We start from the raw sequence: 113,211 nt of genomic DNA, 5'->3' as shown, positions 1-113,211 counted from the left end.
GGGGCAATCAGCGCGAGCGCGAGACCGCTTGCGGCGGCAAACGATGCATGCAGTTTCATGGCAGTTCCTTGATCAGAAAGGGATCGGCTGGCCGCGGCCAGGACGACATCGCCACATTAGAAGCAATGCCGATGAAAATCTGTTGGGAAACCATGTCATCTCGTTTCAACGGATTCACGACATCGTCTGACATGAATTGCTAACAGTTTTTTCGGACCGGATTCTCTACATTGCGAGGCATCGAATCACCCAATCCGTCTCGGGAGAGTCCACATGACGAAGATCTATCTTGCCGCCTGCGCTTCGCTGCTGATCGCGCTCCGCATCGAGCCGGCCCTCGCCGGGGCATTCGGATACGGTCGCGAGGCGTCGGTCCGGAGCGCATCCTGCGGCGGCGGCAACTGTACGCACCGTGGCGCGTTCGTCGGCCCGCGCGGCGGCCTGACGACGAATGACGGCACGGTCACGCGTACGGGGCCGGGGCAGTTCGCCAACACAGGAACAACCGTCGGTCCACGCGGCGGCCGCTATGAGCACAGCGGGACGACGGCCTGCAGCGGCGGCACTTGCACGCACGACGGCAGCATGACCACGCCACACGGGCAGACGATCGACACGGCCGGCAGCGTTACGCGATCGTCGCCCGGTCACTATTCGTCGACCGAGACGGTCACGGGGCCGAACGGCACCTATACGCATACGGCCAGCACGAGTTGCGCTGGCGGCGGGTGTACGCATTCGGCGAGTGTCGCCGGCTCCGACGGCCATTCCGTCAGTTGGACGGACACGGCGACGCGAGTCGCGCCCGGAGTCGTGACGACGACGAGCAGCGTGACGGGACCGCGCGGCGGGACAGTGGCGACGGGTGGGGTGGTGGTCGCGGGTGCCCCGCGCGTCGCCGTCGTCGCGCCACCGCCTCCTGTCACCGTCGTCGCGCCCGCCGTGGTCGCGGCGCCCGCCGCGGTTGCCGTTGTGCCACCCCCGGCGCCTGCTGTCGTCGTCCGTCCGCGCGTCTGGGTGCCCGAACATTGGGTCGGCGGCGTCTGGGTCACGGGACACTGGTCCTGAGCATCGGATCGGCCGATCCGATCGGCGCGGCAGGCGGACGTTCCCGGACCGTCACGGCAGCGTCGCGCCGCATTCTTTATTACCGCCGAATACGGTGCGCGTCCGAGCCCGAACATGCGCGACACCGCTGGCAAGCCATCCTGACTCCTTGTAAGGAACACCATTCGATGTTGACTCGTACGACTCGATTCGACGGGCCGGCGCACGTTGCCGCGCGTTGCGGCGCCGTCGCGGCCGCGCTCGCGCTTCAGGCCATCGTCGGCAATACTCACGCATTCGCCCAGTCTTCCGCGACGGGCAGCGTCGGCCTGGACCTGGCAGCGGTGCCGCGCTACGCGGGCGCAAGCAGCTATCACGTGCTGCCACTGCCGGCGGTGGCGCTGGCCGGCCATTCCGCGTCGAACTGGCATGTCTTCGCGAGCGGTCTCGAGGCCGGCGCCGCGTGGTCGGTCACGCCGAACCTCTCGATCGGTCCGCTCGTCGGCCTGGGGCTCGGTCGCAAGGAGGACGACGCGGCGATCCTGAACGGCACCGGCAACATCGCAGACAGCTTTCTCTACGGCGCATTCGTTCGCTGGCAAGCGGGCCCGGCGAGCGCCAACGTGCGCTTCCTGCAGTCGGCCCATTCAGGCTACGGCAATCACGTGACGCTGGCGCTCGCATACCGGATCTTCGACGGGCCGCGCGATCGCGTGACCGCGTCGCTGAGCACGGTCTGGGCCAACCGCTCGGCCGCGCAAACCGAATTCGGCATCGACGACGCGCAGGCGGCGGCCAGTGCCGCCCATCTGCCGACTTATGCGCCGTCGTCGGGCTTCCAGCGCACTGATCTGCGGGTGACGCTCGAGCACCGGCTCGACGCGCACTGGTCCGCACGCGCGGGCGTGGGCGCGGGCACGCTCGTGGGCGACGCGGCCAACAGCCCGATCGTCGAGCGGCGGGCAAGCGTGTTCGGCTCGATGGGTGTCGCTTACCGCTTCTGACAGGTTCGTCGCGGCGTACCGTGACATGACTTGACATCGAGTTGTAACAGACCGAAATCTTTGCTCACTTTAGCGTTCTGCAATTCGCCACTGGCGAAAAGCGATTTTTTTTATCATCTTTACCAAGGAGAACAGAATGAACCGTTTTAGTCTGATGCTCGTAGCCGCGCTCGGCACATCTTTCGTCCTCGTGTCGAACGCGATGGCGCAACAGGATGACGCAATGCAGCAGAAGCTCGAGGCGCGCTTCGCAGCGGCTGACGTCAATCACGACGGCAGGCTGACACGCTCGGAAGCGCAGGCCGGCATGCCTCGCGTCGCACAGCATTTCGACCAGATCGACACGGCGCACAAGGGTTACATCACGCTCGCCGATCTCAAGCAGTTCGCCGCACGCAACCAGCGTTGATCGGACGTGACGGCGCCCGTTCATCTTTTTCAGCACAGGAAATCGCCCGGTCGTGATGCCGAACGCCACCTCTTGCCCGAATGACATCCCGTCAGGCCGCATCATCGTCCTGGACGACGAAGCGGAGATCCGAAACATACTGCAGCGCTTTCTGGCGTCGCACGGCTTCGATGTTCGGTCGGTGAGGAACAGCACCCAGCTCGACGTCTTTCTCGAGCGTCAGCCATATGATCTGCTGATTCTCGACATCATGATGCCCGGCGAGGACGGGCTGGCCGTCTGCCGACGGCTGCGCGCGCGGGGACAAACGATCCCGATCCTCATGCTGACGGCGCGCGGCGATCCGGTCGATCGTGTCGTCGGGCTCGAACTGGGTGCGGACGACTATCTGGCGAAACCGTTCCTGCCGCGCGAGTTGCTGGCCCGCGTTCGCGCGATGCTGCGTCGTCAGCAAGTCACGCTGCGCCAACGCGATCTGCGCGATGGCGCGCTGCAGGAAAGCGGGGGGGCGATACTGCGTTTCGGCGGATATCAACTCGACACCGGACGCCAGGAACTTGGCGGGCCCAACGGCGCCGCTGTCGAGGTCGGGTTGGCCGAGATGCGTCTCCTGTGCGCGCTCGCGCAAACACCGAACCGGCCCGTGAGCCGTGCGAACCTGATCGAGCGGGCGCGTGGGCCAAACTACGATGCGAACACGCGCAGCGTCGACGTGCAGGTACTGCGCCTGCGGCAGATCATCGAAGCCGATGCGTCTGCGCCGCGCCATATCCGGACGATATGGGGTATCGGCTACATGCTCGTCGCGGAGCTGGAATCATGAAGGTGCCGCGGCCACGCACGCTGCTCGGACGCAATCTGCTGTTGCTGGTCTGCATCGTCGCCGCGAGTCAAGTGGCGACGGCCGTGCTCTATTTCCTGCTGATCCAGTTGCCGAGGATCGACGAGATCGCGTCGGTGGTCGCTTCGCAGACGAAAGCCGTCGAACGGCTGCTGGCCGCGCGGCCGGAGCCGGAGCGTCGACGCGAAGTCGTCGCGATGAACGGCGGCCTGCAGGGCCCGCCCGAGCGGCATCTGACCGCCGTGCCGCGCAACTACCAGATCCGTCGCTTCGTGACGCAGCTCGCCGCGCGGCTGACGCCGGGTACGTTGGTGCTGTGGGAGGGCGGCCCGCAACACCGATTCTGGGTCAGGCTCGCGATCGACCGCGACAGCTACTGGGTCGCGCTGCCCGTCACGGCGCATATCGGAAATGCGCAACCATGGAGTGTCGCGTGCCTGTTGCTGGTGTTCGCGACCTTTCCGGTATTCGGTGCTTGGATGATCCAGCGCGATACGACGGTGCCGCTGCGACGCCTGTCGCGTGCTGCGGCGACGATCGAGCGTGGTGAGTGGCCCGACGCCGTGCCCGTCACGGGGCCCGCCGAGCTGGCGATGGTCGCCGATGCGTTCAACCGGATGGTCGCGTCGCTCGCCGTCATGGAGACGACCCGCGCCGAGATGCTGGCGGGTATCTCTCACGACATCCGCACGCCGCTCACGAAGCTGCGGATGGCGATCGCCGCGCCGGAGGCATTCGATGCGCCGCGAGAGAGTGCCGAGCGCTTCGTCGCGGAAATCGACGCGATCGTCGACCAGTTCATCGATTTCGCGCGCAGCGGGGACGGCGAAGCGGTGTTGCCGGGCGACCTGAATGCGCTGATCGAGCAGCTTGTCGCGGACTACACCGGCCTCGGATATCGATTCGACATGCGGCTCGCGCCGCTGCCGGCGATGCGATTTCGTCCGGTCGGCATGCAGCGTCTGCTGATGAACCTGATGCACAATGCGGCGATACACGGGCGGGTCGGGCTGTCGGTGCACACCTCGGTGGAAGGCGGACGAGTCGTGATCCGCGTCGAGGATGCCGGGCCCGGCGTGCCGGAAGACGCGTTGCCGCTTCTCACGCAACCGTTTCGGCGCGTCGAGCGGCCCGACCGTCCATCGGGCGGCACGGGCCTTGGGCTCGCGATCGCCGAACGCATCGCCCGTCAGCACGGCGGCCGGCTCGATCTGTCGCTGCGCAACAGCGGCGGGCTTACGGCTACAGTGCGGCTGCCCATTGCATGAACAGTCATCGACGCTCCCAGCAACGGGAAACTAATGTCGGATTGTGACGAGGGCATTCCATATGATAATGCGATAATTGATAGACAGTAAAGTTTCCGTCCCCGTTTTCGTTGCTGTGGCGGCGTTTGCGGGGGTGGGTGTCACAAAATTTGTGACACCGATGAATAGGGCGGTAATGAAGCTCACGCCCGCAAGCTTGGGTAGAAAGCTCTCCCAAAGCGAATGTTGACCGGCTTTCTCGGCACGATCCATATCTGCCGCCATTATGATCGGCAAGGGATTATCCATTTCAAGCGCTTCGGCGATACGCAGGCAGGTTTCATTGTCCATGCTTCGTCGCCCGGTGCGCCAATGGCTCGGAACGCTATGCGACCACCCCATGCGTAGAGCCATTTCTTTGTCGTTTGACGCTCCCAGTGCTTCTTGAAGCGCATCCAAGTATTTCGAAATCCGCATACATTTCTCCTTGACGATCTACAGTCTGTAGATTAGTCTACGATCTGTAGATTCTACGGAATGTAGATTGAAGTCTAACAGGCTGTTCGGAAAGGTAAACCCCGCGCTAACGGGGTCGGATCATAACCAAACGGGGGTAGGTGGTGCCGAAATATCAAGTCCATGCCTACACGCAGTGCGGTCACAACCGCGTTGCCGTTGTTGCCGTCACGGCTCGCAATGCCGAAAGTGCACGCGGCAAGGCCCGCTCGGAGTTGTCGCGCCGTGGCCGCTGCGCTGAGTCCCTCACGTTAATTTCCGTTCAAGTCAGTGCGCCGTCGAGCGCTATCGCTCGCATGACGTAGGAGGGCGCAATTCCCCTGTGGTACGCCGCGCCATTTCGGCCCTCGGGTAGCGCGGTGTTTTGTGGACGGCTGACCTAGCGTCCACCTTTTTCGATTAGCGCGTTCGTCGCGCATACATCCGGAGCCTGAGCGGCTCCGCTCAATGTGAATAGCAGTCCTAAATCAAGGAACGACGATGGCAAAGCAAAAGTTGACGATTCTGCAAGTGATCGCGCGTAGCGGTATCTCGAAGCGCACGAATCAACCGTGGGAAATTCACACGGCGCAATGCGTGTTGGAGCAGGAAAGTAGCGACGGCAAGCAAATCCTCGTTGGAACCATTAACTTGCCAAACGCGATGAAAGATTCTGCGCCCGGTGACTACCTTGCTGAGTTCGCGCTTCAACAGTCGATGGAAGGCAAGCTCGAACCGCGCATCGTCTCGCTCGTTCCGTTCGGCCGACCGACCGCGAAGCCGGCCGCGAACGCTACCGCATAACCCGTCATGGGCTATCGGTCGTTCGAAGCTGGCCCGCCAGAACGGCCGTCTACATCCGGGCCAGAACCTGAGAGAGAGAAAGAGTATGAAGAAACTGTTTGCAGCAGCACTGAGCCTTGCGAGCGTGGGTGCGTTCGCGGCGGACGCGGGTATGCCGACGATGGATGTGTCGCAGGTCGTCGAGTCGATCAAGGGCATTGGCCCGAACGTCGCGCTCGTCGGCGGTGCGGTGCTGGCGCTCGCGGCGGTGACGTATGGCTATCGTGTGGTCAAGGGTTTCATCGGTCGCTAATCACACGGTGCGACGAGCCCCCGGTATGCATCAACGCGCCGGGGGCTTTTTCATGGGGTGGATCGGATGAAACGGTGTCTGTGGTTCGCGCTGCTTAGCGTTGCCTGGGGAGTTCACGCAGCGCAAGGGATAGACGTGGTGGTGTGTGGCGCGGCGTCCGGTGCAGCAGCGACGGATGCTCGGGTGCCTTGCACGTTGTCGGATGGTTCGGCCGGTGTGCAGCAAGTCGCGCATTTGATGCTGGTCAACGGCGGAGCGATCGGCGATGCGCCTGTCCCGGGCGGGGTTGGGGCGGGCTTGGAGGTCGGGGGTGCAGTGTTCCTCGTTCTCGCCGTCGCGTTCGGCTTTCGCTCGCTGCGCCGGTTTCTTGAATCTGCTTCGGAGAGCTAGTCATGCTTTGGTACTGCATGGTGTTCGGCGTCACGGTCGCGACGATCTACGGCGCTGCATTGATCCTGATGGTGTGAGTATGCGAAAGAAGACCCGGGGAGTCTGGTTGGCGCTGTTCGCCGTGTTCGCGATGATGTGCAATCAGCAGGCGCATGCACAGGCACTGCTCGCGCCGATAGAGAATTTCGTGATTAATCGTGCTGAAGCGGCGATTGTCACGCGTATTGCGATTCAGCGTGGTTTTGCGGCGAACGACCCTCGCATCGCTGCAACGCTGGCGGGTATGGGAAAGGCGTCAACGGCGCTCAACGTCGTCGGCACGGGGGCGGGCGCTGTCCTTGCATTCGCGGGCGCGCCAGTTTGGGCAACCATTTTGGCGGGTGCGGGCATCATCGCGCTCGGCGCGGCCCTACAAGTCGGCTTCGCCAAATTGAAGTGGAATGACACGTCGATTTCGATCGATGTTAATGAGGCGCCAGCCAGTGTTGGCGATAGCTACGCAGCTATACCGCCGCCCGCCGCTGCGGTGGACCCCACTTACAAGAAATTGTTGGCGCCCGAGCTATGGGCGGCACAAGCGGGTATTCCGACCTATCGCAATGGCTACTGTCGAGAGAATGACCCGGTATGCAACGCTTACCCGTTTACGCCGGGGGCCGGCATGACTACCGCTAACTTTTGGCTTACCCGTGGGAGCCATGACATTCTTCCAAGTACGTTGGATCAGGCTGCCCAGTTCACTTGGTACGTGTACTACTACAACGGACACTGTGGGTTGGCTTCTGGCTGCCCTGGTGATGACGATAACGTCAGTTCGGTGCGTCTGTTCTTCGCGCCAGTCTCGAACATACCAGGCAACCCGATCCGGATGTACATCACGAGGACCGGGGCATTGAGCCGTATAGACAGCGAGGGCAAGAGGGGGCCCTATGTTGGCTACGTCAAGACTTACCAAGACAGCTTGTTTCAATACCGGAGCGAACTGGTACCGGGGCTAGTGGCCGAAGATGTGTCGAAGCTCTGGCCGAAGCTTCCACCTGGGGTTAAGTCGCTGCCGTTGCCGACGTCGACGATCACTCAGCTTGTGGACGAGACGTGGAAGCGTGCGGCGGCGGACCCGGACTATCAAGGGGTGCCATATGAGCGGGTGTACAACGGGTTAGTGGAGCCGTGGGTCAAAGAGAATCCGCAGCAGGTGCCGACGTTGGGCGATCTGTTCACTGCCCCTGCGCATCGGGGCGATCACGTTGTTATCAGCCCGATCATCCAGCCCGACCCGGCCACGAATCCGAACCCCGGTACGAACCCCGGAACCAATCCGGGCACAAACCCCGGTACCAACCCGGGCACGAATCCCGGTACGAATCCCGGCACGAATCCCGGTACGAACCCCGGTACCAATCCGGGTACAAACCCCGGTACCAACCCGGGCACGAATCCCGGAACCGACCCGGGTGCGAATCCCAATCCGAAGCCGGACCAAAAGTTTTGCGCGCTGTATCCGGAGGCATCCGCTTGCGCCCCGCTTGGGAGTGCGAACGATGTGGATGTGAAGCGCGATTCGAAGAGCATTTCGTTGTCGCCGATATCGATCGGCCTGACTAACGGTGTCTGCCCGCAACCTTTTGAGGTCGAGGTGTTCGGCGCGCCGCTCAAGTTCGATTACGCCCCGGTCTGTGAGTTGGCGGCGAAGTTGAGGTCGCTGGTGCTTCTGCTTAGCGCGCTCGCAGCGGGCCTTATCTTCGTCACGGGGTTGATGGCATGAGTTGGGCGAGTCTGCTGGTATCGCTGGTTGGTCCGATCGTCACGCGAGTGCTGCTCGCGCTTGGTATCGGCTTTGTGACCGTCGCAGGGATCGATGTGGCGATGAGTCAGGTCGTTGAGTGGATGACCGCGAGCGTGGGCGGGATTCCCTCGGATATCGCAAACGTGCTTGCGCTCGGCGGTGTGGGCGAAGGCATCGCGTATGTGCTTGGTGGCCTGTCGGCTCGCGTGTCGTTTTACCTGCTCACGTCTACAACAAAAATGGTGTTCAGCAAATGATTACGCTGATTACGGGGGTGCCGGGTAGTGGTAAGACGCTCTACGCGGTTTGGCTCCTCGGGAAGATTGCCAAGGATCGCCGCGTACTCGTAGACGGAATTCGCGATCTAGCTATCGAGCACGTCGAGATTGACGAACCGTGGTTGCGGCAATGGCATGTGAACGCGCAGGCGCACGATCTGATTGTCGTCGACGAGGCGCAACGCATCTATCCACCGACGACGGCAAGTCAGAAGCCGACGCCCGACGTTGAGCAACTGCACGTTCATCGGCATATGGGCGTTGACTTCATCATCATCACGCAACATCCACAGCGGATCAGCAAGACGGTCCGCGATCTGGTTGGGCGTCACGTGCATGTGCGGAACCTGTTCGGCTTGAAGCGGGCGGTGCTTTATGAATGGGATCACTGCCACAATCCGAGCAGCTTGAAAGATGCGGTCAAAACGCAATGGCCATATCCGCGCGACGTGTTCAAGCTCTACACCAGTGCCGAAGTTCATACGAAAAAGCAGGCGGTCATTCCCAAGGCGTTGTTCCTTCTTCCGATAGGGGCTGTGCTGTTTGTCGTGCTGGCCGTGAAGGTCTATCACAAAGCGCAGGACGGCTTTGGTGTTGAGCCGGTGAAGCATGTTGAGTCTGTTGCGGTCGCCAGCCCCGCAATCGCTGCGCGTCCGGCTGATTCGGCTAAGTCGTCGGAATGGCGGGTTGCTGGTCGTTACTCGGTCGATGGGGCGAGCTATGTCGTGTTGGTCGCGCCGGACAGCCGGTTGCGTACTGCGCCGCTCAACGGGTTCAGTGGGCAGGGCGTGAGTCTGACAGGTGAGGCTGACGGCAAGACGGTAGCGGGCTGGACGGGTGTGCAGGTCGGAAAAACAGAACAAATCGGGGGTGTGAAATGACACGGTACGGCGTGTTGATTGGGGCGTTGATGCTGTCGGGCGCTTGTGTGGCTGCTACTGGCTCGGTGCCGCCGCTGCCGACCGTACCGATCGACGTGAGCATGATGAATAGCGCATCGCTTGCGGCTCCACTTCCTTCGGTGCCAGTGCCGATCCCGTTGAAGCATGTGCGGGGCGCGGCGTTCGATCTGCGGTTCGTGACGGTCGCGCAGGTGGTCGATTTGATTTATCAGGACGCGATGCATACGCCGTATGTGCTTGGGCCGGACGTGCTCACCGACAACCGCCTTGTGTCGTTTCGTCTGGACGACAATAGCCGCGACGTGCGCGCTGTGATGGTGGATTTCCTTGATTCGCTCGGTTTTCAAGTCGCCACAAAAAACGACATTGATTACGTGATGAAAAAGCCGGGCGCTGCGTTGCCGAAAGCGGATCAGGAGGTCTTTGTGTACAGGCCGCGTCATCGCAAGGCTGACTATCTGCGTGAGATGGTCGAGCCGTTGATCGGTGCGCGCTCGATGTTGCCGGCCGCCCCGGTTATCACTGAGCCGGTGCAGGCGGCAGGGTCGGTGCAGGTGCCGGGCGCAACACTGGTTGAGCCGTCGAGCGCGCCCGGCGTGAATCAGGTTGCGAGTGGGGTGCAGGCGCGGGGTGACGAGCTAGTGGTTGTCGGCTCGCGCGACGAGGTCGCCATGCTGCGAAAGGTGGTGCCCGAGCTGGATAGCGCTCCCGGTGAGGTGGTGGTGCGCGGATGGGCGTATGAGGTGACGAACACCGATGCGACTAACTCGGCCTGGAGCATTGCGGCAAAGATGCTGGGTGGTCAATTGCGTATCTCGAGTGGTGATACGTCGTCCGACGCGAGCGCAATGCGATTCACGGGGCCGGGTATAGATGCGGCGATTTCTGCGCTCAATGCGGATTCGCGGTTCAAGGTCATCAGTTCGCCGCATGTGCGGGTCGTGTCAGGTGAGAGGGTGCGCCTGAACGTCGGGCAGCAGGTGCCGACGCAGTCAAGTGTGAGCTACCAAGGGGCGAGCGGCACGCCGGTTCAGTCGATCACGTATCAGGACGCCGGACTGATTTTCGATGTCGAGCCTACCGTGATGCGCGACTCGATCGAGTTGCGCGTGCATGAGGAAATCTCCGATTTCGTCTCGACGAAAACGGGCGTCGATACGTCACCGACGAAGAACACGCGCCAGCTACAGACGGTCACGCACTTGAGGGATGGTGAGCTGGTGGTTCTCGGCGGGTTGATACAGGATCGCGATGCGACGGCGCGCAGCGGCTATTCGTGGCTGCCGAGCTTTTTCGACGGTCGTTCCAGCTCGAAGCAACGGACAGAGGTGCTGCTCGTGTTGCAGGTTCAGCGAATCTGAGCGAGTCAGCGAATTTTATTTATCGTTACGTGTAACGGATATTGATTTGTCGTTATGCGTAACGTAAAATAAGATCAATGTCGATAAGGAGCACGCGCCATGATCCAGCCCGAAGATACGAAAACAATTCCGTTACCACTCGCGCCTGTAACGGAAAATCGCGGTCGCGGTCGCCCGCGAAAGGAAGGTGGAGCGTTGACGAATGCGCAACGTCAGGCGGCATACCGCGCACGGCGCAAGGCATCAGGCAATCCCGTTACGGTAACGAAAAATATTCCGCCTGCTGCCGATGGTTATGACGAGCTGGTCATGGAAAACGAGCGGCTTCGCGAAGAATTGGCGCAGCTTCGTCGCGATTTAGAGGCGTCGAAGCGCAAGGCTAGCGGCGAGCAACGATCGCGCACGTCAGTCGTGCATGAGGTCGATTGGGTTCGACGCGTGGTGCGGCTGCCGCTTTGCGGGAGTGAGGATTACGATCGCCGCCGATTCAGTTTTACGTTCGACGAACGGGCATATTTCGCGCTTGATCGGCTGGCGGTTGATGCGGGGATATCAAAGGCTGATGTGGTTGAGCGCTTGGCGTTTTGGGCTGACGAGTTGATGCTGGGATCGTTCCGCGACGACGTTGCGGCGTTTAACCGTTACCTCGATCGCGGACGTAACGAAAAATCAGGCGTCTAGCGTCAGGAGTGTCCGGCCGTGGTCGAAGCGACGTAGGGCGACGGCGGTAATGCGGAGTCCGGGCGGTCGTCGCGCGGCTTAGCGCGGCTCGCCGGACCGAGTAGCGGGTACTCGCGAGGTCGGTGAGCGGAGGCGTTGCGGCGGCAAACCATCCTTCTGCATGACGCTGCCGCGCGGGGCGCTTCCGGCGCGATAGGCGCGGGCGTAGGCGGTTCCGTGGCGAGGGTTGGGGGTTAAAAGCTGCGCGCGGCTCGCCCAGCGCAGCAGAGCGCGCCGGGCGGGCCGCGCGCAGCGCGGCCCCTAAACTTGTATCAGGGACACTTAACGGATACAGGGCACGAGCAGGGGCGCAAACGTAGGCGGGACAAGGACAGAAAGGCCGTTTGGAAAAAAGAAAAGCCCTGAACGCGGCAACGGTCAGGGCTTGGTGAAACAGCGCATTACAAGGACAAGTTGCAATGCACGACGCAAGTATAGGCGATTACTCGCCGTTTCGTAGGGAGTGGGTTGTCCGTGGTCGGAACTTCGGCGACGGGCAGGTCGAGGTGACGGCGACGCGATTTGATCGCTACATGGGCGCGCTGTCGTTGAATGCGAAGCCCAAGGCGAAGCGTGGCGAGTCTGAGAACGGCGAGTCGAACCTGCTTGATGCGGCGAAGCGTGCGAAGCAGCAGGTGCGGTTACGGTGCAAGGCGATTGGAGCGGATCGAATGATCACGTTGACGTACCGAGAGAACATGCAAGACAAAGCCCGCCTCAAGCGCGATTTCGATGCGCTGCGCCGGCGTCTCTCGAAGCTGTCGAGTTTCCAGTACGTCGCGACACCTGAACGCCAGAGGCGGGGCGCGTGGCACCTCCATGTGGCGGTCAAGGGCCGTCAGAACTATCGAGTGCTGCGCTCGATCTGGCAAAGCATCGTGGGCGTTGGGAATGGCCAGATTAACGTCCGAAATCCATTCAAAGAAAAGGGCCTTCGGCACAAGCTCGCGGCCTATCTGGCGAAGTACATCACGAAGGATTTCGCGGAGCACGCGCTGAACGAAAAGCGGTACTGGACCAGCCGTGGCGTCGTCATCCCTGAAGTGATGCCGATCGACCACATCACGGCGAACGACCCGGCTGAGGCGCTCAAAATCGCATTCAAAGCAGCGCTGCGCGTCGGCGCGACGCTCGATCGTTGTCAGGCGTTCTGGCGGCAGGAGCTAGGGGTGTTTTGGCTTTCCACGCGGGAATTAGCCTAGATTCATTTTGCGATGGCTACAATCGAAGTGTCGATTTCATCGTCCGGTTCATCGTTGAAATGATTTATCTCAGCATACACGACATATGTGGTATTGTTTTTAACAACGTAGGTTTCGACTTCGTCATAGTCGATGCCTGGTTCTAGCACATACCCGCCTTTGAAATTTGATACGATATGCAAAATCGGGAACTGGGGTGGCAGCTTTTCAAAATCGATATACCCGTTTGAGAGCTTTGACGGAAGCGCCTTGATTGCTACGTCGATATCTCCTTTCTTGCCTCCGTTTAGTTCAATCGGTACTTTACCGACATTTTTAGGCCGAATATGGACGACTAAGAGGCGGTGGTCATCGTCGTACGGTAAGACATCGGCGGAGACACTGATGTTGGGGTTCCTTTCGTGGGTGTCTTCAACTGTGAAATTGTGATATGCCCACCATCCGGCGACCGGAATGGCAATCAATGACATGCAGGTGAGCACAAAATCGACCCATGGTTTCATTTTTTCGAGCCGGAACTGGAATTTCACGGTGGTCTCTCGTACTGGTAGCGCGTTGACGATGCTAGCAGTTCCTTTGAGGCGTTCCCAGCTACAATAGACGGGTATCGAAATGGGGAATGGATATGCTCACAGTAGCTCTGCCAGTCGAGCTGGAAAGCGCCATCGTGACAGCGGCGCACCGATCGGGCCAGTCGGTCGATGAGTACGTGGCGACCGTATGTGCGGACGCTTTGTCGCTTGAAATTGATCGGGCGCGGCTTGATTCGTACCTGTCCGGTACGCCGGCCGTACAGCACGAACGCGTTCGCACGTGGCTGTCCGAACTTGCATCGGGAAATCGCACCGAATGTCCACGCTGATCTGGCACCCAGACGCGCTGGAAGACGTTGCACGGCTGTACGATTTTCTCGCCACAAACAGTCCTGCGGCTGCGCGCCGCGCGGCTCAGATCATTGTGGACGCAGCCGATTTGATCGCTGAAAATCCTGGCATTGGCGCACCTCGGGCTGAATTCCGCGAATGGATGGCTAGATTCGGCCGTAGCTCCTACGTCATCAGGTACGCCGTGCTGGATGCTGGCGACGTGCTCGTGACGCGGGTATGGCATAGCCGGGAGCATCGTTAAACGTCGGCTAGGACCTGTCAGGCTTGCCGGTTTGCAAAACGTATGAAGATTTGGTAGCTTTCGCCCGTCTACCAGACGGGGTTTCTTATGCCGATTTCGTGTACGTTTGCGCTAAATAATCAGAAATTTTCGACTCTCCAATGTCCGGGCGTTGGAGCTTTCCCGGCATTTTCGGGGACGGGCAAGGGGCGGGATAATCCGGCGGCAGTCGCCACAAAGGATGTCGGTCCGTTGCCGCCCGGACGCTATTACATCGTCGATCGAGAGTCAGGCGGGCGTTTGGGCAATATACGCGATTTCGTTTTGGAACACTTCTACGGAACCGATCGGACGACTTGGTTTGCGCTGTATCGTGCGGACGGCCAAATTGACGATTGGACCTTCATTAACGGTGTGAGGCGAGGGAGCTTCCGCCTTCATCCGAACGGGCCGAGGGGCTTGAGTGAAGGCTGTGTCACCTTGGTGAATCCGCAGGACTTCGTTAAGCTGCGAGCCGCCCTCAAGGCAACGCCCATGATCAGCGTGCCCGGTTTCGCCGGTCGTGCATACGGTACGGTCGATGTTCGATGAAAACGTCTCGAATCGTGTTTAACGTGGTGGCGACGCTAGCGGTTACGCTGGCGCTCGCCAAGGTGGCCGGCTCGATCAAGTTCGCGCCGTGGGCTACAAACGCCTTGGTTCGTTTTGCGGGGCTTTTCGGTGCGTACGGTGACGAGAGTATCGAGAATGTTTATCTGGTTTCGTCGTTGATAGCATCGCTGATTCTGGCGGTCGTGGTTGTGTGTGGCGCGAATCGACTGCTCCGGCGTCCGAGTCGTGGGAATTGAAGATGCAGCTTGAATTGCTGGAAGTGCCACCGAAAGATGTAGGGATTTTGAAAGAGATGCTGCGGTGGGCGGATTTCACATAATTAGCCGTCGACCGCTTAACTCATGGGGGCATTTGCCGATAAATCGGACAAATACCTTATGAGGGCCAGATGGAACAGATTGAGCTTTTGGAGCGACCGCGGCTTACTGAACACGAGTTGACGAGCGTCGTGCGGGACATCCGAAATCTTTACTGGATGATCAGAAATACGCGACGCGGAGTCCAGGATGCTCAACGGCGACGGGTCTATCGGCAGATCGAGACCCATAAAAAACGCCTGCTCATGGCAGGCGTGTCGAAGGAAGAAATCTTGCGGTTGCTACGCTGTTGCCGGGCAAGCTTGTGCAGGGAGGAAAGCTGTCTTGATTGTCCGAAGCGTCGCCTTAAAACGGGGCCATATTAATGAGAAAATGCGATAATTGATATTATGTCAAATTTTATCACTAGCTGCTTCGCCAGGCGCGTCAGAAACGACATGTCCGATTCGTGCGTTTGGTCGATGTGCGCGATCAGGATTTTCGCGAGCGCGTCCCGCAGTTCGGCAGCGCGACGACCTGCTCGCCGCGCACCGCGTGCCGCCGCGCGCGTGTTCGGGCGCAACGAAATCAGGCCGCTACAGGCGCGTTTCGCCGAGCTGAACGACTGGCTGGGCGATGAGGTCGTGACGTTCGACGATTACGAGATTCCGCCGGCGCCGATCGCGGCATCATAGGTGGCAGGCGTCACGCATGCGCGGCACGATCGAGCACTTCTCGGGCCGCGCGCCCTAACACCTCTTCCGACCACTGATTGACACTCTCCCCCGACACGGCCGCCGCGATGCCGACAACCGCATGCACTTCCGGGTTGATACGCAACATCAACTTACCCGATGCGGGCTTCTGAGGCTTCCGGTTCGTGTGCTTGCAGTCTTCCAGATAGTGATCAATGGCTGCGTGGAAATCCGCAGTCAGCTCGTCGACGGTTTCGCCGTGAAAACTGATTTTGTCGTCCACGCCGAGCACGTGACCGACGAAAATCTTGTCGCGCCCGTCGAAATCCACGCGGGCGAAATATCCCTTGTAAGTCATTGCGTTGGTCATGGTTTGATCCCCAATTCGATGAACCAGTCGCGCAAATCTTCCACCTGATACCGCTTTGCCTCTTTACCCGGATGAGGGCGATGTAGGTAGCGGCGCTTCCCGTTCAATTCGAAGGCGATGCGCGACCCTGCGCCTTCATTGATGTCGCCGCCCAACGCGACAACCAGCGATTCGATGTCAGCGAATACGATGCCGCCCAAGGTCGGCTTCGTAAAGATCGCCGCGAGCGTTCGGGCGTGTTTCGTTTTCATGTTGGAATGATAGCGCAAAGTGCTATCTCTGCGCTAGCGAAAAATGATATCTGCGATCTGTCCCGAGCGTGCTGGGTGCGATCCCTGTGTGTCTGGCGACGGCGCGAATAGCGGGCCTACAACGGCTTTGCATTCGCGAGGCAGCTCACCTGGACCGCACGCCACGAGCGGCGCAATGAGGTCGAGGCGCGTCCGGGGGGCGGGGTGTTTGGGATCAGGCTCTTCGGCGCGCAGCCAGGCCCCGACGGTGGTCTTTGCGCGGTCCCCCTCCTCGCCCGCGGTCTTTCATTTGATGGGGCACTTTTCATGTGACCCTGACCCAGGAAATAGTCCGGTTCAAAATTGAAAGAATCTACCAGACTCATGACAAAACGCATGCCCACGCCAGCTTGAATATCGTCGATTGGCTCGAGGGCTATACAATCAGCAGCGCCCTGCGTACCTCGATCGACTTCCTCCCCCCGTCTACTACGAGGCCGGCTTGATCGCCGTTGTACGTGAAAACGAGGCAGGGGCAGTCGGCTATTGCCTAGATCCCGCGACCGGATAGTGCAGCCACCAGTCGCCGTCGATCTTCCGCCAGTACGCACCCTGCGCTTCGAGTACCGAGGCGAGCCGGCGGCGCAACTCGTTGATCGACGGATTCGACGCGGTCTCGAACAGCATGCCGCGCACGTCCCGCAACGGCACGTTGCCCCGCTCGATTCGATGAATCAGGCGAATGAAGGTGGCCACGGCATCGCTCGCGCCATTCGTTCCTTCGGCCGCGACAAAATCGCAAATTATCAGGCTGTCGCCGTCTAGCCGATAGACCAGCTCCAGGTCGTTCACCCGTACGCGCCAGCCCACCCGAAAGCTGCTTTGTCCGAAATGGGCCGGCTCCGGGCGCATCCCATGCGCGACCAGAAAGTTCGTCACGCCGTCTGCCGTCTGTTCCGTCATCGTTTCGCCCGATCAGAAGCGCACCGCGGACGCGATCCGGTCGTGCAGCGACACCAGGTCGCGTGTCACATCGCGCATCTGCCGCGATGCATCTGCGGCGCGATCGACAGCCGTTGCCAGCGTCTTGTTGAAGTTCTCGGCCGCCTGGTGCTCGAAATCGCCCTGCAACTGGATCTCCTGTGCTTCGCGAGTCATATTCGCCGACGCGACGCCAGCGATCCCTTGGCCACTTTTCGACAGCCCCTCGGTTGCACTTGTCGCAATCTGGCTGCCGGATAGTGCGCCGAGCGCACTCACCGTACCGCCGACGATCTGCGTCACCGCGGCCGCCATCGACGCGTTGAAGTTGTGCTCGATCGCTTGCCGCTTCGTATCGAGCGCAAGCACCTGCCGATCAAACGCGATTCGCTGCATCGTCTCGCTGAATTGCCGTTCGAGATCGCGCATGTCGCTACCGATCTTCTGCAGCCGCGCGATGATCTCGTTGATCGTCGCAATCGCACCGTTACCCGATCCATACGCATCAAGCGTGTCGATCCCCAACGTGTCCATGCTGACCGGTACCCGACTGGATGACGTGATTGACGTGATTTCACTCATGTTGACCTCCTGCTTGATTACGGTTAATCAGACCATCGATGCGGCGATCTGCGCCTGCACCGTTGCCGTCTGCTTCAATGTCTTGCTGCCGTCCGCAATGATCTCGCCCGATTTCTCAATCAGATCCTTGACTTGCTTGGTCTGCGCCTCTTTCTGCTGTGCATAGAACTCGAAGCACATCTGCAGCCACTGCTGGTCGAGAATCAGTTGATCAATTTCCTTTTGCAGCTTCGCGCGCTCGACAGCGAGCACCCCCGCCGTTACCTGTTGCGCCGCACCGACTGATGCCCGCGTTGCATTCAGCAAAACCGAAGTCGATGCTCTCAGCGCAGCAGACATCACCTCCTTGTTGACCTGCCTGGTGATCGCTTTGGTCAATTCCTTCGCTGACATTTCGATGCCCTCTTCGATCGCCTTGCCGGCCACTTTCTCGACGCTCTTCGCCACCATCTTCTCGATCGCCTCGCGCGAGAAACTCTCGAGCATCCGGTTCACGCCGAGCTGCTGTACGGCCTTCTGCGCGGCATCCTTGCCGGCCTTCTTCGACGCTTCGAGCGCGGCCTTGCCTATGCCCTGCAGGATCTGGTCCGACACCTGCGCGGCCACTTCCTTTCCAACCGCCTGGGCAGTGCTCTTGATCGCATCCTTGCTGCCTGCCTTGATCGCCGATACAAGCGCCTGCTCAGCGCCTTGCTGCAAGACCGCGGTGGTCGCCTTCGGGATCGCCTTGGTCAACAACATGTTGCGCGCCGCACTGGTTATGTCAACCACCGCACCTGCAATCTCGAACGCAAGCTGGACCTTCGCGGCGACGTCGGCCACCGCGTGGTACTTTTCCGCATTGTTCTTGTCGATCAACGCGAGCGTGTTCATCGTCGCCTTGATCACACCCGCGAATCCGGCCATCAGGTCCATGGCGCCGCCCGCGACCGTTGTCACGTTGCCAGTCAACGCGCCACCGACGATCTTCGCGACGCCCGACACCACTTCGACGGCCGCGACGATCCAGTCGAAGATCACGCCGAAGATGCCTGCCTTCTTCGCCTTCTGCTGCTGCTCGATCGCCTTGTCGATCTGTTCGCGATACTCCTGGACTTCCTGCCGGCGCACCTCCTCCTGCTTCGCCGACATGATGCTGAGGGCCTTGGTCTTCAGCTCCGCCGTATTGCCCAGCACCTTGGACGACAGTAGCGTGGTCGCGAGCAGCATCGAATCCATCGACACGTTGCCGAAGTCGCGCAAATCGGCCGCGCCGTGCTTCGCACCCGGCGCGGTCGCGCTGTCGAATTTGTCGATGATCCGCCCGAGCGCCTGCGCGGCGTCCTTCAGCGACACCAGCGCCCGGCAGGCGATGCCGGTCGCGTCGGGCAGCCGGGCGCGCACGTCGTCGACGATCACCGAGACGCCGCCCAGCATCGCCTGGGTCGCGGCGCGCGCTCGCTCGGCCTGTTCGGCCGGCTCGCGTGACGCGATCGGCACGCTGCCTTGTGGCCCAGTCATGCTCAATGAAACAGTCATCTCACCCCCTCCTGATCGCACAATGCCAAGTGTTGTTCGATATCCGCCTTAAGCGCGCGATGGTCCGGCACCTCGCCGCACCAGTTGCGCGCGGCGTTGAACGCCTTGCGCGCATAGTCGAGATTGCCTGCGACAAGGTAGCTGATTCCCGCATGGTACGAGGAGCGCGGATCGTCGATGTGGATCATCCCCGCGCGGCTCAGGCAGAATATCGCCTCATCGTGCTGGCCAAGACGCTGATAGCAGATCCCCAGCCAGAACCAGTAGTCGAAATTCCAGTGATCGATGCGCGCCAGCATGAAATAGACATTGCGCGCGGCTGCCCAGTCTCCGGCATCGAACAACTGGCCAGCGAATACGAACATCGTGTCCATGTCTTGCTTGTCAACGTCGACAAGCATCCTGATCGAGCCGCCCGACGCGAAGAACTGCTGCAGCACTTCGTGAGCGTCGTCCGGTGCTCCGGCTGCGGATGATGGTGCGGACATGCATTGGTCTCCTGCGGCCGGCGCGATGGCGCCGGCCGCCACGCGTCTTAGCGAATCGCCGAAGCGATGCCCTTGGTCGATTCGGCCAGCATGCTCTGCAGGCTGTTGATCATCTGCACCGCCGTGTTGTAGTTCTGCATCAACTGCTGCATCTTGAGCTGGCTCTGCTGGACGAAATCCGACGCACGGCCTGCCACCGATTCGAGCGCTGCCTTCACCGACATCAGGTCCGCCTTGTCGAGCTTGCCACCCTCTTTGTCCGCGAGAAATTCATCGATCGTCTTGTCGTTAACGAGGATGTTATTTTCACGCAGATACTGAATGACACTGTCGTCGAGCGTCGTCTTGTCTTCCGCCTTGATAAGTTTGGCGAGCGACGCCTCCACCTTGTTCGCCATGTCCTGCGCATCGCGCGAGATATTCGACTTCTTCTGCATGTCGTCGAGCTTCGCGCTTGTCTGCCGGCTCAGCAGATCCATGATCACCAGCATCATCGCGATGCTGTCGCCGATCGGATGCGAGTTCTTCACGTTGTGGCCGCCGGCTTCGCTGCCCGACACGGACTGGGACATCTGGAATTGAACCGGGTTATGGGTGATGGTGGTCATACCGTTTCCTCGATGGATGAAATGTTGATTCAGGAACAACTCAAACGAATGCGCGACGAAACTTCGCGACCTGCCGCACCTGGCGCGGCGCGGCTTCGGCCGGCGCGGCCAACTGCTGCAACTCCTCGCCGATTTTCTGCATGCAGCGCTCGGCCTGCCCGGCCTGCTTGACGAGCGCATCGATCAGGTGCTGGCCGCCATTCTTCATCAGCGCGTCCAGCCGTTCGAGCTTGCGGCGTGCCTCGCCTTCCGCCTGCGAGCGTTGGCGCAGGCTGACGATCTCGCGCTGCAGCGCGTCGAACGCCGTCATTTCCCGTTGCAGGGTCGAGCGGCGACGCTGCAGGTCGCCCATTGCATCCTTCAGTTGCTCCACGGTTTTCATGCGATACCTCCTTCGACGACAGTGCGTCATGGTCATAAGGTTGGTGCCGGCCGGCGCTTGCGGCAGGCGCGGCTTAGCGGATCGCCGAGGCGATGCCCTTGGTCGATTCGGCCAGCATGCTCTGCAGGCTGTTGATCATCTGCACCGCCGTGTTGTAGTTCTGCATCAGTTGCTGCATCTTGAGCTGGCTCTGCTGCACGAAGTCCGATGCGCGGCCCGCCACCGATTCAAGCGCCGCCTTCACCGACATCAGGTCCGCCTTGTCCAGGCCGGTCGAACTCTGGAGCGCGTTCAGAATCGTCTTCATGTGATCGAGACTGATCTTCCTGCCCGATTGATAATCGACCTCCGGCAGGCTCCAGATGTAGTCGCACACGCGCTTGCCGTCGATCTTGATGCCCACCGAATCCATGTAGCTCACGACGTCCTGCCATTCGCGCGACTGCATCCCGTCCGGGCCCGACTGCGCGATCATCTGCTGCAGCTTGGCAACCATTGCGGCGAACTTTGCCGGGTCGTTGCCCGGCGCGGCGCGCGCGGCCAGGAAATCATCGATCGTCATGTCGTTGACGAGAATATTGTTGTCGCGCAGGTATGCCACCACGTCGTCAGGCAACGGCGTCTTGTCGTCCGCCTTGATCAGCTTCGCGAGCGCGGCTTCCACCTTGTTCGCCATGTCCTGCGCATCGCGCGAGATATTCGACTTCTTCTGCATGTCGTCGAGCTTCGCGCTCGTCTGCCGGCTCAGCAGATCCATGATCACCAGCATCATCGCGATGCTGTCGCCGATCGGATGCGGGTTCGTCACGTTGCGACTGCTGTCCGCCGGCGACGCCGATACCCGGCCCGCGTCGGGCAGCGCCCCTTGACGTTCGATAGCGAAATTCATCGTGGTTGCTCTCCTGGTTGCGCGGACTGACGCCCGCCGCCTTCGTTCCGATCGCTCGTCCGCACCGGTTGTCCGTGCGTCGAGGCATCCGGCGCCGCGTTCGTGATACCGCAGCGCCAACACCCACATCGTAGGCGCGGGCGTTCAGCGCGTTTTTCGGAATTCGGCCTGTAGTTGCGTTTTTCTCGCGCCACCGCGGCGTGCGGTTTCAGGTGATGACCTGAGGGGATTTCAGCAACGGATCGGCGATCATGCAGGCAACGCAACGACACGACGTATTCGCCGGAGATCTGATGCAAGTTGTACGAATGATGTTCGGCTGCTACGGCGGCCAGATTCGAACCGCCGGGACCAATCACCACGTGCCCGATCACTGCGTCGTCGTGACGCAAGCCGACGCGGCGCTGTGCGATGCCGGCGCCGATTCCGATTTCCAGACAGTCGATTTCTATCCGGCGCATTTCCGCCAGGTTTTCTCGGAAATCGCCGAGCTGGTCGATCCGGATCAGCGCGTGCGCTTCTGGCCCGAGCCGCTTCGGATCGTCGAGGCACCCGTCGCAGTGATCCGCATGGCGGACCTGCTGAGCCGCACGTCGCCGCCGCTTCTGCTGCGCTTCGTGTACCTGTATTGCCTGGGCGTCGACCGCGCGTATTTCTCGCGGCTGCTGCACCACATGATGGCCGGCGACACGGCGTTCGTCGACTTCGTCGAGGCCAATGCGCTGCAACCGTGGACCGTCGCGCGCTTCGCGGACGGCTTCGGCCTGCCGCTGCGCAAGTTCAACATCCTGTTCACCGAGAAGTTCGGCATGCCCGCGAAGCGCTGGCTGCTGGAACGCCGGCTCGGCCATGCGCGGTATCTGCTCACCGCCACCTCGATGCGGGTGCTCGACATCGCGCTCGAATGCGGCTTCGCGAACCACGCGCACTTCACCGACAGCTTCCGCAAGCACTTCCTCTGCAATCCCACCCAGTACCGGCTGCGGACCACGCAGCCCGAGCGCTCGGCGGCCTGACCTTCTGCGCATCATGGATATCGAAGCGGTCAATCAACAACTGTCCCAGCTCGTGGACAAGGTCGGCAACGACGTCGAATCGAAGATGTCTGCGTCGGATCTCAACAACCCGGCCAGCATGCTGCAGGCCCAGTTCGCGATTCAGCAGTACTCGGTGTTCGTCGGCTATCAGAGCGCCGTGCTCAAAGCGGTCAAGGACATGCTGTCCGGCATCATCCAGAAGATATGACTCCGCTGTCCGCTGCCGCACGCCGCCTGATCGTCGAGGCCGGGCTCGCCGCCGTCAATCACGGGCTGCATCGCGAGGCCTGGGCGATCCACGCGGCGCTGTCCGCGTTGATCCCCGATGCGCACGATCGGCTCGCGCTCGAAGCCGTGATGCTGATCGGACTTGGTCGAAGCGAGTCGGCCGCACGGCTGCTTGAACGCGCAGGCGCGCAGCACGCGCGGTTGCTCGCCCCTCTGCTCGCACCACCCGCCGCCCTGCGCGGCACTTCTCGACCTTGCCATTCAAAGGAATTCTGATGGAAGTCAGCGCTACCCAATCCGCCGCCCAGGCCCTGCAATCCCAGACCACCGTACAACCCGCCGGCACCGACGAGATCAACGCCTTCACGCGCGCGCTGTTCGGGCAGAATGCGCAAACGCCCGAGCAACAGGCCGTCGACCGCTTCCAGCAGGTGTCGCAGCAAGTGGACCGCGCGCTCGCGCCGGCGCGCGACACCGGGGCGATGCTCGCGAGTCCGCTCGAGATGCTCGCGACGCAATCGACCATGCTGCGCTCGATCATCGAGGTCGACCTCATGGCCAAGACGGCCGGCGCGGTCTCGCAGGGCGTCAACAAGCTGGTGAACATGCAATGAGCGCACGCAGGACGCACTGGCTCGGCGTCGGCCTGCTCGCGTGCGCGCTGGCCGGCTGCAAGACGGAGCTGTACAGCAATCTGCCGGAGGCGGAGGCGAACCAGATGCTCGCATTGCTGATGCTGCGCCACATCGATGCGGACAAGAAAGTGATCAAGGACGGCAACGTGACGATCCGAGTCGAGCCCGGTCAATTCGTCAACGCGGTTGAGCTGCTGCGGCAGAACGGCCTGCCCGCGCGCAAGCTCGCGACCATGGAGGAAATGTTCCCGTCCGGCCAGCTCGTGACGTCGCCCGCGCAGGAGCAGGCGAAGATCCAGTTCCTCAAGGAGCAGCAGCTCGAGAAGATGCTGCGCGCGATGGACGGCGTCATCAACGCGCAGGTCTCGGTCGCCGAAGGCGCGGCGCAGGACCGGCGCGATCCCGAGCCGCCTTCCGCCGCGGTTTTCGTCAAGTACAGCCCGGAGTACAACTTCGCCGCGCGCGTGCCGGAGATCCGCAGTCTGGTCGTCACCGGCGTACCGAATTTGAGCCCCGAGCGGGTCAGCGTCGTCGTGCAGGCGGCCGATTATCGCTACGCGCAGCCCAGCGCCGCTGCATCGGGCGTCGTCGGGCGCTTCGAGGAGGCGCGGCTGCGCGTGGCCGGCGTGCTGGCCGCGCTGGCCGTCTGCGCCGCGCTCGCGGGCGCCGGCTACGGCTGGTATCGACGCATGCGGCTGCGAGGAGGCGTATCCTCATGACGATCGGTGCGATTGCGCCGGCCGTGTCGCGCCTGCATGCGCTCGCGTGGCGGCCCGGCGCCAACATGCATCCCGACTGGTGGCCGGCACTGGATCTCGACGCCTGGCGGGAAGGCTACGCTTATCCCGCCTGCCACGCGTCAATCGATCGACTGATCGTCGCGCGACGCGGTTTTCCGCGAGCGGCGTTGCCGGCCCGGCTCGATGCGTCCCAAGCGGCCCTGATTGCGCTTGAGCCACGGCTCGATATGCTGGTGGTCGCGCTCGGCCTGCTCGCGCACGGACGCCCCGACTACCTGCTCGCCCAGCCGTATCGGACCCTGCTTGCGGTGCAACTCGGCGAGCAAGGCTGCGCGCAGCTCCTCGCGCTGTGCCGCGATCGGCCCGTTCGCGGGCCGGACCTCGCGCCCGACCGGCTCGTCGACGCGCTGCGCGATGCCGGCGCGCGCTGGTGGCGCACGGACGCCGCCGTATGCCTCGCCACGCGACTGCTGAGTACCGTGCTGCCACCGCTGCCGTCATCGCCACCGTGGCCTGCCGCACCGATCGACAACCAACAAGGCCGGGCATCCGATTGGCTGGTCAGGATGGGACGCCTGCTATGACCGGTTTCCCCGTCTCCATCACCTACCTTCCGGGTCCCGCGCCCGCGGGGTCACTCATCCCTGCCGCGGCGCTGGCCGCTTATGTCGACGCGGCATCGATCGTCGAGCGCGCGCAGGCGCACGCCGCGCGCATGCTCGACGAGGCGCGCGCCGCGCTTGCCGACGCCGAACGCGACGCACGCCGGCTCCGTGAGGACGCTCATCGACAAGGGCTGGCGGATGCCGCCGCCGAACTGGCGCGCGCGCGCGAGGACCTGATCGGCGAGACGGTCCAATGGCTGGTCGACGAGGCCGACCTCGAAGCCCGGATCGCAATGCATCTCGACGACCGGCTGCGGGTCCTGGTCGCGAGCGTCGTGGAGCCCTATCTGCGCGACCGCAACGCCGTCGAGCTGCTGCTGGCGCAGGTGCGGGCCTGCATTGCAGCCGACCACGGCGCAGCGCCGCTCGTGCTGCAGATCGGCGCGGCAAGCGCAGAACGCATTCGCGTCGCATTGGAGGACGCGCCGCGCGTGCGCGTGGAAGTCGATGCGGCGCTGAGCGCCCACGAGGCTCGCCTCGCATCGCCGTACGCGATCGTCCACTTCGATCCCGGTCGACATCTCGATCTGCTGCTGTCCCGCCTGCTGCCCGCCCCTTCAACTGCCATCGCACCGACGCCCACGAACCATGATGAACCGCATTGACCCCGCGGCCGGCCGGCCCGCTCCCTCCGTCACGCCGGCCGGCCCGTCCGCCACGCCGATCGCGCGGGAAATCGTCCCGGCCGGCTCCGCGCTCGATCTGGCCCAGGAGGCGCTCGCCGACTTGCCGCACGATTTCGACACCATGCCGCCCGAGCTTGCCGGCGTGTCCGCCGAGTCCTTCGCCGAGACGCTCGAGGACATCGGCTTCGTGGTCGGCACACGGCTGCGCGAAACGCGCCGCGCGCAGGCCGGCGGCTCGACCGACCGGCCGCGCACGCGCGCGATGCTGCAGCAGTTGATCCGGCAGATCGGCGCTGTTTCGGCCGCGCAACTCGACGATCTGCGGCGGCGCATGCCGGGAATCGATGAACTCGAGGACGTCGGCGACGCCATGCGCGCGGCCGGCATGAACGACGGTGAAATGGCGCTGCTGCTCGGCGCGATGCTGGAGGAAGGCAAGCTGTCGGGCGCGCGCCGCCGACGCGCCGAGGCGCAGCTTGCCGCCGTGCTGAGCGGCGACGAATGGGCGTTGCAGTTGTTTGCGCATCTGGAGTTCGGCCGCGCAGGCCAGGCGGGGCTCGCGCAATTGCGTCAGCTCTACCAGCGGGCCACCGCGCGCGAGCGCCGCCTGACGCAATGGTTCGACGAGTTTCGCCGGCTGCCCGACCGGCGCCGCAAGCTCAAGACGCTGATCCGCGCGCTCGCGTTCGAGCTGTCGTCCGAAGGTCCCGCGATGGACGTGCGGCTGGCTGCCGTGATCACCGACCTGAAGCGGATCCTGCAATTCCTCGGCATCGAGGACCATTGCGGGCGCTGCGCGGACAGCCTGCGGGCAGCGGACGTCGACGGCGATGCGCTGATCGCCGCGCTACTCGAGATCGTCGAGCAAAGCTGGCTCAGCGCCGCGTGGCTCGATGCGCAGACACGGCGGATGATGCCCGACGCCACGCTGCGGTATCGCCACGCGAAAGGCATGATGGAACTGGTGAAGCTGCTGCCGGACGACTGCTTCGACGACGCCGATCAGCGCACAACGATCCTCGATGCGTTCGGTGAACATCTGGAGGCGTTGAGCGATGCGCAGGGGTGAGATGGACACGGCGTGGCTCACGCAGGACTGACCGAACTTCGAATACCTGTTGCGCGATGGGGCCCCGCGTGGGTTTGGCCTGCAAGGCGCCCGGTGCCCCATGCACGCAGATGCCGGGCGCCCCGCTCGACAATGGCTCAGTTGCCGAGGAGGTTCGACATCACCCTCTCGCGCGCCTGGGTAAAGGCTTCTCTGCGCACGCTGGTCACTTCCGGTTCCCACAGCGGATTGAGGGGAACGTGGAAGCCCTGCGTCTTGGCGGCGGCAACCAGTTCCGCCAGTTCGGCCGCATCGTGCACGATGCAGATTTCATCGAAGCGGCCGATCGGCTCCGGCAGTGCGAACGTCGCGGGATAGTTGGCCGTCGGGTCCGCCGCGGGGCTGGCCGCGTCGGCATTGTGATGGATCACCGGCTCGCCGTCGCCGACCAGCGCCTGATTGAGGATCGGAATCATCGCGCGAATTCTCGGTGACGCATTGCCGATCTCCTTGTCCTCCTTTGCGTAGAAAGCCGCCGGATCATCATAGGCGGCTCGAAGCGGTTCAGGAACCGGGTTGGCGTATCGATCCACGCGCGCCTTGAAAACCGCATGCGCGACATCCGGCACGGGAACGTTGTCCTGCGGCCCGAGATCCTCCACCCGCGGCGCGATCACGAGCAAGTCGTAGTCGGCCGTCAGCGGCTTGGCGTCGGGCTTCGGCGGCGCCAGCACCTCGATCGGTCGTCCCTCATGCGTGATTGCGTAGCGCATCCCATCGCCGGTGGCGTGCGGCTTCGCCTCGAACGAATAGATCTTCCCGCTCGGCGCCCGGGCTTCGAACGCGATCGGATTGCGCTGCGCGTCGTACTTGATCCGGTCGATCATCCCCATGCCTAGCAGTTCATCGAGGCGCGCGCCCGATACGGCGAGCGGAACCTTCTTCGCATATTGGTCGCGCAGGCAGCTTTCGACTTGCCCGTTGAATTTCTTGACCCGCTCGGCGTTGTTTTCGAGTTTGCTCCACCGCTGGTCGACACAAATGAACGCCGCCTGCGGCCCCCAGTTCGCGCTCTTGCCCTTGATGTGAAAACCCTTGGTCGGATGACCGCTTGCAATGAGGCTCGTTGCGATCGGTTCGACGGGACGGATGCCGATCAGGCATCGGTGTTCCTGGGCGGATTGCTGCAGTTTGATCAGATGCGACGGAACGATACCCGTCTCGCTCTTCACCCGCTCGACCATGGCTTGCAGCCGCGACGCCTGATCAACCTGCACACCCTGCGGCGCGGTACGCGCGTCGACAGTCGGGGTTCCATCCACGGAGGGGCGATGCAACCCGCCGACCTGCATGGACACTTCTCTCATGTGTGCGCTCCTTCCGATGCGTGATGGGGATGAAACTCGTGTGTCGAGGCCGGACGGCGCAACGTGAACGGCAAGCCGATTCGAACGCGGCGCCGCCCGGCGCGCCGGCAAACGCGCACGTCACGCCAGACGATCGGGATCGACCCGCGACGTCTGGATGCCGACCGTGCCGATCTGCAGCAGCTCCGGATGCGCATCGCATAGCGCGCCGTGATTCTGCTCGTACGCATCGTGGATCGCCAGGACGTCCCCGGTCGCGTTTGTATAGTTCGCCGCCATGCCGGCGACGCGCTGATACAGGTTCTCGTGCTGGAGATCGGTGCCGACCGGGCCGAAGAAATCGGCGCGCAGCGTGTCCAGTGTCAGTGGATTGCCGGGCGTCTCGATCGCCTGCTGCAACGCGGGCTGCCGGGCCACGTTTTCCACGAGCCGTTCGGTCGACCGGAAAGCGGTGCCGGACGACGGATTGAATTCGTCGGCGCCGTTCGCCATCGCCATGCCGACCGGAACCGTTTCCGCGAACGTGTGATAGCCGCCGAAGTTCATGAACGCAGCGATGCCGAGCGTCGCGGGCTCGACGATGTCGAAGCGGTCATAGAGCGGCCCGTCGCTCAGCGTATTGAGCGCCAGCAGCGCGTCGCAGGTGCCGCCCGACTGCGCGCCGGCGGACGGCAAGCCGCGCAAGTTGGATTCGACCGCGAAGGTGCCGGTGGGCTGCCAGCGGTTGACGCCGGTGCCGTGGGGGAACGCATGGTTGCCCAACGCTTCGTGGAAGGTCTGGTCGGCGCCGCCCTGGGTGCTGAACAGCAGGTTCTGGTACGAATTCATCAGCGGGCTGTCGAGCGCAAGCTGAAGCTCGTCGGACGCCATCATGAAAGGCCGCTCCGGCAAGCCGCTCGCACCGGGTTCGATCGGCGCGCCGTCACGGGCCGCACCATTGATGTTGGCGTAGACCTTGGTACCCGCCGCGTTGGGCTTCGCGCCCAGCAGTTGATCCAGCTCCGTCTGCCGATCGCCGTCCGCGGCGGTGACCGCCACATTGCCGAAACCTAGCCCGTGCAGATGCGCGGATTCATATCCGACGGGAATCGGCTTGCCCTGCGCATCCAGCGGCTGGCGTTCGCTGCGCATCCGGCTGATCGGGTCATCGAACAGCGGCGTGCGCATCACCTCCTTGAACTCGTCGAAGCGCGCGCCGAACTGGCTCGCGACGCCCTCGCCCAGCGGCTTCATCACGTCGCGCAGCACGGCCTCGTTCTGCGCGCGCTTCGTCGCGTCCGGCTGGTTCATCAGTTGCCACACGGTCGTGCCGAAACCGCACACCGCCTTGACCTTGGTCAACAGGTTCTTGAAATCCTGTCCGGCTGCGTACTCGCCCGACGGCGACATCAGCGGCGTCCCCAACTGCGCGGCGATCCACGCCGCCCCGTCGCCACCCTCGGTCGTCTTGCGGCCGATCTGGTCGGACTTCGGATCCGTCATCGGCGTGAGCATCGTGTCCTTGAACACATCGACGAGCGGCTTCTCGCTGCCGTTGAAATGGACCGTGCTTGCGGCTGCGCCGCCGCCCGTCAGCACGGGCGTCAGCACGTCGGCCAGGCGCGCCGCATAGGTGTCGAACACCTTGCCGACCGTGCCGGGACGATCGAGCACCGCCATGCTGACGCCCGCCTCGAACAGCCGGCCGTTGGTCAGCGCGAGCTGCTGCGCCGCATTCAACGTAATGCCCTTGGCCGTCGAAACCGCAGTGGTTTCACCCGTCTGCTTCGTCTGGGTGATCTCCTTCAACCCCCCGCTCTCGATCTGCGCCTGCAATTGAATCGGCGGCTGGTTGGACTGGATCGTACGCATCGTTCACCTCGCAATCGTAATAAGCCATGAAGTACCGGCTCGATTGTCGCTGCGTCAAATCAACTCCGCTTCTGTATCTTTTCAGTCTCTATCAGTTACGTGAGCGCGTACCGCTTCCGACAGAAACGACGGTTTTTCCGAAGCCGCCGCGCATCGATTCGCCAGAATGCGTCGCATCGACATGAACCGGACCGGAAACGCACGATGCAACCCATTGCCTTGAGATTCGTCAGCCTGCCGATACGCGATGGGCGTTGCAGCGGCCCGCGCCGCCCTTCGCGCACGACCTCACGTGGGCGCGTCCCGACCGGCAGCCTCCGTGCCGCCAGCGGTCGGGCGATCGACGCGGAGGAGCTTTGTCTCGCCGGATGCGCGGTGCATGCGCGCCGTCGCATCGCGGGGCCGACCGTCACGTCGCGCGCACTATCACGGCCGATTGTGATAGCGCGCCCACAGTCGCTCGATCACCTCGATCGCCGCGCGGCGCGCCTCGTCCAGTTCCGGCGTCGCCGCCCGGTCGTGCGCTCCGGCCACGGGCTCGCGCAGGGATGCAAGGCACGCATCTCGCCGTTCGCCGCACGTATCGGCCGCCAGTTCGTCTTCCAGACGCGTCAATCGCACCATCGCCTTGTCCTCAAAGTTCGTCGTCTCACACATCGAACGGGATCGACACCAGATGTTCTCCGTTGCGCAGGCTGATCGCGCGCCGGCTCAGGCGGACGATCGCATAGCCGTTCGGCAGCACGCCGCCCACCTGCAGGCGCATGCCGTTCGCGAGCACGACATAGATCGAATGCGCCTGGCCGCCGACCGTCACCACCGGCGCGGGCAACAGCGACTGCGCGGCGTCGACGGCGGGAATCGCGTCGTAGATCGCCGTGAAGCCATCCGCGCCGCCCTGATTGAACGCCTCGACGGCCGCATTCAGCGCGGCCGTCTTGCCCGCGTCAAGCTTACCGCTCACCATCAGCGTCCGACCGGCCAGCGAGACGCCGATGCCGTCGAGCACATCAGCCTCCGACAGTGCGTCCAGCAGGCGCTCGAACTGTTGCGCGCGATCGTTGATCACGTGCCAGCTCCGCAGCCCGGGCACCGCCTGCAGCTGTGCGACGGTGCGCCGCCAGTGGCCGTCGGCCGCGATCGCGCCATGAATCTCGACCGCCCCCGGTGCATCCGTGCTGCGCACGTCGATGTCGCGGTAGCCGTTCAACATCAGCACGTCCTTGACGCTGCCGCGCAGCGTATCCGCGCACTGGCTGGTATCGCGCACATGTACGCCGCGTGCGCGCAGCTCGCCGCGTAGTTGCCCGACTGCCTCGCTGCGCGCGCACGATCCGCTCAATCCCACCGTACCGTCCGGCTCCCGCTTCGCCTGCAGGCCGTGCAGCGCAGGCTCACGCAGTCGCGCGGCGAGCCAGGCGTCGAGATCGGGCGCACGCACCTGGGCCGGCTGCCACAGCGCCAACGCGAGCGCGCCCAGCAGGCCGGCGCACGCGAGCGCGCCGGCCGCATGCACGCCATTCAGTCCCCGCGCGCGTGATGCTTGGCGCGGCGGGACCTGCACCGCCGGCAGCGGATCGTCGGTGCCGCCCACGATGAATGCCAGCCCCGCGAGATCCACGACCACGTGCTCCGGCAACGGCATCGCGACATCCCAGCGCGCCCCGGCGACCCACACCGGTACGCCCGGCGACACCGTCACGCCGTCCGCGCCCACGTTCAGCACGGCGCTCGCCTCGTCGTCGAGCACCATCGCGAGATCCGCGTCGGCGCCGCCGATTCGCAGCGGCCCGTCGGGCAGCACGAACGGGTGCCCGGCGAGCGGGCCGTTCAGCCATCTGAGCTTGCGTGTCGTCATGCCTGCAGCCAGGGTTCAGCCTTGATCAGGAACAGCCGCACCGTGTGGCGCTGGTTCTTCTGGCGCATCTTGAACAGATTTCCGAGCAACGGAATGTCGCCCAGGAGCGGGATCTTCCGTTCACCCTCGCTCAGCTCGTCCTGCACGAAGCCGCCGAGCAACAACGCCTGCCCTTCCTTGAGCAGCGCATGCGTGGCGATTTCCGAGTTCAGCGTCTGCGGCAGCGGCTCCTGCTTGCTGAGCGCACCGGTCTGTCGGCCGTCCTGGACCATCAGCATCAACATGATTTCCTGCTTGCCGGGATCGCCGATCACGCGCGGCGTGACCCGCAGCAGCGAACCGGTCGAGATCGATTCGAGCTTCGCGACACGCTCGGCGCTGACCTTCGTATAGAACGTGATGTTGCGATCCAGCACCGCCTGCATGTTGTCGAGCGTGACGACGGAAGGTCGCGACAGGATCTGCGCCTTCGCGTTCTGCTCCAGCGCGCTCAGCCGGACCATGAACTGCCCGGTGTTCGACACCACCGTCGAGAAGCTGCCGGAATCCGGTTCGCCGCCGCTATTGAAGCTCACCGAGCCGCCGCCGATGCGCGCCGACGCCGACCAGTCGACCCCGAGCATGCTCAGATCCTGCGCGTTGACGTCGATGATCGCGACCGAGATCTCGACGAGCTTCGGCTTGCGATCGAGTTGCGCGATCAGGTCGCCGTACAGCTTCATGTTCGTCTCTTTGTCGCGCACGATCACGGCGTTTTGGCGCGCATCGGCAGCGAACATCGGCAGCAGGCGGTCGCTCGCCGGCTGCTGCCCCTGGTTGTCCTTCAAGGGCAGCGCACGCCCCTGCGCCATGTCCTTCAGGACCGACACCACGCCCGGCACGACCACCTGCTGCGACCGATAGGCGTAGCGGGAATCGGTGGCGGTCGCGTACTGCAGCGGAAACAGCTTCACCGACTCCTGATTCTGCGCGTGGTGGATGGTCTGCTCGTCGAGCCGCTTCGCGAACTGGGTGACGCGCTCGATGCAGATTGGCACGCCCCGCGCCTCGATGGCGTTCGATGCGGGAATCGCCTGCACGAAGCATTGCCTGCTATCGAGCAGCCCCGCCGCGCGCAGTTGCTCGATCAGGGTCGACGGCGCCAGATAGTCCGGCGTGATCAGCGCGCTCGACACCTCCTGCGCGCGATACACGTACAGGGTGAGACCGTCGTAGTACCAGGCGAGCTGATAGAGGCGCGCAAGTCGGTCAAGCGCCGCTTCCGGCGTGCGGGCGTCCACGGATCCGATGAACGATCCGTCGATCTTCGGGCTGACCACCACCGGCGTGCGATAGTTCGCGCCGAGGTCGCGCAGCACGTCGGACAACTTCATGCCGCGCGTGCTCAGGAAAAACGGGGCGATTCCCGCAGTCGGAATCGCTTTCGCCGGCGCCGGCGCGGCGTGCGCGAGCAGGCAGCCGACGAGAAGCGCGCACGACGCGGCGCGAAAACGGCTGGCGCGCCGCTTCATGCCGGTCTCCATGCCGCACGCGGCGCTTCCTTGAGCGCCGCATGATGCGCGCCCAGCCAGCGCGCGATCGCGATCTGCTGTTCGAGGCTTGCGCGCAGCGCGGCGAAGCCCGCCGCGATATCGTGGCGGCGCACGAACACCAGCGCGTTCGCGGCGTCGAGCCACAGCGCATCGTCTGTCTCGCCGCGCAGCGACATCAGCCAGAGACATGCCTGCTCGAGCCAGCGGCCGTCGATGGGCGCGACGTCGACCTGGCAGCCGACGCATACGCCAAGCGGCACCGCCGTGGCCACACACCAGCCGGCGATGCCGTCGATCGTCATCGACCAGCGACCCTGCCGCCAGACCCCGGCTGAAACCGTTTCCAGACGCAACAATGCAGGCGGAAATTCCATCAAAATCGATTCATTCATGCATCAAGATTTTTACGATAAATCTTGATAAGATCGATCCGGTGATCACCTGAATTCCAAAATAAGTCGAGGCGGGCCGCCCCTCGATCCCATGCTGACTCCACCATGCCCGTCGTCACTCATACCGCTATTCCCGCCGAAGTCCGCATCCTGATCGTCGAAGATCATCCGGTCGTGCGGTTGGGGCTGAAGAACCTGCTCGACGCCGCGCCGCCGCTGAAGGTCGTCGCGGAAGTCGAGGACGGCCTCGAGGTCTATGCGGCGTGCCAGCGCCATGCGCCGCATATCGTGCTGCTCGATCTCGGCCTGCCCGGGATGAGCGGCATCGACGTGATTCATCAGTTGCGCCGCCGCTGGTCGGACCTCGGTATCGTCGTGATGACGGCCGACACCGCCGAGCATCGCGCGAGCGCCGCGCTGCTCGCGGGCGCGAACGGCTACGTGCTGAAGAACAGTTCGCAGCAGGTGTTGCTGGAAACGCTGTGGAAGGTCTGGCGCGGCCATACCGCGCTCGATCCGGCGCTGAACGCCGCGCAGCTCGGCACGCCGTCCGCCGCCCCCGCGGAGGTCGCGCTCACGCCGCGCGAGCGTCAGGTGCTCAAGCTGATCGCCGAGGGATGCCGCAATCGCGACGTGGCCGAGCGCCTGACCATCACGATCAAGACGGTCGAGACGCATCGCCTGAACCTGATGCGCAAGCTCGACGCGCACAACGCGGCGGACCTCACGAACTGGGCGCACCGTCTCGGCTTGAATTGAGACGGTGCGCGCCGCTTCAGGTGAACTGAAGCGCGATCAGCTCGGCCAGGTCGCTCAGGTCGCGGCGGCTGACCCAGCGGCCCGAGCGGATCTGCCGCTCCTGCTGCTCGATGCCCTCGCGCACGAGATCGAGCCCGCCTTGCCCCGCGCAGCCCTTGAGCGAATGCAGAATGTTCAGGATGCCTTCGGTATCCTTCGCGTGCCACGCCACTTCCGCCTGCTGGTGCAGCTCCTTGAGCGTCTTGTGCAGTTGATCGCGCATCATCTGGTCGTTCCAGTCCAGGAGCGGCATGTTCGCTATCGCATTGGGCGCGAGCTCCATGCCGCGCGCGAGCTGCGTGGCGGCCACCTGGTTCAGCGTGGCCGCCATCTGTTCGAGCGACACGGGCTTGGTCAGATAGGCGTTCATTCCCGCCTGCCGCGCTCGCTCGTGTTCCGTGGGCATCGCATTGGCCGTCAGCGCCACGATCGGCGTGTCGGGATCGAGGACCCGCTCGTCCGCATGACGCCAGCGGCGCGTGGTCGCCATCCCGTCCATGTCCGGCATCCGCACGTCCATCAGCACGAGATCGAACACCTGGGTGCGGCCCAGCGCGAGCGCCCGCTCGCCCGAGGCCGCCGCCTGGCACTGGTGGCCGAGTTCGCGCAGCATCTTGCCGACGATGTCGCGATTGACGGCGACGTCGTCGACGACGAGCACCTTGAGCGTCCACGGGCACATCGCCGTCGGCCGCGCATCGTCCTGCACCGCCTCGCCGCGCAGCACCTGCGCGATGCTGCGGTAGAGCTTGCCGGGCAGGTAGCACAGCTCCGGCATCGCCAGGAGCGGATTGTCGCCGTCGACGGGCTCCAGCCCCCAACTGCGCAATTGCGCGTGCAGCGTCGCGGGCGCCGTCACACTGCCCGCGAGCGGCGTCGGCGCAACCTCGCCGCGCTGCAGGGGCAGCAGCACGGTGAACTGGGTGCCGCGCCCGAGCTGGCTGCTCATCAGGATCTCGCCGTTCATCAGGTTCGCGAGCCGCGATGCGATCGGCAGGCCGAGCCCGTTGCCGCTGTCGTGCGCGCGCACCTGCACGAACGGCTTGAAGATGTCGAGCTGGTACGACGGCGGGATGCCTTTGCCCGTATCCTCCACGATCATCGCGAGCCGATTGCCGCGCCGCTCGACGACGAGGCGGATGCTGCCGAAATCGGTGAACTTGACCGCATTGCCGAGCAGGTTGATGAGGATCTGCCGCACCCGCAGCGCATCGAGCCAGATCTGCTGCGGCACGTCGGGCGCGACGAAGGTCGATAGCGTGAGATGCTTCTCGTTCGCGCGCAGGTGGATCGTCAGCATTGCCTGGTCGAGCAGCGGCAGCAGTTGCGTCTGTTCGTAGGCCAGCTCCAGGTGGCCAGCCTCGATGCGCGAATAGTCGAGCACGTTGTTGACGATCCCGAGCAGGTAGCCGGATGACTGCTGCGCGACGCCGACCAGCTCCTGCTGGCGCGGCTGCAACTGGCTGCGCGCGAGCAGCGCAAGCGCGCCCATGATGCCGTTCAGCGGCGTGCGGATCTCATGGCTGATGCTCGCGATGTGCTCGCTCTTGCTGTGATTCGCCGACTCCGCCATGCGCTTCGCCTCGTTCAGCTCGCGGGTGCGCTCGTCGACCTTGTTCTCCAAGGTCTTGTGATACGCGTTCAGCGTGCTGAGCAAGGTGTTGTACGCGCGCGCGATCCGCCCGAGCTCGTCGTCGTGGCGCGCGGGCAGCCGGCGGCCCCAGTCGCCGTCGCGCTGCGCGTCGATGGTCTCGACGATCAGCCTGAGCGGCCGTCCCAGTTGCCACTGCAGGATCTGGAACACCACGACGATGAGCCATAGCTGCATCACGAGCGTCCACGGCACGGTCTGGCGCAGCAAGATCATCACCTTGTCGGTGACGGCCGCCGCCGGGAAAATCACCGCGAGCTGCCAGTGCGGACCATCGAGCGGCATGCACACTACGTATTGGTTGTTGACGCGCCGCGAATAGCTCTGCGCGCACATCGGCAGTTGGTCCAGCGCCCGGTTCAGGTCGGTGGGCACCTCGCCGTCGGACCACAGCAGCTCGCCCTGCGCGGAGCGCAGCACGAAACGCGGCTCGCGATCGAGATGCAGTTCCTTGCTGAACTGCGACAGATCGCCGATGCGCACATTCTGGCCGGCCATCACGCCCGATTCGCGATCGATCGCAGTTGCGGCAACCTGCACGAAGCCGTGCGAATCCCGGTGCGCGTCGCTCCAGCGCATGTCGCCGCCCGCCTGAGCGGCGCCGCGCAGCGACATCAGCATGGTGAGCTTGCGCTGCATGTCGGCGGCGCTGGCTTCCGCCGCGCGATACAGCACGATGCCTTCCGTCGGCAGCAGCAGGAACGCGTCGCGACGGCTCTCCGGATCCGCGTCGCCGAAGATCCCGAGGATCTCCCGCGCACGACGGACCAGCGCCGCGTCGCCGCGCGCGTCGGGAAACGAGACGAACATCGTGTGCGGCGACGGTTTGGCCGCCGGATCGAGCGTGGTCAGGCGCTGGTTCAGGGTCTTCCAGACCCACAGCAGCGCACGCGTATGGTGCTGCGCATCGTCGAAGCGACGATTCTCGCGACCGACGACCTCCTTGAGCTCCCAGCTCAGCACATCGCGCAGTTCGCTTTGCGTCCCCTTGTAGCGGTAGTAAAAGCTGATTGCTTCGGACAACATCCAGAACAAAACCATCGCGCAGCAAAGGATCGCGACGATGCGTGCCGTCAGCGATTTTTCCCAGAATGGGCGCATGTTTTTTTCCATCAAGAGTCCAGCGCGTGCAGTCCTTAAGTCATGGCTGCACAGGCCCTTTTCAGGTCTTCGCCGGATGGTTCGTGCGACCGCAATTATAGAAGATGCGTCGTGCCTTTCCGCCGCGGAAGGGCTTTTCCTTCAGGAGTCGAATGGATTTGCAAACGGAGCGCAAGCTGGAACAGTTCCTGCGACTGCTCGAATTGCCCTGCTCGCGCATCGCGCCGCGCCTCGAATTCGCCCAACCGCCGCTGCGCGTCTTCATCGAGGCCGTCGGCGCGCGACTGGTGCTGTCCGTCGCGCGGCCGGTCGAGGCTGCGCGACGCGACGACGCCCTGCGACGACTCGTCGGACGCTGCGATCCGGCCCGCCACGGCGGCCTGGTCCTGCGGGCCTGCGTGCTGCGCCGCGACCTGATGCTCAGTTGCACGCTCGACGCCGCGCACGACGTCGGCGCGTGGCTCGACGCGCATCGCACGCTGCGCCGCCTGCTCGACACGCACGCGGGGGACGCACGGTGAACCGGATCAGCCGCTGGCTGGCGCTCGTCGCGTCGCGCCAGGACATCGCGCTCGCGGTGCTGCTGCTCGTCGCGGTGTTCATGATGATCGTGCCGCTGCCGACGGGGCTCGTCGATCTGATGATCGCGTTCAACCTGATGATCGCGATCATCCTGCTGATGATGTCGCTCTACATCCGCGACCCGCTCGAATTCGCTGCGTTCCCGTCGGTCCTGCTGATCACAACGCTGTACCGGCTCGCGCTGACGATCAGCACCACCCGCCTGATCCTGCTGCAGGCCGACGCGGGCGAGATCGTCTACACCTTCGGCAGCTTCGCCGTGGGCGGCAATCTCGGCGTCGGGCTGATCGTGTTCGTGATCATCACGATCGTCCAGTTCATCGTCATCACGAAGGGCTCGGAGCGCGTCGCGGAGGTCGGCGCGCGCTTCTCGCTCGACGGCATGCCCGGCAAGCAGATGAGCATCGACGGCGACATGCGCGCCGGCATCATCGACGCCAACGAGGCGCGCCGCCAGCGCGGCCTCGTCCAGAAGGAAAGCCAACTGTACGGCGCGATGGACGGCGCAATGAAGTTCGTCAAGGGCGATGCCATCGCGGGCATCATCATCATCCTCGTCAACATCCTGGGGGGCACGGCCGTCGGCGTGTTCATGCACGGCATGAGCGCGAGCGAGGCGATGTCGACCTACGCGATCCTGTCGATCGGCGACGGCCTGATCGGCCAGATTCCCGCGCTGCTGATTTCGATCACGGCCGGCATCATCGTCACGCGCGTGCCCGGCGAGGTCCGCCAGTCACTCGCGGCGGACCTCACCGAGCAGATCGGCCGGCAACCCCAGGCCCTGTGGCTCGCAGGCGCCGTGCTGCTGGTGTTCGCGGTGCTGCCGGGCTTTCCGGTGGCGTACTTCCTCGCGCTGGCCGCACTGATGCTCGGCGGGGCCTGGCTGCTCAAGCGGCGCGGCCGCCGCGCGGGCACGGCTGGCGCGGCGCATGCCGCGAACGGCGCGGCGCCGGGCGCGGCGAACGGCGCCGGCCCGGCCGACACCGCGATGACGCCGGGAGCCGTGCCGCTGATGATCCGCTTCGCGGAATCCGCCGCGCGCGCCGACAAGCTGGCCGACGCGCTCGAAGCGCTGCGCTGGCGCACCTTTGAGCAGTTGGGCCTGCCCTTGCCCGACATCCACCTGCAGGCCGCCGCCGATCTCGACGCCGACACGGTCGAGGTGCTGCTGTACCAGGAACCCGTGCTGGCGCTCAGTGTGCCGCGCGATCTGCTGCTCGCCGACGCGCGCGGTGCGGGCGTCGCGCACAGCGAGCGCGTCGACACGCTGCCGTTCGGCAAGCTACGTCTGCACTGGATCGCGCCGGGGCAAGCCGATACGCTCGCTGCGCTCGGCATCGTGCTGCACCGGGACGAGGCGCGCATCGCCCACTGTCTGTCGCTCGTCGTCGAGCGCTTCGCGAACCAGTTCGTCGGCGTGCAGGAGACCCGCTTTCTGATGGACGCGATGGAAGCGCGCTACGCGGAACTCGTGAAGGAGGTGCAGCGCCAGATGCCGATCGGACGAATCGCGGACGTGTTGCAGCGGCTCGTCGAGGAAGGCATTTCGGTGCGCGACCTGCGCAGCATCTTCGAGGCGCTGATCGAATGGGCGCCGCGCGAGAAGGATCCGGTGATGCTCGTCGAGTATGTGCGCATCGCGCTGCGCCGCCACATCGGCGCGCGCTATCGCGCGGGCCAGGCATGGATCAGCGGCTGGATGATCGGCGACCGTATCGAGGCGATGGTGCGCGAGTCGATCCGCCAGACCGCCGCCGGCTCGTATTCGTCGCTGGGCGCCGAATCCAGCCGCGCCATCCTCGGCCAGATCCGCGCCGCGCTCGCCGATGCCGACCTGCGCCGCGTCGTGCTGCTGACGGCGGTCGACGTGCGCCGCTTCATCCGCAAGATGGTCGAGCGGGAATTCGGCGGCCTTGCCGTGCTGTCGTTCCAGGAGATCGGCGACGAAGCCGAGCTCCGCGTGATCGGCACCATCGACCTGATCGGGGAGCCTGCCGATGCGCTTGCCTGACCCCGACCAGTTGCGCGCGCGCGTCGCCGCACGCCTCGTGCCGCGCGGCGACGCGCCCGTTGCGCACACCCGCTTCGGCCGCGTGACCGAGGTCGGCCCGACGCTCGTGCGCGCGACGCTGCCGCACGTGGGGCTCGCGGAGCTCTGCCGCCTCGAACCCGCTGGCATCGACGCCGAAGTCGTGTCGATCGAAGGCGACACCGCGCTGCTGTCGCCGTTTGCGGAACCGCGCGGCATCGCCGCCGGCTGCGCGGTGCGGCCGCTCGGCCGTGCGCACCGGATCCCGGTTGGCACGTTCCTGCTCGGCCGCGTGGTCGATGGCCTCGGTCGTCTGTTCGACCACGGCCCGGACGTGCCGGACAGCGCCACCTGGGTCGATCTGGCGCGCTCCGCGCCCGATCCGCTGCGCCGCGCGATCATCGATACGCCCTTGCCGCTCGGCGTGCGGGCGATCGACGGCCTCCTGACCTGCGGGCGCGGCCAGCGCGTCGGCATCTTCGCGGCCGCCGGCGGCGGCAAGAGCACGCTACTCGGCATGATCTGCGACGGCAGCCTCGCCGACGTGACCGTGCTCGCACTAATCGGCGAGCGCGGTCGCGAGGTGCGTGAGTTTCTCGAACACACGCTCACGCCCGAGGCGCGCGCACGTGCGATCGTCGTGGTGGCTACCTCCGACCGCCCCGCGCTCGAGCGGCTGAAGGCGGCCTATACCGCCACCGCGATCGCCGAGCACTTCCGCGACCAGGGCCGCGACGTGCTGCTGATGATGGATTCGCTGACCCGCTTCGCGCGCGCGGCGCGCGAAATCGGCCTCGCCGCCGGCGAAAAGCCCGCGGCCGGCAGCTATCCGCCCAGCTTCTTCGCGCGCCTGCCGGGCCTGCTCGAACGCGCAGGCCCGGCCGCCACGGGCAGCATCACCGGCCTCTACACAGTGCTCGTCGAGGGCGACAACCTGAACGAGCCCGTCGCGGACGAGGTGCGCTCGATCCTCGACGGCCACATCGTGCTGTCGCGCAAGCTCGCCGAGGCGAATCACTATCCGGCGATCGACATCGGCGCGAGCGTGAGCCGCGTGATGAGCCAGATCGTCGCCACGCGCCATCGCGACGGCGCGGCGCGGCTGCGTCGGCTAGACGCCGTGTATCGCGACATCGAGCTGCTGGTGCGGGTCGGCGAATACCGGCACGGCGCCGATCCCGAAGCCGACGACGCCCTCGCCCGCCGCGAGGCGATCCGGCAATTCCTCTGTCAGTCCGTCACGGATAAAACCTCCTTCGATCAAACGCTAGAACAGTTATGGACCACAGTGGACGCTCGACCCTGACCACGCTCATGGAGCTCAAAGTGCGGCGCGAACGCAACATCCGCGCCGCGCTCGCGCTGCTCGACCAGCGCGAAACCGCCCTGCTCGCCGACAAGGCCGCCTTGCTCGACGAACGGCGCGCACTATGGAATGCCTGGCGTACCTGCAGCGCCGTCGACAGGGTGCACGACCACGCCTCGCTGCAATTGCTCAAGCACGAGCTGGCCGGCTATCACCATCGCGACCAGACGCTCGTCGATCGCGTCGAGCTGGTCGATGCGCAATGCACGGAGCTGCGGCTCGAGCGCGATCAGCAGCGTGCGCTGCTGCGCCGCGCGCAGATCGATCACGAAAAACTCAAGACCTTGCTGGAGTGACACGATGTCCGTTCAGTTCAAGCCCGGCCCGTCGGCCGGTTCACGCGTGGCAGACGCGGCCAGAGCGCCGCGTGTCGTGCAGGTCGCCGACGTGCGGCGCTTCGCCAATTGCCTGACGAGACCCCACGACGAGCGCGATGCGCATGACGGCGACGACGCGGCCCGCCGTCGCCTGTCCGTCGCGCCCGCGGCAGCGGCCCGCTTCGAACGGCTCCACGGCCGCCCCGGCGTGGCCGCGGATGCGCTGAGCTGGCGCCTGACCCGCGGCCGCTTCGCTGGGCTCGTCGTGCAGGCGCGCCTGCAACAGGGCACGCTGATCATCACGCTCGTCCCGGCCAACGCCGGCCAGCGCGCGCTCGTCGCGCGTCATCGCGCGCGAATCGAGGCGGCCTGCGCCGCCCGCTTCGCGGGCCCCACCGTCGTGACCTGGCGCGATGCGAACGATCCCGCTTGACGCCGGCACGGCCCCCGTCCTGCGCACGCTCGGGCACGGCCGCGCGTATCGGCGCGACACGGACGCCTTGACCCTGCTATTTCGCCGCGGCGGCGGCACGGGCCTCATCCTGACCAGCCGCGCCGACGACGCCGTGGTACGCGTCTGGTGCGACAGCGCGCAATGGTGCCGCTGGATTGCTCCCGTGCTGCCTGTCGCCGACTGGCACGCCGTTCCCAATGAACTGTGCGCGGCGCTGGCCGCCTGGACCTTCGCCTGCGTCGCGCCGTGCGCCGCGGCGGCCGGTCTCGCGTGGCCGCAAGCCGAAGCCGTCGAGCCCGAGGCCTGCTCGATCACGAACCGCTGGCTGCTGCGCCTCGAACGCGGGGGCGCGACGCTCGACCTGCAGATCCTCGATGCGCCGAGCACCTGGATTGCGCAACTGGCCGCCGGCCTCGATCCGCTCGACGCCCCGCCCGGCGATGCGCCCGGCCGCCCCGCGCCCGCGTTGCGCGTCGCGTTGATAGCGGGCTGGAGCTGCATCGACACCACGCAGCTTGCGCGCCTGCACCGCGGCGACGCACTGCTGCTGCACCACGCCTACGCCGTCGCCGACGGCGAACTGGGCCTTTTTACCGACCGGCCGCTCGCCAGCGTCATCCGCCGCGACGCGCTCGGCTACACGATAGGAGTCACGATGGAAACCTTTGACGACTGGCTGGACGTCGAGCCCGCGGACCCCGCGGCGACACTGCCCCTCGTGTTGCCGCTGGACGCCAGCGTGCGGATCGTCGCGCAGGCCGCGGCGATCGACGTGCCGCTCGACCGGCTCGCCGCGCTCAGGCCCGGCGACATCCTGGAAGGCCCCGCGATCGGCGACGGCCTGTGCACGCTGAAGATCGGCGGCAGGCCGTTCGCGCGCGGGATGCTGCTCGACATCGACGGACGCCTCGCGATCCGCATCGAGCACTTCGTGTAGTCGCGCGGGCGCGCCGCCGGTTCAGGTCTACGCCGGATGGGCCTCGCGGCGCGTGCGCCCCACAATGGCCCCGATGAAGATTTCCTGCGGAGTGATGCATGAGCGTGCTCGACCAGCCCGTTCAATTGATCGTGGTGTTGTTCGCGTTGTCGATCCTGCCGCTGCTGATGGTGCTCGGATCCTCGTTCCTCAAGCTCGCAGTCGTGTTCGCGCTGCTACGCAACGCGCTCGGCACGCAGCAGATCCCGCCGAACATCGCGCTGTACGGGCTCGCGCTCGTGCTGACGCTGTTCATCATGGCGCCCGTCGGGCTCGCGATCCAGGACAACCTCGCCGAGCATCCCGTACAGCTCGACGACAAGCAGTTCACGCAGCAGGTCGAGACAACGATCCTCGCGCCGTACCGCGACTTTCTGGCGCGCAACACCGCCCGAGCCCAGGTGCGCTTCTTTGCCGACATCGGCCATCGCACCTGGCCCGAGCCGTACCGCAACCGCATTCCGGACGATTCGCTGATCGTGCTGATACCGGCGTTCGCGATCAGCCAACTGATCGAGGCGTTCAAGATCGGCCTGCTCCTGTTCCTGCCGTTCGTCGCGATCGACCTGATCGTGTCCAACGTGCTGCTTGCGATGGGCATGATGATGGTCTCGCCAATGACGATCGCGCTGCCGCTCAAGCTGCTCGTGTTCGTGCTGATCAACGGCTGGGAAAAGCTGCTCGGCCAGCTCGTCCTGTCGTTCCACTGAGCGCGTCGCGCCCGCCTGCCCCATGAGCGAAGCCGTCATTACCCAGTTGGCCGCGCAGATGATGTGGCTCGTGCTGCTGCTGTCGCTGCCGGTAGTGGTGGTCGCGTCGGTGGTAGGCATCCTCGTGAGCCTCGTGCAAGCGCTGACCCAGGTACAGGATCAGACGATCCAGTTCCTGATCAAGCTGCTGGCCGTCGCAGTCACGCTCGCCGCCACCTATCACTGGATGGGCGACGTGCTGATCAACTACGCGACCCAGAGCTTCAACCAGATCGGCGGGATGAGGCCATGACGGCCGCGATGGCCGGCGAATGGCTGCCGATGGTCGCGCTGTCGATGCTGCGTCCGCTCGGCGCGATGCTGCTGGTGCCGGTGTTCAGTACCGGCACGCTCGGCGGCACGCTCGCGCGCAACGCGCTGGTATTGGCGATCTCGCTGCCGGTGCTCGCCCTGCACGATCTGTGGCCCGCCGTCGACGGCGCGCGGTCGTGGGCCGCCTATCTGTGGCTTGCGTGCGGCGAACTGAGCATCGGCCTCGTGATCGGCTTCTGCGCGGCGGTGCCGTTCTGGGCGCTCGACATGGCGGGATTCCTGATCGACACGATGCGCGGCGCCTCGATGGCGAGCGTGCTGAATCCCTTGCTCGGCCAGCAATCGTCGATGATGGGCATCGTATTCTCGCAGGTGTTCTCGCTGCTGTTCATGATGTTCGGCGGCTTTCATGCGCTGCTCGAAGCCCTCTACGCGTCCTACCTGACGCTGCCGCCCGGCGCGGCGTTCCGCTTTCGACCGGCCGCGCTCGACTTTCTCGGCCAGCAATGGCAATTGATGTACACGCTGTGCCTGCGCTTCGCGATGCCCGCGATCGTCGCGATCCTGCTGGTCGACATGGCGCTCGGGCTCGTCAATCGCTCGGCGCAGCAGCTCAATGTGTTCTTCGTCGCGATGCCGATCAAGAGCGCATTTGCGCTGCTGATGATGATCATCTGCGCGAACTTCGCGTTCCAACTGCCGCTCTCTGAAAGCCTTCGGCTCGTCGAGCACGCTGCCGCGCTGACGAACCGACTGCGATGAGCGAGAAGACCGAGCAGCCCACCGCCAAGAAGCGCGCCGATGCGCGCCGCAAGGGCCAGGTCGCGAAGAGCGTCGAGATCACGAGCGGCGCGCAGTTGGCGGTCCTGCTCGGCTACTTCCTGTTCGAAGGCCCGCATCTGATGCAAGCGTTCGAGACGCTTACCCGCGCGTCCATCGACGTCATCAACGACGATCTCGTCACCGCGCTCGGCCATTGGCTCGGCGTTCTCGGCGCGGTGGTCACGCGCTTCGTGATCGGCCTCGCGCTCGTCGTGATCGGCGTGACCGTGATCGCGGTCGTCGCGCAGATCGGCCCCTTGCTCGCGTCCGAGGCGCTGAAGCCGTCCGTCGACAAGATCAACCCAATCAATAATGCGAAACAGATGTTCTCGATGAAGAGCCTGTTCGAGTTCGCGAAGTCGCTGTTCAAAGTCGGCGTGCTGTCGCTCATCTTCTATTACCTGATCCGCGAATACGCGCCGTCGCTGCAATTCCTGCCGCTATGCAGCGTCGAGTGCGGCTTCGCGGTCAGCGTGCGGCTCCTCTACTGGATGTGGGCCGCGCTGATCGGCTTCTATGTGCTGTTCGGTCTCGCCGACTTCGCGTTCCAGCGCTACAACACGACCAAGCAACTGATGATGTCGATCGAGGATATCAAGCAGGAATTCAAGAATTCGGAAGGCAATCCCGAGATGAAGCACAAGCGCAAGGAAATCCACCGCGAGGTGCAAAGCGGCAGTCTCGCCTCGAACGTGGCGAAGTCGACCGTGGTCGTTCGCAATCCGACCCACGTCGCCGTCTGCCTCTACTACGACCCCATCGCGGCCCCGCTGCCGGAAGTCGTCGAGACAGGGCACGGCAAGCGCGCGCTGCATATCGTCGCGCTCGCCGAGCGCGCTGGCGTGCCGGTCGTCGAGAACGTGCCGGTCGCGCGCGCGCTCGCCGCACGCCTCGCGGTCGGCCAGGTCATTCCGTCCGACCTGTTCGAGCCCGTCGCGCATATCCTGCGGCTCGTCATGCATCTCGACTACGATCCCGATCACTATGACGACGACGCGTCCCGTCCGTCCGCCTGATCCGCCGCGACTGGACCGCCAGCGCCGCGTGGGGCGGCTCGTGCTCGCCGCGCTCATGCTCATGCGCGCGCTGTCGGCCACCGCGCAGGATGCGCCCGCGCCGCTCGTCTGGACCCGCGTCGAACCGGTTCAGGCCGACGGCGACCCGGCGCACGCGCAAGCCGCGCCTGCGCCACCCGTTGCGCCTCCCGGCCCGGCCGGGCCCCAACCCGCCGCGCACGGCGCGCGCTACGATGCGTTGATCGACGCGGTCGCGCGGCAGTTCGAGCTCGACGCCCGACTGCTGCACGCGATGATCGAAACCGAATCGCGCTACGACGCCGACGCGCGCTCCCCCAAGGGCGCCGTGGGCCTGATGCAGGTGATGCCCGAGACCGGCCGCCGCTTCGGCTTCACCGATCTCGCCGATCCCGACACCAACCTGCGGGCGGGCGCGACTTACCTGAAATGGCTGCTGAAGACCTTCGACGACAATCTCGAACTCGCCGTCGCCGGCTACAACGCAGGCGAAGGCGCGGTGATGAAGGCCGGCCGGAAAATCCCGCCGTATCGGGAGACGCAGCTTTATGTGCGCGCGGTACTCAAGCGCTATCGCTCGCCCGGCGAGGCCGCGGCGCCCATCGCGGCCGCGGCGACGCGCGCCGCCATCAGCCGCGCGGACCGACATCGGCCTACGCCGGTCACGATGCTGGGCAAGCTCGCCAGCCTGCTGCTGTCCTCACCCCGCGCGTCGACTTCGGCGAGCCCTTGACTCCGGGCGCCGTTCAGCATGCGCTGCAACGCCGCGGGGCTTTCGTGGACTGCTCGCGCCCGCTGTCGGAGCCGACGAACAGATAGTTTTTCCGACCGAGCGCGACACAGCGCAGGGCGTTTTCGGCAAGCACGTTGCTGATCTCGGCCCGACCGACGTGAACATCGTAGATATACCGCCTCGCATGATCCCAGCATGCTGCTTCGTGGATCTCGCCGCTTTCGATGAGCCACACGCGGCGGTCCCAGCGCCGGAAGCGCGCGCTTGCCGCATCATCGCGCGTCACGCTGCGCGCGCCAGGGAACTGCTGGGCGAACGCGCGTGCCGGTGACGTGAAATCCTCGTCGACCGACGGGGCGGAAAACGTCCATGAGCCGGCAGCCGAAGCGCGCTCGCGCGTGACGGTGCCGACCCAGACTGGAACGTCGCGATCGGCTGACGACCCGCTCGGCCGTTCAATGACGTGGTCGCCTCGCCACAGCCGCAGCACGGCCTGCATGTCCGGCGAAGCCGCGTCGCCTTGCACGAATGTCATGGCTGGCGGGGCGCCGTCATGGAACTTGAGGACCACCGCGCGACGCCCCGTCCACGGCGCCCAGGCCGGGCCGCCGGGAGCCGTTCGCCAGCCCGCGGCCTGCAGGGCGCGCCCGATCGCGGTGGCGGCCCCGGCCCACTGAATGGTGAACGGCTCGTCGATCCGGCCCACCACCGCGACCCGCCCCACGGGCAGCGCACGCCATCCATGCGAGCGCCATTGCGCGGCCGTCATTCGCTCGATATGGCGGGTCGGCGCGTAGAGCATCATGTCGGCGTCGTGATGCCGAACAATGTGCAGCGCGGCGGCCGCCAGCATCGTGATCACGACGATCCCCGTGAGCTTCCTCGACCCGATGGACGGGTTTTCCCGGAGCGAGTATGCGATGGCGAGACCCGCGACCCATGCGAGACCCAGGCTCGCGCCGGCGACGACGTCGGATACCCAGTGCACGCCCAGATAAAGGCGTGACGTGGCGATTAACGTCACCGCGATCGTTGTTGCGACGAGAATCGCGACGCGTGTTCGATGTCGCTGGCCCGCGCCCGCACATAGCAGAAACGCAAGGAACCCGTACGCGACCAGGGCAAGCGTCGCGTGACTGCTTGGAAAGGAGAAGCTCTCGATGCCCGCGGCGAACGGGTTCGGCCGGGCACGATGCAGCAGGAGCTTGAACAGCTTGACGATGACTTCGGCGCCGCCCACCGCGCCGAGCCAGTACAGCGCCGCACGCCAGAGCCGATGCCAGATCAGCCACGAGAGCACGACCAGCACGACGGGAACGACCACTGCCGCGTCGCCCAGCTCGGACAGCCCGGTCATCATGCTGTCGAGCCACGACGGCCGGATGTCTTGCAAGACGCGCCAGACAATGAGGTCCGCCTGCAGGAGCGGGTCCCGCGAAATCACGTCCTCCAGCACGCCGAGGAACAGCCAGACACTGCCGACGATCAGCATCAGCGTCGCCGTGACGAATACGATGTGCGCCCGCCACAGGGACAGCAGTGCGTGCAGGACCGGTTTTGTCGCCGCGGCGTCGCCGTCTGTCGGTGGCGCTTCACCGGCGCGGGATCGGATCGTGAGCGCGTGCATGCCTGAACATGCCAGCATTGAAATGCCGGTCGCGCCGAGCCAAATCCGCACGGGCAGCACTTCGATCGCAAAGAAGGTCCGCAATCGCCCAACGACGACAATGGCGGCGAACGCGGCGGCCATCCCCGCGACGATGCCCAGCCGCGAGGCGTTGAACGGCCGCGCAAGCTGCGCAAGAATCCAGAGCGCGATGGCGCACAGCGTCACGGTCGCGGCAGTCCGCGCCTGATCGAGCGTGCCGTGGAGATAGCTGAGCGTGATCGCGTAGGCCGCGAACGTCGCGATGGCCGCCAGCACGCCGGAAGGCACCGTGAAGTGCAGCACGCGTTCGACGAAGCCGCTCTTCGCGCGCTCGGCGCTCGGTTCGAGCGACAGAAAGAACGCCGGGATGCCGATGGTCAGCGAGCCGACCAGCGTCAGATGTCGCGGGAGAAACGGAAAGGCGAGATCGGCGATGCCCACTGCGAAAGCGAGCAGCATCGCATACACCGTTTTCGTCACGAACAGATTGGCGACCCGCTCGATGTTGCCGATGACCCTCCTGCCTTCGCTCACGATCGCGGGCAGGCTCGCGAAGCGGTTGTCGGTCAGCACCGCCTGGGCGACGGCCGCCGCGGCGCTGCTGCCCCCGCCCATTGCGATGCCGATGTCGGCTTCCTTGAGCGCAAGGAGATCGTTCACGCCGTCGCCGACCATCGCGACCACATGGCCGCGGGCCCGCAACGCCGCAACCATCGCCGCCTTCTGCCGCGGCGAGACGCGGCCGAATACGGACTCACGCTCCATCCGTTCGCCGAGCAGCGCCCCGTCGTCGGATAACGCGCGAGCATCGACGCCCGTCCATGCAGACGCGATGCCCACGCGCCGGGCGACTTCGGCCGCCGTATCCGGGTGATCGCCGGAGATCACCTTCAGCGAGACGCCCTCTGCGGCAAACCACGCCACGGTGCCGGGCGCATCGTCCCGGATGCGCTCCGCGAGCAGCACCAGCGCGACGGGCGTCAACAGCCGCGGTAGCCCATCATCGGCAAGCGGCAGGTCCGAACGCGCAAGCAGCAGCACCCTGCGCCCGTCGTGCGCATGGCGGGACACGGCCGCGCGCACGTCGTCGGCCATCGCGGCGCCGGCGAGCATGACATCCGGCGCACCGAGCACCCAGGTGCCGCGTTCGCCGAACGATGCGCCGGCCCACTTTCTCGCGGAGGAGAACGGCACAGTGCGGTTGGCTTGCCAGCCCGGCGAGACCGCATAGCGGGAGGCGATGGCGCGCAATGTGGCATTCGGCGCGGGTTCGCCGAGGACGAGCGCGGCAAGCGCATCGTGCGCCGCGCCGTCGCCGGCGAGCATCTCGACCTGCTCGAGGACGGGCTCGCCTTGCGTGAGCGTACCGGTCTTGTCGATGCACACCACGTCGACACGCGCCAGCGTCTCGATGGCCGGCAACGCCTGCATCAGCGTGCCGCGTCGCGCGAGCCGCATCGCACCGACCGCGAGGGCGACGCTCGTGAGCAGCACCAGCCCCTCCGGCACCATGCCGACGACGCCGCCCGCGGAAAACAGCACCGCTTGTGCAAAGGGCATCTGACGCAACAGTTGCGTCGCGACCAGCAATACCGACAGCGGCGCGATCGCCCACCCGGCGTAGCGCAGGATACGGTTGATGCCGGCCGCGAGCTCCGAACGCGCGGGCGCGAAGCGCCGCGCCTGCGCCGCGAGCCGGTGCGCCCACGCCTGCTGTCCGACGGCCGTTGCGCGATACCAGCCCTGCCCCGCGACGACGAAGCTGCCGGACAGCAGCCGCGCCCCACACGCCTTGTCCTGCGGCTCGGATTCTCCGGTCAGCAGCGACTCGTCGACTTGCAGCCCGGCAGAAGCCGCGACGATACCGTCGACCACGATCTGCGCGCCGCGCCCGATCCCGATCAGGTCGTCCTTCACGATGTCGGCAACGTCGATTTCGATCGTCCGCCCGTCGCGGCGCACGTGCGTGCGCGGCTGGTGAAGCAGCGCGAGACGATCGAGCGTGCGCTTCGCCCGCCATTCCTGAACGATGCCGATGAGCGAGTTCGCCACAAGCACGCCGCCGAACAGCGCGTCCTGCCACGGGCCCGCGATGAGCACCGCGGCGCACAGCGAGCCGAGGAGCGCGTTGAAGCGCGTGAACACGTTGGCGCGCACGATGTCGGCGAGGCTGCGGCTGGTCCGGCGCTCGATCCGGTTGACGTCGCCGCGCTGCCTGCGCTCGGTCACTTCAGACGAACCGAGGCCGTCGGGGAGTGCCGCCATCGGTTGCAGTTCGTCCATGCGGTGCCTCCTCTGCCGGGCTACGCAATCGCCGGCCCCGGTTCGTCCGGCGCGTCGCGCTCGAAGCGCCCGTAGCGCTGCGCGAGCGTGGGCAGCACGATCAGGTTCAGCATCGTGGACGTGAGCAGGCCGCCCAGGATCACGATCGCCATCGGCCCTTCGATCTCGTTGCCGGCTGCGCCGCTCGTCGCCGCGAGCGGCAGCAACGCGAGCGCGGTCACGAGCGCGGTCATCAGGATCGGCACCAGCCGCTCCGCGGCGCCGCGCACGGCCGTGTCGGGATTCCACGCCAGGCCGTCCACGTGCACGAGATGCTCGTAGTGGCTGATCAGCATGATCGAGTTGCGCAGCGAGATGCCGAAGAGCGTGACAAAACCCACCATGCCGCCGAGCGACAGATTACCACCGGCGAGCGCCACGCCGAGTACGCCGCCCACCAGCGCGAATGGCAGGTTGACCATCACGAGGAGCACCCCACGGCGGCTTTTCATCGCGAGAAACAGCAGCATGGCGATGCCGACGATCGACATCGCGCCGTACACGAGCAGATCCCGCTGCGACTGCGCGCGCGCTTCGCTTTCGCCAGCGAATACGGCATACGTGCCCTGGGGCATCGTTATTTCACGATTCACGCGCGCCTGAGCTTCGTTGACGAAATCGCTGACCGCGCGGCGGCCGAGGTTGACGGACACCGTCTGCATGCGCCGGCCGCCGTCGTGCGTGATCTGATAACGGCCGGAAACCTGACTGATCGTCGCGAGTTCGCGTAGCGGGACGGCCAGGCCATCCGGGTTGCGCAGCATCAGCGCGCCGATCTCGCCGAGGGTCCTGCGTGCGGCAGGCGCGAGTGCCACCGTGACGTCATACGTGCGGCCGCCCCGATAGATCTGCCAGACCGTGGCGCCCTGATACGCGGCCTGAATCGCATCGAGCACCTCGACCGGCCTGAAGCCCCGGCGGCTCAATCGGCCGGGATCGAGCCTGACGTCCAGCTCGGGAATGCCGGGAGGCGATTCCACCTGCACGCTGGCCGCCCCGCGGATTGTTCCGAGAACGCGCGCGATCTCCTGCGCCTTGCGATCGATCACGTCCAGGTTGTCGCCGAACACGTTGACGACCACCGGCGCCGTCGTCCCCGAGATCGTCTCGTCGATGCGCTCGATGAGGAAGGTGTTCACCGCCGTGGTCAGCCCGGGAAAGCGCGCAAGCGCCTGCTGGACGTGATGCAGCGCCCGGTTTTGGCCGGACGCGCCCATCGGCTCCAGATCGACCTCGAACTCGGAAAGCTGGACGCCCGCGGGATCGACGACCTCGTTCGCACGGCCCGCACGCTGTGCGACGAGACGCATGCCCGGCACGTGCATCAATGCCCGCGACACCCGTGCGCCGATTCGCATCGATTCCGCGAGCGACGTGCCGGGCGTGAGGCCCATGTGCACGATGTAGTGCCCTTCCCGCAGCTCGGGGATGAAGTTGCCGTTCATGAACGGCAGCGCGCCCAGCGCCGCGACGCACATCAACGCCACCCCGGCCATGACCGTTTTCACGCGCGGCTCGACCTTCATCAGCAATGCGACATAGCGGGCCTTCAGGCGCGCGACCAGACGCGGTTCGTCGGCCGGCAGCGGGCCGCGCGCGAGCAGCGCGAGCGCCATTGCGGGGGTGAGCGTGAGGGCCACGCCGAGCGAGGCCAGCACGGCGAGGATGTATGCCATGCCGAGGGGCGCGAACAGCTTGCCCGCCACGCCGGAAAGCGTGAGCACCGGCAGGAAGATCAGCATCACGATGAAGGTGGCGAACACCACCGCGCTGCGCACCTCGAGCGACGCGCGCAGCACGACGCGCAACGCGGGCAGCGGCGTCGGCAGGCTCCGGTTCTGCCGCAGCCGGCGGTAGATGTTCTCGACGTCGATGATTGCGTCATCGACCACTTCGCCGAGCGCAATCGCGAGGCCACCGAGCGTCATCGTGTTCAGGCTCACGCCGAGCGACGTCAGCACGATGATGGCGACGAGCAGCGACAGCGGAATCGCCACGGCCGAAATGACGGCCGTGCGCACGTTCAACAGGAAGAGAAACAGCACGGCGACCACCAGCACGGCGCCGACGAGCAACGCCGTGCGCAGATGGCCGACCGACGCGTCGATGAAATTGGCCGGCCGGAACACATTCGCATTGACGTCGACGCCCTGCTTCGCGAGGACGGGCGCGAGCCCGGCAAGAGTCTTCTCGATGTCCTTCGTGACCGCCAGCGTGTTCGTGCCGTACTGGCTTTCGAGCACCAGCATCACGCCGGGCTGGCCCATGATCGAGGCCGCGCCCATCGCCGGCGCGCTGCCCCATGCGACGGTTGCAACGTCCCCGAGACGGACTGCCGCGCCGTTGCTCCAGCGCAGCACGACATCGGCGAGCTTCTCCGGCGCCGTGATCTGGCCATCGGCGTTGATCGCGATGCGCTGGTTGTCGTTCTCGACGAAGCCGGCGCCACGTACGCCCGTGGATGCGCGCGCCGCGGCGATCACGTCCTGTATCGACAGACCGTATCGCATCAGCTTCGCGGGATCGATCCGGACCTGCATCTGGCGCGCGTCGCCGCCGAACACGATCACGTCCGCCACGCCCGGCACGCTCAGCAACTGCGGCCGGATGGTCCACTGCGCGATGTCGTAGAGGTCCGTCAGGGCGCGCGTCTTCGACGTGAGGCCAACGGTGCGCACGACGCTCGTCGTGGTCGTCAGCGGCAGGAGCCGCGGCGGCATGACGCCGGCGGGCAGCGTCGCCGCGAGCGCATTCACCCGTTCGGAAACCAACTGCCGGATCTGCATCACGTTCGCATGGGCGTCGAATACCAGTGTGATGGCCGACAGCCCCTGCATCGATTTCGAGCGCATCGACTGCAGTCCGACCATCCCGCCGAGGCCATTCTCCAACGGCTGGGTGACGAGCGTCTCGACCTGCTCGCTGCTCAGGCCCGGCGCTTCGGTCTGGACGAGGCTCATCGGCGGCGCGAACTCGGGAAACACATCGAGCTTCGCCCGTGTCAGCGTATAGAGACCGTAGCCGGCCGCGATCATGGCCAGCGCATAGATGACGCCGCGAAAACGCAGCGAAAACCGGATGATTGCGTTCAGCATGGGCGATAGGTGGGTTCGTATCGTGCCCGGCGGTGTCGGGCGTCCGTCAGTCGTCGCACTCGGGCGGGTCCTTGCAGGCGGTTGCGATGCCCTGGGGCTTCAGTTCCTCGGAGAGCAGCAACTGGGCGCCCTGCGTGACGACGCGGTCTCCGGCGTGAAAGCCCGAAGTCACGACGAAGCCTTGATCGCTCTCGTTGCCTGCCGCCACGTAGCGCCGCGTGAAGCGATCGGGCGCGGTTTGCACATAGGCCCACGTTTGTCCGCCGTACCAGATAACGGCCTTGCCCGGAATGACGAGCGAGCGCGCGGCGGAACCCGGCGACGGCACGTTCACGCTGGTCCGGGTGCCCACGGGCAGCGCGCGGTCCGCTGCGTAGAACCAGGGCGTTCCCTGCACGGATGGATCGGCGAGCGGGGAAGCCGAGAGCCTCCTTGCCGATATCGGCTGGCCGTTCGCGGCGTCGACAAGGATGCGCGCGGGCGCAGTGTCCCCGAACTCCGCGGGCAGCGTGACACGCAGCACGACCATGCGGCCCGCCAGCAGGCGCGGGAACAGGTCGGACGCGCCCGCCATCGACGCGTTGGCGAGCGCCTCGCCAAACTGCTGGCGCAGCGTCGCCTCCAGCCCGCCGACCGCGGCCGCCGCCGACTTCAGTTTCGCCTGGTCGGCCTGCATGACGGCTCGCGCATCCTGCAGACTCTTTTGCGAAACGTTGCGGTCGTCCTCGAACAGGACGCGGCTGCGCTCGTACTGCGCATGTGAATTGCCTGCCTGCGCCGTGAGGGTATCGAGGTCCGCCCGCGCGGCGGACAGGCGGTTGCGCAAGTCGAAGAGCGGCTGCAGGTCGACGACCGTTGCCCACGCGGTGCTGGCCGACGGCCCGGTCGCGAAGGCGAGCGGCGCGGCCTCGATGTGGCTCGCGCGCTGCGCGTCGGCGCCGAGCACGACCACGGTTTCGCCATTGACGGTCTGTACCGCCGGTTGAGACGCCGTCGGTGCAATCGCTGGCGATGCCGAGGGGTTCGGGTAAAGCGTCTGGTAGATGTACCAGACCGCGCCCGCCGTGAGCGCGATCGTGACGGCGAAAAAGAGGAGCAACCGGTATTTCATCGCCGTGGTTCCTGTTCGGTCAGAGATGCGTTCCCCGCCGCCTCGGGGTCGGGGGCCAGGGGCCGTTGCATCGCATCCTCGAGCGCGCCGCCCGCCTGCCGGGCAGCGACGACGGCGTCCAGATGCGCGATTTCGTTCGCCTGGTAGTCGGCGTTCGCCTGCGTGAAGGTCCACCGGTCCGCGTTGCCCTCGGCAAACCCGGCGGCCTGACTGTCGAGCTGCCGGCGCGCGGCGGCGAGGCTGCGCGCCGAAAGCCGCACGGCATCGAGACTGGCCCGGTAACGCATGAGCGCGCGATCCAGATCGCCGAGGATCGAGTCCTGCAAGGCCGCCGCGCGCGCGGCGGCCTCCTTGCGCTTCGCCTCGGCCTGCGCGATGCCGCCCTGGTTCTGATCGAAAATCGGCAGCGTGATGCCGGCGAGCCCGAACGCGATCTTGTGTGTGCCCGTGTCGTACGTGTAGCCGGGGCCGAGGTGAAGGTCGGGATACTGCTTCGCCACTTCGAGCTGAAGCGCCGACTCCGCCGCGGCGTACTCGGCCAGCGACGCAAGCAGGTCGGCGCGGTGGAAGATGGCGTCGCGTCGCGCATCGGCGGCCGGAGGCGCAGGTGGCGCGGCGGCAAAGCCGTCGAGATCGAGCTGGATGCTGTCGAGCGCGGCCACCGGTACGCCGATCGCCGCCGCCAGTTGCGCCCGTGCGTCCTGCCGGGCGCTCTCGGCTGCGGCCAGAGCGGCCTGCGCCTGCGTCGCCGCGAGTACCGCCGCATCGACATCCGGCCCCGAGTTTTCCCCGACTGCGCGGCGCTTCTTGACCATCCGCGCGATCTGCTGCGCGGCGTCGGCCTTGCGGGACAGGAACACGCCGCGCTCGCGCGCCGCATACAGCGCAAGCAAGGCGTCGCGAACCTGCGCGCGTACCTTCCATGCTTCATTGCCGATCGCAAGGCGCGCCGCTTCCGACAGGTGAGAAGCCTGGTCGACACGGTAGCCGCGCTTGCCCGCGGTCTCGATCGGAATGTCGAGGGCCGGGCCCCATACGAAGGGAGCGCCCGGTCCGGGGTTGGGCGTCGCATACTGGAACGGCAGTTGCAGAACCGGGTTCGGCATCGCGCCGGCGACCTGGATGCCGGCGCGGGCCGTTCCCCACTGGGCTCGCGCGATATCCAGCGCCGGACTGTAATACCAGGCCGCGAGCGTGAGCCTCTCGCGATTCCAGCGCACCGGCGGCCACGGATGCACGTCATGTCCGAGTTCGCGAACGAGGTACGTGCGCAGCCCGTCGCTCACGAGCGACCGCTCCTCGAACTGCCGCGTCATCCGGACCGGCGCGATCGGCTGTGCGTGGTACGTCGCGCAGCCCGCCAGCAGGGCAAACGCAATCAGTATCGCTCGGCGCATGGCGGCATCCTTGGGTCTCGCTGCTGCCCGCTCGGGCGGCTCCAGCCCCGGATGCTACGCAACCGGTTGTGAAATTTTCGTCAAGAAGGTGCCGGATGGGCGTCGCGCCCCGCTTCGCCAGGAATGTCGGCAGGCAGATATAGCGAGACGCGCGTGCCGCGCCCCGGTTCGCTCTCGAGTTCGATCTGCCAGCCGTAACGGTCGCAGATCTTCTTCACGATCGCGAGACCGATACCGAAGCCGCGTCCGCCTGCGTCGTGGCGCTCCGCCCGGTAGAAACGCTCGAACAGATGGGGCAGCGCCGACGCTTGAATACCGGAGCCGGTGTCTTCGATGCGCAACCACCCTCCCGCGTAGGAGAAGCGTACGTGCCCTCGATCGGTGTGGCGCGCGGCGTTGTCGACCAGGTTCGAGAGCACGATTGCGAGAGCCGAGCGATTGGCCTTGACATGGATGCCGCGTGGCACGTCGACCCGTGTTTCGACACCTTTGTCGGCCAGCCGCTCCGCAAACGGCGTGAGCGCCGTTTCGATCATGCGCGCGAGTCCGACCTGTTCGATGCCTCGCACCGAATCCTCACGCGCGAGCATCAGGAGCGCATCGACCCGTTCGCGCATGCCGTCCGCCGCGCGATCGATCTGAAGCAGCCGCGCGCGCGACTTGCCCGTGATCGCGGAATCCTGCTCGAGCAGCTCGCAACTGGTCTTGATCGTGGTAAGCGGCGTGCGCAATTCATGGCTGACGTTGCCGGTGAACGCCTTCTCCCGCTCGATCATGTCCGCCATGCGCCGGTGGTAGTCATTGAACGCGTCGACCAACCCGACGAGCTCGGCTTCGTCATACCGGCCGGGGTCGATTGACGCCGCACGCTCGTGTTCGAGCGCCTTGACCTGCCTCGCAAGGCCGGCCACCTGACGCACCAGCATGCCCGACACCCCGAACGAGAGCCAGACTGTCAGCAGCGCGAACACCCCCGTGCCGGCCATCAGCGCGTTGATCACCTGCTTGAAATGCTTTTCGTAGCCGCTGAAATTGTAGACGCGGTAGAGGCGTGCCGCGCCGAACGGGGCGATCGCGACATGGATCTCCCGTTCGCCGACGACGATTTCATGGGTTCCGGCAGGCAGGCCGCCAACCGCGGCGGGCAATGCGATCGGCGGCGTGTCCGGGGTTGAAACATAGCCGCGCAGGCGCTCGTCGAACGGCGGCAGCAGGGACGGGTTCGCTTCGTAGCTGCGCAACACGTTGGCCATGTCGTCCTGGATCAGGGCGGCGATCAGCTTTTCTTCCTGAGCTTCGGCGAGCACCCTGACGCCGAGTGCCTGGGCAAGCAGCAGAACGATCGCGAGCGCCGAGAAAACGAGCGCAACCTTGACGCGCAGGCTACGCCGCATCGGTGTCGCCCGCCACGAGCCGGTAGCCGAGTCCGTGGACCGTCTCGATGAGTTCCGCTTCGCCCGGTCGGGTCAATGCCTTGCGCAACATGTAGATATGCGCGCGCAGCGTATCGCTGCCCGGCAGTTCGTCGCCCCAGACTTCGGTTTCCAGTTCTGCGCGAGTGAATACGCGCGCCGGAGACAGCATCAGGATGCGCAACAGATGCAGGCATTTGGGCTGGAGCTTGATTGGACGCCCCGCGCGCTCGACGGCGAGCGTGCCGAGATCGAGCCGCACGTCGGCGAAGCGCAGCTCCGGTACGGCGACGCGGCCGCGATACCGCTTGATCAGCGCATCGAGACGCGCGGCGACCTCCTTGAGCGAGAACGGCTTGACCAGATAGTCGTCCGCGCCGTGCTCGAATCCGCTCAGCTTGTCATCGAGCGCATCCCGGGCGGTCAACATCAGGACCGGCGTGTCGCGATGCGCTTCCTCGCGGAGTTTTCGGCACAACGTCAGGCCGTCCATGCCGGGCAGCGAAATATCCAGCAGGATCGCATCCCAGGCGTCGGCGAGCGCGAACTGCAGGCCCGCGGGGCCGCTTCTCGCAACGTCCACGTGAAAGCCGCGGCTTTCCAGATAGTCATAGACGTTCGCCGCGATGGCCGCGTCGTCTTCGATAACGAGCACTTTCATGAATGAATGATCCGCGGCAAGTTTCCGCGCACGCCAGATGCCGGCTGCGCACTTGACCCCTTGCCCTTTTGCGCAGGGATTACATTTTCGTCAGCCAGCACGGCTGTCTGTTCAACCCGGACATTATCCGAAGAGAGTCGGTCGTGAAGCAATGTCTGGGCGATTCGAAGATCAGCCTCGCATCGCACATCAGCTCGCCGACATCGCGCTACTCGGGGAACACGCCGGTGGACAGATATCGGTCGCCCCGATCGCAAACGATTCGGGCGATTCGGGCGGCCTGCGCCGGCCGCGTGCCCCCGATTCGGCCATTCGCCCGTGCCGCATGCCGCTCGATGACCCGCTGCAACAGGCAGAATACGCCCGGCAATGCGCCGATTGGCGACTACGTATGGAAGCACATCGGGGTCTTCGGGCCGGAAAGTTCCGCTATTGCGGCCGCTGCCCGGTGTCTGTTCCGATCCCGCAGCGCGCGTGGCCTCGGTTCACGGAGGCCGTCCGACGAATTGGGAAAGCAACTGCCGATCAGTTCGGAGCAGGCGGCGCCGCACGCGCCCGTCACCAGGATCGAATGGCCATGAATCAGCGGATTCATGGCGAAGCCCTCACGTTATCGAGAAAGTACAGGACCGTCTCTTGCAGACCTTCCTCGAGCGTCACTTTCGGCCGCCATCCAAGAAGCACGCGCGCCTTCGTGGTGTCGGAGAAACGTCGTCTCACACCCTGCGCATACGCGTCGGTGCGTGTCACCCTGAGATTGCGGATACCCGCGCGTTCCAGCGCCCTCGCGAGACGAACGGCCAGCTCGTCGATCGTGGTTTCGGCGCCGCTCGCGATCTGGAATACCTCCCCGCCTATGTCCGGTACGATCGACGCCAGCATCACGGCATCGACGAGATCGTCGATATAGATGAAGTCACGCGTCTGCGAGCCGTCACCATGTATCTCAAGGGGCATCTGCACAAGCGCTGCGCGAATGAACTTCGCGATGACGCTAGACTTGCGCGCCGATCCCGGTCCATAGACGTTGCCGAAACGGAGCATGACAGTGTCGATGCCGAACGCGTGCTTGTAGGCCGACGCATACGCCTCTCCCGCGAGCTTGCTCGCACCATAGGGTGACGCCGGACGTGGTGCGATTTCCTCGTGGATCGGCGGTTCGACCTCGCCTGTCGAAGCGCCGCTCGATGCGAACACGAACCGCCTGATGCCGTGGCGGCGAGCGGCCTCCAGATAGTTGAACGTGCCGATCACGTTGGCACCAAGGTCCGCGCGCGGATTCTGCAGTGACGGCACAACGCCTGTATTGGCGGCCAGATGGACAATGATGTCGCAGCCTGTGGCGACATCGACCGCCAGTTGCGCGTCGACGATATCGCCCACGATAAGCTCGACGCCGCGCGGTGCCGAACGGACCTCGTAGTGCACGAGCTCTTCATACGCGGCGACGCGGGCAAGATCGGCGCGCGTGCCCGTGCTGAGGTTGTCCAGCACACGCACGGCGTGGCCCCCCTCGTCCACCAGCAGCCTTCGGATCAGCGCGGTGCCGATGAATCCGCACCCGCCGGTGATGAGCCAGTTCATTTGCGAATGTCGCCATCTTCCATTGGGTCGCGGACGGGCATCGACCGCGATTGCGCGGCTCTCATCGACCGCTCTCGGCCAGAAAACTCGCATAGGTTTTTCGGATGCCCTCCGCCAGCGGTGTCTTCGGCAGCCACCCGAGCGCGCGCAGGCGTTCGACCGACAACAGCTTGCGCGGCGTGCCGTCAGGCTGGGTCGGATCGCAGACGATCTCGCCTCGAAACCCAACCGCGTCCATGACCTCTTCGGCAAGCTCACGAATCGTCACGTCCTCCCCCATGCCGATGTTGAAAAGACCTTCTTCGATGCCGTTTTCCATCAGAAACACACAGGCGTCCGCCATATCGTCCACATAGAGAAACTCGCGCCTGGCCTTGCCGGTGCCCCACACCACCAGATGCGAATCGCCACGCAGCTTTGCCTCATGCGTTTTGCGCAGCAACCCCGGCAGGACATGGCTCGTCTGCAGGTCGTAGTTGTCGTTGGGACCGTACAGATTGGTCGGCATGACGCACAGGTAATGCGTGCCGTACTGACGATTGAACGCTTCGCAAAGTTTGACCCCCGCAATCTTCGCGACGGCATAGGGCTCGTTCGTTTTCTCGAGCGTGCCGGTGAGCAGGTACTCCTCGCGGATAGGCTGCGGGCAATCGCGCGGATAAATGCAAGACGAGCCGAGGAACAGCAGCCTGTCGACCGAGGCCGCCATCGCGGCGTCGATTACATTGCACTGGATCACCAGATTCTCGCGAATGAAGTCGCCGGGATACGTGTTGTTTGCATAGATGCCGCCGACCTTCGCCGCCGCCAGAAAGACATACGCAGGTCGTTGTTCACGGAAGAATTTCCGAACCGCCTGCTGATCCGTGAGATCGAGCGATTTCCGATCGCGCGTGACGATATTGTCGTAGCCGCCCGCATCAAGACGCCGCACGATCGCCGAGCCGACCATGCCCCGATGGCCCGCGACATAGATAGGGGCATGTTTATCCACTGTTCCAGACATTGGCACCCTCCTCTTTCAGTCAGTCACTCTCGACAAAACTTGTGCGCGGCGTCCAGCCCAGCCTTTCGCGAACCTTTCCTGCATCGCCCAGCAGCGAAGGCACTTCAGTCGGTCGGAAATAGCGTGAGTCCACCGCCGCGACAACCTTTCCGCGCTCGTCATGGCCGCGCGCCTCGCCCCCTTTCCCCGCCAACTGCTCGGCATGTCAAGTTCTCTCGCTGCGGCGTCGACAAAGTCGCGCGCATGTCCCCGGTTGCCGAGACAGAGACAGTCCTGCAGACCGAGCTTGATTCGCGCCAGTGCACGCGTGAGCGTGGTTTCCTTTTGCGGCACGGCCCGAACGAGTCACGAAGTACCCTTTCTTCAACAGGAACTCCGCGAGATAAGCACCATCCTGTCCTGTTATCCCGGTAATCAGCGCGGTCCTCATATCGACTCCCGTTCCCTCTCCTTCGTATCGTATCCGGTTAGTACTCTGAATCTTTCATCTGTCTGGCTGGTATGGAGTTTTGTCATCTCCGGCAGAGCATTCAACCTTCACTCCTGCGCCTGATTCTTCGTTGTTTCGCTGACGAGGAGGTCATGGCAAAAGCGATACTCGATGACGAATTGTGGTCGCTTATCCAACCGTTGTTGCCGCCACCCAAGCCGCGCCGGACGCGATCCCCGGGACGCAAGCCGCTCGACGATCGCGGCTACGACCACGATAAATATCGCAGGCCGCTGCATGCCGCCGGCATTGCCACGAAGATCGCCCGTCGGGGAGCACCTGCAACAGGGGCCATGATGCCGGCGCCCGACACTGGCGGCACCGGAGCGGCATCGATAAGGACGATGTCGTATCGGGCCGATACCGCATTCACGAGCTCAATTCATCGGCCGCTGAACAGAAGGTCGGCCGGGTTGGGATTCCAAGCCGCAATCCCGGTGACAAACCGAACAGCATCATCGAGCGCCGCCTGCCAATCCGATCCGACAATGCGCCGAACGCGGGCTGTATCAGCATGTAGACTGACAAGCGCAGCCGTCATGATTCTGCATTTTCTTATGGCGCTTATCACATTTTCCAACGATATTCATCATCGAAACTAATGATAGTGACGAAATCCAGATGGGTACTTTTCATTATCGCCTTGGAAGGGGTTGCCTAATTCACGACAATGCCCTTTAATTTTTTTTTGAACTTATCCCACCAGCGCCTGCTGATTGGCGCCTTGCCTCCAGCGAGGAAGCGGCCTTGCCGTAAGCAAGCAAGTCATCAAACCGTTTTCAGGAGCGCGTAATGCACACGAGCTTTCCCAAACTGCTATCGTTTGCAGTCATGGCCTCGGCAGCAATCCTGCTTGCCGCCTGCGGCGGTGGTGGATCCTCCCCCTCGGCCACCATCCAGGGCAAGGTGGTTGACTTTTATCTCTCAGGTGCCACGGTTACCTTCCTTGATTGTGGCAACCAAACGACCACCACCAGCACAACCGGCGACTTCACCTTCCCTGCAAATTGTGCCAGGAGCGCGTTGTCGGCCACGGGGGGGACTGATATCGGCACCAACCTGCCGTTTACCGGCGTGCTACAAGCACCTGCGCAGAACAACATCGCCGGCGTCACGCCTATGGTCACACCGCTGAGCACGCTCGTGGCACAAGTGGGCGCCGCCCAGGCCACCTCGCTCGCTTTCAAGCTGGGACTGCCCGGCAAGGATCTGCTCAACACGGACCCAATGAAGGACGGCGCAGTGCTCAAGGCAGCATTGGTGGTTCAACAAGTGGTCGATCAGATCAGCAAGACCCTGATCGGCGTGGCCAATAGTGCCGGTGGTACGCTGAGCACAGATGTCGCCACCGCCGCGGCCGCCAACGCCGTGGCCAACGTGATCAACAATGGCAGCGGTGTAGTGAGCCTGAACACCGGGACCGTGTCGAGCGCTATCCAGGCCGCGGTGATCAATGTGCAGTCCAGCCTGCCGACCAGCCTGCAGAGCAATATCGGCAATGTGGCCATCAATGCGGCAGCGCTTGGCGCTCCCACGGTGACCAAACTGGCATCCAATGTCAGTACCGGACTCGGCACCATCAACCTTGGCACTGATCCAGCGTCGACCGTGGCGGCGCTGCAAAAATCCGGTGCGCTCAACGGCATCTTCGACAGCAGCGAATCGACCCTGACCACGACGCTGGTCTCGGCGATCACGCCGGTTGCGCTGGGCAACGCCAGTCTGACAGCCAATTTGACCACGTTGGGCAACGCGGTGGCGACCGGCACCGCGCAGACTATCACGAACGCGGCGAACGCCCTGGGCAGCGCCGTCAACAGCACCACGCTCAACCAAGTCGTGAACCTGGTTACGCTGACCAACTATATCCAACTGGGCAACGTGACGCTCAACAACGGCGTGCCGGTACCGCTCTCCCCCAGTCTGTCCGTCAGCGGCGGCAGCTTGACGGACGTCCAGGTCGCGCTGACCAAGCAAGGCTCGCCGTTTGGCACGGGTGCGTCGGAGGTGCGTGCAGGCATGAGCTACACGTTCAACGGCAATACGGTCAACGTGATCATCGAGAGGGTTGTGCTGACATTCAACGGCAGCTCGCTGATCGCTGCCATAGTGCCGGTCGGCACCAAGTACGCGTTCAGCATCAACGGCGCGGTCAACGCATCCGCTTCGCTGTCGACCTCCATCGCTGACAACCTGTTCTCCACCGCAGGCGGCGGCTCACTCGATCTGCCGATCGTGATATTCCTCAACAAGCTGCAGGGCGCGGGCGGCCTGACGGCCGGCCAGATCGACGCACTCACGCCGAAAGCGACCAGCACCGTGAACACCACCCTCTCGGTCAGCGGCACCAGCGGCACGGCGGTCAAGGTCGGCACCGGCTCAGGCAGCAACGCTGCGGAAACAGCGACGACTTCGGTGTCGACAGGCACCGACCAGGTGAGCGGCGACGGTGTAACAGTGGCCATCACGGTCAATCCCTAAGCGATCTTGTCGTTTCAGTCGCGCGCCCCGCCTCGCGCGGCGGCGCCGCCGGGCGCCTGCACGCTACGGTTGGTCCGACAGCGTGTTACGGGCGCCCGTTTCTCTGTACCACACTCTGCCCCGGAGTCCACGATGTCGAAGTTTCGTCCGCGCCAGCGCGTTGCCACGGTATTGGCGATCCTCGGCATGGTTGCGGCCGGCGGCGCCGAGGCTGCGCCCGAGGATGAATTTCTGCGCGCCGAGCCCACCACAGGCGAGTTCACCCGTTTGCGTGCCGAGGCCAGCTACGACGCGGTCAACAGCACGCTCGACATTTTCAAACTGCGCACGCGCCAGGGACCGGCACCCGAGAATGCCGGCGACTACAAGGGCGCGCGCATCATGATCGCCTACAAGTTCTCGCCGTATTGGTCTGGTGCCGTCACCTACTGGCGCCGCAATATCGATTACGGCCAGGACACCAATAGCATCAATAGCTGGCAGTTGGCGCTGAATTACGACCCGCTCGCGGAGCCCGGCGCACGCGACCGCGCGATCTTCCGCTTCTCGCTGTGGGGCGACTACGCCGGCACGCTCAGCAAAACTTCGCCGACGCAGGTACAGCGCACCACCTTCAACCAAATCCGGGTCAGCGGCCCCATGGATGTACAAGCGCAGGCCGACGCGATTTTTTCTGGCCAATTGGACGACAACAACACGCTGACCGTATTTGCCGGCGTAGGCCTGAGCCGGGTCTCGGTTGGGGACTTGAACGCCCAGTTGCGCCGAGGCAACTGCAACTTCAACGTCCATATCGGTTCGGACAATATCGCCAATGGCACCCTGAGCGCACCGTGCCAGGCGGGCAATACGACCCTGCAGGACGCAACCTTCTCAGTCGATGCGGCGCAGTTCGGCCTCAATGTCAACCAGGACCTCAACTACACGGCCGGCTTCCTCAACCTGGGAGGTTCGTGGCGCTGGCGGTACAAGCACTTTGGCGCTCAGGTGGGCTATCAGTTCCAGTACCTGATCCGCAGCCATGTCGACAACGGTCTGTCGAACTATGGCGTGTCACCGATCAAGTCCAACCATACATTGGGCCTGGAGCTCACGTACGAGGTGGTGAAGAACGTCGAGCTGTTCGTGCGCGGGCAAGCCTTTATGCACAATTTTGTCGGCACCATCCCCTTCCTCTACAACGGTGCTACGGCTGGACGGCTCAATCGATACTACGGCTACGCGTCCTTTGGCGTGCGTTTTTCGGGCTTTTGAGTTTGATACGCCCACTGTTCATCATTAAATTAATTCTGATGACAATGATATTTACCCATTTCATTCAGGCAGCACCGATATGCAGATTTCGCCAATTTTGAGGATGTCGGTCAATCGCGGCCGTGATAAGTTGCATACAGCAAAAAAAACAGCTTAAGACAATCTCGCCCGACATGGAGTTCTTCGCAGGGGGAGCGTCAAGTGGGATTATATCGAGAGATGTTGATCCGCCACGCTGATGGAACGGCGCTTGCAACGCGATTGCTGGATATCGCTACGATCTGGCTGACGGGGCAGCTTGCAATCGCGCTGCGCTTCGTTGATGACGCGGCCTCCATCCCCCCCATCTACTACTTCGTTCTCTATTTCAGCTGTGCCGTGGCACTTGTGGTACTGCCGAACTTCCACCTTTACTCATCGTGGCGCGGACGCAACTATTTTTCGCTCCTGCTGCGCCTGGCCGGCGCATGGAGCCTGATCTGGCTTATCGGCATCTCTTTGTGTTTTCTGATACACAAGGCTGGATTCGTGTCTCGGCTGTGGGCAATGTATTGGCATGTAAGCGCATTGCTAGGGTTGATCCTGTTGCGCGTTCTGGTTCACGGTGCACTCAGCATTGTCCGGCACAGCGGCCGAAATGCCAAGGATGTGCTCATCGCCGGTTTCGGCGATACAGGCCAGGAAATGTATCGCCGTGCCACCGCAAACCGGTGGCTTGGCTTCACCGTCAAGGCCATTTATACCGAAGGCGATGAGCCCATCCCGGAGGGCATTAGCCGCATGACGAGCCTGGCAGACATCGCAACGTTTGCCCACAGCCGTCGGGTGGATGAAGTATGGCTTGCGATGCCCTCGATGACAAAAAAACAAATGCAAGCCATCGCTCACGCGTTGCGCAACGACTTCATCGACATCAAGTGGGTGCCACCGGCGCTTGACTTCCAACTGTTCAACAACAGGCTGGGCGAGTTCATGGGGATGGCGGCAATCGATCTGAATCGCCCTCCGCCACTGGGGATGCGCTGCATCGTAAAGGAAATCTTCGACCGCCTGTTTGCCGCGCTCGTGCTGCTTATGCTGTCCCCGCTGTTCGCTACCATTGCGATTCTGATCAAGCGCAGCTCTCCAGGGCCGGTCTTCTTCAAGCAGGAGCGGCTTGGGCTCGACGGCAGGGTCATCCATGTCTACAAATTCCGCAGCATGAAAATGCATCACGAAGACGGCGGCACGGTCACACAAGCATGCCGAGGCGACAGCCGCGTCACGCCTGTCGGCGCCTTCCTGCGCCGGACCAGCCTGGATGAGCTGCCGCAGTTCATCAACGTTCTCAGGGGTGATATGAGCGTGGTCGGCCCGCGCCCCCACGCCATCGCACATAACGACATCTATAAGGAGCAACTCGAGTTCTACATGCTGCGCCACCGCGTCAAGCCCGGCATCACCGGCTGGGCGCAGATCAACGGATGTCGAGGCGAAACCGACACGCTGGAAAAAATGGCCAAGCGTGTCGAGCATGATCTCTTCTACATCCGGAACTGGTCGTTCCTGTTGGACTTGCGAATTATTCTGTGGACAGCATTTAAGGGCTGGAGCGGAAAGAATGCATATTGATGGCGTCGAAAGCTCATGAAAGCTATCCTGGGGAACTGGCCAGCTTACCCTCTACCAAGGAAAGCAGTGCTTGCTCGAACTTGCCGAGCACCGCTTCCCGCCCCAAATGCGCCACGGCATACGCTCGGGCTGCGGCACCAAGCTCAGAACGCAGTTGAGGGTTCGTTGCAAGCTGCTCAATGGCAGCCGAGAGCGCCTGCGCATTACCGGGCTCGACGGCCACCCCGCGTCCCGCTACAACGGAAGCGACCTGGGTGCCATGCGCAGCGGTTGCCAGCACGGGCCTTCCGCTTGCCAGCATGCCAGTCAGCTTGGAAGGCATGACCAAGTCGGCAGCATCCGCCCGTTGGGGCAGCAAATGAATATCCGCGAGGTTCAACAACGCATTCAGTTTGTCGACGGGTTGCAGCGGCAGAAACGTGATGTTGCTCAGACCGGACGCCAATTCCTGCAGCCGTGATTTGGCGGGTCCGTCACCACACAAGACAAAGCGGACGTCCGTGCGTGAAATGAGCGACCGCGCCGCATCAATCAATATCTCCAGCCCCTGCTTGCTCGCCATGTTGCCGGAATACAAGGCAACGATCGCGTGCCGCGGAATCGCTAGCTCGTGCCGCATTGAACTCGGTCCGGTCAGCGGATAAATTGCTTCGGTATCCACCCAGTTGGGGAACAATGTCCCGTGCATGACGCCCTTCTCAGCGAGGCGCGCCGACATATTCTCGGAAATCGTGGAAACCCGATCGAAAGCTTTGATGATCACCCGTTCCGCCCAATACGCCAGGCGGCTCAATATGCCGCGAGGCAACAAACCGAACTCGAAAGCGGCATCCACCTCGAAGTCCTGAACGTGGAGCCACGCTTGGGCGCCCGACAAACGGGCGAGCAACCACGCTTGAGGCGCGCATACAAACGGGGGCTCCACAACCCACACGATATCGGGCCGCCAAAAAACCTGCCCCAGCATCACCGGCAGGCTGCTCGCGGCGAAACTTGCCAGATGCACCAGCCGTTTCAGGCCGCTGGGATGGCGCGGAACCCACACCGGGCAGCGGTAGACCCAAAGACGCCCTTCCCCGTTGAGGGCGTTGCTTTGGGTAGGTGAAAGGTCCTTGACCTCCCGGCTATATGAACGTCCCGAATATCCCTGCCCGATCTGCCATGCCGGATAATAGGGCGGCGCAGTTACAACGCGCACCTCGTGTCCTCGCCTGGCGAGCCATTCGGCCATTTCGCAGGTATATTTTCCGATTCCGGAGAGTTCGGGAGAAAAATTGATGCCATGAAGCGCGATTTTCATTTCCCGATCTCCGTTTATTCGCATTCAAGATGACGAAATTTAAATCCTTAATGCCATCAATGTGCCTAGAGTCTATGGATAGATGCTCCAGGACTTGCGACAAGAGAGCCACATCATATCTTTCATTATTAATATCAGCATAGCCCAATTTGAAATCCGCGCCCTTCGACTCAAAGCCATTCATCACGCAGAATATTCTCCTTGACGAGAAATCCAACTCGATAGCTTCAGCATAAAATCCAAATTTGATCAATCAATTTGGAAAAACCGCATCCAGCATCAACATCCAGCGCCATTTTCCCATTCGACAACTTTCTAGCCGAGCGTTGGGTGTTGAATATTTTATTCATTGCGATTGAGTTATCCTGGTCCTCTTACCAACTCTTTTACATGGAGTTCCAGCATAGACAGACCAGGGCTCGTCAATCGTTTTTGTCACAACAGCACGGGCTCCTACGACAACTCCCTCGGATATTCGCACTCCCAGATGCACAAAAGCTTCCGCACAGATCCAGACGTTATCCTCCAACGTAATGGGCTCGGCGCAGAGTTGAAAATTTGCCATGTTGTATTGATGCGAACCGCCACACAAGTACGCCCCATCAGAGATTACGCAGTGGTTTCCGATGCGAATTTTATCCATGTTGTATATGTTAACTCGATCCGCAACACCCACCTTATCCCCAATTTCCAGATTCCAAGGCGCCCAGATTCTCGCACCTGGATAGATGTGGACATGTGTCCCAAGCTTCGCGCCAAACATGCGCAACAGTAACGCACGCCAAGCATGAAACGGACGAGGGCTTGGTCGAAATAGCGTCACGTATACGATACTCCATGCCTGGCGGAGAACACGATGGCGATATGAAAACGATGGTCCGGTAAAGGGGTCATTATCTTGCAAAATCATAGCACCCGCCTTAATAATTGCCTCCAATTGCGCCACAATCCATTGATCCCTACGTCGCACACCAATCAAGCCGATTTGCAGTTGTTTTCAGTTGCACAAATCGGATCAATTCCCAACTCCCGTTTGATTGCTTCAACGCAGTCTACGTTATCCGAATGCATGCGACGTTCCACTTCCCTTACTTTCACATCCGCAAGAAATCGGTACCAGAACCCTTGCAGGAAATGGAACGCAAAACCGCCCCCCATTCCATCGAGAAAACCAAGGCGCAAGCTCATACGATAAAAGAATAGCAGGAACGCGCGCAGGCCAAGAGGCAGATGTAGATAAAAATGGTCCTTCAGCCATCTTTTTAATCGGGCCTGAGATGCAAGCTTTCCAGCATCGGCCAGTTTAGGCAGGAACTCATATTTTCGATTGAGCAGATCAATCGCTTCCCGAGTCGCGTACCCGTTGTGCTTGTTGGTCCACCATGTGATGTTATTCAAGTTGTCATCAATATATTCACCTTGCAGGCGCTCGGATTCTCCCGTCGTGAGCACCATGTGTTCATCCATCCAGCGCCGCTCAATCTCCGCAGTGCCTTTCCTCCAAAGCCTCAGACTCCATTGCGGAAATCCACCGTGGCGAATGATGGTACCCATAAATGTGGGATATCGACAAACGAGAAAACCATTGACGTTCTTGGCGGCCAGCGGAAGTTTGGCCCGTATCTGTTCCGCAAGAGTAGGGGTGATCACTTCGTCTGCATCAACCCTCATCACCCATTCAGTGTTTAAAGGCAGGTTGTCCAATGCCCAATCGAGCTGAGCAGCATGGTTGACGAATTCGTGCTGCCTCACCCGCGCCCCAAATGATTCTGCAATGGCCACCGTCCTGTCATCAGAAAATGAATCGATGACAAAGATGCATCGTGCGACTTCGCTGGCGCTCCGTATGCAGCGCTCGATGTGTTTCTCCTCATTGAAGGTCAGAATAATGGCCGTCAAGTCGGCAAGCCTGTTGCTTCGATGTGGCGCAGTAAAAAGAGAATGTGACATTCTTGGCCTTATATCGACGCTGGCGCCACCGATATCCACATTAATGCTCGGATGTGAAATATCCTCGCGTGCTAACTATTGGATGGCTTGATAGACGGCCATCATTCGCGTGGCGGCCGCCTGCCATGAGAACGCCTCTTTCATCCATGTACGCCCTTGCCAGCCCATTCTCTCCAATTTCATGGTCCGTATCCGATCTATCGCTTGCGCCAACGATTCCGGACTGTTTTCCACCCAAAGCCCGCAATTGTGCCTTTCGATTTGGCTCCATGGAGTACCGCGGCTGGCAATGACCGGCAATCCGTGAGCCAACGCTTCCGCCACAACCATGCAAAAGTTTTCGCTATGGGATGGCACCACACAGACATCCGCGGAGAGAAACGCACGCTGCTTTCCGATGCCGTCCACGTGGCCGGCAAAAAAAACATTGTCGCCGGCCAGGCCCTTATCCGATGCGCACGCCTTCAAGCTTGATACAAAGTCTGCATCACCGGCTCCGTAGATGGTTAGAACGATATCCTGCTCCTTTAAATGGCTCATGGCCTCAAGCAGATTTTCAATACCCTTTTTCGGTGCGATGCGACCGAGGTACATGATGCGCAGTTTACTGTCCGGCATCCAATCTCTTTCGGGTAGGCCATCGGGAACCTCGACGGCATTGGGAACCAGCACCGGTGCTGCGTTTGGAATCCTGACCCGTGCTGCGTTTTCCTCCTCGTCCGATGTGACATGGGCTACTACGCGCCCCTGCCGGATCAAGACGTTGCAGAGCAACTCCCAAAGTCGTTTCAGCCGCTTACGCGGCACGTCTGGCCATTGATACGCATCAAGAATCGCTCCGCGATGTGACCAAACGACCGGCTTATTCATGAGCCGGCAGAACATAAGCGTAGGAATGGTTGGAAAAGAGTACGTCGCCGTCAAATGCACGACGTCCGCCCAGCGCACAAGCGATGGGAGTTTGCGCAGCAATTCGAACGATACGCTTCCTGCTGCGAGCCGCCGAGCCATCATCACTTCTTGGTTCGGAAAAAGGCCAGTGAGCTTTGCGCCGTCCAATCGGCTGGACACACTCGGCCCCGCGGCATCAGTGGTCAATACCCTGAGTCTCACGCCGGGCAACTGCGCCAAAGCGTTATTCAAGGCATAGACAGAAAAGATTGGCCCACCCCAGTAGGTGGCGGGGTAGTAGGTTGGGCTGATGTGAAGGATTTTCATATCTATCCTTTTCATGCCGCTCCGCGATTTCTCGCCATAACCATTGAAAACAACACTTCAAAGCGACGCCGAACTGCCGCCGTGTGCCTTTCAAAAATCCACCAGATTATCCAACCAAATATTAAAAGAAATGCCAACCACCCAAAGTAAATGGCGATGCTGATTGCGCTCAGCCTCATCCGTCCCTCGGTATAGAACAGCGCTCCAATCAAAATGACTAAAGGAAAATGAGAAAGGTAAAGCGAAAATGAGAAATCCGCCAGCGTATTTGAGAGATTATCAAACCAGGCTCGCGTCCTCTTTGCGTCAGCACGCGACACCAAAACCGCGCACAACGATGCAAATGCTAACCCAATCAAGAGATCATCCACGCCAGAATTAGCGCGTTGATTGTGGCCCGTTTTTGACAAGATCAATGCAATCAAGAGAAACGCCGTTGCAATAGGCCATAGAGCATTGAAATATCGATCAATCCTGCTCCCTCCCGTCCATTCAACGGCGAGGACTACCAACCCGAGAAGCCAGACCACATACCCCTGCAACATGGCTATAGGAATGAACAGGATCACCAGCGACGCTGAAAAGGCACATATAATGCGCTGCGACATTGATGGTGATTTACCGATTCCACCGAAAGCAATTGTCATGAACGGAAATAGTATGTAATACCAGAACTCGTTTGAAAGACTCCATAGCGGGCCATTGCTTCCAAATGTCGGCACCATGATCGTTTGCACAAAGAACACGTTGCCAATAGCGGTGGTCAAGCTGGAATCATAATTGCCGGCATGCGGCGCAGAGTGCCACTGTTCGGCAAACGTACCGGAGAGCACCTCCGGCGCGACGACCATGATCACTCTGTCAATGCCATAAGTAAGAAGCAGGCATGGCAAGAGGACAACCCAAAGGCGCGCAAAACGCGCAGCCAGATAATTTGCCCAAGAAAAATCGCGCCCCGCCCTGAGCACTGCACCGCCGACGAAAAATCCGCTCAGGACAAAAAAAACCATCACTGCCTGATGACCCAGGCCAGTTACAAAATAAAAGACCTTTTCCAATATCGATCCGGCAACACCCGAATCATAGTCAATAACAGTTGCCGCCCGTAAGTGCGATGCCGCGACCAATATCGCGCTTATGCCACGCACCAAATTAAGTTTTACGTATTTCATGAGTGTAGGCTGACATAATGACGGGCGATCGTAGCGGTGTTTTCTCATTCATAAAATTGTCGTTTCGGCTCGCTGCCATGCCGAAACCAACAAAAATCCACGCATAACCCACAAGGGTCCCCTGCCCGGTGATTTGCATGAAAATAAGCAATGGCAACATGAAGCCGACGAGCGCGAGTGGCAAGACCTGGCCGGATTTTCTCGTGAATCGGACGGCCTGACGCATCAACCAAAAGGCCAAGGCAAACCGATACATGATGAACAACGGACCGAAGAACCAGCCGAGCTCCACAATATGGCGAGCCAGTCCGTCTTCCGCCCAGCCTGTCGGCCCGGACCACTGGTTGGCCACGTCAGGCAATTGAACCCACGTAAGAGATCCGGTGGCATTCCCACCGATTCCAAGCAGATAGCCTTGCGGCGGTGCTTTGTCAAACATGCTCAAGAAATGAACGAGCTGGTAAACCATTCGGCCCAGGATGCCTCCGCCACCATAACTTATGTTTTCCACCCACGCAGCGTCTATCCATCGCTCGTAAAACTCGAAATAGACGTCCGGGAAAAGTATTGGATAAAGAAAGGAAAATATTAGCGCTGCGGCTGCGATGAACAGCCCAGAGCCCGCGTGACGGCGCCTTAGTGCCGTGCCGCCCACTACGGAAAACAGGAACACAATAGCTGCGTGAATAACAAGCCCTCGCTGCCCGCTAAATCCGATCATAATCAGAATTGCGAAGCCGGCTGCAACTAGAGTAGCGGCTGCAACGCAGCGCTGGGATTTCCTCATAAACCAAGCGCCTGTTACAAAAGCGAGGCCACTTGCCACAAAAACTTGCTGTCCGAGCGAGGATGTAAAAAGACCCATAGGACGAATTCTGTCTCCGGAAAACCCCAAACCTATGTATTGCTGGGTTTCCAGCTCACCACTACCTCTGACAACAATCGACTCCGCTGGCGAATAATATTGCAATATAACCAGCGGCATGACGGCTATCGATAACCAGATGGTTATGCGGGCGATTTTTGCAAGATCCGTTCCTCTGACCTGTTCCCCTATGATGAATGCGAACGGGATGAAGAAAAAATAGTTGATCCAGCCGTACGCCGCGATGATCAAATGACGCTCGCTATAGCCGCCGAGTACCATTTGCAGCACGACCAGGCAGGCAGTCAACCCGCCGAACCACAGTCCAAAAGCCATGTACTTGTTGGAGCGCGGCCACATTCCAGAACCCAACGCAACCGCGTAAATCAGAAAAACCAACGGGACACGGGCGAAATAGAGCAAATCTCCCATCGTAGGCAAGAGCCATTTTCTGATCGCCCCCTCAAAGATCAGTAGTAAATAAACCGCGATGATCATGCGAACAATCAAGTGGTTCGCGTGCGAGCGCCTTGGTACAACAAAGATCCGCTGAGTGATGCGCGGCGCATGCATATCAGACATCCTGCTCCCCTCCCTTTTTTGCAAACCGCAAGGTGCTCCGGCGCACGAGATTAAGGGCTTGGTGTATAGGTGGTTTGCCCACCGCTCCTATACAAGTCATTAAACCGATCTCCGCCATTTGAAGGGCAATTGGCACAACGCACAGAGCGATGCCGACCTCCGCAATAAGAAGTGCCAGCGCAGCGCCGACAGGTCCGGCCGCAGTTGTCAGTGGCAGAGCAACAATACATGCTGCCGAATATCCCAGGAAAAATATCACGGCAATTTTCGTGTGCCGATTTGCTGCGTACGCGATTTTCATTACATTGGACCAGACTGCATTGACGATCGTGGACGCCGCCAGCACCAGGACCAGGATCCTGTTGAAAGCCACTTGTCCCCCTGTCCAATGCGGGAAAAGGCGTTCACCACAAACCAGCATAGCGCCAAGTGTGACGACGCTTAACCAGGTGGTGGCCTGCATTCCATGAAGTAGCAGTTGCTGAACAGTTGCACGGTCGCTTTTACCGTGCGCTCGCGCATATTCGGGTTCAAGTGCTTGACCCACCGCGTCTTGCAACTTCACCGCGATGGCGGTAAGCATTCTGCTCGCCACAAATAATGTGACGGCACCTGGTCCGGCGACAAAGCCGACAACCAATCGCATCCCCTGATGATTCATGGCTTGACCGACAGGGAACATCAATGCCGCGACGGCCGGCCGGCCCAGCCGCACGACGGTGCGCCATCGAAATCCGGAAAAACCGTACCTAAGCCACGGCAGGTAATGCGCCGTGATACCCCAATATGCCAGATAACCTAGACATGCCGCGCCGGCATAGACTTGGCTGACCTGCAACAAACCACCTCCAAGCGCCACTGTGACCGCGGCGAACAGAAACTCCACGAACTGTAAAGTCGAGAACAACAAAATGCCGCGACCGTACATCCCTTGACTATAGAACCCCGTTTGAAGGGTGCCGATCTGTATATGGGCGATAACGTAAAGCGCGAGATAGAAAACGACATCACTTTGTGCGATGCCAACCACGGCTTCATCGGCCCTCGGCATCCACGATATGAGCGTGTGCGATAACAAGGTGATGGAAAGCAGCAATATTGCAGAAAGCCCGAAGACAATCAAAGAAACCGACTGAAAAATGGTTAAGGCTTCCTCCCGCTTTCCTTGTGCTGTCTTCATGGTCATTTCATGGGCTGCAACACTATTGAAACCCAGATCGGCTATCGAAAAATAGGCCGGTATCGCGAACAACACCAGCCATTCCCCGTACCGTGCCGCTCCCCAATAGTGCAGAAACAACGGAACCTCGACGAAACGCATCGCCATCTGCGCCACATGGGCGAAGCCCTGCGCCTGCATGGTTTGCCAAATCCTGTGGATGGCGGTGCTGTCCATGACTTTCCCGATCGCTTGCTATTACCGTGTTAAAGAGTGCATCTTTCAAATTTCCGAGTGGGTAACGATGTCAGAACCGAGGCCATCGGCTTGCCCTACGGCATGGCCGTAAATCTGGGCCAGTCTTGCAGCGTATGTTTGCCAGTCAAGAACCTGATCAGGCGCAACGAAACCGGGATCAGGTGTCACATCAACAGCAGCCGCGATAGCGTTGGCGAGAGCGAGATGGTCTTGGGCTGGCACAACATAACCGTTTTCCCCCTCCACAATCGCATCCGCCGCGCCGTTGTTTTGCGTAGTCACGGCCGGAATCCCCGCCTGAAGGGCCTCACTGACGGCTACCGCAAACCCATCCGCCAAGCTTGGCAGGGCGAACACATCAAAGCCGCTCATGAAGTCGATCATGTCCGCATTTGGGATGTGTTCAATGTGCTCAAACGGCACACCGATCCTCGACAATCGAACAAGATAATCCTTGCCGGAAGCGCCGACCAAGGTGACTTCAAATTTGACTCTCGCATTTCGCCTATTAAGATGCGCAACGGCTTCCAATAGGTAGTGCTGGCCTTTTATAACACTAAGACCAGCAACGCAAAGCACCCGAATAGTGCGACCTTTTCCTTTCGCGGCCCTATTCCCTTTTTGTTTTTTATCCGTACCTGACGGATAAGGTAGCTTGATCAGTTTTTCCGGATGAATGCCGAACTCGACAAGGGACTTGGCGACCCAATTCGAGGGAACCAGAATGTGGGTACAAAGAGTGTATTCCTGCCTCATGTATTCCCAGATCTTGTCGAAGCGTCGATATTGCATGTTCAATCGCTCGTACTCCGGAGCAAGAATGCGATTAACGACATCCGGGTGCCCACATACAGCCTCGCCAACCACGCACGTACCCTCCGCTTGGCAGCGCTTGATGAGCCTGGGCGCGGCGCCATGTAGCAACACGTGACTAAGGTCCGCTCTCGTCCAATCTCTCAGAACCGCTGACTCCCATATCTTGTGATACACGGGCAACGACAAGTCAAGCAAATGCCCACCGAGCACTTTCGAGTGCGCAGCAAGCAAATATTCCTTTAGCCACATATTCCTTCCATAATATCTATCGATATCATGGTTTGCGCCGAATCTATGCGAGTAATAAAATCTTTGAGGCAACCCAAATTCGCCGAGATATTTCACATACTTGTGGTAATGAAAGCGGCCACATACGGCAAAATTTACCTTCACTTGCTCGCCCTCTTCGCCGAAATCAAAAAGACACGCGTGAATACACCACTACCCGCGTCACCCGTTTCCGCCAAGTTCCAGAGTATCAGAGCAGCACGTATTGCCTGCCAAATGAAATACCGCGCCGAAGAAAGGACGCCGTGGCCGATCAGAATGGGGCCGGTTTCCCTGACCTCAATGTTGCAAAAACCAGAAAGGGCAAGCAATCTGGAAAGTGAATTCGGGTTAAAGCCCAACTCATGGGTAAAGTCGCCATAACGAGAGCTCGCCCCCCAGGGACTATCGGCATTGGGTGTCTGAAGCACAAGCCGGCCACCGGGCTTCAAGGCCGCATGACAGGTATCGAGCAAGCGCAACACCTCGGGCTTATGCAGGTGCTCGACGATGTCGAGGCCAGTGACAAGATCGTAGCTTTGCGGACGATCTTCCAGGAAATCCAGCACGTCTTCTTGCATCACATCGGCGGTCACCTGTCGGGAAAGTCGGACCTGCTCCGGACTGGTATCCACGCCGCAGACTTTGCGATAACCCATCCGTTTGAAGAAATACAGCAATTTGCCGCCGCCGCAGGCCATATCAAGAACGCGGGCTTCCTGGGTATCCGGCAACCAGCCGCGCAAGTAGTGGCGGTAGCCGCGCCCCCATCGCCATGCTGCATCAGCATCGAAAGTTGCGTTGGCGTCCTGAAAGACGGATGCGTAATGCGCATAGATGCGGGTGCGATAGCTTGACTGAGAAACGAGAGAATCATCATTCATGGATACGATCCTTCCGAAAATCACTCGTGCTCAAGACTTGCTTGTGCCGTCAACACGCGTCGACATGATGGAGACTCGGTCGCTGCTGCCAAGCTTTTCAAGTTTCCGTCATGACTCGTGGATGCTTCGCGCGAGGTACCGAACACCTCATATCCACGATCCAGCAGGAAGCGCGCAAGATTGGCGTCGTGTTGCCCAAAGACACCGCAAATCAGAGCGCGTTTCATGAACCCGATACCTCACGGACGGCAGCGGCAAGGCGCCGCTGAAATTCGGGGAACGCGAAATAGCCGAGGCCCGGCGGGATGCTGCGAGGGTCATTGATGCCAGAGAGAATCGCCGTTTCGAGTTCGACGCGATTGCGCGGGTCCACCAGCCTGCCCAGTTCCCCGTTGCGGACAGCTTCTCGGCTGCCATCGAGACGGCTGGCCACGACAGGCACGCCGCAAGCAAGCGCCTCCAGGAAAACAAAGCCGAATCCTTCGCCATAACCAGGCATGACAAAGAGATCTGCCAATCCGAAAAGGTCGCGCTTCTCGGATTCCGGCACAAAGCCGGTGAAAGTCACATGGCCATTGAGGCCAAGTGATTCAGCCTTCTGTTGCAGGCGAGTCCGATCATCGCCATCGCCAGCCACAAGAAATAAAAGACTGGGCAGTTTCTTTAACAGGTTCGGCATGACTTCAAGGACCTCGTCCACCCCTTTGTAGCGCTCGGACGACACCAGACGCGCGAGAAAGAGAATCACTTTTCTTCCCTCAACCTCGTACCGTCTGGCCAGAGCGGGATTTTTGGGGACCATCCCATAGCGAGAAAGGTCAATGGCATTAGGCAGAATCGTGAACCTCGATACGGCCATGGCCGTCCATTGCCGCATGGCGTCACGCGTGAACTCACTGATCGACCACACCTTGGCAAGCCGATTGACCAACTGACGAGCCCACCGGGAGCGGTGAGGCCGCCAGACGTCGATGCCGTACACCATCAATACAAGTGGGGCACGTATCTTGAAGTTGAGCACGGCAGTCAGGGGCAGCAGGTTGATGTGCCCACAGATGACAAGGTCAAAGCCTCCTCTCGCCGCAAGGAGCGCTTCCTTGGCGTACTTGAATTTCCCCGCCACAGCGGCGGATCGATACGTAATCTTGACGGGAACGGATTCAACCGGAAAAGGCGTGCCGCGTGGCACCACGACGATTTCCTCAACGTCGGGCATGGCGGCTAGCGCGTGCAGCAAATCGCTGTTGTATCGGGCGATACCGCCATGCCCGCCAAATGCCTCGGGAACGACTGCGAATATTCTCATAGCCCGGATCCATGCGCGGAATACACGAGATCAGCGTCCATTTCAACCGAATCTCCTCTATCCGGCAGCAGATATGAATTCGCCGGCTGTGGGACCTTCCATGCAATCGAATTGATTCAAATAAGCGCGCGCCACGGCTGCATGGGTATAGCGCTGTAACGCGAACGCCTGGGCACTCTCTCCCAACGATCTCCTCGCGTCTTCGTCAGTGAGAAGGCATTTGAGCGCAGTCGTGAGATCGTCAACGTTGTTTTCCTGGAACACCAATCCGCCGGGTCCAATGACGTCCGGAATGGCGCCGGATGTCGAACCCACGCAAGGCGCCCCTGCCAGCATGGCTTGCGCCAGGACGAGACCAAACTGCTCCTTCCACCTCCGGGTCGCATACGAAGGCAGAACAAGGATGTCCAAGGCCCGCATATAGGCCGGCATTTCTGCGTGCGGGACAGCGTTGTGCATCACCAGACGCTCCTCGAAGACGGGCTTCCACCTGTCGGCGATGTCCGTCTCCAACGCGCCCGCGCCCACGATTAGAATGCGCCAGGGAATTTCCAGAAGGCGATGGAGTGCCTCGAGCAATTGCATGATCCCTTTTTCAGGAATCAGGCGGCCCACATAGCCGATCAGCGGCACGTTCTCTGGGATATTCAACGCACGCCTCATATGGCGGTCGCTTTTCCCCGTATAGCCAGCGGGATCGAGCCCCACCTGAGGCAACACCGCGGCTCGCCCGGCGTATCCCTTCTTCTCGCGCAATAGCCGTTCACCGTCCCGGTTTCCACAGATCACCAATTCGGTGCTGCGCAGCGCATATCGGTTGAGTGTCCGTTTAATGACGTTGAGTGGAAAGCGAGGCTCTCTGGCCAGGTTGTCCCAGAGAAAGAAGCTGATTTTGGCCGACGGACAAATGCATCGCGTCAGAAGCACAGTCTCGAACCCTGAGGCAGAGTGGGGGTCCTCCTCAATGTGGACGCGATCGGGCTGGAATTCCCGCAACACCCTGGCGAAGTGCAGGGGATCAAGCATGTAGGACATATGCGAGCGACAGAAGTAGTCGCGAATGTCGACTACCTCGTCTTTGGAGAGACCTGATGCAAGTTCGCGCGTATAGCGCTTGAAGACGTGCGGAAGCGATCGGGGAGTGAGTATCTTCAGCTCCAGCCCCGGATCATGACGCTTCATCGCCACGAACTTTTCTTGCGAAACCGCAGTAATGTAAGTGGAACCAACAACGAGCAATCTCATATTTCATCCTCGCCCGTGACCAAGCAACCGATCGAAATAGTCAATCGTCAGTTTGATGCCATGCTCCAGTGACGTTGTCGGCGTCCAGTGCAGAAACTCTCGCGCCAATGTGATATCCGGCCTGCGTTGTTTCGGATCGTCAGGGGGCAGCGGGAGGAAGGTCATTCTTGAGCGGGAACCCGTCAGCTCGATCACCGTCTCCGCCAGTGTGCGGATGGTGAACTCCTCCGGGTTCCCCATGTTCATGGGACCTGTGACCTGATCCGGGCATTGCATGAAACGCGTAAAGGCTTCAATCAAATCGCTCACGTAGCAGAACGATCGTGTCTGAGTACCATCGCCGTATAGGGTGATGGGCTCGTTCTTCAACGCCTGGACGATGAAATTGGACACCACGCGGCCATCCGACGGGTGCATGCGCGGACCATAGGTATTGAAAATGCGCGCGACCTTGATACGCAGATTATGCTGCCGGTGGTAATCGAAGAAGAGGGTTTCTGCACAACGCTTGCCTTCGTCGTAACAGGATCGGAAGCCGATCGCATTGACGTTTCCCCAATACTCCTCGCGCTGAGGATGAACCTCGGGGTCTCCATAGACTTCACTGGTGGACGCCTGAAATATCTTGGCTTTGACCCGCTTGGCGAGTCCAAGCATGTTGATGGCCCCGTGCACGCTCGTCTTGGTGGTCTGCACGGGATCGAATTGATAGTGGATAGGCGACGCAGGGCACGCCAGGTTGTAGATTTCGTCTACTTCGACGTAGAGCGAGAATGTGACATCGTGGCGCATGATCTCGAAATAAGGATTGGCCAGGAGATGGGCAACGTTGTCCTTGGTGCCGGTATAAAAGTTGTCGACGCAAAGTACCTCATGGCCATCCGACAACAGCCGTTCACAGAGGTGCGATCCAAGAAAGCCCGCTCCGCCGGTGACCAGGATCCGTTTTCTACGCCCGTTATCCACTTCTTTCTCCTGCTTCGATTGATGCCGTACAGAGAGTGACGCCGAACACCCCCGACCGCGCCTTCACGCGCTGCCATGCAACGTGAAGTCGTCCATCACGCGAGTCGCCCACCCTCGCAAGCCACGTTGTTGTTTCGATGTCCCCTGAGTGTTCAGCCATTGCGCCACCGGGATGCAAAAACCTGTCTTGGGGCGATTGAGCACCGCGTCCGGCAGCGCGATTCGCGCGCACTGCGCAAGTTGCCGCTTTGAAGGAGGCGCACCAGTGCCGCACAAGTAAGGCGCCATCGTGCGAAACAGGGCGATGTCCACCAGGGGAGTCCGAATCTCCAGGGAATGGGCCATGCCTGCCCAATCAGAATCCCGCAGCAGCATGTTGCGCATATAAAAGGCCGTTTCCAGCGCTGTCACCTTGGCATGAGGGACTTCGACACTTGACACCCACTCGTCCATACGCGCGATTGGCCTCAGCTTTGCCCAACCCTCGCGGACAAGCTTGCTGCCGAGAAATTGCGGCAATTCCCAAGGCATAAATAGACCCCGGCGCAGCAGATAGGCGCCGCCATAGCTGCCGCCATATTCGAAGAGGCTGGCAAATTTTGGCGAAGTCGTGTGCTTGAGAATGGGCGCGGACACCCAGCGGAAGACTTTGCCTATGCCGGGTGGGCGGGCAATGGGCCGGACGCGGCGAACCAGTTGAGGCACATGGCGGAAACTCGGGTAGCCGCCGAGCAATTCGTCTCCGCCTACGCCCGAGAGTGCCACCTTGAGTCCGGCGCGCGCCGCGGCTCGAGCGACGAAGTATGTGTTGATCCCGTCGATGCTCGGCTGGTCCATGGCCTGAAGGATGGCCGGAAGATCTTCGGCAAAATCCCGCTGATCGATATGCGCGATTTGATGCCGGCAAGCGTAATGTGCTGCAATTTTCCCCGCCAAGGGTGTTTCGTCATCCAGAGTATTTTTGTACTCGGTGAATCCCAGCGTGATGGCCTGAATATGCGTCACTTCTTCGGCACTCAAAGCAGTCAAGGTGGCAGAATCCAGACCAGCAGAAAGAAAGACGCCCACGGGCACATCGGCAATCAAATGATGTTTGACGCTATCCTTCACGGCGTTTCGCAGGGCCTCCTCCACGGGGGCGCGGGCCTGCTGTGAGGCGGCTGTTCCCAACGTCTCGGCGAGGTCGAAGTACCGCTTCGGCGCGCGCGGCCCGTCCTGGTCCACCCATAGCGTGTGACCGGCAGGCAGAGCGAAGAGCTTGTGATAAAGGGTGTAAGGCTCGGGCACGCAGCCCCACAAATAGAAGCCGACCAGCCCGGCCGGTTCCGGATCGGGTTGAATGGCTCCCCCCGCCAGTAGCGCCTTGACCTGCGACGCGACGCGGATCGATTTGCCGTCGTCGTGGTAATAAAGGGGTTTGATACCGAAATGGTCTCGGCCGAGAAAAAGGCCGCGTATTTCTTGATCCCAAATGGCAAAGGCGAACATGCCCCGCAAATGATCGACCATATCCTGGCCGTATTCGCGGTATGCGTGAAGCAGCACCTCCGTGTCCGAGTCGGAGAAAAATGCGTGCCCTTTTTCCGTCAGGCGGGCCCGTAGCTCGCGATAATTGTATATTTCACCATTAAAGGTGACGCTCAGCCTGCCATCCTTGGTGGTCATGGGTTGCGCGCCATTTTCGGTGAGATCGACGATGGCCAGCCGCCGATGGGCGAGCCCGATGTTCCGCTCTTCCGATACCCACAGCCCTGCGCCATCCGGGCCACGCAGGGTCATGGCTTGCCGAATCTTGACCAGCTCGTCAGCCGATACCAGGGGGCCTTCGCTACGATAACTGTAAATTGCCGCTATGCCGCACATGTCGTCAGACCTCCCCTCTCATCATCTTTCCGGTCTCAGCAGAAACTCGATGCGGCCATTTTCCGTGCAGGCTTCTCAATGAAATTGCACTCCTCACTCTGCTCAACACCTGTAAGCGTGCTGCATCCGGCGCTTCTTCTCGTCCCGCGGCCCGGAGCGCGCCGGGCTAGCCCTTGTCCCCGACCTGCGCTGCATATCCGTAGGATGCGTAGCGATAGCGGCCGTACTTGTACCCGTAGCCATAACGGAAGCCGTTCGGATCCAGCGCGTTGAAGATCACGCCGTTCACATTCACATTGGCATGCCGGAGCTGCCTGGCGGATTCCGCGACTTCCCCGATGGTGGTCTCTCCAAACCGGGTCACGAGGAACACCACGCCGCAGCGCGCTGCGATGATGGCCGTATCCGATACGGCCAGCACCGGCGGGGTATCGATCAGCATCAGGTCGTAACGTTCGCTGAGCGATTCCAGCAATTGCCCCGTGCGTTCGCTGAGCAGGAGTTCGGCCGGATTGGGCGGCAGCGTCCCCGCGGCGATCAGGTCGAGGCCCGGAAACACTTCCCGCTGGATCACCTTGTCCAGCGCGACAGAGCCCGTCAGCGCGTCGGCAAGACCTGGTTCCCGCCCCTTGCCCAAGTACCCGTTCAGATGACCCTTGCGCATGTCTGCATCCACCAGCAGCACGCGCTTGTCGGCAGAGGCAACCAGCGCAGCAAGGTTGGCCGAAATAAACGACTTGCCAACGCCTGGCGTCGGGCCGGTCAACAGGACACGGTTGTTGCCGGCGTCCACCATCGCAAATTGCAACGCGGTACGCAGGCTGCGCAGACTCTCGATTGAGCGTTCGTTGGGATAGCGACTGGCAAGAAGGTGAGTTCCCGGCTTGCGCGCCCTGATGTTCTCGGCCAAGGTTGCCTGGGCCCGCGAAAGCGGTACCGTGGCATACACGCTAAGACCGGTGTGCTGCTCGATGTCTTGTGGATCGGTAATGCCGCCAAAGAGGGCGCTGCGCACAAATGCAGCCACCACACCCAGTACGGCCCCCAGGAAAGCCGCCAAGGCGACAACCATCGCCCGTTTTGGCTTGACGGGTTCCTCCGGTACCGGGGCGCTGTCGACGAGCCGCACGTTGCCCACCTTGCCGGCCTTTACCAACCTGAGCTGCTGCATGTTGTTAAGCAGGTTCACGTACAGCTCGTTGTCGACCTTAACGTCTCGCATCACGCGCAGGGTGTCCTGCTCCAGATCCGGCAGGTTCTTGATCCTGCCGCTCACCGCGGCGATCCTGGATTCAAGCGCGGCAATCTGTTGATCCACTGCGGCAACGCCCGGGTGAGCGGATGTAAAGCGCGTCAGCAATTCCGCACGTTTCTGCTTCAGTTCCAGCAGCTTTGCCTGCGTGGCCACGCTTTCTTCAAGGTAAACCTTCGCTTCCTCGCCCAGATCGAAGGTGCCGCGCCTGTTCCGCACCGCGTTGTAGCGGCTTTCGGCCTGGTCCAGTTCATACTTGAGCCGTGGCAGCAAATCGTCCAGGAACGTGAGCGACTTTTCCGCTTCCGCCGCTTTGCGCTTGACGTTTTGCGCGACATATTGCTCGCCGATCTCGTTGAGAACTGCGGCGGTCAACTTGGGATCAGCACCCTCCAGCGAGGCACTGATGATGCCGCTCTGCTTGCCGCGCTCGGCAATGTTGAGTCTGCCTTGCAGAGATTCCAGGGTCCTGAGCCTGGAGTGACGAACCAGGACAAAACCGGCCCCTGGTTTGGCCTTGAGCTCCGCCACATCCAACTTGATGGTGCCAACGGATTGCGTCACGCTCAGCGCCTCTCCGGCACGACCTTCGATTGGCTTGTCGAGGCTCGGCTGTTCGATGCGGAAACGGTCCGCCCCCAACGCCGTCAGCTTGAATGCTTGCCCTTCCAGTTCCTGCGGCACTTCGAACGAGGCAACCCTGATGGCCTCACTCCCCCAGACATAACCGCCAAAGCCCAGGAAGCCCGGTTCTGACAGCGACTTGTTCCTCGCGGCCAGCCAGCGCCCAACCAGCGGGAAGTACCTGGGCGTCGCCTCGAGATACAGGTTCAGGTTGTCAACCGCTTTGCCGACCACCATGCGCGAGCGCAGGATCTCAATCTCGGCTCCGGCTTCGGTCTTCACGTCGAAGAGGTTGGAGACATCGCTCAGCAAGCTCTTGGCGTTATTGGGGCTGTCCTCGACCTGAACGAGGATGTCCGCCTGGTAGATGGGGCGTGCCATCAGCGCATAGGCAATTCCAAGCGCCGTCACGACAGCGGTAATGGCCGCGATCAGCCACAGATTGGAGAGAAGCACATCCAGGTACCGCACGAGATTGATCTCATCGTCCTGGGGCTCGACTTCAGAAAGGTACGGAGGATTCTGGTTCATCGAAATACCGGAGACTATCTGTACGGTTAGCGAAGCCCACGAATACGGGGCACCCACGTGTCGATGCCTTCTCGAATCAAGTGCAGCGCGTGCTCGAACGCACGGCGCGGCTCGCCGTAAGGGTCGGGAATATCCATCTTGACCAACTCACCCAGCCGGAACACCTTGCCGGATGCCTGGGGATACAAAAGCTGGACTTCGCCCCTCTGGTCGTTATCCATCACCAGGATCAGGTCAGCACGGCCGGCAAGCTCACTATTCATTTGCTGTGCGCGATGGCCCGAAATATCGGCGCCCAGTTCCGACAGAAGCTGCACAGCCATGGAGTCCGCGGGATTTCCCACCAGAGCGCCCAGCCCCGCGGAGAACATGGTCAGTTCAGGCATAGCCTGCTGCAACAGCCCCACCGTCATGGGGCTGCGGCAGATGTTGCCAACGCACACAACCAGAATCGACTTGATCATTTCGCCAAAGACGCAGAACCGATCACCTGCTGCGAACTAGGGATCAACAAATTGATTACACGGCTCCAGCGCACCAATCCGCCGGCATCCACATAGACGACATCCTTCGGCTTGAGCTCGAAGCCTTCCGCCAACGCCATCGCAACCGGAGATTTGCCGTCGAGGTGGAAGACCTGAGCGCCACCCTCGGGGCTCTTGCGAATCACATACACTTCCTTCGCGTTAGCCGTCGCAGGATTCACGCCGCCGGCATCGCCAAGCGCCTCGTTCAGCGTGAGGCGTCCGTTGCGAAGCAGGACGGTGGAAGGTTTCACGACCTCGCCGCTCACGAAGACTTTGCTGTCTTCGCGTTGCTCCACGCGCACGATATCGCCATTGCGCAGCAGAATGCGCGCGGGATCGATCCCTTGCCGCAACAGCGCAGGCACGTTGACGTCATAGTTCTTACCTTGGCGCGAAACACGGATGCGGCTGCTGTCGCCGGTGAGCACGTTGATGCCGCCGGCACGATTGAGCGCCTCCACCAAGGTCATGGGCACATCGTCGATGTTCTGCGGACCTGGCGTCTTGACTTCTCCGTCAAGGTAGACGCGTTGGCTGCGGAACGCGAGCACGCGCACCGTGATCTGTGGATTGGCGATGACGGATTTCAGGTGTCTACCGATGTCCTCACGAATCTGATCCTGATTCTTGCCCACAACCTTGAGCACGCCGACATAGGGAAACTGGATATCCCCTGCCGCGCTGACCACGTAGCCAGGCACGTTGGCAGCGCCACTGAAGCTGGGAATCTCATACGCCGTGCCGATGGTGTATGTCTGCGTGGGAAAGACCAGCTCCGGGTGATCCCATACAACGATGGAAAGGATGTCGCCAGGCCCGACGTTGTAGGGCGCTGGCTTGTCGTACAGTGCGCTCACCCCCGCATTGATCGAGTTGATCGCCGCCTGCTGCTCACGAACAAGATCCGGCGTGATCTGCGTCACCTTGGGCACCGAACTCGGATCCTCGGGATTCAAAGGCCGCTGAGGATCGAACCGCATACCGGGAGCAAAGGCGCAAGATGCCAGCAATGGCGCCATGATCAAGATGGCAAGCCCGTTGCTGTCAGCGAAAAGTCTTGACAACGCTTGTTTAAAAAAAACGAACGTTGCGCAAAGCGTATCTTGAGGGAGCTGCATTCTGTCGGTGTGATCAATAGGTTGTTGAGCGTGCTCTTTGGATAGAAAACACCACTGCTTGCGAAACCTGACACCCCACTAGTCAGGCGTCACGACTCCAGCTTTACGCCAGCAGCGCAAGCTTCACTAGATCTACGATCCGACTGCACTGCATCTTTCTTTTCAGATTTGCAATCTGTGTGCGCACCGTGCTCTCGCGGACGCCATTCTGGATAGCGCACTCCGATGGCATCAGGCCCGCCACGAGTCCGGCCAGCACTTTGGCTTCCGCCCTGGAGATGCTGAACGCGGTGATCAAGTTGCCGACGTCCGCCCCATTCAGCGCGCTGTTCCGGCGGATCCGGACAAAGACAAGAGGCGCTTCGGAAAGATGGATGCGCGGGTGCGCCACCGTCATATCCAGGGTCAAGGTCTCTCCCCATTCAAGCGGGACCGTCGTCCTCGAGCGTTGCCCGGTCTCGAGCGTCGTCACCACGGCCTTGGATAAATTGTCCAGGACGGCAGCGCTGGGGTGCCATAGCTTTCCCTGCTTGACGCTCAGGCCGTGCAGGTTGCCCAGCAGCGATCTGGCGAGGTCAGAAGCATGCACGACCATGCCAGAGGTCGACAGGAGAATCGTCGCCTCGCCCATTGCGGAGAAAGTGTCTTCCACCAGTTGGAGATTGCTTGCCATCGATTGATTTCTCCGCTCGAGTGCAACCCAACAGGTGCTGGCAGTCGGAAAATGGCTATCCGTTCCCCGACAGCACGGCATTGGTTGCGTCAATCACCGAAAATGAGCCGCATCCTCTGCATATGAAATTGCAGCAGCAATAGTATCCGCAATCGACCGCTTTCATCTGGCGCCACATTTACATTTACCATGTGACTCTTGCAGTACAGAATGCCTTAACCGGCTTGCCTGGAAGATAGCCTCTCCATTAATGCGAGATTACGCCACATGATTATTTCAACAGGTTGCACCGCAATCTAAAAAAATACGCCGTCTTAATCAATTTTGCGTACACGACAACGAATTGACCTTGCTCCTGTTTCACGAATCCCGTAACCGAGGCCATCAGACCGCTTGCCCTTGCTGAGCGGCGGCCCAATTCTTCTCGAACGTCATGGGGCTGACGTAGTTCAATGTCGAATGCGGTCGGCAGGCATTGCAGAAGCCAAGCCAGTCGACGATGTGCTTCCCCGGATGAAGATGTCTGTTTATGTCATTCGTTGCGCCACGCCGACGGTTTTTTTCGACGTCGTGCCGTGCCCGACTTCCCGTCCAGACCGTTCAACCTGCAAGGCTCCCGCGGAGCAGCCATCCGAGCCGTGGCTGCACTCAGTCCGCTGGCAAAAAGGGGAAGCGCCTATGTTCCCGTGCATCCCCTCCAGTACGTTGCGGGCAGTCCTTCGATAGTCCGCTGGCGACATCAGGAAATGCTTCTGAAAGAGCTTGCGCAGATGATCGCCGTTGAACAGGCCGCAGCGCCGCGCAATCTTGTCGAGTGGCAGATCGGAATCGACGAGCAGACGCCGCGCAAGATAGATGCGAACGCGCGTCAGATACTCGCTCGGCGTCTGGCCGATCTCGCGCTTGAATCGGCGCAGAAAGTTGCGCTCGCTCATCGATACATGCCGGGCCAGATCGGCAACGGAAACCGGGTGCTCGCTGTTTTCGTGAATCCACCGTACCGACCACGCAATGCGATCGCTCAATATGCGCTTGTCGTTGCTGCCTGGCCCGGCCGTATCGACGAAGTTCATCCGCAGATGCGAGTTGACCCGTCTCTCCAGTTCCAACGCCACCCGTGGGCCAAAGTCGCTGCGCACCATCGACAGCACCGCGTCAACGGCCAGTTCGTACTGGACGGTGCCCCGCCCCTCGCCCGTCGTACGCGTACAGGTTACCGCGCGCCACACGGCACTATCGTCCGCAAGGACTTTGTACCCGGCGACCGGATTGCCGGTGCGCCCACTCATTGACAGAATTGCCTCGGCACCCGGTGCAAGGCCCATCACGAGAGCATGCCCTGGCAATTCGCGCAGCCACGACAGCAGGTCCGCATCATGCGAGGCGGCACGCGCGCCCGCTCCTCCGGCAACAAATACCGTTTCAAATAGCCGCGCGTCGTGAGCAGCGGTTGCTCTTGCAAACAGTTGAACGAATGATCCGCTCGGAACGAGGGCCTGCCGGCTCGATAGCACCGCCACGCTGAATGCGGGCTTTTTCGGATCGCCAAGAGCCAGTTCATTCCCGATCCGGAGCATCTCGACGATCAAGCAAACCTCTGTCAGCGAAAAGTTCTCGAAAACGACGATCGCGACCTTCCGCGCCCCCTCCGGCATTCCGCTTTCTGAAAATCTCCGGGATCGCTCCCCGCTTTCATCGTCCGCGCCTCTCCATTCCATTTTGTTCTCCGGAATCTGCGAACTCGATTTTTTAATTCACACTTAAAGAATACTCTGCTTGTCTGCTGGGTATCATACGCATGGAATTCTCACGCCATATGGGATGTCCGATTCATATGGAAATTTGGCGGAAGGATTGCCGATCAGCATTATGCGATTACGACCCTCAAGCAAGCATGTGCCGGCGCCTGAATCCATGCATTCCAGCTCGCCGACCGGAACAGTTGGCTATCGCATTATTATTGAGGAATTTGCAGCGCCGCATGTCCAGTGGTTTGGTTCTGTTCACACTCTCACCATCGCCTCGAATTCAAAAGCAATATTGAAAATTAAATTTATCGCAATAAAAAAGAAAGAATTTGATGAAAGCTGAAATTGCCATGAGTGGACATTTATTCATTTTCAAATACTCAAATGTATGGCATGGATTATTTCAAAATACCCATGCACCGCCTCCTGCCGCGCCTCACTTTTTTGAATAATTGCGATCCGAGATGCACGCATCGGCAATTTATTTTTTATTCACCGGAGATCCTGGCTCACCAATTGATGACATCCGGATGACTCTGGCGTCACATTATGAAATAAAAAGCCGCTTACACAGCGGCTGCGGCATGTTCGGCGGCGGCTCCGCCAGCGCGGAGCGGATAATCGGGCGGGATGCCGGGCGAAAGCCGAATGCCGATCAGCGTCACCTCGCGCATGACGCTGATGTTGACGACAGCCGCGCCGACCCGTTTGACGAGCGCGGCGATATTGTTCACGCTCAAGGCGCTCGCGTTCATCAGCGTGAGGCTCGGCGAGCAGGAGCTGGCCCGCGCGCGACTCGACACCTTGCGCACGCTCGATCCCGCCGACGATCGGGTACGGCGTCGTCGAGACGCTGCTCGCGCGGGCGTAGGCGGTTCGGGCGGCCTGCGCCGCTCGCCACGGGCGCCCTACAGCCGCCGCGTCGTCGACACCAGAGCCGCGCCCTCTGCGTGCGCGTCCGGCCGCGAGGGCCCGGTTTCCGGCGGCCGGCGCTGCGCGTCGAGCCCGGTGCCGCCCGTGCGCCGTCGCGCCGCGTGCCGCTCGATGACCCGCTGCAACAGGCAGAACACGCACAGCAGCGCGCCGATCACGATCCGCGTCCACCACGAGCTCAACGTGCCGTCGAACGTGATCAGCGTCTGGATCGTGCCGAGTATGCCGACGCCGAACACCGAGCCGATCACGTACCCGACGCCGCCCGTGAGCAGCGTGCCGCCGATCACGGTCGCCGCGATCGCGTCGAGCTCCATGCCCTGCCCCTGCAACCCGTAGCCCGACAGCACGTACAGCGTGAACACGATGCCGCCGAGCGCTGAGCACAGCCCGCTCAGCGCATAGACGCCGATCTTCGTGCGCGCGACCGGCAGCCCCATCAGCAGCGCCGAGCGCTCGTTGCCGCCGATCGCGTAGACGTTGCGGCCAAAGCGCGTGAAATGCGCGACGTAGACCGCGGCGGCCAGCGTGGCGAGCGCGATCAGCGCGCCCGCGCTCAGCCTGCCGCCGCCGATCGGCACACCGATGCCCGCGATCGCGTGAAACGTCGGCTCGTTGATCGTGATCGACTGCGTCGTGATGAGAAAGCACGCGCCGCGCGCGAGAAACATTCCGGCGAGCGTGACGATGAACGGCTGCAGCCGGAAGCAATGGATCAGCGCGCCCATCGCCGCGCCGTACAGCGCGCCGAACGCGAGCACGAGCGGCGCGATCGCCCACACCGGCCAGTGCAGCCGCTCGGCGCCCACCGCGCAGAAGATCGTCGTCAGCGCGACGACCGAGCCGACCGACAGGTCGATGCCGCCCGACACGATCACGAACGTCATCCCGATCGCGACGATCAGCAGGAACGCATTGTCGACGAAGAGCCCCGTAAGCACCTGCATCGAGAAGAAACCCGTGTACATCACGGCCCCGAACCCGAGCAGCGCGGCGAACAGCCCGACCGTCACGACGATCGGCAACGTGCGCGGGTCGGCGAGCCTGGCAAGGAATCGGTTCATCGCGGCGTCGCTCCGGCGGCGGCGCGCGAGCGCGCGAACGACAGCAGCCGCGACGCGTGCCGGACGGCCGTCGCGCGCGCCGCGTCCGACTGGATCAGCGTCACCACGATCACGACGATCGCCTTGACGACGAGCGTCGCTTCCGGTGGCACGCCGATCGAATACGTCGTATAGGTGAGCGTCTGGATGATCAGCGCGCCGAGCACGGTGCCGGCGAGGCTGAAGCGGCCGCCGAGCAGCGACGTGCCGCCGAGCGTCACCGCGAGGATCGCGTCGAGCTCGAGCAGCAGGCCCGCATTGTTGCCGTCGGCGCTGCGCACGTTCGAGCTCGCGAGGATTCCGGCGATAGCGGCCATCACGCCGGAAAACAGATAGACGCCGAACACCACCGCGCCGGATCGCAGCCCGACGAGCCTTGTTGCGACCGGGTTCACGCCGATCGCACGAATGAACAGGCCGAGCGCGGTGCGATTCACGAGTAGCGCCGTCGCGGCGATCGCCGCGATCGCGATCCACACCGAGCACGGCGCCGTCGCGAGATAGCCGCCGCCGAGCGCGAGGTAGCCGGGCGCGCCGATCGGAACGATCTGGCCGCCCGTCAGCAGTTGCGCGACGCCGCGGCCCGCGACCATCAGGATCAGCGTCGCGATGATCGGCTGCATCCCGACGAATGCGATGAGCGCGCCGTTCCACGCGCCCGCGAGCACGCCGACGCCGAGCGCGGCGGCAAGCGCCGCGCCGACGCGCGACGGGTCCGCGTCGAGCACGATCGCCGCGGCCGCGCCGGCGATCGCGACGATCGCGCCGACCGAGATGTCGATCCCGCGCGTCGCGATCACGAGCGTCATCCCGAGCGACACGATGACGAGCGGCGCCGCGCGGTTCAGGATATCGACCGGCGCGCCGAACAGATGACCGTCGAGCAGCGCGATCGACAGGAAGCCCGGTCGATGCGCGACATCGAGCGCGAACAGCAGCGCGAGCGTCAGCGCCGGCCACACGAGCGGATGGCGAAGCAGCATCCTGAGCCGCGTCATGACTGGCCTCCCGCGATCAGCCGGTAGATCCGCTCCTCGGACGCGTCGCCGCCGGCCAGCTCGGCGATCATGCGCCGGTCGCGCAGCACCGCGATCCGGTGGCTCACGCGCACCACCTCGCCGATCTCCGACGAGATGAACAGGATCGCGAGCCCTTTCGCGCAGAGCGCGAGCACGCGCTCCATGATGTCGAACTTCGCTGCGACGTCGATGCCGCGCGTCGGCTCGTCGAGAATCAGCAGCTTCGGCTCCGTCGCGAGCCAGCGCGCGAGCAGCACCTTCTGCTGGTTGCCGCCCGACAGCAGGCCGATCGGCTGCTCCGCGTCGCGCGCCTTGATGCCGAGCCGCGCGATGTAGGTATCGGCGATCTCGCGCTGGCGCGCGCGGCCGATCAGCCGCCACCAGCCGCGCCGCGCCTGCAGCGCGAGCACGATGTTCTCGCGGATCGACAGCGCGGCGACGATCCCCTCCTTCTTGCGGTCTTCCGGGCAGTACGCGATCCCGCGCCGAACCGCATCGCGCGGCGACGCGAGCCGCGCGCGCGCGCCGTCGATCTCGATCGCGCCGGTGTCCGTGCGTTCCGCGGCGAACGCGAGGCGCGCGGTTTCGGTGCGGCCCGAGCCGAGCAGCCCGGCGAGGCCGAGGATCTCGCCCGGCCGCACGTCGAGATCGAGCGGCTGCATCATCCCGCGCCGGCCGGCGCGCCGCATCGACAGGAACGGCGCGGCCGCGCGGGCGTCGCTCGCGCGCGCGGCCGCCTCCGCCCGCGGCGTGTCGGGCATCCGCTCGCGGCCGGTCATCTTCGCGACGAGCGCGTCGACGGGCAGCTCGCGCGCCAGATACTCGCCTTCGCGCTCGCCGTTGCGCATCACGGTGATCCGGTCGGAGACCGCATAGGTCTGCTCGAGAAAATGCGTGACGAACAGGATCGCGATGCCCGACGCCTTCAGCCGCCGCAGCACGTCGAACAGCCGCGCGACCTCGCCGTCGTCGAGGCTCGACGTCGGCTCGTCGAGAATCAGCACGCGCGCGTCGACCGACACGGCCCGCGCGATCGCGACCATCTGCTGCACCGCGATCGGGTACGCGTCGAGCGAGCGCGTGACGTCGATCGACAGCCTCAGATCGGCGAGCGCGTCGCGCGAGCGCGCATGGATCGTCTTCCAGTCGATCGCGCCGCGCTTCATCGGCTGCCGGCCCGCGAACACGTTCTCGGCGACCGACAGGTTCGGGCACAGGTTCACTTCCTGGTAGAGCGTCCGGATGCCCGCCGCCTCGGCTTCCCGCGGCGCGGCGAAGCGCACCGGCCGGCCGCCGACGCGGATCTCGCCGGCGTCGTGCGCGTGCACGCCGGTCAGCACGTTGATCAGCGTCGACTTGCCCGCGCCGTTCTGCCCCATCAGCGCGTGGATCTCGCCCGGAAACAGGCGAAAGCGCACGCGCCGCAGCGCGCGGACGCCCGGAAACGCCTTGTCGATGTCGATCATCTCGACCACCGGCGGATTCGTCATGCACGCTCCCGCAAAAAAATGCCGAACGGCGGCGGTATTGCCGCCGCCCGGGCGGACCTCAGTATTTGCGCGTCGGCAGCACCTGCGCGGCGACGCTCATCGGAAACACCGTCTCATCGGTCACGATGCGTTTCGGCAGCGCCTTGCCGGCGACGACCTCCTTCACCGCGCTCATCAGTTGCGGCCCGAGCAGCGGGCTGCACTCGACGTCGACGTTGATCTTGCCGGCGACCATCGCCTGGAAGCCGCCCTTCGTCGCATCGAACGACACGACGCTCACGTCCTTGCCGGGCTTGATCCCCGCCTCCTCCATCGCCTGGATCGCGCCGAGCGCCATGTCGTCGTTGTGCGCGTAGACGACGTTGATCCGCTTGCCGTAGGTTTTCGCGAACGCTTCCATCACCTGCTTGCCGCCCGCGAGCGTGAAGTCGCCGCTCTGCGACGCGATGACCTTGAATTTCGGATTGCTCCTGATCACTTCGAGCAGGCCCGCGCGGCGGTCGTTGGCGGGCGCGGAGCCGACCGTGCCCTGCAGCTCGACGATGTTGACGGGCCCCGCATCGTTCCGGTAGCGCTCCTCGAGCCAGCGGCCCGCGCGCCGGCCTTCCTCGAGGAAGTCGGAGCCGATCATCGTCACGTACAGCGACGGGTCCTTCACGTCGATCGCGCGATCGGTCAGGATCACCGGAATGCGGGCCGCCTTCGCTTCGGTCAGCACCGGCTCCCAGCCCGATTCGACGACGGGCGAGAACGCGATCACGTCGACCTTCTGCGCGATGAACGAGCGGATCGCGCGGATCTGGTTCTCCTGCTTCTGCTGGGCGTCCGAGAACTTCAGGTTGATGCCGGCGTCCTTCGCCGCGCTCTTCACCGACACGGTGTTCGCGGTGCGCCACGCGCTCTCCGCGCCGACCTGCGAAAACCCGAGCGTGATCGGCTTTTGCTGCGCGAACGCGCCGGGCGCGAGCCACGCCGTCGCGGCAACGATCGCGCCGGCCGCAAGCGTCCTGATGAATGTCATGGTCGTCTCCGATGATGTCGTTGTTCGCCGCGGCGCCGGCCGTGCGCTGTTCTGTTTTTCCGTGACGCGGGCGCGGTTCGGGGTCGCGCCGCCGGCGGCACCGGCCGATCCGGCGTGCGCAGACCCCGGATCAGTCTAGGGACAAGTCCGATAACCGCCCAATGAAAATTTGGATTCGGGCGATATCGCTATCGGCATGGGTGTAAAAATTCCGGCGCGCGAAGGCCGGCCGGGCGGCGTCACCGCCGGTTCGACCGGGACACCACGTCGATCCACACCGCGAGCACCAGCACCGCGCCCTTGACGATCATCTGCCAGTACGCGTCGACGTCCAGCATCGACATGCCGTTGTCGAGGCTCGCCATCACGAGCGCCCCGATCAGCGCGCCATGCACGGTGCCGGACCCGCCGCGCATCGACGTGCCGCCGATGAAGCACGCGGCGATCGCGTCGAGCTCGCCCATCGTGCCCGCCGACGGCGAGCCGGCCGCGAGCCGCGCGGTATTGACGAGGCCGGCGAACGCGCACATCAGCCCCATCAGCGCGAAGATCGCGAGCTTCACGCGGTCCGTGTCGACGCCCGAGAGGCGCGTCGCCTCGAGATTCGAGCCGACCGCGTAGATGCGCCGGCCGAACACGGTCTGCGTCGCGATCCACGAGAACGCGCCGAGCAGCGCGAGCAGCAGCAGCACGGGCACCGGAATGCCGCCGTAGCGGTCGAGCGTCGCGACGAACGCGAACAGCACCGCGCCCACGCCGGCGATTTTCGCGGCGTCCTGCCACGGCGGCGCGACCGCGAGCCGGTAGCGGCGCCGGTTGCCGCGCTGCCGCACGACGAGCAGCGCGACGAGCGCGAACAGCAGGAGCGCAAGCGCGTCGCCGGCCGCGCGCGGCAGATAGCCCTGCCCGATGAACACGAAGCCGTCCGATACCGGCGCGATCGTCGAGCCACCCGTCACGCCGAGCAGGACCCCGCGGAACGCGAGCATCCCGCCGAGCCCGACGATGAACGACGGCACGCGCCGGTAGGTCGACCACCAGCCGTTGAAGAGCCCGGCCAGCACGCCGAGCGCAAGCACCGCGGGCACCGTCGCGGCGACCGGCCAGTGGCGGCTCGCGTCGAGGATCGCGGCGACGCCGCCGAGCAGCCCGAGCAGCGAGCCGACCGACAGGTCGATCTCGCCCGCGATGATCACGAACACCATCCCGCACGCGAGCATGCCGGTGATCGACATCTGCCGCAGCAGGTTCGACACGTTGCGCGGCGTGACGAACGCGCCGTCGGTCAACGCCGAGAAGAGCGCCCAGATCGCCGCGACCGCGAACAGCAGCGCGAGCACCTGATAGCGGACGAACAGCCGGCGCAGCGGCTGGCCGTGCGCGCGGCGGCCGTCTGCGGCGCGCTCGCGCGCCGCGGCGGAAGACAGTTCGGTATTCATGTCGCGCTCGCTGCGGTGGGTTCGTCGGCGCGCCGGCTGCTTTTCAGCGCGGCGCCGAGGATCTGTTCCTGCGTGAGCCCGTCGTTGACGAAATCGCCGCGCAGCTCGCCTTCGCCGATCACGAGCACGCGGTCGGCGAGGCCGAGCACCTCGGGCAGCTCCGACGACACGACGACGAGCGCGACGCCGCGCTTCGCGAGCGCGAACACGAGCCGGTAGATCTCCGCCTTCGCGCCGACGTCGACGCCGCGCGTCGGCTCGTCGAGGATCAGCACCTGCGGATCGGTCAGCAGCATCTTCGTGAGCACCGCCTTCTGCTGATTGCCGCCGGACAGGCTCGCGATCGGCTGGAAAGGGTGCGCCGCGCGCACCGACAGCCGCTGCATCCCGGTGCGGATCGCGTCGAGCTCGGCTGCCGCGTCGATCCGCCCGCGCTTCGCGAAGCGCCGCAGCACCGACAGCGTGATGTTGTGGCCGACGCCGAGCTGCGGGACGATCCCGTGCCGCTTGCGGTCCTCGGGCACCATCGCGAGGCCCGCGCGGATCGCGTCGGCGGGCGAGCGGATCGCGAGCGGCCGGCCGTTCATCCGCACGGTCGCCGTGGACGCCCCCCGGTACGCGCCGAAGATCGCCTGCATCAGCTCGGTGCGGCCCGCGCCGACGAGCCCCGCGACGCCGAGGATCTCGCCGCGCCGCACGCTGAACGACACGTCGTCGACACGCTTGCGGCGCGGATTCGTCACGTCGTGGCAGGTCACGTTGCGCGCCTCCAGCACGACGTCGCCGATCTCGTGCGGCTCGCGCGGGTACAGGTTGCGGATCTCGCGGCCGACCATCATCGCGATGATCCGGTCGGTGCTCAGCGCGCGCATCGGCTCCGTCGCGACATGGCGGCCGTCGCGGATCACGGTGACGGTGTCGCACACGGCCTCGACCTCGCCCAGCTTGTGCGAGATGTAGACGCACGCGACGCCGCGCCGCTTCAGGCCGCGCACGATGTCGAGCAGGACCCGCGTCTCCGCGGCGCTCAGCGACGACGACGGCTCGTCGAGGATCAGCAGCTTCGCGCGCTTGTTCAGCGCCTTCGCGATCTCGATCAGTTGCTGGTGGCCGCCGCCGTAGTCCATCACCGGCTGCGCGACGTTGATCGCGTCGATGCGCAGCTCGCGCAGCAGCTCGTCCGCGCGCCGGACCATCGCCGCGTAGTGCATCCGGCCGCCGGGCAGCGTGATCTCGTTGCCGAGGAAGATGTTCTCCGCCACCGACAGCTCGGGCACGAGCATCAGCTCCTGATGGATGATCACGATGCCCGCGCGCTCGGTGTCGCGCACGCCGGACGCGGCGAGCGGCGCGCCTTCCCAGCGGATCTCGCCCGCCCATGTGCCGTGCGGATGGACGCCCGAGAGCACCTTCATCAGCGTCGACTTGCCGGCGCCGTTCTCGCCGCACAGGCCCACGCATTCGCCGCGCCGCACGGTCAGGTCGATGCCGTCGAGCGCCTTCACGTCGTCGAATTCCTTGACGATGCCGCGCATCGTCAGCAAGGGTCCGGTCATACGCGCATGCCTCGCAGTGTGCGCGCGGCCGAGCCGCACCGGCGGCCGGCCGCGCGCGTATCGCCGTTGCTGGCTCACTGGCTCGCCAGTTGCGCCGGTGTGTAGAAGCCGTCCTTCACGACGACGTCGACGTTGCGCTTCGTCAGCAGCGTCGGCTGCAGCAGCACCGTGTCGACCTTCTTCTTCCCGTTGTCGTATTGCGCGTTGTACGCGGGCTTCGCGCCCTTCGCGAGATCCACCGCGAGCTTCGCGGCTTCGCTCGCGATCAGCTTCAGCGGCTTGTAGACGGTCATCGTCTGCGTGCCGGCGATCACGCGCCTGACGGCCGCGAGATCCGCGTCCTGCCCCGACACCGGCACCTTGCCCGCGAGATGCTGCGCGGCGAGCGCCTGGATCGCGCCGCCCGCGGTGCCGTCGTTCGACGCGACGATCGCGTCGATCCGGTTGCCGTTCGCGGTCAGCGCGTCCTCGACGATGCGCAGCGCGGTGGACGCGCTCCACTCGGGCACCCACTGCTGGCCGACGATCCGGATGTCGCCGCGGTCGATCGCGGGCTTGAGCACCTTCAACTGGCCTTCGCGCAGCATCTTCGCGTTGTTGTCGGTGGGCGCGCCGCCGAGCAGGAAGTAGTTGCCCTTCGGCTTCGCGTCGTAGACGCCCTGCGCCTGCAGCTCGCCCACCTTCACGTTGTCGAACGAGATGTAGGCGTCGACGTCGGCGTCGAGGATCAGCCGGTCGTACGACACGACCTTGATGCCCGCCTTCCTCGCTTCGGCGACGACGTTGCCGAGCGTCTTCGAATTGAACGGCACGATCACGATCGCGTCGACGCCGCGCGAGATCAGGTTCTCGATCTGCGAGATCTGCCGAGCCTCGCTCGCATCCGCCGACTGCACGGACACCTTCGCGCCGAGCTTCGTCGCGGCGGCGACGAAATAGTCGCGGTCGCGCGACCAGCGCTCGACGCGCAGGTCGTCGATGCAAAAGCCGATCTCCGGCTTGTCCCGGCTCGCGTGCGCGAGCGGCGCGGCGAGCGCCAGCGCCGCGGCGCCGGCAAGCGAACCCAATACGGTACGACGCGTGACGGATCTCATGTCTGCACTCCTCTTTATTGGACGAACCCACGAAACGCCGGGCAGCCGCAGCAGCGCGCCGCCCGCGTCGGAGCGCAGCGCCGCGCGTGCCGGACGCCCGCCTGCCGGTGCGATCAGCGCAGCGCGTAGATCGCCTGATTCACGATGTTCTCGAGCCGCTCCTGCGCGCCGCTCGCGTGCCGCGGGTTCACGCCGCGCGCGAGCGCGTCGGCGGCGAGCGACTGCAGCGAGTAGCCGCCCGCGAGGATCTTGCGGCCGAACGCCGAATCCCACTGCGCGTAGCGCTGCCGGCGCAGCGCATCGAGCCGGTCGTTCTCCACCAGCACGGCCGCGCGCTCGAGCGCGAGCGCGAGCACGTCGATCGCGCCGACATGGCCGTGGAACAGGTCTTCCGGATCGACGCTCTGGCGCCGCACCTTCGCGTCGAAGTTCATGCCGCCCGTCGTGAAGCCGCCGTGGCGCAGGATCTCGTAGAACGCGAGCGTCAGCTCCTCGACGCTGTTCGGGAACTGGTCGGTGTCCCAGCCGTTCTGCGGATCGCCGCGGTTCGCGTCGACGCTGCCGAACACGCCGAGCGCGAACGCGTTCGCGATCTCGTGATGGAACGAATGGCCGGCGAGCGTCGCGTGGTTCGCCTCGATGTTCACGCGGATTTCGTTCTGCAATCCGTATTGCGTGAGGAAGCCGTGCACCGTCGCGACGTCGTGGTCGTACTGGTGCTTGGTCGGCTCCTGCGGCTTCGGCTCGATCAGCAGCGCGCCGGTGAAGCCGGTGCGGTGCTTGTGCTCGACGACCATCGACAGGAACCGCGCCAATTGCTCGCGCTCGCGCGCGAGATCGGTGTTGAGCAGCGTCTCGTACCCTTCGCGGCCGCCCCACAGCACGTAGTTCTCGCCGCCGAGCCGGCGCGTCGCGTCGAGCGCGTGGCACACCTGGGTCGCCGCCCACGCGAACGCGTCGGGGTTCGGGTTCGTCGCCGCGCCGGCCGCGAAGCGCGGATGCGAGAACAGGTTCGCGGTGCCCCACAGCAGCCGCACGCCGCTCGCCTGCTGGCGCTCGCCGAGATAGTCGACCATCCGCGTGAAGTTCTCGACGTACTCGTGCAGGTTCGCCCCTTCCGGCGCGACGTCGGTATCGTGGAACGTGTAGAACGGCGCGCCGAGCTTCGTGAAGAATTCGAACGCCGCATCGGCCTTCTGCCGCGCGCGCTCGAGCGGCTCGCCCGGCTGCTGCCACGGCCGCCGGAACGCCTCCTGGCCGAACATGTCGTGGCCCGGCCACACGAACGTGTGCCAGTAGCAGACGGCGATCCGCAGGTGCTCCTCGAGCGTCTTGCCGAGCACCCGCTTCGTGCGGTCGTAATGCCGGTACGCAAGCGGATTGTCCGAGTGCGGGCCTTCGTAGCGAATCGGGGGAATGTGTTCGAAATACGACATGGCGTCTCCATCCGTGTTGCGGCGCAACGCGCGTCGCGGCGACGCGCGGGGCCGAATTCGGTCTGGCAGGATCGTGCTCGCGCACCCTCGCGCCGGCAATTGCGAAATTGCGCAGCGCGCATAACGTTTCTTGCCAGCCGCCCGCGCACGGCGCGCATCCCGTCCTACAATGGCCGCACGCCCGACAGCCGCGCGGCGCCGCCCGCGCGCCTTCGGGAGCCACGGCGCCGCGCCGCCCCGCGCCCCGCGGGAAGTCCCCTTGGGAGCCGCGCGATGCCGGGCATTCGCATGCGCGTTCCGTATGTAAGCAGACCCTAGAGATCGAGATGACCCGCGCCCCTTCCGCCCGGACGCCGCACCGCATCGCGCTGCTGTTCAACGCGAACAAGGTCTACGACCGCGAAATCATCGGCGGCATCGGCGATTACCTGCGCTCGACGCGCGTCGCGTGGGACCTGTTCCTCGAAGACGACTTCCGCTGCCGGCTCGCCGGCATCGAGCGCTTCGACGGCGACGGCATCATCGCGGACTTCGACGATCCGGCCGTCGCCGACGCGCTCGCCGGCTCGCCGCTGCCGATCGTCGCGGTCGGCTCGTCGTACGAGGACCCGGCGCAGTATCCGGCCGACCTGCCGTATATCGCGACCGACAACGCGAAGCTCGTGTCGCTCGCCTACACGCATCTGATCGGCGCGGGGCTGCCGCGCTTCGCGATGTACAGCCTGCCCGTCGCGCGGCAGAACCGCTGGGCGGAGCAGCGCGAGCGCGCGTTCGACCGGCTCGCGCGCGCGGATGGGCTCGATGCGCCGGTCTACCGCGGGCTGTCGACGAGCGCGTCGGCCTGGAACCACGCGATCGAGCAGTTGATCGGCTGGCTGCGCGCGCTGCCGAAGCCGGTCGGCGTGATCGCCGTGACCGACGCGCGCGCGCGGCACCTGCTGCAGGCGTGCCTGATCGCCGGCATCCCGGTGCCCGAGCAGGTGGCGATCGTCGGCATCGACAACGATCCGCTCACGCGCACGCTCACGCGCATTCCGCTCTCGTCGGTGATCCAGGGCACCGGGGAGATGGGCCGCACCGCCGCGCATCTGCTGCATCAGATGCTGGGCGGCGCGCGCTTTCCGGGGCGGCGGATCCTCGTGCCGCCCGTCGGGATCAACGTGCTCGAATCGACGCGCCACCAGCCGCTCGCGAGTCCGCACGTGATGCGCGCGCGCCATTTCATCCGCCAGTACGCGTGCCAGGGCATCAAGACCGAGCAGGTCGCCGACTACGTCGGCGTGTCGCGCTCGCTGCTCGAAGAGCACTTTCGCCGCGAACTGCGGCGCACCGTGCACCAGGAAATCCTGCGCCACAAGCTCGAAGCGGCGCAGGCGCTGCTCGCGGGCCGTCACGCGTCGAGCGCCGAGGTCGCGATCCGCTGCGGATTCACGTCGCTGCAGTACATGCACGCGGTGTTCCGGCGCGAGCTAGGCTGCACGCCGCGCGAATACCAGGAGCGCGCCGCGTCCGCGCGATGAAGACGACCGTCCACGAACCGATTCCGCCCATGCCCATCGACACCGACACTCATGCTTTTCCCCCGGCTCCCGGCGTCGCCCGCGTGCCGTCCGAGCCCTGGGGCGCGCTGCCCGGCGGCGACCGGGTGCGCCGCTACACGCTGCGCAATGCGGACGGCATGCGCGTCGTCGTCAGCGATCTCGGCGCGACGGTCGTGTCTTGGCTCGCGCCCGACCGCACCGGCCGCTTCGCCGACATCGTGCTCGCGCATGACGCGCCGGCCGAATACATCGAATCGGGGGCCTACCTCGGCGCGACGATCGGCCGCTGGGCGAACCGGATCGCGGGCGCGCGCTTCACGCTCGACGGCGTCGACTACGCGCTCGACCGCAACGAGAACGGCAACCTGCTGCACGGGGGCGCGAGCGGCTTTCATCGCGAGCGCTGGGCAGTCGTCGACGACTGCGGTGGCCTTGCGCTGCGGCTCGAATCGCCCGAAGGCGACGCGGGCTTCCCCGGCAACGTGACCGTGCAGGTTCGCTACACGCTCGACGACGACGGCGCGCTGACGATCGACTACACCGGCACCGCCGACGCGCCCACGCCGCTCAACCTGACGAATCACAGCTATTTCAACCTGAGCGGCCGCCCGGGCGGCGACGTGCGCGGTCATCTGCTGACGATCGACGCCGACATGTTCCTCGAAATCGACGACGCGCTGATCCCGACGGGCGCCGCCGACGTGACCGGCACCGCCTTCGATTTCCGGCACGGCGCGCCGCTCGGCGCGCGGCTCGACTGGCCGCACGCGCAGCTCGCGCGGGCGGGAGGCTTCGACCACTGCTACGTGCTGGGCAGCGCCGGCACGCGGGGCGTGCGGCCCGTCGCGTGCGTGTACGATCCCGAGAGCGGGCGCGAATTGACCGTGTCGACCGACCAGCCGGGGCTGCAATGCTATACGGGCAATCATCTGCACGGATTGCGCGTGCGCGACGGCGCGCGCTGTGCGCGCCACGCGGCGCTCTGCCTCGAGGCCGGCGGGTTTCCGAATCAGATCAACATGACGAACCTGCGGGACGGCGCCGTGCTGCGGCCCGGGGGCACGTATCGGCAGACGACGAAGTACCGGATCGGCGTGCGGCCGTGAATGCCGCCATCTCACGATCCGCGAATGCAGCCTGCGCGGAGCGCCGCCCCGCGGCGGCATCGCCCGATCTGCCGGCACGCGCGGCCGTCAGATGCAGCAACCGCTGCAGATAACGCGCGCCGTTCGCCGGCGACAGCGGGCTCAGCCCGGCGAGAAAGGCGCGCGAACGGCGCACGTAGTCCGCTTGGGCCGCGTCGTGCCGCGTCGCCGCAGCGACCAGCGCGCGCGCCGCCGACAACACGTCGAACGCCGGATAGTAATAGCCGAGATCCGCGAGCCACGTCGCGTTGTGAATCAGCGGATAGCCGCCATACAGCGCGTCGAGGTGCGGGACGTTCCGATCGTCGCGCCAGTGATGCGCCACCACCGCATCGGCCGCCCGGCTCATGTAGTCCGCGAAGTCGTGCCGGCCATCCAGATGCAGCCGTCCCGCCTGCTTCACGCCGAGCGAGTTCCGCAGAAACGAGAAGCTCGGGTGCGCCTGCATCAGCGCGCCGTCGAGCACCCGCACTTCGTCGATCGCATCGGGCGCCGCGCGAAACGCCATGTCGCATGCGAGCACCGGAATCACGCAGCGTTTGGCCTGCGCTCCGTCAGGCTCGAATATCGCCACGCGCAGCCCCCGCGTCCCGCCCCGACCACCGTGCCGCGCCGCGTAGCCGAAGCGCCGTCCGCGCGCCGCCAGCCCGCCGATGCGCCGATCGATGAACATCGGGTCCCACAGGAGCGGCACTTCGTGCACCGGGCATCGATGCAGCGCCTCCAGCACGGGGCCGAACGCCCGATCCTTCGGCAGCACCCAGATCTCGTCGCAGCGCGGCGCGTGCGAACCATACCCGCCTCGCTGGAACACGCTCGGGCCGAGCCATTGCGCGTCCGGCTCGCCGCCGCACAGGTACACCACCTTCTTGCCTCGCGCGCGCACGTGATCCAGCCATTCGGCATCGGGCCCGCCCGACATCCCGATCACCACGTCCACCCGCTGCGCGGCCTCGCGCGGCGCCATCAGCGGCAGGTCCGGAAACAGCGCTTTCGCCTGCGCCGGCAACGCCGGTTCCGGACCGCAGTCGATCAGCGCGACGTCCTCGATCGCCGGCAGCGCGCGCAGCAGCTTGACCAGAAAGAACACGCTTTGGCCCGGCCCGTCGTCCCATACCGTGCGCCCAGGCCGTGCAATATACGAAATCCCTATCCGCATCTCGGTTTCCTCGTGACTCTTCGTCCCTCATCCGGCTCTTCCCGGCCGCAGAACCTCGTGCGTCGCGAACGCCGGCCGCCCAGTCCGCGCTCGCCCCGACGATCGACGGAGCATCGCGCCGGGAAGCGATTCCCGCGCATCCGGCGAATCCCGGCCGCTCGCCGGATGGCGCGAATCGCCGTCCGGCGCCGCGCGGCGCTTCATCGCGCATGCCCGGTTTCAGCCGGCTCGCCGGTTCGCGATTCGGGATTCGGCGCGAACCGCAGGCGCACGCGCAGCGGCTGCGGCATGTCGGGCGGCGGCTCCGCCAGCGGAGTCGCGGTGAGCAACTGCCTGAGCGTCGCGTCGGCGTCCGGATCGCCGAGCGATGCGAATTCGACACGCGTGACGGCTCCGTTCGCGTCCATCCACGCGCGCACGACGATCGACTGCATCGGTGCGCCAGCGCTCGCGTTCGCCACGCGCGCCGCCAGATACCGGTGCAGCCGGTCGGCCGCTTCGCCGTCGGCTTCGAGCCGCGCACGGAACTCGCCGCCGGCCAGCTCGCCGTACCTGATCCACGGCTGCGGCACGTCGGCCGTCTGCGCGGCGGCGGGCACGCCCGACGCGAGCACGCACGCGACGGCGAACGCCGGCAGCCATCGGAGCACGCCCCTTCCTCGCCTTCGCTTCATCACGCCTCCTGTTTCACTTTCCCGTTCGCACGACGCCGATGCGGCAGGCAGGCCGCGCCGGGCCACGCGCTCCCGCCCCGGGCGCCGGCGCTCACCCCGGCTCGATCGGAACATACAATCGCGCGCCGCCGCGTTGCACGAGCAGCGCGACCGTCCCGTGCGCGAGGTCGATCTCGCTCGCCAGCGCGCCGACGCTCGCGGCCGGCGCGCCATTCACCGACAGCAGGACATCGCCGGCCCGCAGTCCCGCGCGGGCCGCCGGGCCGCTCGCCTGTTCGACCACGAGCGCGCGGCTCATGCCGAGCCGCTGCTGCTCCTGCTCCGTCGCCGCGCGCAGCGCCAGCCCGAAACGCGCGAGACGCGCGGGCCCCGGCGCGCCGCCGCTCGACGCCGTGCCGCTGTCGAACGCGCCGACCGTCGCCGTCATGTGCGTCGCGCGCCCCGCGCGCCAGACGAGCAGATCGGCCATGCGCCCTGGGCGCATGGCCGCGATCATGCCGAGCAGGTCGGCCGATTCGGCGATCGGCCGGCCGTCGACCGCGAGCACGACGTCGCCCGCCTGCAGGCCGGCCCGCGCGGCGGGGCCGTCGGGCTCGACCGTCGTGATCAGCGCGCCGTCGGGCGTCGCAAGGCCGAACGAGCGCGCGAGCGCCTGGCTGACTTCCTGCACGGCGACGCCGAGCCGCCCCCGCGTGACCTTGCCGGTGCGCATCAACTGGTCTTTCACGTCGAGCGCGATGTCGATCGGAATCGCGAACGCAAGCCCCTGGTAGCCTCCCGTCTTCGAGAAGATCATCGAATTGATCGCGATCACGCGGCCGTTCAGGTCGAACAGCGGGCCGCCCGAATTGCCGGGGTTGATCGGCACGTCGGTCTGGATGAACGGGATCGCGCGCTCGCCGGGCAGCGATCGCGATTTCGCGCTGACGATGCCCTGCGTGACCGTGTTCGCGAAGCCATACGGCGAGCCGATCGCCATCACCCAGTCGCCGACCTCGGTGCGCGCCGGGTCGCCCGTCGCGACGACGGGCAGGTTGCGCGCGTCGATGCGGATCACGGCGACGTCGGACACGGGATCGCTGCCGATCACGCGCCCCCTGAATTGCCGCTTGTCGGTCAGCTTGACGTCCACGGCAGCCGCGTCGCCGACCACGTGCCGGTTGGTCAGGATCACGCCGTCCGCGCTGACGATGAAGCCGGAGCCGAGGCTCACTTCGTCGCGATTGCCGATCACGCGGCGCGCGAGAAACGGCGCGAGCGGATGATCGGGCGGGATGCCGGGCGGAAGCTGAATGCCCATCTGCGTCACCTCGCGCGTGACGCTGATGTTGACGACGGCCGCGCCGACCCGTCTGACGAGCGCGGAGAAATTCGGCAGCGCGACCGTCGGCGCGCCGTCGGCCCGCGCCGGCCGGTCGGCGGCGCGCGGCGCGCCGCACGCGATCGCGAGCGCCAAGCCCCCCGCGATCGCCCGGCTCGCCGCCATGCCTGCCCGTTTGCGCGATTTCATGTTGCCGCTCCTCGTCGTTGCCCGGCGGCGCGCCGCCGGCCTCGCGCGCGCCCATTGCGCGACGCCGCCCCGCGCGTCATTTCGGCGGTATGGCGACGGGCGCGGCGGGCCGCTGCGGCGTCGCCGACTTACCCCAGTTCGCGCCGAAGCGGTTGCGCTCGGCCGACAGGTTGAACGTGCCGAGCCGGTTCGACGGCTGCTTCGACAACCGCTCCGAATCCGTCTGCGACGCGCCGGCCTGCGGCTCGGCCTTCGGCTTCAACTGCGCGCCGAGACAGTCGTACGACAGCGCGCGCTTGCCGTCGACTTCCGCGTCGACGCACACCGGCTTCGGCGTCGGGCTCGGCCGCGCGGCCGAGCCGGCCGTATCCACGGCGGCCGTATCCACGGCGGCCGTATCCACGGCGGCCGTATCCACGTCGGCCGCATCCACGTCGGCACGGCCGCCCTGCGCATGGGCGCCGGCCATCAGCAACAGGCATGCGCCCACGGCGATACACTTGCGTCGCACCCTCATGCGAGCCTCCTTCGAGATTTGTTCGATCACACCGCACCGCGTCGCCCTCACACGCTTTCGCCGCCGCGCGGCGGCGGGCTCGCGAGAAAACGCGCGAACGCGGCGCGATCGCTCGGACTGACGGCCGCCGCCGGCGCGTCGGCCTGCTGCGCCCATGCATCGCGCATCCCGTCGATGCGCTGCCACGCGTGCACCTGCGCGCCCGTCGGATACGGCGTGGCGAGCGGCTCGCGATAGTCGACGCGAAAGAGCCGCGGCGCGGCGGCGCCCGCCGCCCACAAGTCGCCGATCTCGCGCACGCTCGCGTCGAACCAGAACCGCACCCAGCGCGCCGCCGGCACGAGCGCATCGGCGGCGGGCGCGTCCGGCACGCGCAGGAAGCCGGTGAGCACGAGCAGGACGGCCGCGAGATCGTCGTCGCGCAGCGCGCGGTACGACCAGAGATCCGCGACGTCCGCGCACGCGATCACCGTGACGAAGCGCTCGATCGTGAGCGCGGGCCACACGCGCCGCATCAACGCGTAATGGCGCGCCCATTGCGCGACGAAGCGCTCCCGATGGCGCGCCGAGCACTGCGCGTCGCGCGAGCCGCAGATCATCGGTTCGTCGGGCTGGTAGCGGTGGGTCGTCAGCACGCATTGCGCGGAACACCGCGCGCTCCGGTGCCGCGCGTGCCCGCTCGCGCCGGGCACGGACACCAGCGCGCCGAAGCAGAGCGGACAGTGCGTCGGCAGCTCGCCGGGCGGACGCGGCCACAGGTTGGCCTTCGGCGGGCGCACTCGCCCGATCGAGACGGCCGGGCGCGGCCGCTTCGGCATGTGCACATCGGCATGCACATCGGCATGCGCATCGGGCGGATCGATGCGCGGCGTCGGACGGGCGGTGGCCACGGGGCGCCTACCGGACGGCCGCCAGCGCCTTCTTCAGCGCTTCTTCGTTGATCGGTGCGTTCGCGGTCAGCTTCGCGAGATACGCCTGCGCGTTCTGCTGCGTGCGCTGCGCGCGCAGCATCGCGCGCACCTGCTCCTTCACGTCGGCCAGCGGGCGCGGCGCGGCGGCGCGCGCGTCGATCAGCTTCACCACGTGAAAGCCGGCCGGCGTCCGGATCGGCGCGGAGACCTGGCCCGGCTTCAGCGCGCCGGCCGCCTGCCGCACTTCCGGCAGCATCAGCGGCTCGGGCACGAAGCCGAGATCGCCGCCGTTCGCCGCGCTCGCGTGGTCCTGCGAGTTCGCCTTCGCGAGCGCGGCGAAATCGCCGTTGCGCGCGAGGCTCGCGAGATCGGCCGCCTGCCTGCGCGCCTTGTCGAGCGTCGCGGCCTCCGCGTTCGGCGGCACGGCGATGTAGATCTGCGCGACGTGCAGCGCGCGCGGCGCCATGAACGCCGGGAGATTCCGGTCATACGCGGCCTGGATCTCGGCGTCCGACGGATAGTCGGCCGGCGGCGCGTTCATCGACGCGAGATAGCTGCGCACGACGATGTCGCGCCGCGCCTGCTCGATCGCCGACTGCACCTGCGCCTCCTTGTCCCAGCCCTTCGATTTCGCTTCGGCGAGCACGGCCTTCTGCGCGAGCGCCGAGCGCACGACCTGGTCCAGCGCCGCGGGGTCGGCCGCGAGCCGTTCACGGACTTCGGGGTTCACCGTCTTCAGCAGCGTCGCGAGATCCGCCTGCGTGACCGACGCCTGCGCGGCGTTCGCGATCACGTCGTCCCGCGCGTGCGCGGCGAGCGGCGCACCCAGCAAGAGTCCGCTCACCGCGATCGCCCTTATCTTCATCTTCGTCATCATGCCTTGACCGCCCTCTCTTGAGACTGCCCTCCCGAATCGCGTGCATCGCGCCCGGGCGACGCACGCATCGGCATCGTTACGTTCATTGCATCCGGCGCCACGCGCAGTCCGCAGTGCAGCGCCGATCCGGCTCGCGGCGGTCACGGCTGCGCGGCGCGCTCGTGCGCGGCTTGGACCGCCTGCTCGCCGGGCGCCGCGCGCGCCGCCGCTTCCTGCTCGGTCATCGCGGGCCGGTTGCGCAGATGCAGCAGGAATTCCTGGATCAGGCGATCCCACAGCTCGATCGTCGAGCGCACGTGGCGCTCGCACACGCCGCCCGCGACGATGACGTCCATCTCCAGCGCGAGCAGCGGCCCGTGGTTCGCGAGGCGCGCGAAGCGCTTCGTGCGGTTCCAGTTCGCGACGAGCTCGGCCGGCAATTCGCCCTGCACCTGCAGCAGGCACGCGAGCGTGTAGTCGACGTAGAGCGCGGCGGCGGGGCCCTCGCCCGCATCGGCGGGCCGCGGCCCGAGCCCGGCGGCGGGATTGCCGAAGCGCACCGAGAAGCCGATCCCCTGGCTCGCGCTCATCAGTTGCACCGCGCCGTTCTGCTCGGCCGCCGTCACGCGATAGCCGGCGCGGCGCAGTATGTCGGCCAGTCGATCGGCGCTGATCGCCGCGATCGGCTCGTCGTCTTGCGCCGGGCGTGCGCCGCCGGCGTTCGAAAGGCTGTCCTGCATGTGCGTTCTTCCTGTGTTCAACGAATGAATGGAGCCGGCCGAGCGATGCGCTTGTCCCGCGCCGCAGGGCCGCAGGGCCGCCGCGCGCTCATGGCGCGCCGGCCGCGACGCCCCCCGACGCGGCCGGCGTCGGCACCGGCGGAACGCGCGGCCCGGTCGTACTTGCCCGCGTACAGCGCATCGCCGTAGCGTTGCGCGAGCTCGTCGTACTTCACGCGCGCCGACTGCGCGAACGGCTGCCGCGACGCGACGATCGCGCCGAAGCCGACGTGCTCGTATGCATCGAGGATCTCGTGGCCCACGCGATACAGCGCCGCATTGTGTGCCTCGCAGGTTGTCAGTTGCGTGTCGCGCGCGGCGACGTCGTTGCGCCATTGCGCGCGCTGCGCATCGTGGGCGCGCGCCGCGGCGAGCAGCGCCTCGTTGGACGACTTGTATTTCGCGAGCGACTGCGCATCCTGCTCGCGAAGCGCGCGCTCCTGCGCGAGCGCGCGTTTCGCGGCCGCCCCCGCGCCCGAATCGCCGCGCGCCGCGGCGAGCTGCGCCTGCGCCGTCTTCAATTGCGCGAGCGCGTCGTCGCGCTGCTTCACGGCGGCGGCCTTGTCGGCCTGCAACTGCGCCTGGCCGTCCTGCAACTGGCGCAGTTCCTGCACGGTCGAGCGCAACTGGCTGCGCAGCTTGTCCTCGATGCCTTGCGCGCGCGCGCCGCCGGCGGCGAGCAGCAGCGCGCCGGCCAGGCCGGCCGCGAGCATCGCGCGATGGGTGGTGTTCATCCTCGGCTCCGGTCAGAAACGTGCGTTGAGCTCGAGCTGCAGCACGTCGATCGATACCGGCGGGCCGTACACTTCCTTCGCGCTCAGATAGCGGGCCGACACCCACGCGTCGCGCGCCACCGCATACGCCGCGCCGATCACGTAGCCGCGCGCGTTGGTGCCGCCGAGATGGAAGTCCGAATCGTTGAACGCGTCGAGCACCGCGTCCGGTTGCAGATACTTGTACGCCACCGAGAAATTCCACTGCCCCTTCGTGCGCGGCTCGGGTTCGCCGATCGTCGCCTTCGCGAGGAAGCCGTTCGGGCCGCTCCGATAATCGGCGCGCGTCGCGTTCACGGACGTCGATTCGTAGTTGTTGACGGGCAGTGACGCCGCGGCGAACGCCTTGTTCTCGTTGTACGCGAGGTTGCGCACGTATTCGCCGTCGAGGCGCAGCTTGAAGCGATCGGCGACGACCGTATCCCACTGCGTCTTCAGATCGAGCAGCCGGTAGTTGTACGCGAGGCCGAAGAGCTGCGGCTGCGGCGTCATCCCCGGCGCGAGGTTCGGGTTCTGCACGATGTTGCGCAGCGCGATCAGCGAGTTGCCGCCCTGCATGAACGCCGGCGCCTCGTTGTCGGTGCTGCAGTTCGTCGCGCCGAGATACAGCGCGCACGGCGACGACAGCGTGCCGCGCATGTTCTGGAAGTCGTAGTACGCCACCGCGCCCTTCAGGCGGTTTTTCGCGTCGATCTTCCAGTCCGCGCCGAACTGCGCGCCGAACATCCATTTCGTGTCGCTGCCCGCCTTGTCGGTGCTGTTCGACGGGAAGTTCTCGCTCGTGTACTGGATCGGGAACACGCCGAGCGTGCCGAACAGCGTGACGTCCGGATTCCACGGCAGCGCGTGGTGCAGATTCGCCGCGAGGCCGTCCATCATCAGATCGTCGGAGAACACCAGGTCCGACTTGAAGAACGGGTTGTCGAAGCGGCCGGCCGTGAGGTTCAGCCAGGCCGCCGGCCGGTACGAGAAGTACGCCTTGTTCAGCCAGATGTTCTTCTTCGCGAAGCCGCCGCCCGCGGTGGCCGTCGTCGACACCGGCCCGTTGTCGTTGCCGCTCGCGATCTGCACGCCCGCCGTCAGCTCGTCGGACAGCGTCGCCGTCACGCCGAGCCGCGCGCGGTAGCGCAGCAGGTTGTTGCGGTTCTGCGTGGTGTTTTGCGTCGGCAATTGCGTCGTGTTGGTGTTCGGGTTGATGTCGAACCCGCCGCCCTGGTTGATCGCCGCGAAGTTCGTCACGTTGTTCGCGTTGCGGCTGCCGTAGAAGTGGTATTCGTCGCGCACGCGCAGATCGCCGTCGAGCCTGATCCGCGACACCCAGTCCGGGAACGTGTTCGGCTGCGCCCAGTTCTCGGCCTTCGCCTGCGCGATCACCTCCTGCTTGACCTGGTCGCGGATCTGGTCGCGCACGACCTGCGGCACGTACGGCACCGCGACGTCGCCCGGCTGCGTCGGCGGGTTGACCACGGCGGCCCCCGCCACCACGGGCGCGCCCGACGCGCGCGCGGCCTTCGCCTGCGCGGCTTCCGCGCGCGCCTCGCCGATCAGCTCATTCGCGTTCTGCTGCGTGAGCACGCCGCGCTCGACGAGCAGGTTGATCAGGTTGACCACCACGCTCTCCGTCGGCGCGGCCTTGCCCGATGCCGCCTGCGTCTCGAGCGATTGCCCGTGCGCGGCGGACGCGCACGTCAGCCCGAGCGTCAGCACCGCCGCGCCGATGCGCGACAGGCGCGCGGATAGCGCGCCGCTGCGGGGCCCGTCACCCCGTCCGTTCATCTTCCGAATCATCAAAGCACTCCGAACAATTGCCGTTTCTTTTTCCGGCAGCATCCGTGCGACGGACCTGCCCCATGATTCATTCGCCGCTCGCATTCGCGCGCGCCGTCATGCCGGCTTGCGCCCCTGCAACCTGACGAGCACCGGATAGGCGGTCGCGGGCGGCGGCGCCTCGTCGACCCGGCCGAGCGACTCGACCGCCGCGACGACGGCCGCGTCGATCTTCGCGTCGCCGGTCGACTGCGCGATCGTCACCTTCGTGATCCGGCCCGACGGGTCCATCCACAGGTTCAGGCTGCCCGAGAAGCGCGCGCCGCCCGCCTCCTGCACGCCCTTGTCCTGCTCGATCGCGCGTTGCAGCACGTACACCATGTACTGCGCGTAGCTCGAATTGCCGAACTTGCCGCCTCCGCCGCTGCCGACCATGCCCGATCCGTCGCCCGCGCCGATGTTGAAGCTGTCGGTTCCGGCCTGCGCGGGCGCGTTCATCGTCATCTGCCGGGGCTGGTTGTCCGACGGCTTCGGCGCCTCCGACGGCTTCGGCGCGATCGTCGGCTTGTCGACGGGCGTCCTGGCCTCCTCCTTCATCTTCTCGGGCGGCGGCTTCTGTTTCGGCGGCGGCGGCGGCGGCAGCGGGATCACGGTCGTCACCTGCGGCGCGCTCGCGCGCTTCACGCCCGTGGTGTCGCCCGCGAAACGCCAGATCAGCGCGGCGAGCCCCGCGAGGACGAGCGCGAGCGCGACGGGCTTCACGAAGCGGCCCGGCCCCTTGTCGCGCGGGCCGCCGTTGTAGGTCATTTCCATCGCGCGTCCCTAGCCGCCCTGCTTCGCCTTGCCGGTCACGAGACCGACCTGCGACAGATCGAGGCGCCGCAGCAGATCGAGCACGTCCATGACCTTCTGGTACTGCACGGCGGCGTCGCCCTTCAGCACGATCGGGAATTCGGGGCTGGCCGCCTTCTCGGTGCGCAGGCGCGCTTCGAGCTCGTCCATCGTCACCGGGTATGCGTCGAGAAAGATCTGCCCCGAGTCCGCGACCGTGATCGCCTTCGTCTTCGGCTTCGCGAGGCTCGCGGACGAGCTCGCCTTCGGCAGATCGACCTTGATCCCCTGCACCGACGCGGTCGTCATGATGATGAAAATCACGAGCAGCACGTATGCCAGATCGAGCATCGGCGTGATGTTGATGTCGTCGTATGGCTTCTCGTCGTCCTGTACTTGCATCGCGCGTTCCCCCGTTCAATCCGCCGCCAGCGCGTGGTCCGGATTGCGATGCGCCTCCGCGAGGCGCGTGACGAACTCGTCGACGAACACCTGCATGTTCGCGGTCACGTTCTTGTTGCGGATCAGCAGATAGTTGTAGCCGAAGAGCGCCGGGATCGCGACGAACAGGCCCGTCACCGTCGCGAGCAGCGCGGCCGCGATGCCCGGCGCGATCGCGTTCACGTTCACGTCGCCCGCCGCCGCGATCGCGGCGAACGTGATCATCACGCCGACCACGGTGCCGAGCAGGCCAAGGAACGGGCCGCCCGAGATCGCGATCGTCAGCAGCACCATCGATTTCGACAGCCGCTGGTTCTCGCGCACGAGCGTCGCGTCCATCGACGCGCGGATCGCCTCGATCGATTCCGTCGTGATCACCGTGCGGCCGTTGTCGTCGACGCGGCTGTGGATCTCGTC

General features: G+C 64.0%; 109 protein-coding genes and 6 pseudogenes (2 of these 115 running past the window's edge). 47 read left to right on the top strand and 68 right to left on the bottom strand.

What is annotated here, in order from left to right:
• On the bottom strand, positions 1–59 hold the 5' portion of the coding sequence (locus tag WT16_RS08785; RefSeq protein ID WP_006026740.1) for a hypothetical protein. The gene continues 244 nt to the left of window position 1, outside the view; 59 of the gene's 303 nt are visible here — the first part of the coding sequence; it begins with the start codon at positions 57–59; its stop codon lies beyond the left edge, outside the window.
• A gap of 214 nt (positions 60–273) precedes the next feature.
• Between WT16_RS08785 and WT16_RS08780 the strand changes: the two genes are divergently transcribed.
• From WT16_RS08780 to WT16_RS08760, 5 genes are all read left to right on the top strand, one after another.
• Positions 274–1,068, top strand: a complete 795-nt coding sequence (locus WT16_RS08780; protein WP_063533148.1) for a hypothetical protein — start codon at positions 274–276, stop codon at positions 1,066–1,068.
• Positions 1,069–1,235: 167 nt separating this feature from the next.
• Positions 1,236–2,051, top strand: a complete 816-nt coding sequence (locus WT16_RS08775; protein WP_059934359.1) for a MipA/OmpV family protein — start codon at positions 1,236–1,238, stop codon at positions 2,049–2,051.
• 223 nt (positions 2,052–2,274) lie between these two features.
• Positions 2,275–2,460, top strand: a complete 186-nt coding sequence (locus WT16_RS08770) for an EF-hand domain-containing protein (protein ID WP_231892049.1) — start codon at positions 2,275–2,277, stop codon at positions 2,458–2,460.
• A 55-nt stretch (positions 2,461–2,515) separates the two neighbouring features.
• Entirely contained in the window at positions 2,516–3,283 is a 768-nt protein-coding gene (locus WT16_RS08765) for a response regulator (protein ID WP_015600244.1), read from the top strand.
• Positions 3,280–4,569: an ATP-binding protein gene (locus WT16_RS08760; RefSeq protein ID WP_063533147.1), complete on the top strand. Its 1,290-nt coding sequence runs from the start codon at positions 3,280–3,282 to the stop codon at positions 4,567–4,569. The genes WT16_RS08765 and WT16_RS08760 overlap by 4 nt, the downstream gene beginning before the upstream one ends.
• A 30-nt stretch (positions 4,570–4,599) precedes the next feature.
• Here WT16_RS08760 and WT16_RS30645 read toward each other — a convergent pair whose 3' ends face one another.
• Positions 4,600–5,025, bottom strand: coding sequence for a Cro/Cl family transcriptional regulator (locus tag WT16_RS30645; protein ID WP_082874760.1), 426 nt, complete (start codon positions 5,023–5,025; stop codon positions 4,600–4,602).
• A 519-nt stretch (positions 5,026–5,544) separates the two neighbouring features.
• Between WT16_RS30645 and WT16_RS08755 the strand changes: the two genes are divergently transcribed.
• The 9 genes from WT16_RS08755 (at position 5,545) to WT16_RS08715 (ending at position 12,778) form a co-directional block, all read left to right on the top strand.
• Positions 5,545–5,847, top strand: a complete 303-nt coding sequence (locus WT16_RS08755; RefSeq protein WP_063533146.1) for a hypothetical protein — start codon at positions 5,545–5,547, stop codon at positions 5,845–5,847.
• A gap of 85 nt (positions 5,848–5,932) precedes the next feature.
• Positions 5,933–6,139 carry a major capsid protein gene (locus WT16_RS08750; protein ID WP_063533145.1) on the top strand — a complete coding sequence of 69 codons (207 nt, stop codon included), beginning with the start codon at positions 5,933–5,935 and terminating at the stop codon, positions 6,137–6,139.
• A gap of 66 nt (positions 6,140–6,205) precedes the next feature.
• Positions 6,206–6,529: a major capsid protein gene (locus WT16_RS34835; RefSeq protein WP_063533144.1), complete on the top strand. Its 324-nt coding sequence runs from the start codon at positions 6,206–6,208 to the stop codon at positions 6,527–6,529.
• 79 nt (positions 6,530–6,608) lie between these two features.
• Positions 6,609–8,294 (top strand): IgG-binding virulence factor TspB family protein, encoded by a 1,686-nt coding sequence (locus WT16_RS08740; protein ID WP_063533143.1) that lies wholly within the window; start codon positions 6,609–6,611, stop codon positions 8,292–8,294.
• Positions 8,291–8,572, top strand: coding sequence for a DUF2523 domain-containing protein (locus tag WT16_RS08735; RefSeq protein WP_063533142.1), 282 nt, complete (start codon positions 8,291–8,293; stop codon positions 8,570–8,572). The genes WT16_RS08740 and WT16_RS08735 overlap by 4 nt, the downstream gene beginning before the upstream one ends.
• Positions 8,569–9,474, top strand: a complete 906-nt coding sequence (locus WT16_RS08730; RefSeq protein ID WP_063533141.1) for a zonular occludens toxin domain-containing protein — start codon at positions 8,569–8,571, stop codon at positions 9,472–9,474. The genes WT16_RS08735 and WT16_RS08730 overlap by 4 nt, the downstream gene beginning before the upstream one ends.
• Positions 9,471–10,856, top strand: a complete 1,386-nt coding sequence (locus tag WT16_RS08725; protein WP_063533140.1) for a type II secretory pathway protein — start codon at positions 9,471–9,473, stop codon at positions 10,854–10,856. The genes WT16_RS08730 and WT16_RS08725 overlap by 4 nt, the downstream gene beginning before the upstream one ends.
• A 99-nt stretch (positions 10,857–10,955) precedes the next feature.
• Positions 10,956–11,537: a hypothetical protein gene (locus WT16_RS08720; protein WP_063533139.1), complete on the top strand. Its 582-nt coding sequence runs from the start codon at positions 10,956–10,958 to the stop codon at positions 11,535–11,537.
• A 458-nt stretch (positions 11,538–11,995) separates the two neighbouring features.
• Positions 11,996–12,778: a hypothetical protein gene (locus WT16_RS08715; protein ID WP_063533138.1), complete on the top strand. Its 783-nt coding sequence runs from the start codon at positions 11,996–11,998 to the stop codon at positions 12,776–12,778.
• A 2-nt stretch (positions 12,779–12,780) separates the two neighbouring features.
• On the opposite strand, the gene WT16_RS33590 is transcribed toward WT16_RS08715, so the two are convergent.
• A complete protein-coding gene (locus WT16_RS33590) occupies positions 12,781–13,308 on the bottom strand; it encodes a hypothetical protein (RefSeq protein WP_156521420.1) in 528 nt (175 codons plus the stop codon).
• A gap of 89 nt (positions 13,309–13,397) precedes the next feature.
• Here WT16_RS33590 and WT16_RS30640 point away from each other — a divergent pair, with 89 nt between their 5' ends.
• From WT16_RS30640 to WT16_RS33580, 5 genes and pseudogenes are all read left to right on the top strand, one after another.
• Positions 13,398–13,640, top strand: a complete 243-nt coding sequence (locus WT16_RS30640; RefSeq protein WP_231892048.1) for a hypothetical protein — start codon at positions 13,398–13,400, stop codon at positions 13,638–13,640.
• Positions 13,628–13,906 carry a type II toxin-antitoxin system RelE/ParE family toxin gene (locus WT16_RS08710; protein WP_063533137.1) on the top strand — a complete coding sequence of 93 codons (279 nt, stop codon included), beginning with the start codon at positions 13,628–13,630 and terminating at the stop codon, positions 13,904–13,906. Before WT16_RS30640 ends, WT16_RS08710 begins: the two co-directional genes overlap by 13 nt.
• 87 nt (positions 13,907–13,993) lie before the next feature.
• On the top strand, positions 13,994–14,476 hold the full coding sequence (locus WT16_RS08705) for a DUF2778 domain-containing protein (protein ID WP_063533136.1): 483 nt from the start codon (positions 13,994–13,996) through the stop codon (positions 14,474–14,476).
• Positions 14,473–14,733, top strand: a complete 261-nt coding sequence (locus tag WT16_RS08700; RefSeq protein WP_063533135.1) for a hypothetical protein — start codon at positions 14,473–14,475, stop codon at positions 14,731–14,733. Before WT16_RS08705 ends, WT16_RS08700 begins: the two co-directional genes overlap by 4 nt.
• Positions 14,734–15,359: 626 nt before the next feature.
• A pseudogene (locus WT16_RS33580) lies at positions 15,360–15,488 on the top strand (phage portal protein); the annotation flags it as partial.
• Positions 15,489–15,498: 10 nt separating this feature from the next.
• Here WT16_RS33580 and WT16_RS08690 read toward each other — a convergent pair.
• Positions 15,499–15,858: a type II toxin-antitoxin system HicB family antitoxin gene (locus tag WT16_RS08690; protein ID WP_015602418.1), complete on the bottom strand. Its 360-nt coding sequence runs from the start codon at positions 15,856–15,858 to the stop codon at positions 15,499–15,501.
• Complete coding sequence (locus WT16_RS08685; protein ID WP_063533133.1) at positions 15,855–16,109, bottom strand: type II toxin-antitoxin system HicA family toxin; 255 nt, start codon at positions 16,107–16,109, stop codon at positions 15,855–15,857. The genes WT16_RS08690 and WT16_RS08685 overlap by 4 nt, the downstream gene beginning before the upstream one ends.
• A gap of 338 nt (positions 16,110–16,447) precedes the next feature.
• Between WT16_RS08685 and WT16_RS30630 the strand changes: the two are divergent.
• Positions 16,448–16,659: pseudogene (locus WT16_RS30630) on the top strand (hypothetical protein); the annotation flags it as partial.
• On the opposite strand, the gene WT16_RS08680 reads toward WT16_RS30630, so the two are convergent.
• The 7 genes from WT16_RS08680 to WT16_RS08650 all read right to left on the bottom strand — a co-directional run bounded on the left by WT16_RS08680 (position 16,632) and on the right by WT16_RS08650 (position 21,536).
• Positions 16,632–17,051: a secretion protein gene (locus WT16_RS08680; protein WP_009917250.1), complete on the bottom strand. Its 420-nt coding sequence runs from the start codon at positions 17,049–17,051 to the stop codon at positions 16,632–16,634. The pseudogene WT16_RS30630 and the gene WT16_RS08680 overlap by 28 nt on opposite strands.
• A gap of 12 nt (positions 17,052–17,063) precedes the next feature.
• Positions 17,064–17,651 (bottom strand): pathogenicity island effector protein, encoded by a 588-nt coding sequence (locus WT16_RS08675; RefSeq protein WP_231892047.1) that lies wholly within the window; start codon positions 17,649–17,651, stop codon positions 17,064–17,066.
• Positions 17,652–17,678: 27 nt separating this feature from the next.
• A complete protein-coding gene (gene sctE, locus WT16_RS08670) occupies positions 17,679–19,169 on the bottom strand; it encodes a type III secretion system translocon subunit SctE (protein WP_063533132.1) in 1,491 nt (496 codons plus the stop codon).
• Positions 19,166–19,657 (bottom strand): SycD/LcrH family type III secretion system chaperone, encoded by a 492-nt coding sequence (locus tag WT16_RS08665; protein WP_063533817.1) that lies wholly within the window; start codon positions 19,655–19,657, stop codon positions 19,166–19,168. The genes sctE and WT16_RS08665 overlap by 4 nt, the downstream gene beginning before the upstream one ends.
• A gap of 47 nt (positions 19,658–19,704) precedes the next feature.
• A complete protein-coding gene (locus WT16_RS08660) occupies positions 19,705–20,265 on the bottom strand; it encodes an espA-like secreted family protein (protein WP_015600588.1) in 561 nt (186 codons plus the stop codon).
• A 40-nt stretch (positions 20,266–20,305) separates the two neighbouring features.
• A complete protein-coding gene (locus tag WT16_RS08655) occupies positions 20,306–20,617 on the bottom strand; it encodes a hypothetical protein (RefSeq protein ID WP_230479228.1) in 312 nt (103 codons plus the stop codon).
• Positions 20,618–20,720: 103 nt separating this feature from the next.
• The gene (locus WT16_RS08650) at positions 20,721–21,536 is read right to left on the bottom strand and encodes an espA-like secreted family protein (protein WP_015600853.1); all 816 of its coding nucleotides are present in this window, start codon (positions 21,534–21,536) and stop codon (positions 20,721–20,723) included.
• 293 nt (positions 21,537–21,829) lie between these two features.
• Here WT16_RS08650 and WT16_RS08645 point away from each other — a divergent pair, with 293 nt between their 5' ends.
• The 8 genes from WT16_RS08645 to sctW are packed head-to-tail and all read left to right on the top strand — an operon-like array spanning position 21,830 to position 26,536.
• A complete protein-coding gene (locus tag WT16_RS08645) occupies positions 21,830–22,552 on the top strand; it encodes an AraC family transcriptional regulator (RefSeq protein WP_231892046.1) in 723 nt (240 codons plus the stop codon).
• Positions 22,553–22,565: 13 nt separating this feature from the next.
• On the top strand, positions 22,566–22,781 hold the full coding sequence (gene sctF / locus WT16_RS08640) for a type III secretion system needle filament subunit SctF (RefSeq protein WP_006026767.1): 216 nt from the start codon (positions 22,566–22,568) through the stop codon (positions 22,779–22,781).
• A complete protein-coding gene (locus WT16_RS08635; RefSeq protein ID WP_063533131.1) occupies positions 22,778–23,077 on the top strand; it encodes an EscG/YscG/SsaH family type III secretion system needle protein co-chaperone in 300 nt (99 codons plus the stop codon). The genes sctF and WT16_RS08635 overlap by 4 nt, the downstream gene beginning before the upstream one ends.
• A complete protein-coding gene (gene sctI, locus WT16_RS08630) occupies positions 23,077–23,415 on the top strand; it encodes a type III secretion system inner rod subunit SctI (protein ID WP_015600066.1) in 339 nt (112 codons plus the stop codon). The genes WT16_RS08635 and sctI overlap by 1 nt, the downstream gene beginning before the upstream one ends.
• On the top strand, positions 23,412–24,155 hold the full coding sequence (gene sctJ / locus WT16_RS08625) for a type III secretion inner membrane ring lipoprotein SctJ (protein WP_059934372.1): 744 nt from the start codon (positions 23,412–23,414) through the stop codon (positions 24,153–24,155). The genes sctI and sctJ overlap by 4 nt, the downstream gene beginning before the upstream one ends.
• A complete protein-coding gene (locus WT16_RS08620; RefSeq protein WP_063533130.1) occupies positions 24,152–24,760 on the top strand; it encodes a type III secretion system domain-containing protein in 609 nt (202 codons plus the stop codon). The genes sctJ and WT16_RS08620 overlap by 4 nt, the downstream gene beginning before the upstream one ends.
• The gene (locus WT16_RS30625) at positions 24,757–25,446 is read left to right on the top strand and encodes an EsaK (protein WP_082743997.1); all 690 of its coding nucleotides are present in this window, start codon (positions 24,757–24,759) and stop codon (positions 25,444–25,446) included. The genes WT16_RS08620 and WT16_RS30625 overlap by 4 nt, the downstream gene beginning before the upstream one ends.
• Positions 25,433–26,536 (top strand): type III secretion system gatekeeper subunit SctW, encoded by a 1,104-nt coding sequence (gene sctW / locus WT16_RS08610; RefSeq protein WP_231892045.1) that lies wholly within the window; start codon positions 25,433–25,435, stop codon positions 26,534–26,536. The genes WT16_RS30625 and sctW overlap by 14 nt, the downstream gene beginning before the upstream one ends.
• A gap of 137 nt (positions 26,537–26,673) precedes the next feature.
• On the opposite strand, the gene WT16_RS08605 is transcribed toward sctW, so the two are convergent.
• The 6 genes from WT16_RS08605 to WT16_RS08580 form a co-directional block, all read right to left on the bottom strand.
• Positions 26,674–27,882: a CyaA/EF/ExoY family adenylyl cyclase toxin gene (locus tag WT16_RS08605; RefSeq protein WP_231892044.1), complete on the bottom strand. Its 1,209-nt coding sequence runs from the start codon at positions 27,880–27,882 to the stop codon at positions 26,674–26,676.
• 120 nt (positions 27,883–28,002) lie between these two features.
• Entirely contained in the window at positions 28,003–29,733 is a 1,731-nt protein-coding gene (locus WT16_RS08600) for a hypothetical protein (protein ID WP_063533126.1), read from the bottom strand.
• Between the two features lie 426 nt (positions 29,734–30,159).
• On the bottom strand, positions 30,160–30,390 hold the full coding sequence (locus WT16_RS08595; protein ID WP_006026776.1) for a hypothetical protein: 231 nt from the start codon (positions 30,388–30,390) through the stop codon (positions 30,160–30,162).
• A complete protein-coding gene (gene sctD, locus WT16_RS08590; protein WP_063533125.1) occupies positions 30,383–31,591 on the bottom strand; it encodes a type III secretion system inner membrane ring subunit SctD in 1,209 nt (402 codons plus the stop codon). The genes WT16_RS08595 and sctD overlap by 8 nt, the downstream gene beginning before the upstream one ends.
• The gene (locus WT16_RS08585) at positions 31,588–33,102 is read right to left on the bottom strand and encodes an EscC/YscC/HrcC family type III secretion system outer membrane ring protein (protein ID WP_063533815.1); all 1,515 of its coding nucleotides are present in this window, start codon (positions 33,100–33,102) and stop codon (positions 31,588–31,590) included. Before WT16_RS08585 ends, sctD begins: the two co-directional genes overlap by 4 nt.
• Positions 33,099–33,497, bottom strand: coding sequence for a hypothetical protein (locus WT16_RS08580; protein ID WP_231892042.1), 399 nt, complete (start codon positions 33,495–33,497; stop codon positions 33,099–33,101). The genes WT16_RS08585 and WT16_RS08580 overlap by 4 nt, the downstream gene beginning before the upstream one ends.
• A 123-nt stretch (positions 33,498–33,620) precedes the next feature.
• Between WT16_RS08580 and WT16_RS08575 the strand changes: the two genes are divergently transcribed.
• Positions 33,621–34,274 carry a two component system response regulator gene (locus WT16_RS08575; protein WP_006026780.1) on the top strand — a complete coding sequence of 218 codons (654 nt, stop codon included), beginning with the start codon at positions 33,621–33,623 and terminating at the stop codon, positions 34,272–34,274.
• A 16-nt stretch (positions 34,275–34,290) separates the two neighbouring features.
• On the opposite strand, the gene WT16_RS08570 is transcribed toward WT16_RS08575, so the two are convergent.
• A complete protein-coding gene (locus WT16_RS08570; protein WP_231892041.1) occupies positions 34,291–37,065 on the bottom strand; it encodes a two component system sensor kinase in 2,775 nt (924 codons plus the stop codon).
• A 152-nt stretch (positions 37,066–37,217) separates the two neighbouring features.
• Here WT16_RS08570 and WT16_RS08565 point away from each other — a divergent pair, with 152 nt between their 5' ends.
• The 11 genes from WT16_RS08565 (at position 37,218) to WT16_RS30620 (ending at position 46,403) form a co-directional block, all read left to right on the top strand.
• Complete coding sequence (locus WT16_RS08565) at positions 37,218–37,586, top strand: secretion protein (protein WP_006026782.1); 369 nt, start codon at positions 37,218–37,220, stop codon at positions 37,584–37,586.
• On the top strand, positions 37,583–39,661 hold the full coding sequence (locus WT16_RS08560) for an EscV/YscV/HrcV family type III secretion system export apparatus protein (protein WP_015600556.1): 2,079 nt from the start codon (positions 37,583–37,585) through the stop codon (positions 39,659–39,661). The genes WT16_RS08565 and WT16_RS08560 overlap by 4 nt, the downstream gene beginning before the upstream one ends.
• A complete protein-coding gene (locus WT16_RS08555) occupies positions 39,648–40,985 on the top strand; it encodes an EscN/YscN/HrcN family type III secretion system ATPase (protein WP_063533122.1) in 1,338 nt (445 codons plus the stop codon). Before WT16_RS08560 ends, WT16_RS08555 begins: the two co-directional genes overlap by 14 nt.
• Positions 40,958–41,341: a hypothetical protein gene (locus WT16_RS08550; protein WP_015600983.1), complete on the top strand. Its 384-nt coding sequence runs from the start codon at positions 40,958–40,960 to the stop codon at positions 41,339–41,341. The genes WT16_RS08555 and WT16_RS08550 overlap by 28 nt, the downstream gene beginning before the upstream one ends.
• Before the next feature lie 76 nt (positions 41,342–41,417).
• Positions 41,418–41,795, top strand: coding sequence for a hypothetical protein (locus WT16_RS08545; protein ID WP_231892040.1), 378 nt, complete (start codon positions 41,418–41,420; stop codon positions 41,793–41,795).
• Entirely contained in the window at positions 41,776–42,753 is a 978-nt protein-coding gene (locus tag WT16_RS08540) for a FliM/FliN family flagellar motor switch protein (RefSeq protein ID WP_063533120.1), read from the top strand. Before WT16_RS08545 ends, WT16_RS08540 begins: the two co-directional genes overlap by 20 nt.
• 98 nt (positions 42,754–42,851) lie before the next feature.
• Complete coding sequence (gene sctR / locus WT16_RS08535; protein WP_006026788.1) at positions 42,852–43,502, top strand: type III secretion system export apparatus subunit SctR; 651 nt, start codon at positions 42,852–42,854, stop codon at positions 43,500–43,502.
• Positions 43,503–43,524: 22 nt separating this feature from the next.
• Positions 43,525–43,794, top strand: a complete 270-nt coding sequence (locus WT16_RS08530) for an EscS/YscS/HrcS family type III secretion system export apparatus protein (protein WP_009916363.1) — start codon at positions 43,525–43,527, stop codon at positions 43,792–43,794.
• Positions 43,791–44,576 (top strand): type III secretion system export apparatus subunit SctT, encoded by a 786-nt coding sequence (sctT, locus tag WT16_RS08525; RefSeq protein ID WP_006026790.1) that lies wholly within the window; start codon positions 43,791–43,793, stop codon positions 44,574–44,576. The genes WT16_RS08530 and sctT overlap by 4 nt, the downstream gene beginning before the upstream one ends.
• Complete coding sequence (locus tag WT16_RS08520) at positions 44,573–45,652, top strand: EscU/YscU/HrcU family type III secretion system export apparatus switch protein (RefSeq protein WP_063533119.1); 1,080 nt, start codon at positions 44,573–44,575, stop codon at positions 45,650–45,652. Before sctT ends, WT16_RS08520 begins: the two co-directional genes overlap by 4 nt.
• Positions 45,621–46,403 (top strand): lytic transglycosylase domain-containing protein, encoded by a 783-nt coding sequence (locus WT16_RS30620; protein ID WP_156521418.1) that lies wholly within the window; start codon positions 45,621–45,623, stop codon positions 46,401–46,403. The genes WT16_RS08520 and WT16_RS30620 overlap by 32 nt, the downstream gene beginning before the upstream one ends.
• Positions 46,404–46,452: 49 nt before the next feature.
• Here WT16_RS30620 and WT16_RS34830 read toward each other — a convergent pair.
• From WT16_RS34830 to WT16_RS35365, 11 genes and pseudogenes are all read right to left on the bottom strand, one after another.
• Positions 46,453–46,557 (bottom strand): annotated as a pseudogene (locus WT16_RS34830) (transposase); the annotation flags it as partial.
• Between the two features lie 828 nt (positions 46,558–47,385).
• Positions 47,386–50,316 (bottom strand): annotated as a pseudogene (locus WT16_RS08515) (HAD-IC family P-type ATPase); the annotation flags it as partial.
• Between the two features lie 38 nt (positions 50,317–50,354).
• Entirely contained in the window at positions 50,355–53,468 is a 3,114-nt protein-coding gene (locus WT16_RS08510; RefSeq protein ID WP_063533118.1) for an efflux RND transporter permease subunit, read from the bottom strand.
• Between the two features lie 46 nt (positions 53,469–53,514).
• Positions 53,515–54,579 (bottom strand): hypothetical protein, encoded by a 1,065-nt coding sequence (locus tag WT16_RS08505; protein ID WP_063533117.1) that lies wholly within the window; start codon positions 54,577–54,579, stop codon positions 53,515–53,517.
• Positions 54,576–55,976, bottom strand: coding sequence for a TolC family protein (locus tag WT16_RS08500; RefSeq protein ID WP_063533116.1), 1,401 nt, complete (start codon positions 55,974–55,976; stop codon positions 54,576–54,578). Before WT16_RS08500 ends, WT16_RS08505 begins: the two co-directional genes overlap by 4 nt.
• Positions 55,977–56,056: 80 nt before the next feature.
• Positions 56,057–57,370, bottom strand: coding sequence for a HAMP domain-containing sensor histidine kinase (locus tag WT16_RS08495; RefSeq protein ID WP_063533115.1), 1,314 nt, complete (start codon positions 57,368–57,370; stop codon positions 56,057–56,059).
• Positions 57,360–58,049 carry a response regulator transcription factor gene (locus tag WT16_RS08490; protein WP_059934390.1) on the bottom strand — a complete coding sequence of 230 codons (690 nt, stop codon included), beginning with the start codon at positions 58,047–58,049 and terminating at the stop codon, positions 57,360–57,362. The genes WT16_RS08495 and WT16_RS08490 overlap by 11 nt, the downstream gene beginning before the upstream one ends.
• Before the next feature lie 591 nt (positions 58,050–58,640).
• The gene (locus WT16_RS08485; RefSeq protein ID WP_063533114.1) at positions 58,641–59,633 is read right to left on the bottom strand and encodes an NAD-dependent epimerase/dehydratase family protein; all 993 of its coding nucleotides are present in this window, start codon (positions 59,631–59,633) and stop codon (positions 58,641–58,643) included.
• 61 nt (positions 59,634–59,694) lie between these two features.
• Positions 59,695–60,639: a GDP-L-fucose synthase gene (locus tag WT16_RS08480; protein WP_075644996.1), complete on the bottom strand. Its 945-nt coding sequence runs from the start codon at positions 60,637–60,639 to the stop codon at positions 59,695–59,697.
• Positions 60,640–60,667: 28 nt separating this feature from the next.
• A pseudogene (locus WT16_RS30615) lies at positions 60,668–60,951 on the bottom strand (GDP-mannose 4,6-dehydratase); the annotation flags it as partial.
• Positions 60,845–61,069, bottom strand: coding sequence for a GDP-mannose 4,6-dehydratase (locus tag WT16_RS35365; RefSeq protein ID WP_269447541.1), 225 nt, complete (start codon positions 61,067–61,069; stop codon positions 60,845–60,847). The pseudogene WT16_RS30615 and the gene WT16_RS35365, both read right to left, overlap by 107 nt.
• A 152-nt stretch (positions 61,070–61,221) precedes the next feature.
• Here WT16_RS35365 and WT16_RS33565 point away from each other — a divergent pair.
• From WT16_RS33565 to WT16_RS08460, 4 genes and pseudogenes are all read left to right on the top strand, one after another.
• Positions 61,222–61,332: pseudogene (locus tag WT16_RS33565) on the top strand (IS5/IS1182 family transposase); the annotation flags it as partial.
• Between the two features lie 589 nt (positions 61,333–61,921).
• Complete coding sequence (locus WT16_RS08470; protein WP_015601944.1) at positions 61,922–63,610, top strand: hypothetical protein; 1,689 nt, start codon at positions 61,922–61,924, stop codon at positions 63,608–63,610.
• A gap of 132 nt (positions 63,611–63,742) precedes the next feature.
• Positions 63,743–64,864, top strand: a complete 1,122-nt coding sequence (locus tag WT16_RS08465) for a hypothetical protein (protein ID WP_015600479.1) — start codon at positions 63,743–63,745, stop codon at positions 64,862–64,864.
• A gap of 219 nt (positions 64,865–65,083) precedes the next feature.
• The gene (locus WT16_RS08460) at positions 65,084–66,475 is read left to right on the top strand and encodes an undecaprenyl-phosphate glucose phosphotransferase (protein ID WP_063533112.1); all 1,392 of its coding nucleotides are present in this window, start codon (positions 65,084–65,086) and stop codon (positions 66,473–66,475) included.
• 22 nt (positions 66,476–66,497) lie between these two features.
• Here WT16_RS08460 and WT16_RS08455 read toward each other — a convergent pair whose 3' ends face one another.
• The 17 genes from WT16_RS08455 to WT16_RS08385 form a co-directional block, all read right to left on the bottom strand.
• Positions 66,498–67,775 (bottom strand): glycosyltransferase WbuB, encoded by a 1,278-nt coding sequence (locus WT16_RS08455; RefSeq protein WP_063533111.1) that lies wholly within the window; start codon positions 67,773–67,775, stop codon positions 66,498–66,500.
• A gap of 975 nt (positions 67,776–68,750) precedes the next feature.
• Positions 68,751–69,764, bottom strand: coding sequence for a glycosyltransferase family 2 protein (locus tag WT16_RS30605; protein WP_231892039.1), 1,014 nt, complete (start codon positions 69,762–69,764; stop codon positions 68,751–68,753).
• A 36-nt stretch (positions 69,765–69,800) separates the two neighbouring features.
• A complete protein-coding gene (locus WT16_RS08450; RefSeq protein ID WP_063533814.1) occupies positions 69,801–70,943 on the bottom strand; it encodes a glycosyltransferase in 1,143 nt (380 codons plus the stop codon).
• An 11-nt stretch (positions 70,944–70,954) separates the two neighbouring features.
• Positions 70,955–72,115, bottom strand: a complete 1,161-nt coding sequence (locus WT16_RS30600) for an acyltransferase (protein WP_082874754.1) — start codon at positions 72,113–72,115, stop codon at positions 70,955–70,957.
• Positions 72,096–73,562, bottom strand: a complete 1,467-nt coding sequence (locus tag WT16_RS08445) for a hypothetical protein (protein WP_063533110.1) — start codon at positions 73,560–73,562, stop codon at positions 72,096–72,098. The genes WT16_RS30600 and WT16_RS08445 overlap by 20 nt, the downstream gene beginning before the upstream one ends.
• The gene (locus WT16_RS08440) at positions 73,555–74,958 is read right to left on the bottom strand and encodes a hypothetical protein (protein ID WP_063533109.1); all 1,404 of its coding nucleotides are present in this window, start codon (positions 74,956–74,958) and stop codon (positions 73,555–73,557) included. The genes WT16_RS08445 and WT16_RS08440 overlap by 8 nt, the downstream gene beginning before the upstream one ends.
• Before the next feature lie 45 nt (positions 74,959–75,003).
• Positions 75,004–75,771, bottom strand: a complete 768-nt coding sequence (locus WT16_RS34350) for a glycosyltransferase family 4 protein (protein WP_171845231.1) — start codon at positions 75,769–75,771, stop codon at positions 75,004–75,006.
• Between the two features lie 413 nt (positions 75,772–76,184).
• The gene (locus WT16_RS30590) at positions 76,185–76,946 is read right to left on the bottom strand and encodes a class I SAM-dependent methyltransferase (RefSeq protein WP_082874753.1); all 762 of its coding nucleotides are present in this window, start codon (positions 76,944–76,946) and stop codon (positions 76,185–76,187) included.
• Between the two features lie 223 nt (positions 76,947–77,169).
• Positions 77,170–78,252: a glycosyltransferase family 4 protein gene (locus WT16_RS08425; RefSeq protein ID WP_063533108.1), complete on the bottom strand. Its 1,083-nt coding sequence runs from the start codon at positions 78,250–78,252 to the stop codon at positions 77,170–77,172.
• 57 nt (positions 78,253–78,309) lie between these two features.
• Positions 78,310–79,497 (bottom strand): glycosyltransferase family 4 protein, encoded by a 1,188-nt coding sequence (locus tag WT16_RS08420; protein ID WP_063533107.1) that lies wholly within the window; start codon positions 79,495–79,497, stop codon positions 78,310–78,312.
• A gap of 3 nt (positions 79,498–79,500) precedes the next feature.
• Positions 79,501–80,463 carry a UDP-glucuronic acid decarboxylase family protein gene (locus WT16_RS08415; protein ID WP_063533106.1) on the bottom strand — a complete coding sequence of 321 codons (963 nt, stop codon included), beginning with the start codon at positions 80,461–80,463 and terminating at the stop codon, positions 79,501–79,503.
• 63 nt (positions 80,464–80,526) lie between these two features.
• Positions 80,527–82,326, bottom strand: a complete 1,800-nt coding sequence (asnB, locus tag WT16_RS08410; protein WP_063533105.1) for an asparagine synthase (glutamine-hydrolyzing) — start codon at positions 82,324–82,326, stop codon at positions 80,527–80,529.
• 166 nt (positions 82,327–82,492) lie between these two features.
• Positions 82,493–84,733, bottom strand: a complete 2,241-nt coding sequence (locus WT16_RS08405) for a polysaccharide biosynthesis tyrosine autokinase (RefSeq protein ID WP_063533104.1) — start codon at positions 84,731–84,733, stop codon at positions 82,493–82,495.
• A gap of 26 nt (positions 84,734–84,759) precedes the next feature.
• Entirely contained in the window at positions 84,760–85,197 is a 438-nt protein-coding gene (locus tag WT16_RS08400; RefSeq protein WP_009916335.1) for a low molecular weight protein-tyrosine-phosphatase, read from the bottom strand.
• Positions 85,194–86,240, bottom strand: coding sequence for a polysaccharide biosynthesis/export family protein (locus tag WT16_RS08395; RefSeq protein WP_230479284.1), 1,047 nt, complete (start codon positions 86,238–86,240; stop codon positions 85,194–85,196). Before WT16_RS08395 ends, WT16_RS08400 begins: the two co-directional genes overlap by 4 nt.
• Before the next feature lie 241 nt (positions 86,241–86,481).
• Positions 86,482–87,051, bottom strand: a complete 570-nt coding sequence (locus tag WT16_RS08390) for a LuxR C-terminal-related transcriptional regulator (protein WP_059934403.1) — start codon at positions 87,049–87,051, stop codon at positions 86,482–86,484.
• Between the two features lie 527 nt (positions 87,052–87,578).
• Positions 87,579–88,769: a helix-turn-helix domain-containing protein gene (locus WT16_RS08385; protein WP_015600650.1), complete on the bottom strand. Its 1,191-nt coding sequence runs from the start codon at positions 88,767–88,769 to the stop codon at positions 87,579–87,581.
• Between the two features lie 103 nt (positions 88,770–88,872).
• Between WT16_RS08385 and WT16_RS33560 the strand changes: the two genes are divergently transcribed.
• Complete coding sequence (locus WT16_RS33560) at positions 88,873–89,142, top strand: hypothetical protein (protein ID WP_156521416.1); 270 nt, start codon at positions 88,873–88,875, stop codon at positions 89,140–89,142.
• A 223-nt stretch (positions 89,143–89,365) separates the two neighbouring features.
• Here WT16_RS33560 and WT16_RS08380 read toward each other — a convergent pair whose 3' ends face one another.
• From WT16_RS08380 to xylA, 9 genes are all read right to left on the bottom strand, one after another.
• The gene (locus tag WT16_RS08380) at positions 89,366–89,611 is read right to left on the bottom strand and encodes a hypothetical protein (RefSeq protein WP_063533103.1); all 246 of its coding nucleotides are present in this window, start codon (positions 89,609–89,611) and stop codon (positions 89,366–89,368) included.
• Positions 89,612–89,707: 96 nt separating this feature from the next.
• Positions 89,708–90,796 (bottom strand): galactofuranose ABC transporter, permease protein YjfF, encoded by a 1,089-nt coding sequence (gene yjfF / locus WT16_RS08375; protein ID WP_063533102.1) that lies wholly within the window; start codon positions 90,794–90,796, stop codon positions 89,708–89,710.
• Positions 90,793–91,833: an ABC transporter permease gene (locus WT16_RS08370; protein ID WP_063533101.1), complete on the bottom strand. Its 1,041-nt coding sequence runs from the start codon at positions 91,831–91,833 to the stop codon at positions 90,793–90,795. The genes yjfF and WT16_RS08370 overlap by 4 nt, the downstream gene beginning before the upstream one ends.
• Complete coding sequence (locus WT16_RS08365; RefSeq protein ID WP_006026813.1) at positions 91,830–93,344, bottom strand: sugar ABC transporter ATP-binding protein; 1,515 nt, start codon at positions 93,342–93,344, stop codon at positions 91,830–91,832. Before WT16_RS08365 ends, WT16_RS08370 begins: the two co-directional genes overlap by 4 nt.
• Before the next feature lie 58 nt (positions 93,345–93,402).
• Positions 93,403–94,365, bottom strand: a complete 963-nt coding sequence (locus tag WT16_RS08360; RefSeq protein WP_006026814.1) for an ABC transporter substrate-binding protein — start codon at positions 94,363–94,365, stop codon at positions 93,403–93,405.
• 239 nt (positions 94,366–94,604) lie between these two features.
• Positions 94,605–95,804 carry a sugar ABC transporter permease gene (locus tag WT16_RS08355; protein WP_006026815.1) on the bottom strand — a complete coding sequence of 400 codons (1,200 nt, stop codon included), beginning with the start codon at positions 95,802–95,804 and terminating at the stop codon, positions 94,605–94,607.
• Positions 95,801–97,360, bottom strand: a complete 1,560-nt coding sequence (gene xylG / locus WT16_RS08350) for a D-xylose ABC transporter ATP-binding protein (protein ID WP_063533813.1) — start codon at positions 97,358–97,360, stop codon at positions 95,801–95,803. The genes WT16_RS08355 and xylG overlap by 4 nt, the downstream gene beginning before the upstream one ends.
• A 74-nt stretch (positions 97,361–97,434) precedes the next feature.
• The gene (gene xylF / locus WT16_RS08345) at positions 97,435–98,454 is read right to left on the bottom strand and encodes a D-xylose ABC transporter substrate-binding protein (RefSeq protein ID WP_015601802.1); all 1,020 of its coding nucleotides are present in this window, start codon (positions 98,452–98,454) and stop codon (positions 97,435–97,437) included.
• Positions 98,455–98,567: 113 nt separating this feature from the next.
• Positions 98,568–99,890, bottom strand: coding sequence for a xylose isomerase (gene xylA / locus WT16_RS08340; RefSeq protein WP_006026818.1), 1,323 nt, complete (start codon positions 99,888–99,890; stop codon positions 98,568–98,570).
• Positions 99,891–100,216: 326 nt separating this feature from the next.
• Here xylA and WT16_RS08335 point away from each other — a divergent pair, with 326 nt between their 5' ends.
• Both WT16_RS08335 and WT16_RS08330 read left to right on the top strand, forming a co-directional pair.
• Positions 100,217–101,410 (top strand): DNA-binding transcriptional regulator, encoded by a 1,194-nt coding sequence (locus WT16_RS08335; protein ID WP_006026820.1) that lies wholly within the window; start codon positions 100,217–100,219, stop codon positions 101,408–101,410.
• Between the two features lie 29 nt (positions 101,411–101,439).
• Positions 101,440–102,537, top strand: coding sequence for an aldose epimerase family protein (locus WT16_RS08330; RefSeq protein WP_009916717.1), 1,098 nt, complete (start codon positions 101,440–101,442; stop codon positions 102,535–102,537).
• On the opposite strand, the gene WT16_RS08325 is transcribed toward WT16_RS08330, so the two are convergent.
• The 12 genes from WT16_RS08325 to WT16_RS08270 form a co-directional block, all read right to left on the bottom strand.
• On the bottom strand, positions 102,446–103,735 hold the full coding sequence (locus WT16_RS08325) for a DUF2827 family protein (RefSeq protein WP_015601043.1): 1,290 nt from the start codon (positions 103,733–103,735) through the stop codon (positions 102,446–102,448). The two genes, WT16_RS08330 and WT16_RS08325, sit on opposite strands and share 92 nt — an antisense overlap.
• 200 nt (positions 103,736–103,935) lie before the next feature.
• On the bottom strand, positions 103,936–104,385 hold the full coding sequence (locus WT16_RS08320) for a YbaB/EbfC family nucleoid-associated protein (protein ID WP_082874752.1): 450 nt from the start codon (positions 104,383–104,385) through the stop codon (positions 103,936–103,938).
• Between the two features lie 115 nt (positions 104,386–104,500).
• Positions 104,501–105,919, bottom strand: a complete 1,419-nt coding sequence (locus WT16_RS08315; RefSeq protein WP_063533100.1) for a Do family serine endopeptidase — start codon at positions 105,917–105,919, stop codon at positions 104,501–104,503.
• A gap of 76 nt (positions 105,920–105,995) precedes the next feature.
• Positions 105,996–106,436 carry a hypothetical protein gene (locus WT16_RS08310; RefSeq protein WP_082874751.1) on the bottom strand — a complete coding sequence of 147 codons (441 nt, stop codon included), beginning with the start codon at positions 106,434–106,436 and terminating at the stop codon, positions 105,996–105,998.
• A 47-nt stretch (positions 106,437–106,483) separates the two neighbouring features.
• A complete protein-coding gene (locus WT16_RS08305) occupies positions 106,484–107,326 on the bottom strand; it encodes a hypothetical protein (RefSeq protein WP_063533099.1) in 843 nt (280 codons plus the stop codon).
• A gap of 7 nt (positions 107,327–107,333) precedes the next feature.
• Positions 107,334–108,224 carry a peptidylprolyl isomerase gene (locus WT16_RS08300; protein ID WP_063533098.1) on the bottom strand — a complete coding sequence of 297 codons (891 nt, stop codon included), beginning with the start codon at positions 108,222–108,224 and terminating at the stop codon, positions 107,334–107,336.
• A 140-nt stretch (positions 108,225–108,364) separates the two neighbouring features.
• Positions 108,365–108,943, bottom strand: coding sequence for a YbjN domain-containing protein (locus WT16_RS08295; RefSeq protein ID WP_015600990.1), 579 nt, complete (start codon positions 108,941–108,943; stop codon positions 108,365–108,367).
• 17 nt (positions 108,944–108,960) lie between these two features.
• Positions 108,961–109,716 (bottom strand): hypothetical protein, encoded by a 756-nt coding sequence (locus tag WT16_RS08290; RefSeq protein WP_231892038.1) that lies wholly within the window; start codon positions 109,714–109,716, stop codon positions 108,961–108,963.
• 12 nt (positions 109,717–109,728) lie between these two features.
• The gene (locus tag WT16_RS08285; protein WP_063533097.1) at positions 109,729–111,543 is read right to left on the bottom strand and encodes a putative porin; all 1,815 of its coding nucleotides are present in this window, start codon (positions 111,541–111,543) and stop codon (positions 109,729–109,731) included.
• Positions 111,544–111,639: 96 nt separating this feature from the next.
• Positions 111,640–112,335, bottom strand: coding sequence for an energy transducer TonB (locus tag WT16_RS08280; protein WP_059928428.1), 696 nt, complete (start codon positions 112,333–112,335; stop codon positions 111,640–111,642).
• Between the two features lie 9 nt (positions 112,336–112,344).
• Positions 112,345–112,755 carry a biopolymer transporter ExbD gene (locus WT16_RS08275; protein ID WP_063533096.1) on the bottom strand — a complete coding sequence of 137 codons (411 nt, stop codon included), beginning with the start codon at positions 112,753–112,755 and terminating at the stop codon, positions 112,345–112,347.
• Between the two features lie 15 nt (positions 112,756–112,770).
• Positions 112,771–113,211: the 3' portion of a MotA/TolQ/ExbB proton channel family protein gene (locus WT16_RS08270; protein ID WP_015600080.1), read on the bottom strand. It continues 1,356 nt past the right edge of the window; the window shows 441 of its 1,797 coding nt (coding positions 1,357–1,797); the start codon falls outside the window, past its right edge; it ends in the stop codon at positions 112,771–112,773.

The sequence above is a fragment of the Burkholderia sp. MSMB1589WGS genome (assembly GCF_001636105.1).
In the GTDB taxonomy this organism is placed as follows: Bacteria; Pseudomonadota; Gammaproteobacteria; order Burkholderiales; family Burkholderiaceae; genus Burkholderia; species Burkholderia humptydooensis.
The sequence above is the reverse complement of the archived record's forward strand: the minus strand, read 5'-3'. Positions and strand labels throughout refer to the sequence as shown.

Coding starts and splice junctions, on each gene's coding strand:
- WT16_RS08565 (WP_006026782.1), top strand. CDS start 37,218: ATGGATTTGCAAACGGAGCGCAAGCTGGAACAGTTCCTGCGACTGCTC.
- sctI (WP_015600066.1), top strand. CDS start 23,077: ATGGAAGTCAGCGCTACCCAATCCGCCGCCCAGGCCCTGCAATCCCAG.
- WT16_RS08390 (WP_059934403.1), bottom strand. CDS start 87,051: ATGGCAAGCAATCTCCAACTGGTGGAAGACACTTTCTCCGCAATGGGC.
- WT16_RS08675 (WP_231892047.1), bottom strand. CDS start 17,651: ATGAGTGAAATCACGTCAATCACGTCATCCAGTCGGGTACCGGTCAGC.
- WT16_RS08765 (WP_015600244.1), top strand. CDS start 2,516: ATGCCGAACGCCACCTCTTGCCCGAATGACATCCCGTCAGGCCGCATC.
- WT16_RS08725 (WP_063533140.1), top strand. CDS start 9,471: ATGACACGGTACGGCGTGTTGATTGGGGCGTTGATGCTGTCGGGCGCT.
- yjfF (WP_063533102.1), bottom strand. CDS start 90,796: ATGAACCGATTCCTTGCCAGGCTCGCCGACCCGCGCACGTTGCCGATC.
- WT16_RS08650 (WP_015600853.1), bottom strand. CDS start 21,536: ATGAATTTCGCTATCGAACGTCAAGGGGCGCTGCCCGACGCGGGCCGG.
- WT16_RS08510 (WP_063533118.1), bottom strand. CDS start 53,468: ATGCTGAACGCAATCATCCGGTTTTCGCTGCGTTTTCGCGGCGTCATC.
- WT16_RS30620 (WP_156521418.1), top strand. CDS start 45,621: ATGACGACGACGCGTCCCGTCCGTCCGCCTGATCCGCCGCGACTGGAC.
- WT16_RS08700 (WP_063533135.1), top strand. CDS start 14,473: ATGAAAACGTCTCGAATCGTGTTTAACGTGGTGGCGACGCTAGCGGTT.
- WT16_RS08310 (WP_082874751.1), bottom strand. CDS start 106,436: ATGAGGGTGCGACGCAAGTGTATCGCCGTGGGCGCATGCCTGTTGCTG.
- WT16_RS08730 (WP_063533141.1), top strand. CDS start 8,569: ATGATTACGCTGATTACGGGGGTGCCGGGTAGTGGTAAGACGCTCTAC.
- WT16_RS08530 (WP_009916363.1), top strand. CDS start 43,525: ATGAGCGAAGCCGTCATTACCCAGTTGGCCGCGCAGATGATGTGGCTC.
- WT16_RS08360 (WP_006026814.1), bottom strand. CDS start 94,365: ATGACATTCATCAGGACGCTTGCGGCCGGCGCGATCGTTGCCGCGACG.
- WT16_RS08290 (WP_231892038.1), bottom strand. CDS start 109,716: ATGAACACCACCCATCGCGCGATGCTCGCGGCCGGCCTGGCCGGCGCG.
- WT16_RS33560 (WP_156521416.1), top strand. CDS start 88,873: ATGTCCGATTCATATGGAAATTTGGCGGAAGGATTGCCGATCAGCATT.
- WT16_RS08495 (WP_063533115.1), bottom strand. CDS start 57,370: ATGCGGCGTAGCCTGCGCGTCAAGGTTGCGCTCGTTTTCTCGGCGCTC.
- WT16_RS08365 (WP_006026813.1), bottom strand. CDS start 93,344: ATGACGAATCCGCCGGTGGTCGAGATGATCGACATCGACAAGGCGTTT.
- WT16_RS08635 (WP_063533131.1), top strand. CDS start 22,778: ATGACTCCGCTGTCCGCTGCCGCACGCCGCCTGATCGTCGAGGCCGGG.
- WT16_RS30640 (WP_231892048.1), top strand. CDS start 13,398: ATGGATATGCTCACAGTAGCTCTGCCAGTCGAGCTGGAAAGCGCCATC.
- WT16_RS34835 (WP_063533144.1), top strand. CDS start 6,206: ATGAAACGGTGTCTGTGGTTCGCGCTGCTTAGCGTTGCCTGGGGAGTT.
- WT16_RS08470 (WP_015601944.1), top strand. CDS start 61,922: ATGCACACGAGCTTTCCCAAACTGCTATCGTTTGCAGTCATGGCCTCG.
- WT16_RS08425 (WP_063533108.1), bottom strand. CDS start 78,252: ATGAGAATATTCGCAGTCGTTCCCGAGGCATTTGGCGGGCATGGCGGT.
- WT16_RS08600 (WP_063533126.1), bottom strand. CDS start 29,733: ATGCGTACGATCCAGTCCAACCAGCCGCCGATTCAATTGCAGGCGCAG.
- WT16_RS35365 (WP_269447541.1), bottom strand. CDS start 61,069: ATGAGGACCGCGCTGATTACCGGGATAACAGGACAGGATGGTGCTTAT.
- WT16_RS08655 (WP_230479228.1), bottom strand. CDS start 20,617: ATGGGCGACCTGCAGCGTCGCCGCTCGACCCTGCAACGGGAAATGACG.
- WT16_RS08605 (WP_231892044.1), bottom strand. CDS start 27,882: ATGAGAGAAGTGTCCATGCAGGTCGGCGGGTTGCATCGCCCCTCCGTG.
- WT16_RS08735 (WP_063533142.1), top strand. CDS start 8,291: ATGAGTTGGGCGAGTCTGCTGGTATCGCTGGTTGGTCCGATCGTCACG.
- WT16_RS08720 (WP_063533139.1), top strand. CDS start 10,956: ATGATCCAGCCCGAAGATACGAAAACAATTCCGTTACCACTCGCGCCT.
- WT16_RS08450 (WP_063533814.1), bottom strand. CDS start 70,943: ATGAAAATCCTTCACATCAGCCCAACCTACTACCCCGCCACCTACTGG.
- WT16_RS08330 (WP_009916717.1), top strand. CDS start 101,440: ATGCCCATCGACACCGACACTCATGCTTTTCCCCCGGCTCCCGGCGTC.
- WT16_RS08540 (WP_063533120.1), top strand. CDS start 41,776: ATGCGAACGATCCCGCTTGACGCCGGCACGGCCCCCGTCCTGCGCACG.
- WT16_RS08300 (WP_063533098.1), bottom strand. CDS start 108,224: ATGATGACGAAGATGAAGATAAGGGCGATCGCGGTGAGCGGACTCTTG.
- WT16_RS08595 (WP_006026776.1), bottom strand. CDS start 30,390: ATGTGTGAGACGACGAACTTTGAGGACAAGGCGATGGTGCGATTGACG.
- xylF (WP_015601802.1), bottom strand. CDS start 98,454: ATGAGATCCGTCACGCGTCGTACCGTATTGGGTTCGCTTGCCGGCGCC.
- WT16_RS08370 (WP_063533101.1), bottom strand. CDS start 91,833: ATGACGCGGCTCAGGATGCTGCTTCGCCATCCGCTCGTGTGGCCGGCG.
- WT16_RS08645 (WP_231892046.1), top strand. CDS start 21,830: ATGCAAGTTGTACGAATGATGTTCGGCTGCTACGGCGGCCAGATTCGA.
- WT16_RS08285 (WP_063533097.1), bottom strand. CDS start 111,543: ATGATTCGGAAGATGAACGGACGGGGTGACGGGCCCCGCAGCGGCGCG.
- WT16_RS08275 (WP_063533096.1), bottom strand. CDS start 112,755: ATGCAAGTACAGGACGACGAGAAGCCATACGACGACATCAACATCACG.
- WT16_RS34350 (WP_171845231.1), bottom strand. CDS start 75,771: ATGCAATATCGACGCTTCGACAAGATCTGGGAATACATGAGGCAGGAA.
- sctF (WP_006026767.1), top strand. CDS start 22,566: ATGGATATCGAAGCGGTCAATCAACAACTGTCCCAGCTCGTGGACAAG.
- WT16_RS08780 (WP_063533148.1), top strand. CDS start 274: ATGACGAAGATCTATCTTGCCGCCTGCGCTTCGCTGCTGATCGCGCTC.
- sctT (WP_006026790.1), top strand. CDS start 43,791: ATGACGGCCGCGATGGCCGGCGAATGGCTGCCGATGGTCGCGCTGTCG.
- WT16_RS08505 (WP_063533117.1), bottom strand. CDS start 54,579: ATGAAATACCGGTTGCTCCTCTTTTTCGCCGTCACGATCGCGCTCACG.
- sctW (WP_231892045.1), top strand. CDS start 25,433: ATGAACCGCATTGACCCCGCGGCCGGCCGGCCCGCTCCCTCCGTCACG.
- WT16_RS08750 (WP_063533145.1), top strand. CDS start 5,933: ATGAAGAAACTGTTTGCAGCAGCACTGAGCCTTGCGAGCGTGGGTGCG.
- WT16_RS08485 (WP_063533114.1), bottom strand. CDS start 59,633: ATGAACTGGCTCATCACCGGCGGGTGCGGATTCATCGGCACCGCGCTG.
- WT16_RS08325 (WP_015601043.1), bottom strand. CDS start 103,735: ATGCGGATAGGGATTTCGTATATTGCACGGCCTGGGCGCACGGTATGG.
- WT16_RS30625 (WP_082743997.1), top strand. CDS start 24,757: ATGACCGGTTTCCCCGTCTCCATCACCTACCTTCCGGGTCCCGCGCCC.
- WT16_RS08395 (WP_230479284.1), bottom strand. CDS start 86,240: ATGCGGTTCGATCCTCAGCGGCCTTTGAATCCCGAGGATCCGAGTTCG.
- WT16_RS08580 (WP_231892042.1), bottom strand. CDS start 33,497: ATGGAATTTCCGCCTGCATTGTTGCGTCTGGAAACGGTTTCAGCCGGG.
- WT16_RS08445 (WP_063533110.1), bottom strand. CDS start 73,562: ATGTCTGATATGCATGCGCCGCGCATCACTCAGCGGATCTTTGTTGTA.
- WT16_RS08280 (WP_059928428.1), bottom strand. CDS start 112,335: ATGGAAATGACCTACAACGGCGGCCCGCGCGACAAGGGGCCGGGCCGC.
- WT16_RS30645 (WP_082874760.1), bottom strand. CDS start 5,025: ATGCGGATTTCGAAATACTTGGATGCGCTTCAAGAAGCACTGGGAGCG.
- WT16_RS08555 (WP_063533122.1), top strand. CDS start 39,648: ATGCGCTTGCCTGACCCCGACCAGTTGCGCGCGCGCGTCGCCGCACGC.
- sctR (WP_006026788.1), top strand. CDS start 42,852: ATGAGCGTGCTCGACCAGCCCGTTCAATTGATCGTGGTGTTGTTCGCG.
- xylG (WP_063533813.1), bottom strand. CDS start 97,360: ATGACCGGACCCTTGCTGACGATGCGCGGCATCGTCAAGGAATTCGAC.
- WT16_RS08385 (WP_015600650.1), bottom strand. CDS start 88,769: ATGGAATGGAGAGGCGCGGACGATGAAAGCGGGGAGCGATCCCGGAGA.
- WT16_RS08500 (WP_063533116.1), bottom strand. CDS start 55,976: ATGCGCCGAGCGATACTGATTGCGTTTGCCCTGCTGGCGGGCTGCGCG.
- WT16_RS08740 (WP_063533143.1), top strand. CDS start 6,609: ATGCGAAAGAAGACCCGGGGAGTCTGGTTGGCGCTGTTCGCCGTGTTC.
- WT16_RS08760 (WP_063533147.1), top strand. CDS start 3,280: ATGAAGGTGCCGCGGCCACGCACGCTGCTCGGACGCAATCTGCTGTTG.
- WT16_RS08715 (WP_063533138.1), top strand. CDS start 11,996: ATGCACGACGCAAGTATAGGCGATTACTCGCCGTTTCGTAGGGAGTGG.
- WT16_RS08465 (WP_015600479.1), top strand. CDS start 63,743: ATGTCGAAGTTTCGTCCGCGCCAGCGCGTTGCCACGGTATTGGCGATC.
- WT16_RS08685 (WP_063533133.1), bottom strand. CDS start 16,109: ATGAAAACGAAACACGCCCGAACGCTCGCGGCGATCTTTACGAAGCCG.
- WT16_RS08440 (WP_063533109.1), bottom strand. CDS start 74,958: ATGGACAGCACCGCCATCCACAGGATTTGGCAAACCATGCAGGCGCAG.
- sctD (WP_063533125.1), bottom strand. CDS start 31,591: ATGACGACACGCAAGCTCAGATGGCTGAACGGCCCGCTCGCCGGGCAC.
- WT16_RS08460 (WP_063533112.1), top strand. CDS start 65,084: ATGTTGATCCGCCACGCTGATGGAACGGCGCTTGCAACGCGATTGCTG.
- WT16_RS08660 (WP_015600588.1), bottom strand. CDS start 20,265: ATGACCACCATCACCCATAACCCGGTTCAATTCCAGATGTCCCAGTCC.
- xylA (WP_006026818.1), bottom strand. CDS start 99,890: ATGTCGTATTTCGAACACATTCCCCCGATTCGCTACGAAGGCCCGCAC.
- WT16_RS08665 (WP_063533817.1), bottom strand. CDS start 19,657: ATGTCCGCACCATCATCCGCAGCCGGAGCACCGGACGACGCTCACGAA.
- WT16_RS08755 (WP_063533146.1), top strand. CDS start 5,545: ATGGCAAAGCAAAAGTTGACGATTCTGCAAGTGATCGCGCGTAGCGGT.
- WT16_RS08620 (WP_063533130.1), top strand. CDS start 24,152: ATGACGATCGGTGCGATTGCGCCGGCCGTGTCGCGCCTGCATGCGCTC.
- WT16_RS08575 (WP_006026780.1), top strand. CDS start 33,621: ATGCCCGTCGTCACTCATACCGCTATTCCCGCCGAAGTCCGCATCCTG.
- WT16_RS08490 (WP_059934390.1), bottom strand. CDS start 58,049: ATGAAAGTGCTCGTTATCGAAGACGACGCGGCCATCGCGGCGAACGTC.
- WT16_RS08770 (WP_231892049.1), top strand. CDS start 2,275: ATGCAGCAGAAGCTCGAGGCGCGCTTCGCAGCGGCTGACGTCAATCAC.
- WT16_RS08455 (WP_063533111.1), bottom strand. CDS start 67,775: ATGAAAATCGCGCTTCATGGCATCAATTTTTCTCCCGAACTCTCCGGA.
- sctJ (WP_059934372.1), top strand. CDS start 23,412: ATGAGCGCACGCAGGACGCACTGGCTCGGCGTCGGCCTGCTCGCGTGC.
- WT16_RS08690 (WP_015602418.1), bottom strand. CDS start 15,858: ATGACCAACGCAATGACTTACAAGGGATATTTCGCCCGCGTGGATTTC.
- WT16_RS08705 (WP_063533136.1), top strand. CDS start 13,994: ATGCCGATTTCGTGTACGTTTGCGCTAAATAATCAGAAATTTTCGACT.
- WT16_RS08680 (WP_009917250.1), bottom strand. CDS start 17,051: ATGACGGAACAGACGGCAGACGGCGTGACGAACTTTCTGGTCGCGCAT.
- sctE (WP_063533132.1), bottom strand. CDS start 19,169: ATGACTGTTTCATTGAGCATGACTGGGCCACAAGGCAGCGTGCCGATC.
- WT16_RS08295 (WP_015600990.1), bottom strand. CDS start 108,943: ATGCAGGACAGCCTTTCGAACGCCGGCGGCGCACGCCCGGCGCAAGAC.
- WT16_RS08355 (WP_006026815.1), bottom strand. CDS start 95,804: ATGAATACCGAACTGTCTTCCGCCGCGGCGCGCGAGCGCGCCGCAGAC.
- WT16_RS08405 (WP_063533104.1), bottom strand. CDS start 84,733: ATGAACCAGAATCCTCCGTACCTTTCTGAAGTCGAGCCCCAGGACGAT.
- WT16_RS08315 (WP_063533100.1), bottom strand. CDS start 105,919: ATGAAATCGCGCAAACGGGCAGGCATGGCGGCGAGCCGGGCGATCGCG.
- WT16_RS08420 (WP_063533107.1), bottom strand. CDS start 79,497: ATGAGATTGCTCGTTGTTGGTTCCACTTACATTACTGCGGTTTCGCAA.
- WT16_RS08400 (WP_009916335.1), bottom strand. CDS start 85,197: ATGATCAAGTCGATTCTGGTTGTGTGCGTTGGCAACATCTGCCGCAGC.
- WT16_RS08550 (WP_015600983.1), top strand. CDS start 40,958: ATGGACCACAGTGGACGCTCGACCCTGACCACGCTCATGGAGCTCAAA.
- asnB (WP_063533105.1), bottom strand. CDS start 82,326: ATGTGCGGCATAGCGGCAATTTACAGTTATCGTAGCGAAGGCCCCCTG.
- WT16_RS08480 (WP_075644996.1), bottom strand. CDS start 60,639: ATGTCTGGAACAGTGGATAAACATGCCCCTATCTATGTCGCGGGCCAT.
- WT16_RS30600 (WP_082874754.1), bottom strand. CDS start 72,115: ATGAAATACGTAAAACTTAATTTGGTGCGTGGCATAAGCGCGATATTG.
- WT16_RS08570 (WP_231892041.1), bottom strand. CDS start 37,065: ATGCGCCCATTCTGGGAAAAATCGCTGACGGCACGCATCGTCGCGATC.
- WT16_RS08520 (WP_063533119.1), top strand. CDS start 44,573: ATGAGCGAGAAGACCGAGCAGCCCACCGCCAAGAAGCGCGCCGATGCG.
- WT16_RS08585 (WP_063533815.1), bottom strand. CDS start 33,102: ATGAAGCGGCGCGCCAGCCGTTTTCGCGCCGCGTCGTGCGCGCTTCTC.
- WT16_RS08775 (WP_059934359.1), top strand. CDS start 1,236: ATGTTGACTCGTACGACTCGATTCGACGGGCCGGCGCACGTTGCCGCG.
- WT16_RS08710 (WP_063533137.1), top strand. CDS start 13,628: ATGTCCACGCTGATCTGGCACCCAGACGCGCTGGAAGACGTTGCACGG.
- WT16_RS30590 (WP_082874753.1), bottom strand. CDS start 76,946: ATGAATGATGATTCTCTCGTTTCTCAGTCAAGCTATCGCACCCGCATC.
- WT16_RS08335 (WP_006026820.1), top strand. CDS start 100,217: ATGACCCGCGCCCCTTCCGCCCGGACGCCGCACCGCATCGCGCTGCTG.